Raw genomic sequence first — 83,403 nt, forward strand, 5'->3', positions numbered from 1 at the left:
CTTCGGACGCGGGATACCTGGACGTGTGGGTGAGCAAGAGCACGTCGGCGGTGGTGGGGGATACGGGGGACGCGTGGCAGGAGATCGGGATGCTGGCGGGCGGCGAGAGTCGGCAGCTGGTATTCAGCGGCCTGCCGGCGCCGACCAACGGGACGCGGCACGTGTTCCGCGGGTTCGTGGACAGCCGCGGCAGCGTGGCCGAGTCCAGCGAAGGCAACAACCAATCCACCAAGTCGTACACGTACTGACGGGAGTGTCAACCATGGCTAGATTTCCAGTCGGGCTCCTGGCGCTGGTGTTGGCGGGGACCGCTTCCTTCGCGCAGGAATACCGGCACTTGAGCACCGTGCAGGACGGCAACGGGTCGATGTCCACCAACACCGTCACCCTCGGCGGCGTGGCCTACACCAACGTCAGCGCCGGCGCGCAGCCGGGCGGCATCCAGATTTCCACCAACGGAGACTGGAAGAATTACGCCGGCTTCCTGCAGGCCGTGGACATCAAAAGGCCGGGTCAGGATACGGACGGGGACGGCGTGATCGACGAGCTGTCGCTGGACAACGACGGCGATACGTTGACGGACCTGGAGGAGATCGAGGGGTCGTCCTTCAATCCCGCGACCGCGACCGAGGTCAACGACGCCGACACGGACGGCGACGACGTTCCGGACGGGCACGAGGCGCTCGCGGAGACCGATCCCACCGACGACGAGGCCAACCTGCGGATCCTGAAGATCACGCAGGCCGGCGGGCAAAAGGAAGTGACGTACACCGCGCGCAGCGGGAAAAACTACAACATCCGCGGCTGGGACGGCAGCTACGCCTATCCCACGAACGTGGTGGACACGGACCAGGAGTTCGGCGGGGCGGGCGCCTGGGAGGTCCGGACCAACGTGTACACCGATGCGGTCGCCACGAACGCCCGCCACTACGCGATCGAGCCGTTGCCGTAACGGCCGTGCGCCTCAACCCGCGAGCGCCGGTTCTCTTCGCCGCATGACCCACGCGGCCAGCCCGGCCAGTACCAGCGGATAGGCCAGGCCGTGGGTCCAGAGCACGCGCAGGGTTTCCGTCCACGGCACCAGCACCCCGGTGGTCAGCCGTGCCATGGCGTCCGGGACCTCGAGCGGCCCGACCATGATGTGGAGCGCCCGGAACAACTGCTGGAACAGGGCCGCGGCGCGTGGCCCGAACATCGCCTCGCCATGATGCGTGGTCAGGAACATGGGCCGGGCCGCCATGGACTGGAGGTCGCCGGCCAACTGCGTGAGCAGCAGCACGAAGCCGGATACGAAGGCAGCGACCGGCATGGAGAACAGGCTCCCGGCCGTGAGTCCCAGTGCGGCCAGCAGCGCCAGTTGTCCCCAGAGCACCACCAGCCCGCGCGCGTAGTTGGGCGCAAAGGCGCCCGCGTATGCCAGGGTTTCCAGTCCATCCTCGGGCGAAAAGAGGACGGTCACGCCGCCCGCGTCCGTATTCCGGTATTCCACGACCAGCGGGTCTTCTCCCTGTAATTCCCGGATCGAGGCATGGAGACTGTGGGGCGTCGTAGCCACCGCATGGGTTTCCACCCTAACGGCCGGTCCCGTGTCCCCGCGGTGGAGGGTCCAGGCGCCGGCGACCCGCCCGGGGCCGGGCGTCGAACTGGAAAAGCGGAATCGCAATGAAAGGGGATGGGCGGGGTCGAGCTTTCCGGGCCGCGGATAGCGCCATGCGCGCGCCCCGCCCGGCGGCACGGAAAAGGCCTCCACGAGCAGGCTGTCTCGAACGGCGCGATACATGGCTTCGGGCGGTACGTGGGGCGGAAGAAGCCCGCGTTCCCTGGCCTCCTGCAGGCGGGCGCGGGCCTCCCGCTCGACGTTCACGGCGTCGGGTTGCAGCGGTCGCCGGGCGACCAGGATGTCCGTCAGCAGGAGTTCGCGCTGCGCGGGATCGCGCAAGGGCTCGCGCAGCCGCCACCGCAGGAGGCCGGCCGTGACGGCCCCGGAAACGGCCAGCAGGGCCGTGTTGAGCAGCATGAGGCCCAGCCACTTGCCCAGCCAGATCTGGAAGGGGTGGATCGGCTTGGTGCATACCAGTTGCAGTTTTTTCGACTGCCATTCGAGGGAGACGGACGCGCAGCCGGCCCACAGCGACGCCAGCGAGAGGATCAGCATCGCGAGCCCCAGGGTGTAACGAAGGAGGATCTGCACTTCGCCGCCGAGCGTGCCGTCGCCCTGGACGGTGAGCGGCAGGCCGGCGATGGTCAGCAGGAGGAAAGCCAAAAGCAGCAGCACGACGCGCGAGCGCACGGCGCCGCGCAAGGCCAGCAGGGCGATGGCCCAGACCTTACGCATGCGGGGGGGTGTCCAGGTAGGGAGCCACGCCCTCGGACGGCGCGGCCCCGGAGGGCTCGCCACCCGCGCTCATGGCGCGGGCGACGGTATCGAGGAAGAACTGCTCCAGGTTCCGCCGGGGATAGTCCAGTTCCGGCTCGCGGCCAAGCTGGGCCTTCAGCGCCGACAGGATAGATCGGAGCTGTTCCGCGGAGACCTCCGGCAGCGTCACGCGCGGCCGGTCCCGTACCTCGAGCAGGTCGCGGATCGGCCCGATGGCCTGCAGGCGGCCGTTGAAGAGGATGGCGATCCGGTCGCAGACATCCTCGATATCCGCCAGGAGATGCGAAGAGAGCAGCACCGCCTTGCCGCGGCGGGCCAGGGTCAGGATCAGATCCTTGACCTGCCGGCAGCCCAACGGGTCGAGGCCGGACGTCGGCTCGTCGAGGATGACCAGGTCGGGATCGTTGATCAGCGCCTGGGCCAGGCCGATGCGGCGCGCCATGCCCTTGGAAAACTCGCCGACGAGGCGGCGGCGGGCGTGCCGGAGCCCGATCATGTCCAGGAGTTGCTCCGTGCGCTCGGTCCGCTCCTTCCGGGTGAGGTTGAACAGCCGCCCGAAGAAGTCGAGCGTCTCCTCGCAGGACAGGTAGGGATAGAGATAGGAATCCTCCGGCAGGTATCCGATCCGGGCCTTGCGCCGCACGTCGGTCGGCGGCGCGCCGAGCACGTGGAGCCGGCCCTCCGTGGGCCGCAGGAGTCCGACGATCATCTTGAGCGTCGTGCTCTTGCCGGAGCCGTTGGGCCCGAGCAGACCGAAGACCTCGCCGGGCCTCACGTCGAAGGAGAGATCCTCGACCGCGCGGACGCGGGGCCGGCGCCAGAAATCGCGGAAGACTTTTCCCGCCCGTTCGACTTGCAGCACCGGCATAGGTTCCGTATTCATCCGTTCCTCAACTCCGCCTTTCGAAACGACAGGAGGCCCAGGAGCAGCAGGCCTCCGAGGTACAGCCCGCCGTACACGGCGGCCCGGCCGACGTAACTCCAGGGGATGCGCCCGTCTCCCGACAGGGCATCCGCCAGCCAGAAATGCTGCCAGTTGGGGGTCAGGCTGTACAGGACGGACGCGAAGGCGGAGTGTTCCGCGTACCGGCCGAACAGGTGATCCGATGTCAGGCCCAGGAGCAGCGCCAGGCTGCACAGGATCAGGGTGGGGACCGTGTCGAGCCGGGTGGCCAGCAGTCCCGCCAGGCCGGTCAGCATCAGCAGGGCGATGCCGATCAGCAGGCTGGCCGGGACCAGGCGCCAGTCCAGGTGCGCGCCGAAGGCGCCGCGGTGTCCCTCCGGGTCGATGAAGCAGGCCCAGGCGAGCGCGGCCGCGGCCAGGATCAGCATCCACGCGAAAGCGCGGGAGACGAAAGGCCCGCGGTCCCGGTAGTTCAGCAGGCCGCCGACGGCGAAGGCCAGTACGGGCGCGGCCAATGCCGGGCCGCCGGCCCACCAGTCGAGGACGAAGTAGCCGGAGGCCGCGCGCGCGCTCAACAGCGTGGCCATCGCGGCGCCCAGGGAAAACAGCAGCGTCGCCGCGGCGGCGCCCGCGAGCTTGGCGAGGAAAAAGAGCCCGCGCCCCACAGGCTTGCTCAAGACCAGCGCCGCCGTCCCGAGCGCCGTTTCCCGGCTCATGGTGGAGGAGGCGGCGTAGCTGCCCAGCACCAGCCCGAAGGCCAAATGCACCGCCAGGGCGTTGTCCCGCACCAGCCGCGCCGATTCCCCGAGGGTCTGGGTGAGCAGCACGGGCAGCCCCGCGATGAAGAGGATCCCGAACGCGGCGATCAGCAGGAACCCCGGCTGCCGGATGATATCCAGCAGGCTGATCCGCGCGATCGCGGTAAACTGTCGGAGCCTCCAGGTCATGGCGGTCGGCAGAAGAAAATGGTGGTTCTGCCCGGGGCCAGAGAGTAGAGTATCGCCCCGCATTTCTCAAGACCGGCGGCGGATTTTACCGATGGCCCGAAAACCATATTCCGTGGAGCTGGTGGCGGACTTGAACCGGGCCGCCGCCGATCCTTCCCTGGAGATTCCTCGCCGTCCGAGCCGCTACGAGGCCGGCCAGGCGCTGGACCTGGAGGTGGAAGGGGTGTTCCCGGCCGTGCGCGCGGCCGCCTCGTTCCGGATCGAGAAGTTCCTCGGCGGCGGCTTCGCCGGCCAGGTGTACCGGTGCCGGCTGGATAGCCTGCGGCTCCCGGCGGGCGCGGAGATTCCCGGCCTGGCGCCCGGCCGCGTGTACACGCTGAAGATCATCATCCCCCCGTCGCGTTTTTCGCGTTTCTTCCGGAACTTCGTCTACCGCCTGGCCTTCCAGGGGCCGTTCAGCGCGCAGGTGAATTACTCCGCCTGCCGCGCGGGCCTGCTCTGGCAGAAGCTCATGCGGCGGGCCGCCCGCGCGGTCTTCGGGCGCGAGACGGCCGTCAAGGACGCCTATGCCTCGTTTCACGACGCCACGCTGGGCGCGTTCGGCGAGGTGACCGAGTGGATTGAAGGCCGGATGTGGCGGCTGGAGTCCGACCCGGACATGAAGGCCCGCCGCGACTGGCGGAACGTTCCGATCGAGGCCACGGCGAGCGCCGAGTACGTCGCCAAGCGCCGGTTCATGGCGGACCTGGTGCGCATGCTGCACGAGATGGGCGCGCCGGAATTCGCGCGGCAGTACGAGTGGTACACGATGAAGAGCCAGCCGAACGTCCTCAAGCGGACGGACACGGGGGAGGAGGGGCCCGCGGGCGGCCTGTGCGCCATCGACTTCCGCGCGGGCCTGGCCCTGCTGCCGTTCCTGCCGATGAGCCCGGCGGACTTCAAACTGATTTTGCAGGGCCTGTTCCGCCGCGGCGCGCTGGTCCAGTTCGACCGCGGCGACCTGGGGAAACTGGAGCACTTCGCCGCGCGGCACGCCGCCGAGTTCGAGGAGTACCGGCCCGTGCTGGAGGAGCTGAAGGTGCGCGATCCGGCTTATCGCCGCTCGCTGCCGGACCTCACGCATCACGGGTTGCGCCTGCTCTGGGACGCCGGGCTGCGCCGCGACGTCCGGGCCGGGCTGGTCGAGGGCTACCGGGCCGATGATCTCGCCGACGAGCGGTTCGCGGAGGCCTTGCGAACGGGGTCGGGCTTCCGTTTCGCCGCGTGGTACCTGCTGGGAGCCGTGCCGATCCTGGGCCGGCTGATCCGCAAGCGCTGGGGGAACGCGGCCTACCGCCGGCATGTCGGCCGCCTGCTGACGTCCTGGTCTTATTTCAAGATCGCGGCCCGGACCAAGGCGGCGCATGAGCTGGTGGAGTGGCACCGGAAAGGCCGTGCGGGCGAACCCCATGCGCGGTTCCTGGCCGCGCGGCCGGGCCGGTTCTACCTGGAGCGCTTCACGCTGGGCATTCTGCCGTTCGCGGGACTGCACCGCGTGATCGTCGAGCCGCGCGTGCTTTGGGAGGGCTTGAGGGGCTTCCTGCGGACGATCAAGCAGTTCATCGTCAGCGCCGAGTTCCGGGAGAAATGGTTCCTCGACACGATCGCCGATGGCGAGCGCGAGGGCATGCTGACGCGGGCGGAGGCGGAATCCATCTCGGCCCAGGTTCGCGACCCGTTCATCGTGAAATACCTCAAGTGCCTCGGCGTTCACTTCGCCACGCTGCCGGTGACGCAGATCGTCAGCGTGTCCCTGGGGTTGATCGTCGCCGGCTGGATGATCGCGCACGGGAAGGGGTGGGGGGAAGCGACCGTGGCGTTTGCGGGCATCGTGGCGCTCTTCCAGGTGATCCCGATCTCGCCGGGCTCCCTCTGCCGCGGCGGGTTCGTGGTGTACCTGATGATCAAGGAGCGGAACGTAAAGGACTACCTGATCGCCGCGCCGCTCTCCTTCGCCAAGTACATCGGCTACCTGGCCTTCCCGCTCCAGATGACCGCGACCTATCCGCAGTTGGCGCGGTTCATGGCCTCCCGCTGGGCGACCTCGATGGTCCACATCGTGCCGGTCTTCGGCGAGCAGGGGGCGCTCCTGGAGCACTGGGTGTTCGACCTATTCTTCAACTGGCCGCAGCGCTTCGCCCGCTGGGCCAAGCCCCGCCTCCGGGGCCTGCTGACCGCATGGGCCGCGCTCGGCATCGCCCTCGCCGCGGCGCTGATCCATTTCCTGGAGATCGAGCCGTTGAAGAAGACGGGCATCAACCTCCTGATCCTGACGGTCTGCCTCTTCGTGCTGCCCCGGGTCCTGTTCTACCCGCTGCTGGCCCGCCGCCGCGCGTCCCCGGATCAAGGACCGTCCGGCGGTTCGACGACGATGCGATAGAACCGCCTTTCTTCGGGCATCAGGCCGATCCAGAACGACCTTTCCCTGGAGGGCATCATCGCGCCCCGCTGAATCCACTGGGAGCCCGGCATCAGGTTGGTGGTGCTCTGGATGTAGTTGGTCACGCCGACGGTCAGGTTGGTCATGGTCATCACCCAGATGTTACCGAGCCGGGTGGTAAAGCGCAGTTCCGGCACCGACAGGGGCCCCGCCATGTAGCCGTAGGCCGCCGAGGACCAGGTGCTCGTGCCGTTCTCGTTGACGCTGCGCACCCAGTAGTAGTAGCCGATCAGCCAGGACGGCGCGGGATCGGTCCAGGATACATTATTGGTGGTATGGCTGTCCCTGCGCGTGGCCGTGGCCGTGTTATCGCTGGTGTTGCGCCAGACCTCGTACCAGCCCGCGTCCAGGACCTTGTCCCAGGTCACGCCGATGAAGTTATTGTACACGCCCCGCGTGGCCTGCACGTTCTCCGGGGGCGGGGGCGGGTTGTCCGCGCCGGCATAGCCGGTGTCCGTGTTGCTGAATTCGCTTGTGACCGACCCCGAAAAGGCCTTGACCCAGTAGTAGTAAACCTGGCCGGGCACGGCGGTGTAATCGATATGGTGGAGCTGGCTCAAGTTCGGCGCGATGCAGGAAGCCGCCGTGGGGGTGTTGTTCGTGTGGCGCCACACGGAGAAATGCGCCAGATACACGTTGCTCCAGTTCACCAGCACCGACCCCACGCTGGTGCCGTCCGAAGCCGCGAGGTGGGTGGGCGCCGGCGGGACGGCCATGGTGTACCCTTTGGCGCTGTCGCTGAAGGGGCTGCGGCCGTATTGATTCGTGGCCGTCACATAGTAGTAATTGGTGGTGCCGGGCTCCAGGTTGGAATCGGTGGCCTCCGACTCCGTGGGATCCAGAACAGCGATGCACGTCGCGCCGGCCGGGTTGTCCACGGCGTTGCGCCATATTTCATAGTGGTACGCCGTCCGATACTCAACCGGACAGAACTCGATCGTCACGCGATCCAGGTACGTGCCCTGGCTGGCGGAGATGCAGGGCGGCTGCGCGGGCGCGTGGACCGCGTTGCTGGCATAGCCGCTGTCGCCGGGGCTGAACCCGCTCACGCCATCGGCATTCCGGGCCTGAACCCAGTAAAAGTAGTACAGGCCCGGGGTCACATCGAAGTCGCTGTACTCCCCGCTCGGGTGGTTGCCGACAATCTTCGTGGCGGCATCCACGTTGTCTTGATAGGCGCGCCAGATGTCAAATCCCGTGGTGCCGGGTGGGATCTGCATCATGAGATACACCTTGTTGGTGTACTTCCCGTCGCTGGCCCACAGCGTGTCCGGCGCCTCCGGCGGCGCCGCCGCGACGGCCACGTGACCCGAATCGCTGCCGCTGTAGGGCCCCCAGCCGCCCTGGTTTTCCGCGCGCACCCAGAAGTAATAGCCCTGGCCGGGCGTGGCCGTGTAATCGCTTCCGCTGGACAGATGCCCGCCGACGCTCTTGACGGTGTGGGCGCCGTTCAAGCTGTTGGAGTTGTTGCGCCAGATCTGGTACAGCGTGGCGCCGCCTACCGCGTTCCATTGAATATCCACCCGGTCCTCGTGGGTGCCGTCGCTGGCCTTGACCCCGGTGGGCGCCGCCGGGACCGCCATCGCGGCCCAGCCGGAGTTGCCCGCGCTGTAGTCGCTGTACCCGTCGTCGTTGCCGGCGCGCACGAAGTAATAGTACTGCTGTTCCGGGACCGCGGTGGTGTCGCTGAAGCTCAAATCCAGGTCGCGTTCCTTGATGCAGGTCGCGCCGTCGGTGTCGTTGAGGGTGTTGCGCCAGATCTGGTAGAAGGTGGCGTCGGCGGCCGAGTCCCATTGTACCAGTACGTAGTTGACATACGTCCCGTCGCTCGCGCGCACGTTGCCGGGCGTGGCCGGCGGCGTCGCGCCGCCGACGGCCGGGTCGAAGACCGTGACGGTGTAGTTGAAGGTCCGCGGCACGCCCCCGATGAGGACGTTGCTGACTTGCACCGTGTAATTGGAATCGCTCGCGGGCTTGGTCCATACGAAGGTGTCCGAAACGCCCTGGGGCCGCCAGACCAGCGTGTTTTCGCCGTACGAGTCATCATCAATCGTTTCCAGCGGGGCCGTGATGCCGGTGCCATTGGCGGTCATCGTCACCGTCGCGCTGCTGAAATCGGCATCGGCATAGGAAAACGACCAGCGCCCGAAGACCACCGGGTAGGGGACATAGCCCGCGGGCGGCCAGCTGACGTATTCCTTTTTGGTGGCCGGGCGCGCCGTATTCCAGTATTCGTCCCACTCGCGCAAGGCCATCGCGGCATCATACAGTCCGGTCGCGGGGATGTTGCCCGTGGCCGTCTTTCGGGTCTGCGGGTAGAGAATCCATCGGCGATGCCCGCAGGGATAATTATTGCCGCCGGTGTCGCGCATTTGACTGGTGACCGCATCCCACCCGGTGCTGCCCAGGCTCAAGTTGCATTGTCTGGTCGCGTTGGAACCCTCGAGGCTGAAACAAGGCCATGACGGCGGCGGGTGGTGCTCGGTGCTGCCGCCTTTGCTGACCATGAGGGCGGCCTTTTGGCAATCGTCGTTGAAACTGGCGTCCAAGGTCACCTCCGCCACGCCCGCCATGACCCGGAACCAGTTCACGCGCAGGAGCACATCGTCCTTGAAGGCCTGCGCCGTGTCGCCCGCCTTGCAGTCGGCGTGGTTGCCCGTCCAGTTGATGGCCGCGTCCGAGGCCAAGTAGTAGGTGTTATAGAACTCGCGCACGGACTCGCGGGAGGTGTTGTCCACGCTTAGCGCCGCCGCTTGGAAGGTTGAGAGAAGAAACAGCGCGCAGGCGGAAAAGAACAGAGGGCGCCCTCCGACAGACCTTGGTTTCATCACACACTCCTTGTGGATAGTTACAGCATGAACTCGCCATCGGGCCCTCTGCAAGAAGAATAGAGCGAACGACTTCTGATCCCGGGGCGCGACACGCGCCGTAAAGCGAAGGCGGTTCTTTCCGTTGTCGGCGCTGCACGCGTCGCCCTCTGATTATGGCGACATCAAGCGCTTTACCTGGAAACGAGGCGCAATGGGCGCTGATTTCTCGGCCGTTCCTATTTACGGCAAGACACGGCGGGGGCATCTATTATACTAACTGTCTATAATACTTGGAGATGGTCGATTCCCCGCGCAGCCGGAGGCTTCGATGAAGAGAATTTTTGTCGTTACAGCGGCGATCTGGAGCATGGCGAGCACACTGTCGGCGGCGGAACCGGTCCTGCTGGACTGGGGCTCCGTGGACACGGCGTCCGCCGGGCAGCAGGAGCAGTCCCGTGGGATTCGCGCCGCCGCGCGCCCGGCCGTCCAGCATAAGAGCGCCGCGGGTACCGTGCCGTGGATCGTGCAGTTCAACGGCGTGGTCCGCGAGGAGTGGAAGACCGCGCTGACGGAGGCCGGGGCCGTCCTCCACGGCTACATCCCCGAGAATGCCTTCCTGGTCGAAGCCACGCCGGAGGTCATCGCGGCGATCGGCGCGCGCAAGGAGGTCTTCTGGGTCGGCGAGTACCTCCCGGACTACAAGCGGGCAAGGGCGGTACGATCCGCACTGGCCCAGCGGATGGACGGCACACGGGAATTCAACGTGCTGCTGTTCAACCCGGCAGACGCGGGGCGGATGGCGCAGGCGATCGCCGCGCTGCCGGGCTGCCGCGTCCTGCTGTCGGAGTCGATGACCGACCGCGGCCTGGTGCGGGCGTCGCTGACGGCCTCCGCCGTGGAGGAGATCACCGGCTGGGGCGAGGTGGAGTGGGTCGAGCCGCACCTGCCCCGCCGCCTCTGGAACGACGTGGCCGTGCGCGCGAACAAGATGAACGTGACCAATGCCTGGAACCTGCTGGGCCTGACCGGCGCCGGGCAGACCCTGGGCGTGTGCGACACCGGCCTCGACACGGGGAATACGAATACCGTGCACCGGGATTTCACCAATCGCGTGCGCGGCATCGCGCTCACGGGCGGCACGTGGGCCGACTCGGACGGGCACGGGACGCATGTGGCCGGATCGGTCTGCGCCAGCGGGGTATCGTCCACGGGCAAATACCGGGGCGTGGCGTACGAGGCGAACCTGGTCTTCCAGGGCGCGGGCGCGGACTTGAGCGGCATCCCCTCCGACCTGAACACGCTGTTCCGGCAGGCCTACACCAGCGGCGTGCGCGTGCACTCCGACAGTTGGGGCTACGACGACGCCGGCGACTACCACAGCGATTCGCGCAGCCTGGACATGTGGGTCTGGAGCAACAAGACCATGCTCATTCTCGTGGCGGCGGGCAACTCGGGCATCGACGCCAACAGCGACGGCGTGGTGGATACCGGGTCGGTGGGCTCGCCGTCGACGGCGAAGAACTGCCTCACGGTCGGCGCATCCGAGAACTACCGCACCAGCGGCGGCTACTCGACATACGGCTGGGGTGACGCCTGGCCGTCCGACTACCCGGCCGAGCCGATCAAGTCCGACTATATTTCCCGCCCCGACTCGCCGCACGGCCTGGCGGCCTTCTCCGGGCGCGGCCCCTGCACGGATGGCCGCATCAAGCCGGATGTTGTCGCGCCGGGCACGGACATCATCTCCACCCGTTCGAAAAACACCACCGACACGGGCTGGGGGCTGGTGTCGGGCAACACCAACTACATGTACATGGGCGGCACGAGCATGGCCACGCCGCTGACCGCGGGCGCCGCGGGCCTGGTCCGGCAGTGGCTGGTGACCAGCGGGGGACTCACCAATCCCAGCGCCGCGCTGATCAAGGCCATGATGATCAACGGCGCCCGGAACATGGCCCCGGGCCAGTACGGCACGGGCGCCACCCAGGAGATCGCCACCGTGCGGCCGAGCAACTCGCAGGGCTGGGGGCACGTGGACGTGTATAACACCGTGCAGCCGCCGGCCGGGCTCGTCCTGCAGTTGCACGACACCAACAGCCTGGCCACGGGGGCCAGCAACACGTTTGTCCTGACCGTCAGCGCGACGACCACGAACAAGGTCATCGTGACCATGGCCTACTCGGACTACTGGGCCGCCGCCGGCGCCGGCAAGAAACTGGTCAACGACCTGGACCTCACCGTCCGAAAGCCGGGCGGGACCCTCCTGTACGCCAACGGGCGCAGCAGCGTGGACGCGACGAACAACGTGGAGATGATCGAATTCGCGCCGGACGAGACGGGCGACTACTCCATCCGGGTGGCGGGGCGCACCGTGCCGTCGGGCGGCAGCCAGGCCTACGCCCTGGTCATCCGCGGCGTGAGCGCAGGCGCGGCGGACACGCTGGCCGTGTCCCCGGCGGCGTCCTTCGCCGCGTCCGGCCCGCAGGGCGGCCCCTTCGCGCCGACGAGCACCGTCTACGCCCTCACCAACAGCGGAGGCTCCTCGCTGACCTGGACCGCGGTCAAGGGCGCCGGGCTGACCTGGCTGGACGTGTCGAAGACCAACGGCACCCTGGCGGCGGGCACGGCGACCTCGGTGACCTTCATGATCAACAGCGCGGCGGCCTCCGCCCTGTCCACCGGGCTGTACAGCGGCACGGTGACCTTCAGCAACCAGACCTCGGGCGGCACCCTGGCCCGGACGGCCTCCCTGACGGCCCGGGGCATCAGCCAGTTTGCCTGGAACTCGATCTCTTCCCCGCAGCAGGAAGGCGCCGCGTTCACGGCCACGATCACGGCGAAGGACGAGTCCAATGCCACCGTGACGGCCTTCGCGGGCCCCGTGGCCTTGAGCGGCGTGGTCTCGGCCACCAGCACGGTGGGCACGGCCACCAACGGCTGGATCTACCCGATGAGCACGTACTACCATGACGCCCGCGCGCAGGTGATCTACCTGCAGAGCGAACTCGGGTCCGTCACCGTCCTGCAGGGCCTGGGCCTCAACGTGGCCACGGTGCCCGGCCAGAGTCTCGGTAACTGGACAATCCGCATGAAGCACATCGCGGCGAGTACCCAGTCCTCCTGGGAGGGCCCGGCGAGCGGCTGGACCACGGTGTACCAGGGGAACGACACCGTCTCCTCCACCGGCTGGACCTGGTTCGCCTTCTCCACGCCCTTCAGCTACAACGGCGTCAGCAACCTGCTGGTGGATTTCAGCCACAACAACAGCAGTTACTCGACCGACGGTCAGGTGCGCGCCTCCACCGGCGCGGTCGGCCGGGCGCTGGTCTATCGCTCGGATAGCGCCGATGGCGATCCGCTGGACTGGAGCGGGAGCACCCCGGCGCCGGTCTCCACCAACCGGATGCCCAACATCAAGCTCGTGGCGGGCGCCTCGGTGTCCCTCTCCCCGACGGCGACCGGCGCCTTCACCAACGGCGTCTGGTCGGGCCTGATCACGGTCAATGCGTCCGCCGCGTCCATGGTCCTTCGCGCCAGCACCAACGGGATCACGGGCGATTCCAACGCGTTCACGGTCGACGCGGATGCCGACCTGCCCGCGCTGACGACGCTGGCCGTCAGCAACGCGAGGCCGACCTCGGCCATGAGCGGCGGGAACATCACCTCGGAGGGCTCGTCGCCCGTCACCCAGCGGGGCGTCTGCTGGAGCACCAACGCGACGCCGACGACCAACGACACGAAGACGAGCAACGGTTCCGGGACGGGCTCCTTCTCCTCGACCCTGACCGGGCTGACCCCCGGGCGCGCCTACTACGCGCGCGCGTACGCCGTCAACGCGAGCGGCGTGGAATACGGCTCCGCGGTCGGCTTCTCGGCCGACTGCTTCACCAACGCGCCCTCCGGGCTCGCCACCGGTTCGGTGAGCGACGCCTCCTTCACGGCCTCCTGGAGCACCCTGGACGGGGCGTCGGGCTACCGGCTGGACGTGAGCACGAACGCCTCCTTCCAGGCGTCCGGCGGCAGCGCCTCGGACCTGTTCTTCTCGGAGTACATCGAGGGCGCCAGCAACGAGAAGTACATCGAGATCTACAACGGGACCGGCGGCAACGTGGATCTCTCGGGCTATGCCCTGGTCCTCTTCGCCAACGGCGCCACGACGCCCACGACAAGCAACATCCTCTCCGGCACGATCACCAACGGCACCGTCGTGATCTACCGGAACAGTTCCGCCACCAACGCGCTCGGCACGGCCAACTCGGCGGTCAATTTCAACGGCGACGACGCCCTCGCGCTGTGGAAGCGTTCCTCGTCCTCCTGGGTGGATATCTTCGGGCGCATCGGGGAGGACCCGGGCACCGCGTGGACCGCGGGCTCGCATTCCACGCTGGACCGGACCCTGGTACGCAAATCCAGCGTGGCCGGCGGCGTGACGAGCAATCCCGGCAGCGGCTTCCCGACGCTGGAAACCGAGTGGGACGTGTACAGTATCGGCGACGAGTCGCACCTGAACAGCCACACGTTTGCGGGCGGCAGCGGGCCGGCATTCGTGGCGGGGTACTCGAACCGCACGGTCGCGGGGACGAGCCAGTCCGTCACCGGGCTGACGGCGACCACGCTGTACTACTTCCGCGTGCGCGCGGTGTCGGACGGCGGCTGCGTGAGCGGCAACTCGGCCACGCAGTCCGTGACGACCGGCGGCGCCGGCCTGCCCGCCTGGTATACCGACTGGGCCGCGGCGCAGGGCTTCGACCCCTATGGGCCCAACGGCGGCATGGATGACGATTACGACGGCGACGGCACGCCGAATGTCGACGAATACACCGGCGGGACGGGCGCCACCAACGGTTTGTCGGAGTTTGTCGTGGAGAATCCCGAAAAGATGTCGCCCACGCAGTACAGCCTGACGGTCGACGCGATCACGGGCCGCATCTACAGCGTGTACTATAAGACGAACGCCGTGGACGGCGTCCCCTGGTCGCTGTTCAAGGCGTGGACCAACCTGGGCGCGGGCGAGCAGGATCTGATCCTGACCAACAGCGCGATCCTGCAACTGTACCGGCTCGGCGTGCGGCTGCCGTAGACGGGCCTGTAGCTCCGGCGCTCCGCCGCCGGAGCGGGGTCTTCCGCCGGCCGAGCGGCGGCACTACAGGTTTTTTTAATGCGCCCCGCCTCAAATCGGGTATGCTCGCCGGGGCTGGGTTTTCAACAGGAGCCGGATCATGGCCGTCTATCCATTCGCGCGGATCGAGAAGAAGTGGCAGCAATACTGGGACGAGCGGAAGACGTTCCGGACGCCGGACGAGCCGGAGGCCTCGCGCCCGAAATTCTACGTACTCGATATGTTCCCGTATCCCAGCGGGGCCGGCCTGCACGTGGGGCATCCCGAGGGCTACACGGCCACGGACATCGTCGCCCGCTACAAGCGGATGAAGGGCTTCAACGTGCTGCACCCGATGGGCTGGGATGCCTTCGGCCTGCCCGCCGAAAATTACGCCCTGGAGACCGGTACGCACCCCGGCGTGACCACGGCCCGCAACATCGAGCGGTTCCGCGCCCAGCTCAAGGCGCTCGGTTTTTCCTACGACTGGGAGCGCGAGGTGGCCACGACCGATCCCGACTACTACCGTTGGACCCAGTGGATCTTCCTGAAACTGTACGAGCGCGGCCTGGCCTACCAGGCCGAGGTGGCGGTGAACTGGTGCCCGGCCCTGGGGACCGTCCTGGCCAACGAGGAGGTCATCGACGGCAGGAGCGAGCGCGGCGGCCACCCGGTCATCCGCAAGCCGATGCGCCAGTGGATGCTGAAGATCACCGAGTACGCGGAGCGCCTGCTGAAGGACCTCGAGGAGCTGGACTGGTCCGAGAGCATCAAGGAGATGCAACGCAACTGGATCGGCCGCTCCGAGGGCGCCGAGGTGGATTTCGAGATCGAGGGTCGGCCCGGCGAAAAAATACGGGTGTACACGACCCGGCCCGACACGCTGTGGGGCGCGACGTACATGGTCCTGGCCCCGGAGCACCCGCTGGTGGACGCCGTGACCGCGCCCGCGCAGAAGGCCGCCGTCCGGGAATACCGGGAGAAGGCCTCGCGCAAGAGCGACTTGGAGCGCACCGAATTGCAGAAGGTCAAGACGGGGGTCTTCACGGGCGGGCATGCCGTGAACCCCGTCAACCGCAAGGCCATCCCGGTCTGGGTGGCGGACTACGTCCTGATCTCGTATGGCACGGGCGCGATCATGGCCGTCCCGGCGCACGACCAGCGCGACTACGAGTTCGCGCGCCAGTTCGACATCCCCGTGGTCGAGGTCGTGTCCGGCGGGGACATCTCGAAGACGGCCTACACGGGCGACGGCGTGCTGGTCAATTCCGGCAGCGACTGGGTGTCCATCAACGGGCTTGCCGTGCCGGCCGCGAAGGAGAAGATCACGGCGTGGCTGGAGGGGCAGGGGCTGGGCTGCCGCAAGGTGAACTACAAGCTGCGCGACTGGCTCTTCAGCCGGCAGCGCTACTGGGGCGAGCCGTTCCCGATCGTGTTCGTGGACGGCCGGCCGCAGCCGCTGCCCGCGGACACCCTTCCGCTGGTCCTGCCCGAGGTGGAGTCGTACAAGCCCAGCGGCACGGGCGAGAGCCCGCTGGCGACGATCGAGTCGTGGGTGCAGACCACCGACCCGGCGACCGGCCGGCCCGCGCGCCGCGAGACGAACACCATGCCCCAGTGGGCGGGCTCATGCTGGTACTACCTGCGCTTCATCGATCCGAAAAACGATCGCGCGGCCGTGGACCCGGCGAAGGAGCGCTACTGGATGCCGGTGGACCTGTACGTCGGCGGCGCGGAGCACGCCGTGCTGCACCTGCTCTACGCGCGCTTCTGGCACAAGGTGCTCTTCGACGCCGGCGTGGTGTCCACCCCGGAGCCGTTCCGCAAGCTCGTCAACCAGGGCATGATCCTGGGCGAGATGGAGTACACCCTCTACCGCGACGCCCGCGGCCAGCCGGTATCCGCGGAACGGGTGGATGACAACGACTGCGACAAGGCCACGGGCGAAAAGCTGCAGGCCGAGCGCGCGGCCGAGGAGGACATCGAAAAGCAGGGCGACGCCTTCGTATACCGCGCGCTTCCGGGGATCCGGGTCTCCGCCCGGTCCTTCAAGATGAGCAAGAGCCGCGGGAACGTGATCAACCCGGATGAGGTGGTGCGCCTGTACGGGGCGGATTCGCTGCGCCTGTACGAGATGTTCATGGGCCCGCTGGAGCAGGTCAAGCCGTGGAGCATGAAGGGCGTCGAGGGCGTCCACCGCTTCCTCAACCGTGTCTGGCGGCTGTTCGCCGACGAGGAAAAGGGGACGTTGAACGCCGAGGTTGTGTCCGCGGAACCGTCGCGGGAGCAGCTCCGCGCCCTGCACGCGACGATCCGGAAAGTGACCGAGGACATCGAGGGCATGCGTTTCAACACGGCCATCGCGGCGATGATGGAGTTCCTGAACGAGGCGCAGAAATGGTCGCCGCGCCCGCGCGCCGCGCTGGAGCCGTTCGTGCTGCTGCTGGCCCCCTTCGCGCCGCACCTGGCCGAGGAGATCTGGAGCCTGCTCGGACAGGCCGGCAGCCTGGCGGCGGAGCCCTGGCCGGTCGTGAACGAGGCCCTGCTGGTCGAAGACGTCATTGAGATCCCGGTGCAGGTCAACGGCAAGCTGCGCGGGCGGGTGCGGGTTCCCGTCGGCGCGGGGCAGGAAGCGATCCTGGCCGCCGCCCGCACCGAGGCCTCCGTCGCGCCGCACCTGGCCGGGAAGACGGTCCGCAAGGAGATCTACGTCGCCGGCCGGCTGGTGAACCTCGTGGTGGGGTAACCGGGCGTGACCATGGGCGCGGAGAAGAACAGGATCGTGTCGGCCATCCTGCGGATCCTGGCCGACGCCGGGCGGCCGCTGGGCAGCACGCAGATTTCCCGTGAATTGAACCTCATGGGCATCTCCCTTCAGCAGCGCATGGTGCGCTATTACCTGCGCCGCATGGACGGCGAGGGCTGGACGCAGAACCTGGGCCGGCCGGGCCGACGACTCACGGCGCGCGGACACGAGGAACTGCGGGACGCGATCGTCGTGGATAAGGTCGGGTTCGTTTCCACGCGCATGGACGAACTGTCCTGCAAGATGAATTACGACCTGGAGCGGGGGGGCGGTACGGTCATCCTCAACGTTTCGCGCGTGCGAGCGGAGGATTTTCCCGAGGCGGCCCGGCAGTGCCAAAAGGTGCTCGAGGCAGGGCTGGGGATGGGGCGGCGACTCGCCGTCGGGCAGGAGGGTCACGAACTGGGCGGGCAGCCGGTCCCGTTCGGCCGGGTGGCCCTCGGGACGGTTTGCAGCGTGACGCTGAACGGCCTCTTCCGCATGGCGGGCATTCCCGTGAACTCGCGGTTCGGAGGCTTGCTGGAGATCCGGGACGGCAAGCCGGCCCGCTTTACGCAGATGATCCACTATGATGCGACCACGATCGATCCCGTGGAAATTTTCGTCCGGGGCCGCATGACCCGGGTCCGCGAGGCCGCGGCGACGGGGCGGGGGTCCATCGGCGCGAGCTTCCGGGAGATCCCCGCGACGGCCCTGCCCGAGGCCCGGCAGTTGATCAAGAAGGTCGCCCGGGCGGGGCTGGGCGGCGTGCTGGCGGTGGGCCGGCCGGGCCAGGCGCTGCTGGATATCCCCGTGGCCGCGGGCCGGGTCGGCCTGGTCGTGGCCGCCGGGCTCAACGCCATGGCCGCGGTGGAGGAGGCCGGGATCGAAACGGAAAACCACGCGATGGCGGCGGTACACGAGTTCGCCGAACTGGTGCCCGTGGCCGGCGTCTCCGAGTCCCTGCTGACCTCGCGCAAGCTTCACAAGCGGCTGGCGTCGCTGCTGGAAGGCGGCCGGGGCGACGGGCTTTTCGAGTGATGCCCTTTCGTGGAGGGTCGAGCTTCCGCGAGGCCGCGTTCAGCGGTGATCGCCGCTGCCGTGGAGTTTCCCGCTTTCCTGGCGCGCGCGCAGCTTGGCCAGGTTCTGCTCCGCCACCTCCTGCATCGCTAGCCCAAGCTCCGTGCAGAGCGCGGCGATGTACCACAGCACGTCGCCCAGTTCGCGCGCCAGATCGCGGAGCCGCTCCGGGCCGATCCGACCTCCGTCGTCGCGGATGGCCTTCTTCAATTTTTCGCAGATCTCGCCGGTCTCGCCCGCGAGGCCGAGCGCCGGGTACGTCCAGTTTCCTTCGCCGCGCTGCGGGTACACGGCGGTGCGCATCGCGCCTTCCTGGTAGGCTTTGAAGTCGAGCATGGCTTCTCCCGGGTTGACGGCTGTCTGTTTGTAAAGGACGACCGGGATGGCGCCAAGCGGGAAAAAGAAAAGCAGGATTGGACATTCTCACGAGAAAAGGCTATATTTAAAAAATCCCATGAAACAACGGGATGATTCCCCCCAAGGCAAGGAGTGTACAGGGGGATTGAAGGAAAGGAAAAATGAAGGAAGAGAAGGAACCAACGCTGGCCGTTTTCATCGATTTTGAAAACCTGGCCCTCGGGTTCACCAATAGGAACGAACGCGTAAATATCGGGCGCATTCTGGCTCGTCTGCTGGAAAAGGGCCACATCGTGGTCAAGCGCGCCTACGCGGATTGGAAGCGCTACGCGACGGACGCCGCCTCGCTGCACGAGGCGGCCATCGAGCTCATCGAGGTGCCCGCCCGGCGCATGACCGGCAAAAATTCCGCCGACATGCGGCTGTGCGTGGATGCCATGGACATGAGCTATTCCAAGCCGCACATCGACACGTTCGTCATCGCCTCGGGCGACAGCGATTTCTCGCCGCTGGTGTCCAAGCTGCGCGAGAACAACAAGCACGTGATCGGACTGGGCCTGCGGAATTCCACCTCGGCCCTCCTGCGCGACAACTGCGACGAGTACATCTTCTACGAGGATCTCACGCTGGGCCAGGAGGAGCCGGAGGACATCCCCGGCGCCGACGACAAGCAGAAGGAGGTCTTCGGCATGCTGCTGGAGGCGCTCCAGGCCCTGCGCCGCGAGAACCGCGAGACGCTGTGGTCGTCCCTGATCAAGACCACGATCAAGCGCAAGAACCCCTCGTTCAACGAGGCGGCCTACGGCTACAAGAGCTTCAGCCGGATGCTCGAGGACGCGGCGCAGCAGGGGGTGATCGAACTCCAGCGCGACGCGGCCGACCGCACGCACATCGTCACCGCGTTCGGCGGCGATGTGCGCGGCAAAGCGTCGGCCGCCGGGGGAAGCCGCCGCCGGCGATAGGCCGGCGCGCCTCACGGGAGAACGCGTCGAGCCATGTCCCTGCGCGCGAAGCTATATTCCCTAAAGGGCCTGCTGGGCGGGCTGCACGAGCGGGACCTGGACCCGGATCCCGTAGCCCAGTTCAACGCCTGGTACCGCGCGGCCCGGCGGCTCTGGCTGCCGCAGCCCGACGCCTTTACCCTCGCGACGGCGGGCGCGGACGGCCGGCCCTCGGGCCGCCTTCTGCTGCTCAAGGGCGCGGACGAAAAGGGATTCGTGTTCTACACGAACTACGACAGCCGCAAGGCCTCCGAACTCGCCGCCAATCCGCGCGCGACGATGGTCTTCTTCTGGACCGAGTTCTACCGCCAGGTCCGCGTCGAGGGACGGCTGGAGAAGGTCTCCAACGCCGAGTCGGACGCCTACTTCGCTTCCCGTCCCCGGGGCAGCCAGATCGGGGCGTGGGCCTCGCGCCAGAGCGCGGAGATCGCCGGCCGTGAAGTCCTGGAGGCGCGCTGCCGGGAGATCGAGCAGCGCTTCGCCGGGCAGCCGGTGCCGCGCCCGCCGAACTGGGGCGGATACCGGTTGATCCCGGACCGTATCGAGTTCTGGCAAGGCCGGCCCAGCCGCCTGCACGACCGGCTGTGCTACCTGCGCGAGGGCTCGGGCTGGCGGGTGATCCGGCTCTCGCCGTGAAGCGTTCGGGCCACCCTTCTGCAATAAACCGTGGAAGTCCTGGCCCGGTTACGTGAACACGTACGCCCCGTAGCCCACCACCTCGTCCCGCGGCCCGGCGGTGTCGCCGGAGCTGCGCAGGTCGATGGTCTGGACCGTGAGCCCGTGCCGCTGCGCCGCGAGGAGCAGCCCGGCGATCGGCAGGCGGCCGCAGGCCTGCTCGGGGTCCAGCTCTTCCGGATGAAGCTGCTCGATCGCCTTGGAGGCGGCCTCGTCCAGCCGGCGGGCCTCCTTGTACGGATGGTAGTGGCTCAAATCCGAGCTGACGACGATCAGCGTTTCCGGCCCGCCCCAGAGCGCCTCCAGCACCTCGGCGACCTCTTCGGGTTCCGCGTCGCCGACGGCGAGCGGGACCAGCTGGAAATCTTCGAGGACCATCTGCAGGAATGGGAGCTGGACCTCCAGGCTGTGCTCCATCGCGTGGGCCTGGTCGATGACCCGTACAAAGCGAAGGGCGGCGAGCGGCGTCGCGGCCTCGGCGTCCACCGGCACATCCCCCAGCGGCGTGGCGAAGGCCCGCGCCCCGCTCAAGGCCAGGCCCCGGAACGCCACCCGGTGCGACGGGCCGAGCAGGACGACGCGGCGGATCCGGCCGCGGGCCGGCTGAATCCGCGCGTAGGCCGACGCGGCGATGGGCCCGGAATAGATGTAGCCGGCGTGCGGGGCGATGAGGGCCTTGGGAACCGGCCCCGCCGTCTCGACCGCTTGAAGCCAGCCGGAGATCATGGCGCGCAGTTCGCCGGCGGCCGAGGGATAGAACATCCCGGCCACGGCGGGACGGCGTATGCCGGTGGTATTCATGGTCAATTCCAGCATACGCCGGTGCGCCGGAGGCGGCAAGACCCGGCTGGATTGCCGAGGGGGAAGGCGTAAAATAGGAACAGGATGGCGGGCGACTATCCAGAGGGGCCGGTCGTGCCGGCCCGTTACGGGCGGAAACTCCCAGACGGGCGGGTGCAATGCACAGTCTGTCCCCACGAGTGCCGCCTTAAAGAGGGCCAGCGCGGCATCTGCTTCGTGCGGGCGTGCCAGGGCGGCGAGCTTGTGCTGACAACGTACGGCCGCTCAAGCGGCTTCTGCGTGGACCCGATCGAGAAGAAGCCCCTGAACCATTTCCTGCCGGGCACCCCGGTGCTGTCGTTCGGCACGGCGGGCTGCAACCTGGCCTGCCGGTTCTGCCAGAACTGGCACATCAGCAAGGCGCGGGAGATGGACCTTCTCGCCGAGCGGGCCGGGCCCGAAGCGATCGCCCGCGCCGCCCGGCGCGCCGGCTGCCGGAGCGTGGCGTTTACATACAACGATCCGGTGATCTTCCTGGAGTACGCCGTGGCTGCCGCGGAGGCCTGCCGCCGCGAGGGGATTAAAACCGTGGCCGTGACGGCGGGCTACATCCACGGCGAGGCGCGCAAGGAGTTCTTTGCGGCGATGGACGCCGCCAACGTGGACCTGAAGTCGTTTACGGACCGGTTCTACCGCGAGCTCTGCGGCGGCGACCTGCAGACCGTCCTCGACACGCTGCTATACCTCAAGAGGGAAACCCGGGTCTGGTTCGAGATTACCACCCTGCTGATCCCCGGCGAAAACGACTCCGAGGAGGAGGTCGACGCGCTGTCCCGCTGGGTGGCCGCGGAACTGGGGCCCGACGTGCCCCTCCACTTCACGGCGTTCTACCCGACGTGGAAGATGACCGACCGGCCCCCGACGCCGGCGGCCACGCTGCGCCGGGCCCGGCAACAGGCCCTGCGCGCCGGCCTGCGCTACGTCTACACGGGCAACGTGCGGGACCCGGAGGGCGCCGCGACGCGGTGTCACGCCTGCGGGAGCGTGCTGATCGGCCGGGACGGCTACGACCTGACGGAGTGGGGGTTGGCGGAGGAGGGGCGCTGCCGCCGCTGCGGGACCGCGTGCGCGGGGGTGTTCGAAGAAAAGCCCGGTGCCTGGGGCGGCCGCTGTGTCCCTGTGCGGCCGGGCTCCTGACGCTACGTCGCCAGGATCCGCTTGGACTCGTCGAGGAAGATCCCTTTCAGGTTCATCCGCAACTGCTCGACATTGCCCGCCCGGGCCATGCCCTCTTCCTCGGTGATCTGGCCCGACTTGATCATCTTGTAGATGGCCTGGTTGAACGTCTGCATGCCGTCCGCCTCGCCGGTCTCGATGGCGGCGGCCAGGACCTCAAGGGAGTTTTTCTCGATCAGCTTCCGGACGGTCGGCGTGTTGATCATGATCTCCGTCGCCGGCACCACGCCGCCCCGGATCGCAGGGATCAGCCGCTGGCAGATGACCGCCTTGAGGTTATTCGCCAGGCTCATGCGCACCTGGTCGCGCTCGGTGTGCGGGAAGAAGTTCAGGATGCGGGACAGGGTCTGGCTGGCCGTGTCGGTGTGGAGCGTGGTCAGCACCAGGTGCCCCGTCTCGGAGGCGGCCAGGGCGGCGGTGAAGCTCTCGGCGTCGCGCATCTCGCCGACCATGATGACGTCCGGGTCCTGGCGGAGCATGAACTTCAGCGCGGTGTGGAAGGACACCGTATCCAGCCCGATTTCGCGCTGGGAAATCGAGGACTGCGCGTCCTCGAACTCGTACTCGATGGGGTCCTCGACCGTAATGATGCGCCGCTTGAAGTGGACGTTGATGTGCTGGATCATCGACGCGAGCGTCGTGGACTTGCCGCTGCCGGTGGTCCCGGTGGCGAGCACGATGCCGCGGGGCACCTCGGCCAGTTTCTGCAGGATGGGCGGCAGGTGCAAATCCTCGAACCCCGGGATCTTCGACTTGACGTGCCGCATGGCCACGGCGGGCAGGCCCTGGCTCTGGAACACGTTCACGCGGAACCGGCCGACCTCCTCCAGCCGGTACGAAAAATCCAGTTCGTGCTTGTGGTCGATGGACGCCTGAAGGTGCGCGGGGACCAGTTCCCTCACGAAGTCCTTCAACTGCTCGGGCGTCAGGGGCTCGGGACGGGCGTCCTCGAGGTTGGCGTGCACGCGGAAGAGGGGCGGTTGGTGCGCCTTCAAATGGACGTCCGAGGCGCCGCGGCGCACGGCCTCGGTCAGAAGTTCTCGCAGTAGGGACATAGGTGCTTGCCCGCCTTCGCCATGCAGCGGATCCGATCGCGCTTGGAGTCCGGCAGGTCCAGGAACTTGATCCAGATCCGGAACATGTCGCGGTTCTCCAGCGGCTTGCAATGCACCACGACCCCGGAACACTGGATCTCCTCCGAACCTTTCTTGCCGGTGGGGAGCGCCACGCGGAATTCCATGATCTGGAACTCGGGAATCCGCCGTGGCGAGTAAAACTGGACCCCGAGCGGACACACCCGGAACCCCTCGGGCTGCTCCACGGGATTGTCGTCGCAAACGAAGACGCTGACCGCTTCCTGTTTTTTCACCGGGCTGGCCGATCCGATGCGCATGATGTTGGCACTATACGAGAGCTTGGACCCGGGCTCAATCTAAAGCAGCCCGGGCTCCCTGTCAAATGGGCAGCCATTCTACTTGTGGCGCTTTTCGGCGCCGGAATCACAGCGGGTTCGGAGCCCCGCTGTACTTTCAACAGACGTCCGCGGCACAGCAGGCGCTATGAGCCTGCTGCTCTGCCCAAAATGAGAATGGCTGGTCAAATGGGCTTGCGGCCGGGAACGGGCCGCGCCTATGATGCCTGTCCATGAAGATTTTCCTGACCGGCGGCGCGGGCTATATCGGCAGCATCACCAGCGAACTCCTGCTGGACGCGGGGCACGAGGTCGTCGTCTTCGACAACCTCGAGCGCGGGCACGCGGAGGCGCTGGATCCCCGCGCCCGGTTCGTCCGCGGCGACCTCCGGGAGCGCGGGCAGATCCTGGACGCCCTGGCCGCCGCCCGGCCGGAGGCCGTCATGCATTTCGCCGCCTATGCCCTCGTGGGGGAGTCCATGCAGGATCCCCAGCTGTACTTTCGCAACAACGTGGCCGGCGGCGTGAACCTGCTGGACGCCGCCCTGGCCCAGAAGGTCCGCAAATTCATCTTCTCGTCCACCTGCGCCACGTACGGCGTACCCGACCGGCTGCCCATGACGGAAGAAACGGCGCAGCGGCCGGCGAACCCGTACGGGGAGTCGAAGCTGATGTTCGAAAAAATCCTGGCCTGGGCACAGCAGCTCCACGGCATCGAACCGGTGTTCCTCCGCTATTTCAACGCCTGCGGCGCGACGAAAAAGCTGGGCGAGGACCACGAGCCGGAAACCCACCTGATCCCCAACGTCATGCGGACCGCCCTCGGCAGGCAGCCCGCCGTGCAGATGTTCGGCGACGACTACGACACGCCCGACGGGACCTGTATCCGGGACTACATTCACATCGTCGACCTGGCCCAGGCGCATATCCTCGCGCTGCGCGAGGGCATCTCGGGGGCTTTCAATCTCGGGAACGGAGAGGGCTTTTCGGTCAAACAAGTGATCGAGGCCGCCCGGGAGGTTACGGGCCTCCCGATCCCCGTGAACCAGGCGCCGCGCCGCCCCGGCGATCCGCCCCGTCTCGTGGCGGCCGCGCGCAAGGCGGCGGCCGTCCTCGGCTGGAAGCCGAAGTATCCCGACCTGCGCACCATCCTCCAGCATGCCTGGGCCTGGCACCAGGCCCACCCGCGGGGATATGCCCCGTGAAGCCCGTCGTGGAATTGATTACGACCGGCAGCGAGCTCTTGAGCGGCCGCACCGTCAACCGCCATGCCCAGGTGCTGGGCGCGCACCTGGATCGGCTGGGCTTCCAGTTGATCCGCGACACCACGGTGCCCGACGACCTGCCGGCCATACGGGACGTGCTGAAGTGGGCGCTGACCCGCGTGGACGTGGTGATCGTCAGCGGGGGCCTGGGGCCGACCAGCGACGACATGACCCCGGAAGCCGTCGCCGGCCTGTTCGGGCGATCGGTGGTCGTGGATGCCGGATCCCTGGAAGCGCTGCGCCGCCGGTACGAGCGGCTCGGGCGGGCGGTGACGCCGGCGGCCGAGCGCCAGGCGCGGATCGTGGAGAAGTCGGTCGCGCTTCCGAATCCCGTGGGCGTGGCGCCGGGCGAGCGGCTGGAGGTCGGCGGGAAGACCGTCTTCATCCTGCCGGGCCCGCCCGCCGAATTCCTGGCCATCCTCGAGCAGCACGTCCTGCCCTGGCTCGACGCGGCCTTGTCGGACCGGCCTGCCCCGACGCAATCCCTGCTCATGGTCTGCGGGCTGGGCGAGTCCGATATCGCCTCGGTGTTCGAGCAGGCTCATTTTCCGCCCGCCGGCCTCCAGACGGCGTACTGCGCCGCGCCCGGCCGGATCGAGGTGCGTTTCTCCGCGGAATCGACCGCCGGGGATCCCGAGGCCGCGGCCCGGGAGGCGGCACGGCTTCTCGGCGGCCACGTGTACTCGGTTCGACGCGAGGACCTCGAAGAAGTCGTCGGGCGGCTGCTGACCCTCCAATCCCGGACCCTGGCCGTGGCGGAATCCTGTACCGGCGGTCTGGTGGGGGCCCGGATCACGGCGGTCAGCGGCAGTTCAGCCTATTTCCGCGGCGGCGTGATCGTATATGCCAACGACATGAAGACCGCCGAACTGGGCGTGCCCGCCGACCTGATCGACGGGAAGGGCGCGGTCAGCCCGAAGGTGGCGGCCCATATGGCCCGGGCGGTGGCCGCGAAATTCAAAAGCGACTATGGCCTGTCGATCACCGGGATCGCCGGTCCGACCGGCGGAACTCCCGACAAGCCTGTCGGCCTCGTCTACATCGCCCTGGCCGAAAAAGACCGCGTGCAGGTGCGGCGATACCGGTTCGGCGGCGACCGCGAGCGGATCCGGGAGTGGAGCGTGCGCATGGCCCTCGACATGCTGCGCCGACGGCTCCAGGACGTGCCGGAAACGGATGATTTCGGAACCGACTGTACGCAGGATTGATCTCCCCGACAATTCGCTTGCCATGGGGATGCAACCTGCTACTGTAGAACCGATTTCGACGGAAGCCTTTACATGACCAACGGCGCAAAAGAAGAACTGATCCAGGTGGACGGCGTGGTGACCAAGGTCCTGCCCGCCACGATGTACCGGGTCAAGCTCGCCAACGGCCACGAAATCCTGGCGCATATCTCCGGCAAGATGCGCAAGCACTTCATCAAGATCACCACCGGCGACAAGGTGACGGTGGAGATGTCGCCGTACGATCTGACCAAGGGCCGGATTACCTTCCGGCACAAGTTCTAGTCCGGTCTTCCTGCCCACGGGCACGCGTGTCGTGTCCCGGAAATAAGAAGCCCGGGAAAGGAAGCTTGTCATCCCGAGCGCAGCGAGGGATCTCTGTGTCGCTCAGAAAGTTGGAGATCCCTCACTTTGTTCGGGATGACAGCATAGTGTGGTTGGACACTGTACTATAGCCCGAGCCGCAACCGGTTCAGCGTCCGCTTGAAATCCGCGGGAAGCGGCGCTTTCACGCGGATCGTTTCCCCGGTGGCGGGGTGGGGGAAGGCCAGGCCGGAGGCATGCAGCATCTGGCGGGGCACCTCCCGCAGCCGTGGATCGTCGAGGTCCCTCGTGAGATAGGACTTGTCCCCCAGGACGGGATGCCGGATGGACGCCATGTGCTTGCGGATCTGGTGCGTTCGCCCGGTCTCGATCAGGATCTTCACGTGGCTGGCGAAGGGGTTCCCGCTCAACAGCTTCACGTGCGTGACCGCCGGCAGGCCGTCGAGGGGATCGGTGATGGTGACGCCGGCCGCCGGGATGCGGCCCGCCACGATGGCGTGGTAGGTCTTCGTGACCGCCCGTTCCTTGAAGAGGGCGACGGCGATCTCGCGCGAGGCGGGATTCAGCGCGAACCAGAGGCAGCCGGTCGTGTCCCGGTCCAGGCGGTGCACGGCCTCGGCGGCCGGCAGGCGCAGGAGCCGCCGCAGGCGCTCCTCGACGCTGCCGGCGCCGTTCGTGGGCAGTCCCGCCGGCTTGTGGACAACCAGGTAGTTCCCGTCGCGGTACAGGATGGGGAGGGGGGCGTCCACGGTGTCGGGCGCGGCCGCGGCCGCGCCCGGGATCTCGATCCGGTCCTCCGGCTGGAGCGGGTGCCGGGCCATCCAGGTTCGGCGGCCGTTCACGAACACCAGCCGTTCGTCGAGCAGGCGCTTGGCCTGCTTCCGGGAAATGTTCAGGCGCCGCGCCAGGAAGATATCCAGCGGCGCGCCGGCCTCGGCGGCGCTCACCGTGATGGGCCGGTTTTTCATGGCCGCATCATAGCGGCTTGCCCTCTGCGGGGAAATCCTGATCTGCGGCGATTCATCCGTGGCTGTGGGGCTCGCCCGCATCTTGAGCATGCCTGACGTTTCTGCATGATCCGTCGAAATGTGACACGGGCGTCCCGACCGTGCTTTTCACGGCCGGGACGGCCGTGCCACGAAGGATTCCGGCTCCCGCCCGTGCAACGGGTTTTTCTGTGCGGTGGCGGGGGGTATGTGGCATCATGGCGCCCGATGAACGGCCCGAGAAAACTCAAGGCCCCGCTCCTGGTGTTCGTGACCGGCGCCTGCGTCATGGGGATGGAACTGGCCGCCGGGCGGATGCTGGCCCGGGCGATGGGGCAGTCGCTGTACACCTGGACGTCCATCATCGGGCTCGTGATGGCCGGCCTCTCGATCGGGAACAGCCTCGGCGGCCGGCTCGCGGACCGGTGGCCGGAACGTCCGCTGCTGGCCGGCGCCCTCGTCCTGGCCTCCCTGTCCTGCTTTCTCGCGCTGCCCCTGCACCGGGCGATTGCGCAATGGACCTGGCTGTGGGATTTTCCCGGGCCGGTCCGCATCCTGGCGCACACGGCCGTTGTTTTCCTGCCGCCTTCGCTGCTCATGGGCGCCGTGCCGCCCGTGGCCGCGCGGGTGGCGCTGAAGGACGGCGCCGCGCCCGGCCGCGTCCTGGGCCGGCTCTATGCCTGGAACGCCCTCGGCAGCATCGCGGGCACCTTCGCGGCCGGATTCTTTCTCGTGGCCGCGATCGGGGCCCCGGGCACGGTCCTCGCCGCCGGCGCCGGACTCGGGTTCCTGGTCCTGGCCCTGGGCGGATACGGGAGCGTCTGGGCGCTGGTGGCGGCCGTTCTGCTGTGGGCCGGCCTGGCGCCGGGCTCCTTCGCGACCCGCGTCGGCCTCGCGTTGCGGCTCCGCGAGGCCCCGGCGGCCGGCGTGGTCTACCGCGACGAGAGCCAGTACTCGTACATCGCGGTCAAGGCCACGGACGATCCCGCCGTGCGCGGGCTGTACCTCGACAAGATGATGCACAGCGAGATGGATATCCGCGACCCCCTGAAGCTGCTCTACAAGTACGCCTGGATCTACGAGGCCGCCCTCGACCATTTCTCCCCCGCGCCCGCGCCGGTCTCCGCCTTCGTCATCGGCGGGGGGGGCTACACGTTCCCACGCTACCTGGTCGCCACGCGGCCGGGCAGCCGGGTGGACGTCGCGGAAATCGACCCGGCCGTCACCCGGGCCGCGCAGGCCGCCTGCGGCCTGGCGCCCGACGCGAACATCCATGTCCATCACCTCGACGCCCGGAACTTCGTGGAGGACCTCGTCCGCCGCGGGACGCGCGGCGAGGAGGCGCCCCCGTACGACTACATCTTCGGCGACACGTTCAACGACTACTCGGTCCCGTACCACCTGACCACGGTCGAGTTCACCCGCGCGCTGGCCGGGCTGATGACCGACCGCGGGCTGTACATGCTGAACATGATCGACCGCTTCGACTCCGGCCGGTTCCTGGCGGCGATCGTCGCGACCTTCCGCGAAGTCTTCCCCGGCGTGTACGTCTACTTCTGCCACCGCAACCTGACCTCGCGCGGCACCTACGTCGTCGTCGGGTCCCGGCGCGCGCTGGAGGCGTCCGACCTGGCCGCCATGACGGAACGCCTGCGGCAGCGCCCGGACTTTTTCGGCTTCCTGCTGTCGGCGGAGCAGGTGGACGGCCTGCTCGCGCGAACGCGGGCCCGGCCGCTGACGGACGATTACGCCCCCGTGGAGAACCTGCTGGCCGACGTCGTCCGCCAGGACCGGCCGGAAGGGCTGGACTTCGAGCACATCCGGAACGGCCTGCGCGAGGCCGAGCAGGGGCGCCTGGACGAGGCCGTACGGGAGTTCGAGCGCGCGCTGGAACTCAATCCGTCCAACGTCAAGGCCCTCTACAATCTCGGCGTGGCGCGGATGAACCAGGGCGAGTTGCGCAAGGCGCTGCAGGCGTTCGGCGCCGCGCTCGAGGCGGAGCCGGAGAACGCGGACGTCCGGAACAACGCGGGCGTCAGCCTGGCCCGGCTGGGGATGTTCGACGAGGCCGCCGATCAGTTCGAGGCCATTGTCCGGTTGCGTCCCGAAGCCGTGGATGCGCGGGTCAACCTCGCGGCCATCCGCGCGCAGCAGGGCAGGGGCGACGAGGCGCGCGTTCTGCTCGAGGAAGCCCTTCGGTTGAATCCCGGCCACGTCCAGGCGCGGCAGAACCTGCAGGCGCTGGGCGGGCAAGCGCCCTGAATCACGGGCGGGACGCCCGTGCCACGTTTGGTACGGCGTAGCATCCCCAAAACGAACGACCCCGGCGTTTCCGCCGGGGTCGTCTCACAAACTCTGTACGGTCCGCTTACCGCTGCTTGCGGGTCAGCCGCAGGCCGATCAGGCCCAACGCCACCAGCGCCAGCACGCCCGGCTCCGGAATGGCCAGAGGAGTCAAGGTCGTGTCCACATCACCACCATAGGTGACGTCAAAGTCGTCGGCCACGGGATCGGAATGCGGATAGGTCCAAGTTGGGCCATTCGCATAGCGGTTAGTCACAGACGTCGGAACACTGCCAGCGGCATAATTCGGAGACGCATCACTCCAGAAGCGGGCAAAATACACCCGATTCGATTGCACATCTCCACCCGCCGCAGTCAATCCGCCGGAGAACCAGCCATCGTCGCCGCCTGCTGCGCCGGCGCCAATCCAGCGCCACTCGATGACGACATCATCCGTCGAACCTGTGCCATCGCCAGAAGCATAAGCTTGGTCAGCCACTCCATTGGCGCCGACCCAAAGCAACTGAACGAAGCACCCGATACTGCTGCTGACATCCCCACCCAGCAACGTCGTTCCATCCCCGTAATTCGCATAGCCAACGTTCATGAACCACGAGATGCCCTCGCCCGACGCCCCAAGCGCTAAACCGCACAACACCGCGACGACTAACATGAGCTTACGCATTATTGTCCTCCACCTTTTATGTCTGTCTGTATTCCCTGCTTACGTCCACATTGCTAGAAAGTGTACGGTCGAGCTTCTGCCCAGTTGAAGTTTAGCGAGTTCCTATTGCGATAGAAGAACCCCGCGCCTGAACCCACATACACATTGGTTGCCAAAACATTGGCTAACGTATACCACTTCTTGTCCGATTGTTTCAACCAGTAAATCTCATATTTTTTTGTGGCTGTGTTCCACACCGAAACCTGGTCTGCGACGCCTTCGGACTTGCCTGACAATCCGTTCGTGAGCTTACTGTCATTAATGTTAACAGATGTGCTGAACGGATAAGAAACCATTGACAATCCCGGGACCAATACATTAGTGATAACGCTATCCTCCGGAACGTCTCCGCTCACCACGACAATTCTATTGGTGGACGCGCGGTTTCGAATATAGAAGCCATCTTCGGTGTCTATGTACACATTCGTTGCCCGTTGATTGCTTAGGTCATACCAGTAGTTGTCTGTAGATTTCAGCCAGTAGGTCTGATACTTCTGCAAGCTTGCATCCCAAATAATGATCTGATCGGCTACGCCTTCCGATTTGCCGCTTGTCAACTGCGCACCGATTACTTGATCAAGATTATTCGTCGTTTTGTCGAATGGGACGGAAAGCATGGTTAGAGTGCTTGACGACGCCGTTAACTTCTGAAACCCCACCACATTGACGGAGTACACTTCGCTCTGGCCGGAGGAGGAGAGGACCAGGAGGCCGCAGAGGAGGGCTGCACCGGACCATACCGCTTTCTTGCACGCGTTGCGCATGGGTGAATCCGCCTTTCTTGTGAAGCTTCCGAAATCGATAACGTAAACATACCGGTAACGCGTTTTACCGTAAAGGCCTTTTTTGCTCTTTTTTCACTTTTTTTGCGATATCGTAAATTGCTATTATACAGGTCATTATGACTTCTCTGTCCGAGCGGTTCGGGCTTCAAGTTCCGTGATTGGCCGTGGTGGAGTTCCCTCTTCCGCCTGCGGTCTCGCGGGAGCTCGACCCTCCAAAGGATAAAACGAGGGGGATGTTTCATGTCGACTCGAGCCATACGGATTCATACGTAGATTGAGAGAACGTTGACATGGTCCGTATTCCCACGTAGTAGTTTTCGAGCCGATTCTGACAGAAGGATGATCATGGACAAAGACACTCATTCGCCGACCTCACCACCCTCCGGGGTTGACCGCGAGGAATGGTTCCTGGCCCGCCTCGCCGACGACCCCCTGCCGAACGCCACGCTGCTGGATTTTCTCAAGACGCTTCCGCCCGCCGGCGAGACCGAGCGGGCCGACGCCTGGGCCGAACTGCTGGAGGACACCCTGGTGGAACGCGGACAGCATCTCGCGGCGCTGTCGCTGCTGCGCGTCCGCTCGACGTGGGGCGCGCCCGGCCGCGACGCGGCGTACTGGCGCGCCCGCGCCATGGCCCTGCTGGACTCCGATCACGACCGGCGCGCGCTGGTGCCCCACGCCGGGTTCGATGCCGGGCTGCCGGTGGCGGAGGGATTCCGCCGGCTCGATTTCCTGCTCTCGCTGCGGCCGGGCATGCTGTGCCTGGACCACACGTGGGGGTTCGGTGTGATCCAGCGCGTGGACTCGTTCTACGGCCGGGTGGAAATCAATTTCGAACGGAAGCCCGATCATTTCCTGGCGCTGGCCTACGCGGCGGAATCGCTGAAGCTGTTGCCCGAGGATCACCTGCTGTCGCGCCTCTACCGTAAACCCGAGGAGACGGCTGGGCTCGTGAGCGATAAGCCGGCCGAGGTCGTCCGCCTCGCCCTGCGGAGTTACGGGCCGCTGACGCCGGCCCAACTCCAGGAGATCCTCTCGCCTCGCCTGGTGCCGGGGGAGGGCTGGAAAAAATTCTGGGACAGCGCGCGGGCCGCGCTGAAAAAAGATCCGCTGGCCGACGTGCCGGCGAAGCGCTCCGAGCCGCTGCGGCTGCGGGACAAGCCGGCGGCCTTCGACGCCGTGTGGCTGGCCGGGCTAGCCGCCGAGCGCGACCTGGCTCGGATCGCGGCCGAGGTCGAGCGGTACGAGCGCGAACGCGGCTCGATGGAGATCCCGGTGGGCGAGGACGCGGCGCGCGAGGCGATCGCGGAGCGGCTGGCCTTCCTTATTAAGGGAGTCGGGACGTCGCGGCCGGACCTCGAGGTGGTCGCGGTGCTGGCGGCGGAGCGGCTTGGGATCGCGCCGGAGGGCATCGGCGCCGCGGGCCGCGTGAAGGAATGGTTGGGCGAATCGCGTTTCCTGGAGATGGTCAAGGAACTGCCCGCCCGGACGGTGCCGCCGTTTTTGGATGCGCTGGAAAAGACCGATCCGGAAGCGGCGCGCGCGCTCTGGCTGGCCAACCTGAACCGCATGGGCTTCACGGCGCTGGCGGAGGCCATCGCCCGGCTGGAGGCGGCGAGGTGTGACGGCCGCTGCGCGGACGCGCTGCGGGAACTGCTGGCGGCGCGCAAGGCGGAGGTCGAGGTGCTGTACTGGATCACCCGGCACATGGACCGGCTGGACGGCTGGGACCTGGCCACGCCTACCGAATTGATGACCCAGGTGCTGGACCATCTGGCCGCGGACTACAACGGCGAGCGGCTGAAGGTGAAAAACCAGTTGCGCTCGCGGTTCGAACAGAAGGAATGGCTGCCGCCGATGCTGGCGGCGCTCGACGAGCGGAAGCGGCGCGAGACGCTCCTGCGGGTGCGCGAATCGCCCGCGTGGTCGGCCCTGGACCGGCAGTCGGTGATGGCGCAGATCGTCAAGCTGTACCCGGAGCTCGAGGCGGTCCTGTCCGGGGCGCCGGCGGAGAAGCCCGCGGACGCGGCGCCCGCGGCGGTGACGTCGTGGCGGACGTACCGCGAGCGGCAGGCGCAACTGGAGAAGCTGGTGCGCGAGGAGATCCCGCGCAACAGCCGGGACATCGCGACGGCCCGGGCCCACGGCGACCTGCGCGAGAACGCCGAGTTCAAGGCGGCCAAGGAAATGCAGGGCATCCTGTTCCGCCGGCGCGCGGAGTGGGAGGCGATGCTGCAGCGCGTGCAGCCGTCCGATTTCCGGAGCCCGGCCGGCGAGGGCGCGGGCCAGGGGACGGCCGTGCGGCTGCGGTACGCGGACGGGCGCGAGGAGCGCTATCACATCCTGGGCGAGTGGGACCAGGACGAGGCGCTGCACATCATCTCCAGCCAGACGCGGATGGCCCAGGCGCTGCAGGGGCATCGGCCCGGCGAGACGGTCAAGGTGCCGACGGCCTCCGGCGAGGCGGACTGCGCGCTGGTCGAGGTCGGTCCGCTGCCGGACGAGATCCGCGCGTGGATCGGCCGGCCGTGAGATCGAAAGCCTGTAGCCGGGATCGCCGATCCCGGCTACAGCGGAGCGCTCTGGAACGAACTCCCTGTTCCCGTTTTCCTCTTTTTTTCCCGAGCGGGCGGGGTATAGTCCGGGCGATTTCAACCACGGGGAACACATCATGATCAAGGCGAAGGTCGTCGGCGCGGGCGGGTACGGGGGCGTGGGGATCACGGAGCTGCTGCTGCGGCACCCGGAGGCGCGGATCGCGTGCCTGGTGGACGTCACGGACGTGGGCTCGCCGATGAGCGCGCTGTATCCGCACCTGGCGGGATTCTGCGACACGAAGATCGTCGCGCCGGACAGCCCGGAGGCGCAGGCGCCGGCGGACGTGGTGTTCTTCTCCACGCCGGACGGCGTCGGCATGCAGTTCGCCGAGGCGGAACTGAAGAAGGGCGCGCGGGTCATTGATTACAGCGGCGACTTCCGGTTCAACGACGCGGAGACCTACGCGGAGTACGCCCGGCGCATCGGGCGCGACCCCGTTCACAAGTCGCCGCACCTGCTGCCGCAGTCGGTGTACGGGCTGGCCGAACTGCACCGGGCGCAGATCGGGAAGGACCAGAGACTGGTCGGCAACCCCGGCTGCTTCGCGGTGAGCTGCCTGCTCGGGCTGGCGCCGGCGATCCGGAACGGCCTGGTGGATCTCGCCAGCCTGATCTGCGACTGCAAGACGGGCGTGTCGGGCGCGGGCAAGAAGCCGGCGGCGACGTTCCACTACCCGGCGCGGTACGACCACATGAACGCCTACCGCCTCTCCGGCCACCAGCACGTGATGGAGGTCGAGCGGGAACTCGGCCTGCTGGCGGGCGGGCCGGTCCGCGTGACGTTCACCGCGCAGGTCGTGCCGACGTGCCGGGGGATCATGTCCTGCCTGTACGGGACGCTCAAGCCGGGCGTCACGCCGGCGGCCGTCGCGGAGGCGTACAAGACCTTCTACGCGGGGAGCCCGTTCGTCCGGCTGTACGACCGGACGGCGGCGGTCGGGACCGTCCACGTGCGCGGCACCAACTACGGCAACCTGATCGTGGACGTGGACGAGCGGACGAACCGCCTGCGCGTCGTGTCGCACATCGACAACCTGATGAAGGGCCAGGCCGGGAACGCGCTGCAGAACATGAACCTGCTCTTCGGCCTGCCTGAAACCAGCGGGCTCGACCGGGCGGGGCAGTACCCCTGATCCGCGGCGGAGGCCGGATTGTTCAGGGGTGAGACGCGCCGTATCCGCCCGCCCGTAGCGCCGCCTCGCCTCGAGGCGCGCGCAACGAGGCGCATGAATTCGGCTGGACGGCCCCGGCTCGAGGGCGAGCCGGGGCTACGGGCCTCACGAAATCGTCAAGCCGGCATGGATGTTTCTGGTCAGGGCCGGCCGCGGAGATCCAGCACCCGCCACGAGATCCAGTCGAGCGGCACGTCGCCCAGGTAGGTCCGCGCGCTGGTCATCACCAGCCCGGGATCCCCGAGCAGGGCCAGCGGGACGCGCACGGTGATCGTCTTGCCCGTCCGTTCGACGGTCACGCTGTCCGGGGGCAGTTGCGCGGACTGGTCGAGAATTTCGTGCCGCAGCGCGCCGAAGCGGACGTGGAGCTTGGGGAGGCCGGCGAACGGCTGATCCTTGCGATACCCGAAAACATACAGCGAAAGGCCCACGGTCCTGGCCAGCGGGCGGGACAACCGGACGGTCAGCGCCAGGGCGCCGGCCTCCCGGCGGACGGCGCGCCACTCGATCCCCACGAAGCTCGCCTGCTCCTCGTCCGTGAGTTGATCCGGCAAGGCCTCTTCCTCTTTCCCGTCGATCTCTTCGTCCGTCTTGAGTTCCGCGCCGGGTCCCAGCCGCGCGGCGGGGAGGTCGCCGAACAATTCCCCGGCGCGCACGAAGGACAGCAGGTACTTGGCGGCGTAGCCGAATTGAGTGCGGTGGCGGTGGATGGCGTCCAGCTTGGTCCCGGCCTCCCCGTCGGTCAGCGCGAAACGTCGCCAGGGCACGGCCTCGGCCAGCGCGCGCGGGGGCCGCGCGGCCGCCTCCGGCCGGTAGCCCCGCGGCATCGGCCAGCGGCGGAAATGCACCAGGTAGGGATGCAGTGCGGGCCGGAGTTCATCCTCCAGGTTCCACAGCGCCACCCGCGTGAAGAGATACAATGACCGATGATCGCAGTTCTGGTCGGCCGGGTGCGACAGGAATATCCTCGTCGGATTGAAATCCCGGATCACCGCGGTCAGGTCGGCCAGGATCTCCTCCCCCTTGTAGGGGGCGCCGGGGCGGTAGGCGTTCGGATAGGGCACCGCGCGGACGCGGGTCAGCATGCTTTCGAAGGCCGGCTCGCGGTTCCAGTGCTCGGCCCAGATGTGGAGCGTCCCGAAATCCGGGTAGCCGAGAAAAACCAGCTGGTCGGGTTCCAGGCCCATGGCCCGGGCGGCGTTCACAGCCTCCCCGTGCCGGATCATCCCCATCTGCCGCACCGCCTCCGGCTCGAGCACGGGATGCTTGCGGTAGACCGCGAAGGACCACTGGTTGTTGTCGCCGTAGGTCAGGAAGACCACGCGCACCGGGAGGCCCATCGCGCGCGACCGCTGGATGATCCCGGCGCAGCCGATCACCTCGTCGTCCGGGTGCGGCGCCAGCACGAGGACGCGGTCGTCGGGCTGGAGCACGAACGGCTCGAACGCCGGGCCCGGCGCGGCGGACGAGGCCCGCCCGGAGCCGGGAGCCCCCGCCGCGGTCAGCAGGAACGCGAGGCCCAGGAACCACTCACGCGCGCGCCGGAATGAGATGTCCATAGATGATCGTCTCCCCGTGTTGCAGTCCGCCCGAACCGCCTCGAAAATTCGGCACCGCCGCCACCGGGGCAAAGCCCATGCGCTCGAAGAACGCGCGGCCCGGCGCATTATCGGCGCGCACGCGGGCGTGCACACCGGGGATGCCGCGCCCGGCCAGGTACTCGAGGAAGGTCCGCATCAGCGAGCCCCCGGCGCCCCGCCCGCGCGCCTCGTCCAGGAGATCGATGTGCAGGTGGGCCGGGTAGGCGCCGAGGATCGGCGGCGCGGCGGCCTGTTGGGCCCGCGCGCAGCGGAGCAAGCCGGCGATCCACTGCCAGCTCGACCTCCGGAACAGGAAGCCGCGCGCCACGGCGCGGGCCAGGGCCGGCGGCGCAATCCGCAGGGCCCACACCCGACGGAACCGGCGGGTATCCCGCGCGCCCGTGAGGTAGCCCGCCACGCGCCCGCCGGCCTCGGTCACCCAGGCGGACTCCGGTTCGAAATCCGTGTAGTACCGGGTCACCAGGTCGGCGACGAGTTCCCGGTCGAAGAAACCCGGCTCCAGCGGCCTCCCCGCGTCGGCGGTCTCGCAGCAGATAGTCCGCACCGCCTCTCGATCCGCCGCCCGGAACGGGCGTATGACAGTTTTCCCCAGCGTGAAGGCAGCATAATCCCCCAGGGCCGCCGGCGACAAGCGGAGACCCGCGGGGGGAGACAGCGGTTTCGCGCGTCGCTTTCCTCTTGAGTTTTGCCGCCCGCCGGTCTATTTCCCGGTCTGCGTGAACAGCAACCGGCCAGCAGGCCCTGTATAGAAAAGAGGAAGAGGCACCATGGATAACAACACGAGCGCCGCCCAGTCGATCATCGCCGCGGAAGCGGAAATCACGGGGACCATCAAGACCTCCGGGTCCATCCGCATCGACGGCAAGCTGGACGGCGAGCTGAACTGCGGCGGCGACGCCGTGATCGGCAAGAGCGCGACGATCAAGGGCAACCTGACCGTCAACGCCGTGTCGATCGCCGGCGCGATCACGGGCAACGTCACCGCGCGCGACCGGATCGAGATGAAGTCCTCCGCCCGCGTGATGGGGGACATCAAGGCCAAGCGGCTCGCCGTCGAGGACGGCGTGACGTTCGTCGGCAAGTCGGAGGTGAATCCGTCCGGCTCGGCGGCCGTGGCCGCCCCGGCCGCCCGCGAGGAAGAGCCCGCCGCCGAGGCGAAGCCGGGCTTTTTCGGCAAGCGCTGACGGTCGGTTGTCCGCGCCTCTCTTGATGACGGGCAGGCCCCGCGCCGGCCCGTCCGGAGAAATTCGTGGCGGGTTCCCGCAAAACGTCGGTGGTGGACGGCTACACGGTCGTCCGGATGGTCCGGCACGCCAAGGGCGGCGAGCCGGAAGCCGTCCCGGCCGCGCCGCCGCCCCCGAAGCACGAGCCGACTCCGCCGGGCGAAGCGAAGAAGGCGCATATCGGCCACACGGTGCTGCCCACGAAGCACACCATCCGTTGTTATGAATGCGCCTACGAGTTCACGCTGACCGCCCGTTCGCCGAAGACCTACTGCCCCAAGTGCCGGACCATCCTCGAATGGAAGGATGTGCTGATCCAGGCCGAGTGGACGGAGCCGGTCAAGACGGCGGGCACCATCCGGATCGGCCCGCAGGGCGTGGTCAAGGCCGGCGCGCTGATCGCGACGGACATCCTCCTGGAAGGCCGGGTGGAGGAGGGGACGCTCGAAGCCTTCCGCTGGCTGGAACTCGGGCCCGGCGCGGCCTACGACCCCGCGCGCATGAAGGCCGCCTGCCTGCGCGTCGCGGCCGGGACCGAACTCCAGCTCAAGGGAAAGCCCGCCTTCCGCGACGTGGAGGTTCTGGGCCACCTCGAGGCCCGGCTGGAAACGACGGGGCTGGTGACGGTGCGCGCGGGCGGGTTGCTGGCCGGCGAGGTGGCGGGCCCGCGCCTGGCCGTGGAGGAAGGGGGCGGCCTCCGTGCGCGGGTGAGAATCGTGGCTTCCTGAAGCCCGTTGTCTGCCGTCGAGATTCCGGTGTTGTACGCTGCCGGTAACTTAGCTAAAAAGGGGTGGGGACCAGGTCGTGACCCGTTGGACCAGACGGATCGGTCGCTTGCCGGGGCGGTTCGCCCTCCCGTTCCTGATGCTCCTTTTCGTGGCGGCCCCGCCGCGGGCTGGCGCCGGCCCGAAGAACGAGCCCCCGGCCCCGCCGCCCCTGACGGTGGCGATCGACGACAATTATCCCCCGTACGTGTTCCGCGACGCCCAGGGCGCGCTCCAGGGCGTCCTGCCCGACTTGTGGCGGCTCTGGGAGCAGAAGACCGGACAGCGCGTCCGGCTGGAGGGCCTGGACTGGAGCGAGGCCCTCCGTTCCATGGAGGAGGGCCGGGCGGACGTGCTGGACACGGCCTTCTACACCGAGGAACGCGCGCGCCTCTACCGCTTCTCCGAACCCTACGCGGAGATCCGGGTTCCCGTCTTCAACCAGAAGGATCTCGGCGGGATCCGCGACGCGGATTCACTGCAGGGATTCACGGTCGGCGTCAAGGCCGGGGATGCCGTGATCTCGGTGCTGCGGCAGCGCGGCGTCACGACGTTCCTCGAGTTCGACAGTTATGAGGACATCATTTGCGCGGCCGCCGAGAACCGGATCCGCGTCTTCTCCATGGACGAGCCTCCGGCCTTCTACTACCTGACCAAGTACAAGCTGGAAGACGAATTCCGGCAGTCCTTCATCCTCTACACGGGCGCTTTTCACCGGGCGGTCCGGCGCGATCGCGCCGACCTTCTCCACCGGATCGAGGAGGGCTTCGATGCGATCCTGAAGAGCGAACGCAGCGCGATCGAGCGGAAGTGGATGGGCATGCCGCTCGGTGGAGGGCGGCTGCTCCACACCCTGTTCCTCGCCCTGCTCGTGGTGGGCGCCGGGGCCCTGGTCCTGGGCTTTTTCCTGCTCGTGCTGCGGCACCAGGTCAAGGAAAGGACCGCCGAGTTGCGCGGCACCCTGCACTCGCTGCAGCAAAGCGAGGATAAGATCCGGAGTCTTTTCCGCGCCGCGCCCGTCGGCATCGGCATGGTGACCCACCGGGTCATCCAGGAGGCCAACGACCGGCTGTGCGAGATGACGGGATATGGGCGGGAGGAACTCCTCGGGCAGAGCGCGCGGATGCTGTACCCGACGCAGGAGGACTTCGATACCGTCGGCCGGGAGAAATACAGGCAGATCGAGGAGCAGGGCACCGGCACCGTGGAGACGCCGTGGCGGCGCAAGGACGGGCGGATCATCGACGTCCTGTTGAGCTCCACGCCGCTCGTCCCGGGCGACCTGGCCCGCGGGGTGACGTTCACCGCGCTGGACATCACCGAACGGCGGCGGGCCCTGGAACTGCTGCGCGGCATCAACGACTGCCTGGTCTCGTTCGGCACCGATCCCGCCGAGAACCTCCGGCGCATCGCCGAGGCCTTCGGCCGCCTTTCGGAGGCGGACTGCGTGCTCTATAAGCGGCGGCACGGCGACCAGCTGGTCACCGAGACGGGATGGAACCTGCAGCCCGGCATGGAGGACGCCGTCAAGGGGGCGGGCATTCTCTGTTACGAGGCCATGGCCGGCGGAGCGGAAAAGGACCTGGCGATCCGGCCCCTGCGCAAGGGGCAAGCGTCGTGCGGGCATCCCAACGTCAAGGTGCACGGGTTCGCGTGCTGCCTGGGCTGCCCGGTACGGCTCGGATCGGAGACGGTGGCCTTCCTCTGTGCGCTGTTCTCGTCCGACTACCAGCCCGCGGGCCAGGACCTCGGCCTGCTGCAGATCCTGATCAACGCCGCCTCGATCGAGGAGGCGCGGCGCCAGGCGCTGGAGGAGCGCATCCAGCTCGAGCGGCAGGTCCAGCAGACGCAGAAGCTCGAGAGCCTCGGCGTGCTGGCCGGCGGGATCGCCCACGATTTCAACAACCTGCTCACCGCCATCCTGGGGCATATCACGCTGGCCCGCGACGTCCTGCCGGCCGCCGCGCCGGCCGCCGAGGACCTGCAGTCGGCGGAGCGGGCCACCCGCCGCGCCGCCGAGTTGGCCCGCCAGATGCTGGCCTACACCGGCAAGGCCCGCGCGGAAGTCCGCCCCGTGAGCGTGAGCAAGATCGTGGACGACATGATCCCCATGCTGAAGGTGGCGGTGTCCAAGAAGGCGGTGCTCCGGTTCGACCTGGCCCCCGACCTGCCGCCGATCCGCGCCGATATCAGCCAACTGCACCAGGTGATCATGAACCTCGTGATCAACGCGTCCGAGGCCATCGGGGAGCGCAGCGGCTTCATCAGCCTGTCCACGGGCCTCCGGCATTGTGACCGCGATTACCTGGCGTCCGGCTGGCTCGACGAGGACCGGCCGGAGGGGCCCTACGTGTATCTTGAGGTCGCCGACACCGGGTGCGGCATCGAGCCCGAGTCCCTGCCGCGGATCTTCGATCCGTTCTACACCACGAAGTTCGCCGGCCGCGGCCTCGGCCTGGCGGCCGTCCTGGGCATCGTGCGGGCCCACCGCGGCGCACTGCGGCTCGATAGCCAACCGGGCCGCGGCACGACTTTCCAGATCCTGTTCCCGGCCGCGGACGCGCCGGTCGGGCCGGAGCCCGGCGAGGAAGAGCCGGCCAGGGACTGGAAGGGGGCGGGGCTGGTCCTGCTGGCGGACGACGAGGAAAGCCTCCGCGTGGTCGCCGGCCGCATGCTCGAACGCATGGGCTTCCGCGTGATCACCGCGCGGGACGGCCTGGAAGCCGTGGACCTTTTCCGCGCGCAGGCCCGGGACATCGTCTGCGTCATTATGGACCTGACCATGCCGCACCTGGACGGCGGGGAGGCCTTCCGCCAGATCCGCGGCCTGCGGGCCGACGTCCCGGTGATCCTCTCCAGCGGGTACGACGAGGAAAACCTGGCCGCCCGCTTCGCCGGCGAAGGGCTCTCGGGTTTCGCCCAGAAGCCGTACGCCTTCCATCGGCTGCGAAACATCGTCCGCCAGGTCATGACCGCGCCCGATTCCGCCGGCATCTGACCTCCGCGTCGCCCGGAAAAAAGGAAAAGCCGGTATTGACATATCATGAAGTCATGATACGTTACTATCATGAACCCCTTGAAAACGCGGTGCAACGAGGCGATGCCGCTGGAGTTGATGGCGAAGATGGCCGGCGTGCTCAAGCTCCTGGCCCACCCGCAGCGCCTGAAGGTGGTCGAGATTCTCGACGGCCGCGACGAGGTGCCCGTCCGGCGAATCGCCGAGTGGCTCGGGTTGCCGCACGCGGCGACGTCCCAGCATCTCAACCAGATGAAGCGGGTCGGCCTGCTGGAGTCGGAGCGGCGCGGCAAGGAAGTCTGGTACCGCATCGCGGACCGGCGCTGCATCACTATTCTGAAATGCATTCGGGGCGGGCACTGATCCCGCGGGAAAGGAAGGACGGCATGGCACCGGTATGGCGAATCGTGGTCGGCGCGGCGGTGGGGGCGGGCGTGGGATTCCTGCTCTACCGGTTCGTGGGCTGCCGGACGGGCGCGTGCCCGCTGACCGGCAACCCGTACGTGGCGATGCTCATCTGGGGCGTCGTCGGCGCGGTCATGGCCGCGGGCAAATAAAGGGCGTTTTTTTGGCAGCACAAAAACAGGAGAGGAACATGAGCGGATTGATGGAGTTGACGGACAAGACCTTCGACGGGCAGGTCGCCGGCGGCGTGACGATCGTGGACTTCTGGGCCCCCTGGTGCGGGCCGTGCCGGATGCAGACCCCGATCCTCGAGGCCCTGGCGCCCAAGGTGCAGGGCCGGGCGGTCATCGCGAAGGTTAACGTGGACGATTTCCCGGACCTGGCCGCGCGCTTCAGCGTGCGCGGGATCCCGACGCTGATCCTGTTCAAGGCCGGGCAGCCCGTGCAGCAGATGGTGGGCGTCCAGCGGGAAGACGCACTGCTGCGGGCCGTCGAGTCCGCGGCCGGCTGATCGGGGGAGGAATGGCCATGCCGCTGTTTGAATACCGTTGCGCGGAATGCGGGGCCGTTTTCGAACACCTGGCCCGGTCGGCCGGAGAGAAGCCGGGCGCCTGCCCGAAATGCGGGGCGAAAAAAGCGGAGAAGCAGTTCTCCACGTTCGCCGCCCGCCAGGCGCCCGAAGCGGGGCTGCCGTCCTGCGCGGGCAGTTCCTGCTCGACCGGAACCTGCGCCACCGGCGCCTGCCCGTTCAGCGCCTCGTGAATCAGGTGGGGGCGGGTCGCCTTGGCCGTTACGGCTCGCCGGAGGCTCGCCCTCCAAATCGAGAATGCAGTATGGCGAGCGTCCCCGCGAGTCGTACGAACCGGCCGTCCGCATTTGACAAGAACCGGCCCAGTCTCTAGATTATCGCTCCGACAAGCGACGCCGACGAGACACCGGACGGAAGTCCGGGCCCCGGCTTCCAGGTGTTTTGACGGAGTGACGCGGATGCCGACGTACGAATACGAGTGCCGCCGTTGCGGACACCGATTCGAAAAGTTCCAGTCGATGAAGGACCGGCCCCTGCAGCGCTGCCCCCGGTGCCGGGGCAAGGTGGAACGGCTGCCCGGGGGCGGGGCCGGCATCCTGTTCAAAGGGGCGGGGTTTTACGCGACGGATTACCGCAGCCCGGGCTACAAGAAGGCCGCCCGGGCCGAGAAGAGCGGCGACACAAAGAAGAGCGCGCCCGCGGACAAGCCCGCCCAGAGTAAGGCATGATGAAAATCGCCTGTTCCCGATGCGGCAAGGAAAACGAGCCCACGCGGCTTTTTTGCGCCACGTGCGGCGCCAAGCTGGACCTGGACGGAAAGGCCTGGCGGGTGCCGATCCGCTGGGGCCGCGGCCTGCTGCGAATCGTACAAGTCCTGCTGCTGGTCGCCGTGGCCCTGCTCCTGTGGCCGGTGCGGCCGCAGGGCGCCGTCGGTGCCCGCGCGGAGGCCCTGGCCTACTCCGGCAAGCTGCGGATCCTCTCGGACGCGGCCGAGCAGGGAATCCTGGTCGTACAGGTTTTTTCCGAGGCCGAGGTCAACGGCTACCTGGCCGAGGTGCTGAAGAGCCACCCGGAGTTGTCCAAGCCGGAGGGCCTGGGCAAGATCGGGATCGGCGAAATCAACGTGCGGTTCGCGCCCGAGGGCGTCACGGTGACGGTGATCGTGAACATCGGGGGCCCGCTGCGGATGTCGTACGAGCTGGCCGGCCGCCCGCGCGCGGGGGGCGGTCCGTTCACCTTCGACATGCGGGCCGCGCGCTGGGGGCACCTTCCGCTGCCCGGGCCGGCCTCGCGCTGGATGGTGCGGCGGATCGGGCTGATGTTCTCGGGCATGGAGCGCGAGCGCGCCGTGTTGAACGGCCTGCAGCGCATCGATTTGGGTCGGGGCCAGGTTCGCGTGGCCACCGGGTCATGAGGAGCGGGAAGCCGGAGCAGAAAGGGAAACGACGATGAGAGACAAGGAAGAGTTCTTCGGGCTGCTGATGGAGATCGAGGGCAAGGAAGTCCGCGAGTACGCCAAGCTGATCGGCGATTTCGATTTTACCCGGTACGTCCTGAAAATCAACCAGGTCCAGGACCCGGCCGGCGGCCAGGCCACGCTGGTGCTCATCCGCGTGCCCCAGGTCATCGCGGGCTTCCCCGCGCACCTCGTGAACACGCCGGTCCGCCGCACGGCGCTCGAGGATTACCTCGTCCGCAAGCTGTCCGCCCGCCTCGAAATGCTGGCCCGCTACGACAGGGAAGGCGTCTCGCGCCGGCGGATCCCGCTCTATGCCCCCGGCCAGGCCATCTTGCCCCGCACGTCGCTGGTCGTGACGGACGACTACATCGAGGCGCGCCTCTACGTCGACCTGCCGTCCCGGCACGGGTGCGTCGCCGCCGAGAGCGCCAGGGAGGTCTTCTTCGAGGACCTGCCCGGCGTCGTGAATTCCAGCCTGATCTTCTGCAACCTAAACCAGCGCGAGGTCGAGGATTTCGTCAACCTCATGGAAGACGCCGACCAGATCCGCCAGGTGCTGCCTACCCGCGGCTGGGTGGGGTTCGTGGGCGAAGGCGCCCTGCTGGCCCGCGCGGGCGACGCCGACACGCCGGACTACGAGAGCATGACCCCGCTCGCGGTCGAGGACGCTCTCGCCGTTGAACTGGACGTGCCCAACGCCGGCCGGGTGCGCGGCTTCGGCGTCCCGTCGGGCATCACGGTGATCCTGGGCGACCGGTACTCCGGCCGCGCGGACCTCGTGCGCGCCCTGGCGGCCGGCATCTACAACCACGTTCCCGGCGACGGGCGCGAGTGGGTGGTGTCGCTCCCGGATGCCGTCCAGGTGGTGGCCGAGAGCGGGCGGAGCGTCCAGCAGGTCGACGTCAGCGCGTTCCTCCGCGAGCACCCGGCCTGCGCGAACGTGAAGCAGTTTACCTGCGCCTCGGCGGACGCCTGCGCGGCCCAGGCGGCCGGCACGGTGGAGGCGGTCGAGGCCGGCGCGCGCGTGCTGATCTTCGAGGAATCCACGTCCGCCTCGGAGTTCCTCTCCGGCGGCGCGCCGGCGACGGCGCTGCTCCCGGCCGCCAAACGGCAAATCATCCCGCTGGCCTCGCGGGCGCGGCAGATGGTGGACGAACTGGGCATCTCGATCGTCGTGGCGGGTTCGGCCGCCGTGCTGGAGTTCCTCCCGGTGGCGGATACCGTGCTGCACGTGGAAGGCTTCAAGGTGACCCACGTCACGAAGCAGGCCCATGAACTGGCCGTCCCGGCGCCCGCGGCGCCGTCCTCGTCGGCGGAAGTCGCCGCCATGGCCGAGCCCACGCGCTGCATCATCCCGATCAGCATCGATCCGAGCCAGGACCGGTACGACGCCGTCATCGCCGCGCCGGATACCCGGTCTCTGGTTTTCGGCCGCTCGGTGATCAGCCTCGCCGGCCTGCCGCAGCTGGCGGACGTGTACCAGGCGCGCACGATCGGGCGCATCCTGTACTACGCCAAGCTGCGCTACCTGGACGAGCCCCGGCCCGTGCGGGAGATCCTGGATTTGGTGGATCGCGATTTGAGCACGGAAGGGCTGGAGTCCCTGACCCGTGACCTGCGCGGCGACCTGGCCCGTCCGCGCCGCTTCGAGATCGCCGCGGCGCTCAACCGGCTGGACACGCTTCGGGTCACCCGGCCCGCCGGCTGACCCGGGCGGGCGGCCGCATGAAACTGGTCATCCAGCGCGTCAGGCAGGCGCGCGTCACGGTGGCCGGCGAAACCGTCGGGCAGATCGGCCCGGGCGCGGTCATCTTCGTCGGCGCGTCCCGCGCGGACACGCCGGAGGATGTCCGCTACCTTGCCCGTAAGACCGCCGCGCTACGCGTGTTCGACGACGCGGAAGGCCGCCTGAACCGGGCCCTCGCGCCGGGCGAAGGGGAGTTCCTGGTCGTCAGCCAGTTCACGCTCTACGGGGATTGCCGCCACGGCAACCGTCCCAGCTACATCGAGGCCGCCCCGCCGGAACAGGCCGCGCCGCTGTGCGAGGCCTTGACCGCCGAGCTGGAAAGCCTCGGTTGCCGGGTTGCCCGCGGCCGCTTCCGGGAAACCATGCTCGTCGAACTCGCCAACGACGGGCCGGTCACGATCCTCATGGAAAGCACCGGGCGCACGGCGTCCTGATCCCATGCGTGCGATCGTCATGTCCTTCCGCCGGGTCGCCCTGGTCGGCGCGGCCTGCGCGGCCCTCGCCGCCGCGGAGGAAGCGCCGTCGAGGCCCGCCTCCTCCGCCGTGTTCAGCGCCAGCCGCCGCTTCGTGGTGAAGGGCCTGCCCTCCGCCGAAGCCCTGTCGCTGACCGTCGCTTGCGAGGAGGCCGCCGGGCGGCTGGAGGAACTGCTTCGTCAGCCGCTTCCCTTGTTTCATAACCAGCCGCTCGTGATCTCTGCCCGCGCGGACGCGGCGGAGCCGCGCGGGCGCGTCACCCGGGCGCAGGGCTGGACGGACCGGGGGCTGGCCCAGCAGCTGGATCTCGTCAACGTGGAGCGCGTGGACCAGGAGGACTTGCTCGAGGCGTTGACGGGGCTGCTGGTGAACCGCTATTTGGTGGAACGCCAGACCGCGCGGCGAGCCACCCCGGCCGACGCGCCCGCGTGGCTCTCCGTCGGCCTGGCCCAGAACCTCTACGCGTCGCTGCGCGCCCGCAACGCCCGACTGGTGCTGCAGCGGTGGACGGAGGAACAGTCGTTGTCCGCGGCCGGGATCCTGGCGCTGCGCCACCTGCCGGACGGCCGGTGGAGCGAGAAGGCCTTCTGCGGCGTTTTCACGGACTGGCTGCTCTCGTTCCCGGCCGCCGAGTCGCCCTGGGACCGCCTCGCGCCGGCGCTGGCCGGGCCGGATCCCGTCACCGCCCCGCGGCTGGCCGGGGTCCTGCTGGGCCGGGAGGATGTGCGCGAGCTGGAAAAACACTGGGAGCTCTGGATCGCCCGGCAGAAGCAGGTCCGGCGCATCGGGGAGGCCGACGCGGTGGACTCCCTCGGGGAGCTCGAAGCGCGGCTGGTCGTCCGGCCGGCCGAATGGCCGGAGCTCGAGGCCCTTGGCCTGCCCGAGATCCTGACCTGTTCGCAATGGATCGACTACCGGGGCGAGTCCTGGATGCCCTCGCTGGTCCGGCGCCTCGAGGTTTCGCTCGGCGCGCTGGGGTTCGGGCTGGACGACGAGTTGCGTCGCGTCCGGGACTTGTACGTCGCGTACGTTTCCGCGCTGGCGCCGCGCCCGGTGCCGGGCCTGTTCGGCTGGCTGCGCGCGTCCCGCCCGAACGAGGCCTTGTTGCGCGAGCGCCTGCGGGCCGCCGAGGAGGCCCTGGCCGCGTACAAATCGGTGCGGGGCGATCGGCTCCGCTTCGTGGACGAGGCGGAGGCCGAGTTCGGGCCGCCGCCCGCCGCTCCGGAGGAGATGCCGCGGTACCTCCCGCGCGCCGAACTGCAGCGCTACGTGGACGAGGCCGAGGGCGCGTCCGCCCCGTGAGCGGCGGGACGCCCGCCCGAATCCGCGCGCAGGAACTTCTGGCGATGGGATACCGGGTGGATATGCTCCTGTGCTATTGCGGCGCGCCGGAGGCTCGCCCTCCAAATGTTGATTTGCACTATGGAGGGCGAGCGTCCCCGCGAGCCGAAGAGCGGGGAACGAGCGAGGGGGTGCACATGAACGCCATTCCTGCGCGTGGATTTGAGTCCCGCCGGCGCGCTTGACTCCGGCCGGGCAGTCTATAGGCTGGAAGACGGTACCCCAAACACGGTGATGGCATGGCCCGCAATCGCTCAACGACCGTCGGCGCGATAGACCCGGAAGTGCTGGCCTACACGGCCGGCGATGACGCGGCGCTGGACCTGGCCCTCGTCGAGTCCGATGCCCTCGGGACGGCCGCCCATGTCACCATGCTCTCCCGGATGCCGCTGGATCCGCCCGTCATCACGGCCGCGGAAGGCCGCAAGGTCATCCGGGCGCTGGCCGGCATCGTGGGCAAGGCCCGGGCGGGCGGGCTCCGCATCCGCCTCGCGGACCAGGACGTGCACCTGGCGGTGGAGCGGCTGCTCACCGAGAAGCTCGGCGAACTGGGCCGGAAAGTGCATACCGGGCGGAGCCGGAACGACCAGGTCGCGGTGGACCTCCGGCTGTACGGCAAGGTCCGCTTGCTCGAGGTGCTCGAGGCCGCCGGCCGGCTGGCGCAGGCCCTCGTCGAATTCGCGCGGCGGCACGAGGCGGTGCCGATGGTGGGGCGGACCCACATGCAGCCCGCCATGCCGTCCTCCGTCGGGTTGTGGGCGGATGCCCACGCCGAGAGCCTGCTCGACGACGCCGCGCTGCTGCTGGCCGTCTACGCGCTGAACGACCAGTGCCCGCTCGGCTCCGCGGCCAGCTACGGGGTCCCGTTGCCGATCGACCGCCGGCTGGTGTCCGACCTCCTGGGCTTCGCCCGGCCGGTCCACAATGTCCTTTACGCCAACAACGCGCGGGGCAAGAACGAGCAGGTCATCCTGTCCGCGCTCGCCGGGGTCATGGGCAGTCTCTCGCGCCTGGCGCAGGACCTGATCCTGTGGAGCATGCCGGAGTTCGGCTATTTCACGCTGCCGTCGGGCTTCTGCACCGGCAGCAGCATCATGCCGCAGAAACGCAACCCGGACGTCCTCGAGCTGGTGCGCGCGCGGGCGGCGTCGGTGTCGGCCTCCGCCGCGCTGGTCGGCGAACTGGTGCGCGCCGCGCCCTCCGGCTACAACCGGGATATCCAGGAAGCCAAGGGCCCCTTCATCCAGGGCTTGGCCGTGACGCGGGACAGCCTGCGGCTTCTGGGCCGGCTGGTCGGCGGGATCGAGGTCCACCCGGAGGCCCTGCGGGCGGCGTTCACGCCGGATGTCTTTGCGACGGACCGGGCGCTGGAACTGGTGGCCGACGGCATGCCCTTCCGGGACGCCTACCACCACGTCAAGGCGCACCTGGAGGACCTGGAACGGATGGATCCGGATGCCGCCGTCTCTCGGAAGACGCACCTGGGCGCGCCCGGCGGGCTGGATCTGCCGGCCGACCTGGTGCGGGGCCGCGAGATTGTACGGTTCGCGCAGGAAGAGCGGAAAAAGATCGAGAAGGCGTTCACCCGCCTCATGGGTGTGTCCTGGCGGTTGTAGTCGGCGGAGCGGAGGCCACATGACCGAAGAGCAATCAGGCGGCGACGCCCAGAAGGAAGAAGTCTTTTCGACCACGATGCGGATCGACATCACCCCGCATCTCAAGGAGCAACTGGCCTCCACCTTCGGGCCCGGCCCGGCGCAGACGCGGCGCACCGGCCGCGTAACGATCAAGATCCCGAAGAAGTCCGGCGACAGCTCGGATCTCGGCAGCCCCGACTTCCAGGAGATCCTGCAGAACGTCTACGACGCCACGCTGATCACCGACCAGGGCGGGAGGATCGCCAGCGTCAATCCGCGGGCCATCCAGTTCTTCCGCGGGGAGCGCGCCGAGATGCTCGGCCGCAACATCGTGGACCTCATTTCCGGCGCCAGCGAGGACCTCGTGCCCACGATTCGAAAGAACCTGGAGGCCGACCGCTATACCCTGATCCAGGCCTACTGCCTCCGGAGCGACGGCACGATCTTCCCGGCGGAGATCTCCGCCAACCACCTGCACGTCTCCGGCCGCGACTACTTGAGCTTCTTCATTCGCGACATTACCTGGCGCAAGGAGGCCGAGGAGCGGTTGCGCACCGGTTATACGGCCATTCAGAACTCCGGGGACGGCATCGCCATCGCCGATCTGGACGGCTCGATCAGCTTCTGCAATCCCGCCATGACCGCGCTCTGCGGCGAGTCGGCCACCGAGCAGATGGTCGGCCGGAACCTTCGCGAGTTCATGGCCGAGCCGGCGCTGGCCGACGAAATCGTGCGCGAAGTCAGCGGGCACAACGCCTGGGGCGGCGAACTCGAAATGAAGCGGGTCGACGGCGCCACCTTCTTCGCGCAGGGCTCGGTGGCCCCGAACGTGAACGCGGACGACGAGCTCACCGGCATGGTCCTCTCCGTCCTGGATATCACCAACCTCAAGCAGGCGCAGTACCAGCTCGAATGCTTTGCCCGCGAGCTCCAGGAAAAGAACAACCTGCTGGAGAGCGACCAGATCATGGCGCGGGAGATCCAGCAGGCCTTCCTGCCGCGCCAGCACCCGGTCTTCCCGCGCGGCGCCAAGGCCGAGGACAGCATCCTGAAGGTGGGCCACCTGTACCTGCCCAGCGGCGCGGTCGGGGGCGACTTCTTCGACATCCTGGTCCTCTCCGACAGCCAGGCCGGGTTGTTCATCTCCGACGTCGCGGGGCACGGCATGCGGGCCGCCCTCGTCGTGGCGACCATCCGCGGGCTGATGGAGGAACTCGCGCCCATCGCGGGCGATCCCGCGGCCTTCCTCACGCAGTTGAACCGCGCCTACACCGGGATCTTCAGCCAGACGGAGCAGCTGACCTTCACCACGGCCTTCTACCTCGTGCTCGATCTGAAGACGGGCCGGATGCAGTACACGACCGCGGGGCATCCCTTCCCGTTCCACCTGCGGCGGAGCGCAGCGTCCGTCGGCATGCTGCCGGCCGGAGAGGGGGGCAAGGGTCCGGCGCTGGGGCTTTTCGACAACGCCTCGTATGGCTCCGCCTCCGGGACGCTCGAGCCGGGCGACGTCCTGCTGCTCTACACGGACGGCTTGAGCGAGGCGGAGGGCGTCAACCGCGAACTCTTCGAGGACCACGAGATGGTAGCCTCCCTCCAGAAACTCCTGCCGCTCGATCCCGGCGCGCTGCTCACCGACCTCGTGGCTGCCGCGCGCGAGTTCAAGGGCACGGCGGATTTCGAAGACGACGTCTGCCTGCTCGCGGTGGAACTGAAACGTCTACTCTCGTAAAGCCGCCCGCATCCGGCCTTATCCGGTCTCGCTCGGGATGAAGTCTGGGCGAGGGGGGATTCGAACCCCCACTCCTTACGGAACAGGATCCTAAGTCCTGCGCGTCTGCCAGTTCCGCCACTCGCCCATATATTATAACAACAAGTAGTTACGATAATTTATAAGAATGCTTTTGTAAGCCGGTAACGTTCGGGTAACGTTTATCTGTCCAAACGGAGGGACAGCATGAGCAGACACAAGCAAACCGTTCATACGATCTGTATTCGCAAACGCCGCGACAAGTGGCAAGTTGATTGTCGCAAGATCGGCGGAAAACAAATCTCCTACGAGACCAAGGATCAGGCCGAAGGCGCGGCTATAGCCGCTTGGCAAGACTACCAGACCAGCAAGCTGCTTGGCTTTGACCTGACACCCGAGCGCCGCCGGCTGGCTGTGGACGCGTTCAAGAGGCTGGAGGGCTACCCCGACGACAGCCTTCTCGATGCCGTGGACTTCTACAAGGAACGGACCAGCCCGAAGAACAGCAAGCGAACCGTCGACGAACTCTTCACCGAGTTCATGGCAAGCCACGAGGGCGCCGGTAACAAGCCGGTCACCTTGCGCGATTACAGGCAACGGCTTGGCCGGTTCAGGGATGCGTTCAGAGGGCGCCTTGTCCATGAGATCAGCACGCTTGAGCTTGAGCGCTGGCTGGACAAGATCGGCGCAACGAGCACCCACCGAAGAAACTACCGGCGCGAGTTGTCCATATTCTTCAAGTTCGCCGTGACCCGTGAATATGCCCGCCGAAATGTGGCAACAGGGATTCTTAAGGTCAGGGTCAAGCGGAAACCGCCCGAAGTCTTCACGCCGCAGGAAGTTCGCTCTCTAATGTTTGTGGCCAAGGAATACCAGCTTGGGTTGATGCTCCCTTACTTTGCCATTGGCTGCTTCGCCGGCCTCAAGTCCGAGGAACTGCGCCGCCTTACCTGGGAGGACATTAACTTTGAGACGCGCGAGATCTATGTCAGTCCCGAGGCGGCCAAAACCAGTGAGGACCGCTTTGTTCCAATGCAGGACAACTTGGTCGAGTGGCTGCAGCTCATTCCGGATGCGGCACGAAAGGGCATGCTCGACTGGGATCGAACAGCTTTTCAGGCAATACGCAAGAACGCGGGTGTGCTGGAGAAGTGGAAGGCCAATATGGACATCATGCGGCACAGCGCCGCAAGTCATCTGTACAAACTGACCGGTAACGCGGCGCAGACTGCAGCGGCCATGGGGCATGGCCTGGTCGTCTTTATGAAGCATTACAAGCGCGCTGTGAGCGAGGCTGACGGCAAGGCGTACTTCGATGTGCGCCCGACCGATTCGAAATCCAATATCATGGGGATGAACGCCGGCTGAGCCGTAGGAATCTGGCCGCGGCTCCTTGAGTTCGGGCCGATTTCTCTTGGCGAACCGCCTCCACGACTTCGCCGGCCAGCTTGGGCGCATGGAAGCCGCCCCGTAGCGGGTGGCCAATACAGCGGGAGCCGCTTTCCTTACCGCGACAGCATGGTTTTGATTCCAGTGGACCGAGCATGGGCGCCACGCGGATGATCGACAAGCCGCGTTATCGGGGCGCTTGACTCACTATGCTGATCTGGCCGGGTTCCAGGATTTCCATGTTGGGTACATCTTGATGGTAGTAAAGCAGGCCACTGATGCGAACGGTCCGCCCGTTCAGGAGAACCGACGGATGTCCCCCTAACGCTTGGACCAGGGCCTCCATGTTCTTTTTGCGGATGATAGCCGTGAAATGGCCCGGCGTCGTTTTCCCGAAGTTCAGAAACGTCAGGGCGGATGTCGGCGACGCGCCGATCCCGTCAATCCGTCCTTCAACCGTGATTCGTTTCCCCTTGTACGCGCGGAGTTCGTCCAGCGCCGTGGCGGAAATGACCGGCAGGCTGCTGTCGTTTACCGATATCAGGCGAATCTGGTCCGGCCGGGTAAGGATGATTTCCGGAATGCCCTTGTAAACGTTAATAATGCCGTCGATTTCCACTTCCTGCCCGGCGATGGCGCGCAGGTTTTCCCCGTGCACAGCTGTGAACGAGGGGAGGACGTTTCGATGAACGATGCATTGAATGTGGGCTTCATCATTGCCGCTGAAGTTGATGTACGTGTACTGGTTTTGTCCTGCCCGGATGATGGACAGGACGTTCCCTCGCACAATGACGTGTTGACCGGCGTGCCGTAATTGACTGGCTATATCCTGGGCGTCCAGTCGAACAGGGGCCTCCGTCGCGGGGGGGGCCTCCGCGGATGCAACGGGCCCGGCCGTCTCGGAAGGGGGCGAACTCGCGGCGGGACGGGATGCGGACGGTGGGGCCGGCGGCGGGGAATCGGAGGGATATGACTTTTTCAACTCCAACTCGTTCCACGCAAGGGAACGACGTATAGCGGGGTCGGCGGGGTAATCCTGGGCCAGCGCTCTCCAGATGGCGTTTGCTTCCTCGAGTCGGGATTGTTTCCCTGGCCCTTCCCAGTTGCCCAGCATTCGGCCCAGACGCATGCGGAGGTCCCGGCTCGATGGATGACCGCGCAGCAAGTCCTTGTACAGCGAATAGGATTCGGCCAGTACGGCCTCGGCGGCAACAACATCGCGGGAATCGTTATGCGTGCGAGCCAGTTCATCCAGGGCGAGCGTAAGATCCTCTTTGCATTCCGCATTGTCGGGATACTGATTGGTCAGTTTGCGCCCGATCGCCAGGGATTCTTCGAGGGCGAGCCGGGAGGCGGCGAGATTCTTACGCTGCCTGAACAGCCTGCCCAGACCGTTCAGCGCGCGGGCCAGATCCTGTTGGTATTCCTGGCTTTCAGGGTGTTGTTCCGCCAGGGCGCGGCCGATAGTCAGGGCCTTTTCAAACGCCTGTTGTGCGGCGTCCACGGCCCCTTGTCTTTTGGCGCCTTCAGCCCATTCCACATAGGTCCTGACCAGGTCGCGTTGATGCTCGGAATTATGCGGTTCGGCGGCCAGGCGTTTCTCCAATAGCGAAAGCTTTCGTTTCCATATCTCCATCGCCTCGGGCCATTTTTCGACCTGGCGATAAAAACCGCCGAGGCGAGTCAACGCCCAGTTCAGTTCCCGCTGCAAGCGCTCATCCTGTTGATTCTCGGCGACAAACTGCTCGTAGAAAGCCACGGCATCGCGGAGCAACTGCTCCCGCGCCGGCGCCGCGCCGGGGACATCCGCCAGCGTTCCCTGGGCGACGACAGTCATAAATTGATCCACGGTGTCCATGGCCTTGAGGAGGTTGGCCTGCGCCCTTTCCTGATTCTGCACGGCCTCGCGCTCCGCCCGCCGGGCTTTCTCTTCGGCTCGCCGGGCCCGGAACAGACCGACGTGGGCCAGTATCAGGCCGCTCACCAGTGCCAGGGCCATCGCCGCGGCGCTGCCCACCAGGGCCTTGTGCCGGCGCACGAATTTAGTTGCCCGATACCAGGTGGACGGAGAGCGGGCGGTGATCGGCTCGTTGTTCAGGTATCGCTGCAGGTCGTCCGCCAGCGCGGACGCGGAGGCGAATCGGCGTTCCTTCTCCTTTTCCATCGCCTTGCGCACGATGATTTCAAGGTCGCCACGAAATGCGCGGTTGACCATGCCGAGGCGCGTCGGTTCCTGTTCGTGAAGCATCCGGACCGCCTCGTGAATCATTTGCGTATCGAGGCGGTAAGGACGCTCGCCGGTCAATACCTCAAAACCGATCACGCCCAGGGCGTAGATGTCGGTTCGCACGTCGATTTCGTCGGCCTGGCCGTCCGCTTGCTCCGGCGACATGTAGGAGAGCGTGCCGATCACGATCCCCGCTTCCTTCTGCGCCGTGGTAATCTGGATGTTGGCCTCGGTTAACCGCGACACGCCAAAATCGAGGATCTTGGGCTGCCCGTTCGCGTCCACCAGGATATTGGAAGGTTTCAAGTCGCGGTGAATAATGCCTCTTTGATGGGCGTGATGCACGCCGTCCACGACGCGCTTGAGCAGCGCGACCCGTTCGGGGATGGAGAGCGTGTGCTGCCTGACATACTCGGTGATCGGCACGCCCTCGATAAACTCCATGGCGAAGAAGGGCTGGGAAAAGCTTCCGGACGTCGTGGCCCCGGCCTCGTAAATGCGCGCGATCGCGGGATGTTCGAGCCGGCCCAGGATTTCGACCTCCAGGCTGAATCGCCGCAGCAAGACGGGCGAGATCAGGGAGGGCAGAAGAAGCTTCAGCGCGACGCGGCGGCGGGGCTTTTCCTGCCAGGCCTCGTAGACGACGCACATGCCTCCCTGGCCCACGGCGCGAAGGACGCTGTAACCGGGAACGATCGGCAGGGGAAGCGCGACGGGGTGGACGGGCGGGAGATTCCCCGCCGTGCTGATCAACGGCATTTCGCCGGGAGAAGGACCGCGGTCATCCGTCATGGCGCTCGTGCCCTTGCGTCGCCAAGGCCTCTTCAAACAAGCGGCTAAGGTCCGGGGGGATCCACGGTCGGTTATGCGCCCACGTATAGCCCCTCCGGATTTCCGAACGCGGGAGATTGGTGATGGCAATATGGATGCGTGTTTCCGCGGCGGCCAGGGTGGCGTAATACAACACGGTGGCCACCTGCTCGGGATAGGCGTATTGAGGACTTCGGCATAATTGCTTGGCGAAATCCTTGACCAGCCGGAGAACGGAAGCGGGCGGATGCGGGTGCAACAGCAGTTCCCGGAAGGTACGGACAGGGGTCTCGGCCAACGTGTCCCGGATGTCCGGAATAAGTTGGCCGAGGTCGCCGGCCAGGGGGGCATTCATCTGGTGTTCGATCATGGGCCCGTAGTCCCGATCGGCCCAGGTCACCCGCTCATGGGTCGTTTCCTCCATAAGACCCTTCAGCACCCTGGCCTCCGCCCTCAATCGATGCGGGCCGGATATGCGAGATGAACGCCTCATGACTCTTTTCTCACTGATACGCAGAAAGGTCCGATAATATTGCGTGGAGTTCCTTCATTTCGCGTTCCACGGCCCCTTCATCGCAGGAGTAATCGAGGATAATCGACCGAAAGGTGCGCTCGAACATGTGTTTGACGGTGACCAGCGCGCACGCGGCCTGCAGGGGCGACGAAAAGCCGAGCCGATTCACCAACTGGGCGTACGGAGTGGGGGTATCCCCATGCAGGATGGGATTCACGACCCGGTCCTCCAGCAAGGCCCAGTAATGGGCCCGGCCGGTCGACTCGCAGTTGCACTTCACCTGTCGCAGGGTTTCATTGATGAGTTCCCGAATCCAGGCCAGGTCGAAAACGACGGAGGGGGAGTGTTCGCCGGTCGATTTCTCGATTCGTTCCGTCAATTGATCGAGCGACATGACGGCGCTTCGGCCCGGCGAGCGGCGGACGCTGTTTCTTTTACGGAACGAGCTGACCGCGTAGCGATCCAGGGAGGTCAGGAGAAGGGTGCGAAATTTGCCGCGCTCCCGATTCGCCGAGGCCAGGAGGTCTCCCAGCAAGATTTTCTTGAGAATGAAGTCATGCACAAGATCTTCAGCCTGATCCTGGGGCATGCGCCATGAGTAGCCCAGATGCGTGAGCAGGGCCGGTCTGTAGAGTTGCAGCAAATCATCGCAAGCCCGCTCTGCCTCCTTGCTGGACTGATGAGGCACCGCTCTTCGTACCAGTGTCCAGCGGGTCGTAGGAAACTTCCGGGCTGGTTTGCCTGCATTCATTTTTCATGAACGGCTGTTATCGACGGGATCGATTGTAGGGCAACTCCCACATGCAGTCAATACGCAGTCCTGGGCGCCAATACGGTACCCCTTGATCCTCAAATTATTATACAGCCGAAATGCAAACTTGTTCCGCCCCGGGACAAATCTGTTCAGCGCTGCAGGTACGCATCGGCATTTGAGTTCAAAGTTTTCGACCGCGCGTAAAAGTCCTGAAAGCAGCGCTGCCGCGCTCATTACAGGCTTGTAATGAATGAGATATGCCGCACTCCGGCCGGGCACTATATCCGCACTCCGACTGCGTATAGCTAGTTAAGTCAGTGTTGTCTCGATGGATATCGGATCGGATGAAGGATGCGCTCAAACAAAGAGCGTCCGTGGTTGTGTATAACTAATTAGTAAGCAACTGGATGTGTAGGATACGCCCGGGGAGGCTGTGTCTGTTTGACTCAATGGCCGCAGCGCGCAGCGCGGGGCGCTTGTCGGTGTAACTTATTCTGGAAACGGGAAATACGCCGTGAAACGAGTGTGGAGTGATGCGGGAAGGCATTCGCGCACTGTATACCACAGCGAGGGGCCGACACGAGAATACGAGGCTCGATGGTTTTTAAAGCCCTAGGAAAGACGCCAACCATGAACAAGAAATATCTGCTCGTCGTGGCTGCGCTGATTCCGCTGCTATGCGCGAAGTCCGCTCGGGCCAGCGACTATACCAAGCTTCTGCTGCACATGGATGGTTCCGGCTCCAATATTGTGGACTCGTCATACCATCCGAAAACCATAACCGTGGTGGGTAATACAACGCAGACGACGGGGTCCAAATTCGGGCCCACCAGCGCCTATTTCGACGGCAGCGGAGATTACTTCCACGTCTACAACAGCTCCAACACGGCTGACTTCAATTTCGGAACAAACGATTTCACGATAGACTTCTGGTTGTATCCTTTATACACGGCCAATCAGTTGGTGTTTCTCATGTTCAGCGGTGCCACCAATAATATCTGTATACAGCACTATTATACAGGCGGAAAAATATGTTTCTACCCGGGCAACACGACAATCAACAATACCGGGGTGACCGTCCCGTGGAGTCAGTGGGCCCATTATGCCATCGTAAGAAATAACGGTGCCTTGAAACTGTATCTCAATGGCGCGGCAATATATACGGGCACGTTTACAGGGACCTTCAACAGCAATGCCCTATATTTCAGTCATCCAAACGCTTACTACAAGGGCTACGTTGACGAATTGCGGATTTCAAAGGGCATCGCCCGGTGGACGAACAACTTTACGCCGCCAACAGCCGCCTATGAGCTTGCACCCCAGCCCCTGTTGTCAGCGCTCACGGCGACAGGGATCACGGCTTCGGGCGCGACGCTGGGGGCGACGGTGGCGACGAACGTGCCGGACTTGACGGAGCGTGGCACTGTGTGGGGGACGGCGGCGGAACCGACGGCGAACGCGCTGGCGGAAGGGGGAACGGGGGCGGGGGTCTTCAGTCATGAGAGATCGGGGCTGCCGGCGGCGACGTTGATTTACTACCGCGCGTACGCCGTGAACAGCGCGATGACGTTTTACTCGGTGGACGCCAGCTTCTGGACCGCGCCGGCCGCGCCGAACGCGCAGTCGGCTGTGCCCGTCTCCAGTACTTCTTTTGACGCGAACTGGGATCCGACGGCCGGAGCCACGAACTACTTATTGGATGTTTCGACGAATGCGTCGTTCACAAGTTACGTCGGCGGGTATCAGAATCTTGCCGTGGGGGACGTGATGACGAGGGAGGTGACAGGACTGACGCCCGCGAAAATGTACTACTACCGGGTGCGCGCGCAAAACAGCGGTGGCATCAGCAGCAACTCGCAAACCATCAGTTGGATTAATTTGCCGCCGGTTATCGATGCGCTGAATCCGGACTACGATTCATGGGCCGGAGGCAAGGAAGTGGTAATAACCGGCAGTAATTATATGAACTCATCCTTTGGGAGCGGTAGGGACGGTTCTGTGGTCATAACCGATACCATCAATCTTAGCATTAGTACTGCGACTACGAATCGAACGTGTCCCGACGCGGTAAGTTATTCGGTCGTGGCGCTAACCACGAATGCCGTCACGTTAAGCGAGGCGCCTTCAACGAATTGTCTGGTTCCGGGGGACGAGGTCCTGCTGATCAATCTGCAGGGAATCACTAATGCGCATGCAAATGTGGGGAAGTATGAGTTCTTCAGGATACAGGCGGTAGATGGAAGCACCGTTATATTTACCGAAAATAAGACGAGATTCTATGGACAGGGAGATTCCGATGACCTCGGTATTGGGACCAATACAACAGAGCAGAAGGTTGTGTTGCAGCGTGTGCCCAATTACCTGGACGTGACTATTGACGACGGCGCGACACTCACGGCCAATGCGTGGGATGGGGCAAAGGGCGGGGTGCTTTGCTTCAAGGCCCTGGGAACGGTTACGAATGATGGGATCATCGATATGCTCGGCAAGGGGTTCAGGGGCGGTGTGGGCGGTCTTAACGGGTGCGCGAACTATCCGTGGCCCACGACGGCAGGAGACCACGGCGAATCCTATCGCGGCCAGAATTCGATTTCAGCCTGTGATCGAAGAGCCACCGTGGTAGGGAATCTACTTGCCACGCCGGTCAATGCCGGCGGTGGTGGTGGAGGCGGGGCTTCTTCCTCTGGAACCACGAGACGCAATGGCGGTGGTGGTGGCGGTGGAAGTTATGGGACAATCGGAACCAACGGCAATAATAGTTCCACGGGCGAGAATGGGGGGAGTGCGGGACTTTGTTATGGAACGAACACTCTTGCCAGTCTTTATTTCGGCTCCGGTGGCGGTGGTGGCGGGCGAGGCGTCAATTCGCGCGGCGGGGATGGGGGGGCGGGGGGCGGCGCGATTATGCTTTATGCCAATACACTGACCAGCAGCGGCAATATCAATGCCAATGGTGAGGGAGGACACTATTCCACATATTATACGGATGACGGTGGTGGTGGTGGCGCGGGCGGAGCCGGCGGGAGCATCTTGATCTGTGGGAATGAGCTAACGTTGGGATCGGGTCTCGTGACATCCATCGGCGGGGCCGGAACGAATGGAACCACGGGCGTCTATGGGACAGGTGGCAGGGGTGGAGCTGGAGGAAATGGATACGTGGCTGTATTTGCCGGCAACACGCTGTCTGGCCTTACCTCGCCCGCGGCCTATACCAACAAGGCACGATTTCATAATGGAAGCAGAGTATTCTTTGGTGACGCCTACGCGATCACCACGTTTCTCGACGCCTACAGGCTTCTGGTCATAAGTCCTCCTCATGCGGCTGGCCTTGTCAATGTCGTAGTGACCAATGTGGATTTTAGCGCATCCACTAAAACGAACGGGTTCCGATACGATCCGTCGGAGCCCGTGTTGTCGAATCCCACGGCAACGGGAATCACGGCATCGGGAGCAGTTTTGGGGGCCAAGCTGGTATCCGCCGGAGACGCGGCAGTTACAAATCGCGGGACTGTCTGGGGAACGTCGGCGAATCCGACGGGGAATGTGCTGGTGGAGGGAGGAACGGCGACGGGGGTGTTCAGTCATGCGCGATCGGGGATGACGGCGGGGACGTTGATATATTACAGGAGCTATGCGGTAAACAGCATGGGGACGGGATATTCGCCGGACGGGACGTTCTGGACGGTGCCAAACGCGCCGACGGCGCAGGCGGCGACGGCCGTGGGAGGCTTCTCGTTCAGCGCGAACTGGTCGACGACGACGGGGGCAACGAACTACCTGCTGGACGTTTCGACAGCGTCGGGATTCACGAGTTATATCGGCGGCTACAGCAATCGCCTGGCGGGGACCGCCACAACACTGTCGGTAACGGGCTTGGCGCAGGGAACGGCGTACTACTACCGGTTGCGCGCGCAGAACAGCGGCGGGACGAGTACGAACTCGGGTGCGATAACCGTGTCCACGATACCGGCGGCGCCGACGGCACAAGCCGCGACCACGATCGCGGGTTCATCGTTCAGCGCGAACTGGAGCGCGTCCACGGGGGCGACGAATTACCTGCTGGATGTATCGACGGCCTCGGGGTTCGCGAGTTACGTCGGCGGCTATAGCAATCGCCTGGCGGGAGCCGCGACGACGCTGTCGGTGACCGGTTTGGCGCAAGGGACGGTCTATTACTACCGGTTGCGCGCGCAAAACAGCGGCGGAACAAGCACGAACTCGGGAACGATCTCGCTCACCACGCTGGCGCTGCCGACGTTGACCGCGCCTGCGGTCGCGTCCATTACCTCGACCGGGGCCACGCTGGGCGCGACGGTGACGACGAACGGCGGGGCGTCGCTGACGGCGCGAGGCACCGTGTGGGGGACGAGCGCGAGCCCGACGGGCAACGCGCTGGCGGAGGGCGGAACCGTGACAGGGGCGTACAGCCACGCGCGGACGGGAATGACGCCGGGTACGTTGATCTACTATCGTGGCTATGCGATCAACAGTGTGGGGACCAACTATTCCGCGGACGGGACGTTCTGGACGGTGCCGCTGCCCCCGGATGGCAAGCCGGGCTCCTCGATCACGGTGTCGAGTTTCCTGGCCAACTGGACGAATTCCATCGGGGCAACGAACTACCTGCTGGACGTGTCCACGTCGAGCACGTTCGCGGCCTACGTTTCGGGGTACCAGAACCTGACCGTGGGCGGCGCGACAAACCGGTCGGTGACGGGGTTAAGCGCCGGCGCGGCGTACTACTATCGTGTGCGTGCGCAGAACAGCGGGGGAGTGAGCGAGAACTCGAAGACGACGACGGTATGGACGCTGCCGGTCGCGCCGGCGATCCTCCCGGCCACGAACGTGACTACGATCAGCTTTCACGCCAACTGGTTGTCCGTGACGGGGGCCACCAACTACCGGCTGGACGTGACCCCTGGCGACTCGTTCACCAACTATGTCTCGGGATACCAGAATCGAAGCGCGGGCAATGTGCTGACGTATCCCGTGACGGGATTGGTGGCGGGGACTCGTTATCTCTACCGGGTACGGGCATATAACACCGGGGGCTACAGCGGCTACTCTGGCACGAGCACGGTCTGGACGGTGCCGGAGGCGCCGACGGCCCAGCCGGCGACTGCGATTGCAGGGACCTCCTTTGCCGCGAACTGGTTGGCCGCGACGGGAGCGACGAACTATCTGCTGGACGTCTCGACGGCACCGGCCTTCACAAACCACACGGCTGGCTACAGCAACCGACTGGCCGGAACCGCGACGACGCTGTCTGTGACGGGCCTGGCCCAGGGGACGGTGTACTATTACCGTCTGCGCGCGCAAAACAGCGGCGGCACGAGCACGAACTCGGATGCGATTATGCTCACCACGTTCGCGCTGCCGACTTTGACGACGCCGAGCGTATCCTCCATCGGCCCCACGGGGGCGACACTGGGCGCGACGGTGAGCGGCGACGGCGGCGCTGCGCTGACGGCGCGCGGGACGGTGTGGGGGACAGATGCCAGCCCGGCGGGGAACGCGTTGGCGGAAGGCGGAACCGCAACGGGCGTGTACAGCCACGCACGAACGGGGATGACCCCGGGCACGCTGATCTATTACCGCGGGTACGCGATCAACAGCGTGGGCACGAATTACTCGGAGGACGGGAACTTCTGGACCGTTCCCAGTGCGCCGACGATACAGGCCGCCACCAATGCCTCCGAAACGAGTTTCCATGCCAATTGGCTCACCGCGACCGGCGCAACAGGCTATCGGTTGGACGTGTCCACGAGCGACTCGTTCGCGGATTTTGTGTCCGGATTCCAGGATGTGGACGCGGGCAGTGCGACGACCTGGCCGGTGACGGGACTGGTGGCGGGAACGCCGTACTACTATCGAGTGAGGGCGGTCAACAGCGGAGGAACGAGCGCGAACTCGGGGACGAACGCGGTGTGGACGCTTCCCCTGCCGCCCGCGGTGAAGCCGGGCTCCTCGATCACGGCGTCGAGTTTCCTCGCCAACTGGACGAACTCGGTGTCGGCGACGAACTACCTGCTGGACGTGTCCACGTCGAGCACGTTCGCGGCCTACGTTTCGGGGTATCAGAACCTGGTCGTGGGCAACGCGACGAACCGGTCGGTGACGGGATTGAGCACCGGGTCGGTGTACTACTACCGGGTGCGGGCGCAGAATGGCGGCGGTGTCAGCGGGGATTCAAAGACGACGACGGTATGGACGATCCCGCCGGCGCCCGTCGTGCAAGCCGCCACCAACATAACGGCCATCGGTTTTTACGCGAACTGGTCGGCCTCCACCGGCGCCACGGGCTACCGGTTGGACGTATCCACAAGCGCCGCCTTCACCGTGTACGTTTCGGGGTTCCAGAATTTAAGCGTGGGTAATGTGACGACTCGGTCCGTGACGGGCCTCGTGGCGGGTACCCCGTATTATTATCGAGTGCGGGCGTCGAACAGCGGCGGCACCAGCGGGAACTCGCAGACGGCAGCGGTGACCACGCTGACGCTACCCGTGTTGACGGCGCCGACAGCGGGCTCGATTACCTCGACAGGCGCGACGCTGGGGGCCACGGTGACCGGTGACGGCGGAGCCTCGCTGACGGCGCGCGGGACGGTGTGGGGGACGAGCGCGAGTCCGACGGAGAACGCGTTGGCGGAGGGCGGCACGGCGACGGGGGTGTTCAGCCACGCGCGGATCGGGATGACGCCGGGAACGCTGATCTACTACCGCGGCTACGCGATCAACAGCGTGGGAACGAACTACTCGGCGGACGGGAGTTTCTGGACGGTGCCGACCGCGCCGACGGCGCAGGCCGCGACCTCGATCGCCGGAAACTCGTTTGAGGCGAACTGGTCAACCGCGATGGGGGCGACGAACTACCTGCTGGACGTCTCGACGGCGTCGGCCTTCACGAACTACGTGGCGGGCTACAGCGGCCGGCTGGCGGGGGACATGACCACGCTGTCGGTGACGGGCCTGGCCCAGGGGACGGTGTATTACTATCGGTTGCGCGCGCAGAACAGCGGCGGCATCAGTACCAACTCGGGAACGATTTCGCTCACGACACTGGCCCTGCCGACGTTGAGCGCGCCGACGGCGGCCTCCATGACCTCGACAGGGGCGACGCTGGGAGCAACGGTGACCGTTGACGGCGGGGAGACGTTGACGGCACGCGGGACGGTATGGGGCGCGGGCGCGAGCCCGACGGGGAACGCGCTGGCGGAAGGAGGGACGGCGACGGGGGTGTTTTCGCACGCGCGCTCGGGGATGACGCCGGGGACGCTGATCTACTTCCGGGGCTATGCCGTGAATGGAGCGGGGACGGGCTATTCCGCGGATGGAACTTTCTGGACGGCGCCGAACGCGCCGACGGCGCAGGAGGCGACCTCCGTTGCCGGCGCGTCGTTCAGCGCGAACTGGGCGGCGGCGACGGGGGCGACGAATTACCTGGTGGACGTTTCGACGGCATCGGGGTTCACGAATTATGTGGCCGGATACGACGGGCGGGTGGCGGGGAACGTGACGACGCTGCCGGTAACGGGCTTGATTCAGGAGACCGTGTACTACTACCGGCTGCGGGCGCAGAACAGCGGAGGGACGAGCACGAATTCGGGAACGATTTCGGCGACGACCTACGCGTTCCCCATCCTGACCTCACCGACGGCGTCGTCCATCAGCACCACCGGGGCGACGCTGGGCGCCACCGTGACGTCGGCCGGAGGCACGGCGTTGACGTCCAGGGGAACGGTGTGGGGCACGTCCGCGAACCCTACGGGGAACGTGCTGGCCGCGGGCGGAACCGCGACGGGGGCGTTCAGCCATGCGCGGACGGGGATGACGCCGGGGACGCTGATCTACTACCGCGGGTACGCGGTCAATAGCGTAGGTACGGGGTACTCGCCGGACGGGACGTTCTGGACGGTGCCGAGCGCGCCGACGGCCCAGGCGGCGACCAACGCGACAGGAGCGAGCTTCTGGGCCACCTGGTCGGCGGCGACGGGCGCGACGAATTACCTGCTGGATGTATCGACGGCCTCGGGCTTCACGAGTTACGCGGGCGGCTACAGCAATCGCCTGGCGGGCAATGTAACTACGCTGTCGGTAACGGGCCTGGCGCAGGGAACGGTCTATTACTACCGGTTGCGGGCGCAGAACAGCGGCGGTACGAGCACAAACTCGGGAACGATCTCGCTCACGACGCTGGCCCTGCCCGCGTTGAGTTCTCCGACGGCGGCCTCGATTACTTCGACCGGAGCCACGCTGGGGGCAACGGTGGCGACGAACGGCGGAGCGGCACTGACGGTGCGAGGCACCGTGTGGGGGACGAGCGCCAGCCCAACGGGGAACGCGCTGGCGGAAGGGGGCACGGCGACCGGGGCGTACAGCCATGTGCGGACGGGGATGACGCCGGGCACGCTGATCTACTACCGCGGTTACGCGGCGAACAGCGTGGGAACGAACTACTCGGCGGACGGGACATTCTGGACGGTACCGAACGCGCCGACGGCCCAGGCGGCGACGTCCATCGCGGGCGTGTCGTTCAGCGCGAATTGGAGCGCGGCGACGGGCGCGACGAATTACCTGCTGGATGTTTCGACGGCCTCGGGCTTTACGAGTTACGCGGGTGGCTACAGCAATCGCCTGGCGGGGAACGTCACGACGCTGTCCGTGACGGGCCTGGCGCAGGGAACGGTCTATTATTACCGGTTGCGGGCGCAGAACAGCGGCGGTACGAGCACAAACTCGGGAACGATCTCGCTCACGACGCTGGCCCTGCCCGCGTTGAGTTCTCCGACGGCGGTCTCGATTACTTCGACCGGAGCCACGCTGGGGGCAACGGTGACGACCAACGGCGGGGCGGCGCTGACGGCGCGCGGGACGATGTGGGGGACGGGCGCGAGCCCGATCGGGAACGCGCTGGCGGAAGGGGGCACGGCGACGGGGGCGTACAGCCACGCGCGGACGGGGATGACGCCGGGCACGCTGATCTACTACCGCGGTTACGCGGCGAACAGCGTGGGGACGAACTACTCGGCGGACGGGACGTTCTGGACGGTGCCGAATGCGCCGACGGCCCAGGCGGCGACGAATGTTTCTTCGACCCGGTTCTGGGCAAATTGGACGGCGGCGACGGGAGCGACGAACTACCTGGCGGACGTGTCAATGGCGTCGGGGTTTACGAGTTTCGTGGCGGGATATAGCAATCGCCTGGCGGGGAATGTAACCACGCTGTCGGTGACGGGCCTGTCGCAGGGGACAGTGTATTACTACCGGCTGCGTGCGCAGAACAGCGGCGGCACGAGCACGAACTCGGGCGTGATCACGGTATCCCCGGCCGACCTGATCGTGGCGGGCCGGGTGACCAACTCGATCAGCGGCGCCGGGGTGGACGGGGTCACTCTTTCCTTCTCGGGCGGAGAGGGCGACGTGGAGAGCGCCGGCGGCGGCTGGTACAGCAACGCGGTGGCTTGGGCGTGGAGCGGGACCGTGAGCCTGGCGTATTCGCAAGGCGGAAGCTTCAGCCCGCCGGGGCGCGGGTATACCAGCCTGACGAGCGACCGGCTGGCGGAGTCGTATGCCTGGATTCCGCCCGACCCGGTCATCAGCGGCCGCGTGACGAATAACCTGACCGGGGCGGGCATCAGCGGGGTCACCGTTTCGTTCTCCAGCGGCGGCGGCGAGGCGGTCACGTCCAGCGAGGGGTGGTACAGCAATGCGGTGCCGCGGGGCTGGAGCGGGACGGCGATGGCGGCCCATCCGCACGCCGGATCGTTCCTGCCCGCGGACCGGTCCTACACGGCGGTTACGAACGATCAACCGGCGCAACATTATGGATGGACGCCGCCGGACGTCTCGATCGAGGGGCAAGTCATCAACGAGGACACGGAAGCCGGCGAGGACGGCGTCACGGTCACGTTCTCGGGCGGACTGGGGAGCGTGACCACGAGCAACGGCGGGTACTACGGGCGCGTGGTGGGCTACGGGTGGACGGGAACAGTGACGCCCTCGCATTCCACTCCCCATGGGCCGGGGAGCATGACGCCCACGAACCGGAGTTACTCGGCGATCACGGGGACGCAAACCGGGCAGGATTTCTCGTGGAAGCCGCCCTATGTGCCGGGCACGCGCTACGTTTCGCTGACGGGCCTCAACGAGCATCCGTACACGAACTGGATCATGGCGGCGCGCGACATCCAGACGGCGGTGAACGCTTCGGGGCCGGGGGATGAGATCGTCGTCGCGGATGGAACCTACGACATCGTGGCCGGGATTCGTGTCTACAAGCCCATCACGATCCGGAGCGTCAACGGGCCGCTATGGTCCACGGTGCGATGGATCGGCAATGTGCTCAAGGGCCAGAACTCCTGCATGTTCCTGGTCATGACCAATGCGGTTCTGGATGGTTTCACGATTCAAAACGGAAGGCTTCGCACGGATGTGCCGTTCCAGGGGGGATCGAAGGCCGGTGGTGTGACGGCAGGCAATGGGGCGGAGATTCGCAACTGCATCATCAGCGGCCACAATGCGCAGACCCTGAACATCGGCGGGGGTGCGGGGGGCATCAGTCTCTACAACAGCTCGAAGGCCGTGAATTGCATTATTTACGGCAACGTGGCGAGGGACACGATCACGAGATCGGGCGGCGGAGTCCGGCTGGAAAGCGGCTCGCGGCTGGTCAACTGCGTGGTATATGGCAATCGGATAACCCCGGTCATGGGCTTTGCCATTGGAGCCGGGGGCGTGTTCCAGTCGGGGTCGGGTCCGGTGTATGTCGAGAACTGCATCGTGTGGGGTAATAGCTATGGCTACGGCGGTCCGCTGCAGCAGAGCGTTTCGCCGAACCTGTTCTCGGAAAATGGGCAGATGTACGTGCGTTACTGCTGTTACCAGAATGCCACGGACATCCAGACTCCGCTCGCGTCGTTCTCTGCCAACCCCCTGTTCCTCGATGCCCCCGGCGGCGATTACCGCGTGGCGGAGGAGTCCTGGTGCATCAACGGGGGCCTCGACGAGTACAACGACCTGGCCGGCGACATCGCGGCGAACGCCCGGAAGATCGGGACCATCGACGTCGGGGCGTATGAGTTCACGGGTCCGCGCCCGCGTATCCTGGGCCGCGTCACGCACGAGGACACCGGGGCGGGCGTGGACGGGGTGACTGTGGAGTTCACGGGGGGCGTGAGCAACGCGGTCACGTCCGGAGGCGGGTACTACAGCCGCATCGTGGAAAGCGGCTGGGGCGGGACCGTGACGCCCGACTATGCCACGGGTTCGTTCACGCAGCCGGCGAGCCGCGTGTATGGCAGCGTGACGGCGGATCAGCGGGAGCAGGATTATGTATGGACGCCGCCGGATCCCGACGTCGCCGGGCAGATCACGCACTACTTCACCGGTGCGGGGCTGGATGGGTGGGCGGTCAGCTTCCCGGGCCTGCCGTCGGTCGAGACCAGCGGAGGCGGTTATTACACGCTGACGGTTCCTCGGCATTACACGGGTACGGCCACCGTGAGCCATGCCCTTGGCGGAACCTACAGCCCGTCTGAGCGAGTTTACTCGGATCAGCGGGTTCCCCTCGCGGCCGAGAACTTCCAGTGGATTCCGCCGACCCGCGCCATCATCGGCCGCGTGGTCAATCATTACACGGGGGCCGGTGTGGAAAGCGTGACGGTGAGCTTCTCCGCCGGGGGCGGCGCCAGCGTGGCGACCGGCACCGAGGGCTATTACACGGGCCAGGTTTACTACGCGTGGAGCGGCCGGGCCACGCCCACGAAGGCCGGCGGCGTCTTCAGCCCGATCGCGAGCCGGGATTACCAGAACGTGACCTCGGATCAGCTCGCGCAGAATTATACCTGGGTGCCGGACAATCCAGCGATCTCCGGCCGGGTGACCAACACCGTTACGGGGGCGGGGGCCGACGGGCTCACGGTGAGTTTCAGCGGGCTCGGTGACGCCATCACCAGCAACGGCGGGTACTACGGCTTCGTCGTGGGTTATGGCTGGAGCGGAACCGGCGTCGCTTCCGGCGCCGTGGGGACGGTCGCGCCGTCGTCCCGCGGCTACACGAACCTGATCGCCGGCGTCAGCGCGCAGGATTACGGGTGGACACCGCCGGAGCGCACGGTGGCGGGCCGGGTGACGGACGTGGATACCGGCGCGGGGCTGGGCGGGGTGACGGTGGCGTTCGCTCCGACTGGCGGCGGGGTGGAGACGCTGGGCAGCGGTTACTTCACGCAGACGCTGTATTACGGCTGGAGCGGCTCGCTGACCCCGTCCCGGGCGGGCGGCACGTTCGATCCGACGAATCGCAGTTTCACCGTGCTGGACCATCGGACGGGCGAGGACTTTGGTTACAGGGCGGATCGGACCCTCTCCGGCCGCGTGACGGACCTGGACTCCGGGGCGGGGATGGATGGCATCACGCTGACGCTATCCGGGGCGGCCGGCAGCACGGTCACCACGAATGGCGGGTACTTTGATCTGGCGGTGACGTACGGGTGGAGCGGCTCCCTGACCGCGTCGTTCACCAACGGCAGTTTCAATCCCGCGAGCCGGGTCTACAGCGCGCTGGCCACCAACGCCGCGAGCCAGGATTTCGTCTGGCGCCGGCCGAGGACGATCACGGGCCGGGTGGTCAACCAGTACACCGAGGGGGGCTTGGACGGCGTCCTGGTGAGCGCGGCGGGCGCGGGAAGCGGCGTGACAGCGAGCGGCGGGTACTACCGCCTGGACGTGCTCTACGGGTGGAGCGGACGGGTGACGCCCAGCCAGGGCAATTCGACCTTCACCCCGGGCTACCGGGACTACAGCAACGTCACCGCGGACTTCACCAACCAGGACTACGACTGCGCGCCGGCCGATCCGCGCCTCATCGGCCGGGTCACGAACCGGTACACCGGGGCGGGCGTATCGGGCGTGACCGTGACGCTTTCCGGCGGCGGGGGCCAGACGGCGACGGGCCCCGGCGGGTACTTCACCCAGACCGTGTTCTACGGGTGGAGCGGCCAGGCCACTCCGTCGTACGCGCTGGGGACGTTTGATCCTTCCGTGTCCGGCTTTACGAATGTCGTCGTGGATCAATCGGGGCTGGCCTATGCCTGGACGCCGCCGGCCCGCTGGATCGCGGGTGTGGTGACCAACGAGGACAGCGGCGTGGGCGTGGAAGGCATCTCGCTCGATTTCGCGAACGCCCCGGCGGGCCCGTCCGTCACGGACGCGAGCGGCGCGTACACGCAGGAAGTGTACTACGGCTGGAGCGGCGCCGCGGTGGCGACCTGTTCGGAGGGCACGCTCGTGCCCGCGGGCCGGACGTACGGCGCCGTCACGAGCAATCTGGCGGGAGAAAATTATTCCTGGAAACCGCCCCGCGATATTTCGGGCCGCGTTACGAACACGCTGACAGGGGAAGGGGTGGATGGGGTGTGGCTGACCGGGACGGGGAGTGAAACCAACCTCACGGCCGGCGGCGGCTATTACTACCTATCGGTGACCCAGGGCTGGACCGGCCGCGTGACGCCGGGCTTCGCCTCGGGCGGGTTCCAGCCCGCCTATCGCGACTACAGCGCTGTCAGCGAGGATCAGCCGGACCATGATTATGGGTGGAGTCCGGCTCCCGTCATCTCGGGCCAGGTCCGGCACCAGTACACGGACGAGGGCGTGGCCGGCGTCACCATCTCCTTCTCCGGCGGACAGGGCGTCGCCGTGACGACGAACGGCGGCTGGTACAGCCGCGCGGTGGCCTACGACTGGAGCGGGACAGCCACGCCGGGCTACACGAGCGGTTCCTTCACCTCGCTTCCCAGTCGCGCTTACAGCCACGTGATCGAGGACCAGGCCGGCCAGGATTACATCTGGACGCCGCCCGATCCGGTGATTTCGGGCCGGGTCACCCTGCTGGACACGGGAGCGGGCGTGGACGGCGCGGTCGTGGTCTTTTCGGGCGGCGCCGGAAGCGTCACGAGTGCGGTGGGCGGATATTACAGCCGGAGTGTGCCCCGGGGCTGGAGCGGCGCGGCGGTTCCGGAAACCGCCGCCGGGGGCACGTTCAGCCCCGCGACGTCCAGTTACGTGAATGTCACCGAGGATTACGCGGATGAAGACTACGTGTGGACCTCGCCCGACGTGCAGATTTCGGGCCGCGTGACCAACTCGGCGCTGGGGACCGGCGTGTCCGGCGCGACCGTGACGGCGATGGGCCAGGACAGCGACCTGACCGTCGCGGACGGGAGTTACACGCTGGTCGTGCCACGCGGCTGGAGCGGCGAGGTGAACGTCAGTTACGTCGGGGGAGTCCTGGTGCCCTCCTCGCGAACGTACACGAATGTCAGCACCTACCTGTCCGGCCAGAATTACTCCTGGACGCCGAGCGACACGACCATTTCGGGCCGGATCACCGACTCGATCACCGGCATGGGCGTGGACGGCCTTACCGTCGGGTTCAGCGGGGACCAGGGCGAGAGCGTCACGGCGGGCGGCGGGTATTACAGCAAGGCGGTGGAATTCAACTGGAGCGGCCGCGTCACGCCGCAGAGCGGTTCGGGTACGTTCGCGCCCGCCTATCGCGACTACAGCCAGGTGCGGACGGAACAGGCCGGGCAGAATTACGTGTGGACCCCGGCGGCTTCGGCGGGCGACCGCTACGTCTCGCCGAACGGCTCGTGCGCGTATCCCTACACCAACTGGGCGACGGCCTCGACCAATATCCACTGGGCGTTGACCGTCGCCAACGCGGGCGAGTCGGTATGGGTGAGCAACGGGACGTACGGCGTGGTGTCGCCCCTGGTGGTCAATAAGGCCATCTGGCTGCGGAGCGCGAACGGGGCGGAGGCAACGGTGCTGCGGCGGTCGGGCTCCAACGCGTGCGCCGTGGTGCAGGTCAGCAACGGCAACGCCAAGGTCAGCGGATTCACGATTCGCGACGGGCAGTCGGCGGTGGGGGCGGGGGCCACGCTCTACGCCGGCTACCTGTTCAACAGTATCGTCCGGGACAACGCGGGGGCCGGCGTCGCGATGGGGGCGTCCCTGTCGGCCCGCATGGCGAACTGCCTGGTCATCGGTAATACCGCGGGAGGCATCGCAGGGAATGGCGTGGTCGTCAATTGCACGGTGGCGACCAACGGGGGCAGCCCGGCCATCCAGGCGGCCCGGGTTTATAATTCGATCAGCGACGGCGCGGTCAGTAGTCCGGAAATTCAATATACCCTGGCGCCCGTTGTCTATGCGGGATCGGGTAATCTGACGGGCGACCCGCTCTTGGTCGATCCCTCCGCCGGCGACTACCGGCTCCAACACGATTCCCCCTGCCGGGACGCCGGGCGCAATTTCTACAACACGCTGCCGGACGACCTCGACGGGAATCCCCGCATCTTCAGCGAGATCGACATGGGCGCCTACGAGACCGAACCGGACACGGGCCTGGCGGTCGCGCTCTTGAGCGATCCGAATCCCCTGCCGCTCGGCGAGTGGCTCCGTTTCGACATCCACGTCCTGAACAACGGCCCGAACCCGGCGGAGGGCGTGGCCGTATCCGGCGTGCTGACCGGCATCGTCTACCAGAGCAACAGCGTCGGGGCCGCCTATAACCCGGCGGCCGGCGTCTGGACGGTGGGGGAGATGGCGGTGGACGAGCAGCGGCAACTGCGGGTCTGGGGCCTGGCCCAGCGCGAGGGCTATGTCACCAACGTGGTCCGCGTGACCGCCTCGCAGGCGGATCCGGGCGAGCCCGGCTACGACGTGGCGACGAACGTCACGCGCATGCTCGGCGAGGTGAGTATCACCAATGTGGCCGCCGCCTCCTCCTCGGGTAACGCCACGGTCGAGTGGGAGAGCGTGGTGGGGCTGGGCTACAATGTATATTCCTGCGACGGCGCCTACGTGCAGTCGCTGACCTGGACGGCGCGGGCCACGCTCGTGGCCTCCGAGGATATTCCGCACTACATGGACCCGGCGGCGGCGCCGCAAAGCGTATCGCGACGCTACTACCAGGTGACCTTTTCGGGCCACACGCCCACCGAGACCAATGCGTGGGCCTTGATCCGCCGCGACGTGCGACCCGCCAGCTTCACGCTGCTTTCTCCGCCCGTGCGGACGGACCGGCGGTTCGACGGCCGGATGGGGGCGAAACTGGCCGAGCCGCTGACCGGCCACGACGGGGGCGTGGGGTCCGGCGCGGACGAGGTGTATATCCTGCAAACGAACGGGCAATGGCGAGTCCTGTACCTGGACGGCCAGAAGCTCTGGCGCGAAAGCAACGGAAACGCCAGCGACTGCGAACTGGCGGCGGGCCAGGGCTTCTGGGTCTGCCGGCGCAACGGAACCGCCGTCCGCGCGACCTTTACCGGCCCGGTGGGGAACGACGGCACCCAGACCGGCCGGCTCGCGGTGGGCTGGACGATTCTGGGGCTGTCCGAGGGCAAGGACCTGCCGCCGAAGGAAACCTTTGCCGCGGCCTCCCCCGTGGGCGCTCCTCAAGAGGAGGATGCCGACCTGCTGGTTCTTCAAAACCCGGACGGCACGTGGCGGCGCCTGATGTACGTGCAGGGCTGGGGCGCGCCCTACGACGGCAACTGGTTCGATCTCTCGACGTTCCGAATCTACACCAACCGCCTCGAGCCCGGCGCCGCCTATTACTACTTCCGCCAGGCGGCCGGCGGAAATGCGGAGTTGCGGTTCTAGTGGGATGGAGGACGCGGGTCGCGGGCATGGAGGATGCACGGATTGTGCGTTGAAATAAGCGGCGAGGAGGACACTGATGAAGACCACAATAGGCATGCTGGTGCTGGGCTTGACCGTGCCGGTGTGGGCGCAATCTTGGGATGTGATCATCACCAACTCGATGACCATCGCTTCGACGAATTTGTCCTATGACGGCCAAAGCGTGCTGATCAACGCGGCGACCGTGACAATCGTGGGCGCGCATGCCTTCCTGAATCTGGGCTTCATGAACGGGGCGTGTCTCAAGCATGCCACGGGCGATGTGGATGGCGTTCAGTTGACCATATCCAATCGGCTGACGCTCGCGACCAACTCCTGGATCGACGTAACCGGGTGCGGGAATAAGGGGACCTACACGGTGGACACGATAGGGGGCAGCCACGGGGGCCGAGGCGCCAGTTATGGGGGCGCCTCTTCGCCGTGCTTTGGGGATCACGAGGAGCCCGTCCTGTTTGGGGGAGGATCAAAAAATTACCGCGGCGGCGGTGTCATCCGGATCGCGGCGGGCATCCTGCAGGTGGACGGCGCGATCGTGGCTGACGGGGCCAACACGTTGGGCAGCGGGCTTCAAGGCGGTGGAGCGGGCGGCTCGATCTGGTTGACCGTGGGAACGCTGTGCGGGGTCGGCCAGATACGGGCCAATGGTGGATATGCCGTATGGCAAGCAGGCAGTGGGGGCGGAGGCCGTGTGGCGATTTACTACGCGGACGCCAGCGGATTCGACCTGACGAGCAATGTGCAGGCATCCGGCTGGCACGCTTCTTCGGCGGCGCACGGAGGGGCCGGCACGATTTATCTGAAGAAGGAAGACACGGGAGAGGCGCGGTTACTGGTGAACAATCAACCTGCCGGCCTTGCGGGGGCGCAGACGGAACTGGGGATCAGCCAACCCACCCTGCCGCTGGAGGCGTGCAACGCGCAAGTGGTGATCACGGGCGCCATGGCCGTCGCGAGTATTTCGGGGACCAACGCAACGATCTATCAGAACGCCGCGCTGACGGCGCCGGATGATCATCTGGTGGTGGACGGGTGGACGTGGGTGCCGGCCTATAGTCAGACGTGGGCCAACGTGACCGTGACCAACCGGGGCAAGATCACGCACACGGTGACTGACACCAATGGATTGCGCCTGTGGGTGGCGGGGACGCTGAATGTGGCGACGAATAGCGCGATTGACGTCAGCGGGGGTGGAACTAAGAACACGAGTCTCAATGCCTATGTCGGCGGCAGCTACGGTGGGCGCGGAGGCAATTACGGGGCTAATCTGTCGCCCTTGTGCTACGGGGACATTAGGTACCCCGACGTGTTTGGAGGCGGATCGTATTACTACGCCGGGGGGGGGATTATTCGGATCGTAGCCGGCACGTTGCAGGTGGACGGAACGGTTTCGGCGGATGGATTGACGACAACCGGCGGCAACCAGGGCGGATCGGCCGGAGGCTCGATCTGGTTGAGCGTGGGCACCCTGCGCGGCGGAGGGCAGATCCGGGCGAACGGTGGAAATGCCACGTGGCAGGCGTGCGGGGGGGGCGGGGGGCGCATTGCCGTGTATTACACGGACGCGACCGGGTTCAATCTGGCGGATAACGTGCGGGCGTGGGGCACGATGGACAGCAGCTATCCGGGGGGAGCGGGAACCGTCTACTTGAAAAACATGGGTACGGAAACCGAGCAGTTGCTGGTCAAGAACAACCGATGGGTCACATCGGCGATGAGCACAGAGTTGGGGATCGACGCCCCCGCCTTGCTGCTTGAGGTGTATAACGCCGCGGCCGCGATCACGGGAGCGACCGCCGTAGCCGGTATTTCAGGGACAAATGCGATCGTCCATCAAAACGCGGCATTGACGGTGCCCGACAATTCCTTGCTGGTGAACGGATGGACATGGAACCCGAATTACTACCAGGTGTGGGCGAATGTAACGGTCACGAATATAGGAAAGATCACTCATCCCGTCGGCAACACGAACGGCGTGCGGCTGAATGTCACGGGTGCCTTGACCATAGCCACCAATTGTTCGCTCGACGTGAGTTCGTGTGGGAACACCAACATCAGCCTTAATCAATATCCGGGAGGTAGTTACGGCGGACGTGGCGGGAACTATGGGACGAATGAATCGGCGGCGGTCTATGGCAGCGAGACGGAGCCGTCCGATTTCGGAGAAGGGGTCCGCGGATATCGAGGGGGCGGCAAGGCGCGCGTGGAGGCGGAAGTGCTCCAGCTGGATGGCTCATTTTTGTCGAATGGCCAGACCCCCGTCAATTATTATGGCGGAGCGGCGGGCGGTTCGCTGTGGATCAACGTGGGCTCGCTAAGGGGTGGCGGCTCCATGAGCGCCAACGGCGCGACAGCCGGCTACGCGTCGGGGGGCGGCGGCGGGCGCATCGCCATTTACTGCGCCGATGCCAGCAGCTTCAACCTGACCACCGCGCGAGTAACCGTGACCGGAGGGGGGAGCAGTGGCTATGGCCTGGGAAGCAACGGCACGATCTACATCGAAAACCGAGCCCGGCCGCCGGCCGTTCTGTCCATCGATCCGTCGGGTGCGACATCGAGTGCCATCACGCGTATCCTGGTCAATCTGCTGACCCCTATTGATCCGGCCACTTTCACGGCGGGCGATGTCACGCTGACCGGACCGTCCGGCCCGATTGTTCCCAGCAGCGTTACGTCGTCGAACCAACATGTCTATGCGGTGAACCTGCCCGGGGCCCTGACGCAGGAGGGGCTGTACCAACTGACCATCGGGCCGGCCATCCTTTCGACCAACGGGACCGCGCTGGACCAGGACCGGGACGGCGCGCCGGGCGAAGCCGTTGACGATGTATTTGCCGCGAGTTTTACGGTAGACTTGACGCCGCCGGCGGCGCCGACGGTAACGAACTACGTCATGGCTCCGGCCAGCAACAACCTGCGCTGGAGCAGCGCGGTATTGCGGGGCACCCGGGAAGCCGACACGGCGGTCTGGATTCAGGGCGTGCAGCGGACGGGTACAGGGACGGGCGCCTGGACGCATGCGCAAGCCTTTACCCAGGGCGTCAATCGCCTTCGAATGTACGCGAAAGACCGGGCGGGCCACTCGTCGCCGACCAGCGAAGTAATCTTCTTCGTGGATAGCATCGCGCCGGCGGTGACGGCGGCGGTTCCGGCGAATAACGCCCATACGGGCGCGCCGCCGGCATGGGTTCGGTTGACCTACACGGAGGCCATCAGCGGGTTGGACACGAATCGGTCCTCGGTCAGCGTACAGCGCGGGAGCGTGCCGGTGGCGGGGACATGGGCGGCGACGACGAACACGTTGACGTTCACGCCCGGCGCAGCGTTGACGGGCGGAGTGTACACCGTGGCGGCGACGTTGATAGACTGGTTGTCGAATACGGGAACCTTCAGTTCGGCGTTTACGGTGGACGCGGCTCCACCGGCGGCGCCGGGGGTCTATCCGGTGTCCACGCCGACGTTCAGCACCAATCAGTTGGTTTCCGGAACGCGGGAAAGCTACGCCGCGGTGCGGCTGAACGGGATGCTGGTGGCGACGTCATCCGCTTCGATCGGGTGGAGTCATACGGTGACGCTGACCCCGGGAGTGAATACGTTGGGCTATAGCGTGGTGGACCGGGCCGGGAACGTGAGCCCGACGACGACGGTGGAGATCGTGTACATCAATGTGGCGCCGGTGAGGGTGATGGCGATCTCTCCGTCCGGGTATTCGCGCGAGCCGGTTGAATATATTGATCTGACATATGAGTATCCGCTGAATACCAACACGATCGGCTTGGACGACTTCACCTTGACGGGACCGCAAGGTGAACTGCCGCTCTCGCAGATCAGCTCGCTCAATAGCCAGGTGTATCGCCTTACGCCCGCCGCCTCATTATCCGCCGACGGCCTGTACCGGTTGGTCATGGGCACCAATATTTCGAGTATTACCGGCCACGCGGCGACAAACAATTACACCGGAATGATTCTCGTGTACGCGGCTTATCCCGCGCCGCCGGTGGTGACGAACTATGCCATGGCGCCGGTGACGAACGAGCTGTCCAGAACCTTGGTGGTGTTGCGGGGAATCCGGGAAACGAACACCGCCGTGTGGATCGACGGCGTACAGCGGGTTCCGGCGGGATCGGGCGCCTGGTCGTATACCAACCTGTTTTCGCAGGGCTTGACCCGCCTGGCATTGTCCGGTACGGGCGGCGGCGTGTATTCGCCCACGAACCATTGCATCTTCGCCGTGGATTCACTGCACCCGGCCTGGGATGTGATCATTACCAACTCGATGACCATTGCCGCAACCAACGTGATCTATGACGGCCAAAGCGTGCTGATCAACGCGGCGACCGTGACGATTGCCGGCGCGCACGTCTTCCAGAACATGGGCCTTACCAACGGAGCTCGCCTTACGCATGGGCCGGCTGACGGGACCGGGGTTTACATAACCGTTTCCAGTACACTACTCGTCGCCACCAACTCCTCGATCGATGCCAGTGCCTGTGGCGCCAGGAACTTGAGCTTTGGGAATGTTTGCGGCGGCAGTTACGGCGGGCGAGGCGGGCAGTATAACGGAGTGTCGCCGGGTTGTTTCGGGAACTTTCGGGAGCCGGCGTTGTTGGGGGGTGGATCCTATTACTGGGAAGGCGGCGGGATCGTAAGGATCACGGTGGATACATTGTGGGTGGAGGGGATGATCCTGGCCGATGGGAAGGGCATATCGAATGGGGGCGGAGCGGCGGGGGGCTCGGTCTGGCTGGACGTGGCAACAATGCTGGGCGGGGGGCAGATACGGGCGAATGGCGGGCCAGGAAGCAATGGCTCTTGTGGTGGCGGGGGGGGGCGCGTTGCCATCTATTATTCGGACACCTCGAGTTTTAACCTGGCGAACAATGTTCAGGCTAAGGGCGGGGGTGGTACCAGTGGTCGCCAGTCGGGTGGCGCGGGGACGGTGTATCTGAAGGATAAGGGGCTGGAGACGGAGCAGTTGAGTGTCGACAACACGGGCATGGCCAATGCGACGGTGACGGAGCTTGGATTGGCGGAACCGGACATGCCGTTGTTGATCAACAACGCGGCGCTGGCGGTCACGGGAAGCATGTCGGTGGCCAGCATCGCCGGGACGAATGCCGTCGTGGTGCAGAACGCGGCGTTGACGATACCCGAGATCGCGTTGGGCGCAGGGTCGGTGTGGACGCAGAGCGCCTCCTTGGCCTTGTCGGGAAATAGCATGGTGATGTCGAATTGGACGTGGACCGTGAACTATAGCCAGACATGGGCGTCGGTGACGGTCACCAATGGAGGCAAGATCACGCATCCGGTGGGGAGCACGAACGGATTGCTGTTGGTGGTGAGCGGTCCGCTTATCGTGGCGACCAACTCCTCGATTGACGTCAGCGGATGTGGCGTCATCAACGCGACGGTGCCGATGTACTGCGGCGGCAGTCACGGAGGCCGGGGCGGGGAATACAACGGGGTGTCGCCGTCCTGCTATGGAGATTTCAAGGAGCCGGACTCGTTTGGGGGTGGGTGCTATAGTTATGAGGGTGGCGGCAAGGCAAAAATAGTAGCGAATTCGCTGCAAATTGACGGCGAGATCTTGGCCAATGGGAAATGCCTCGGGGATCGGGGCGCCTCGGCGGGTGGATCGATCTGGTTGGATGTAGGGACGCTCCTCGGCGGAGGGAGGCTGGGGGCAACCGGCGGGAAGGCGCTCAACGCTAGTTGTGGCGGGGGTGGGGGGCGCATAGCCGTCTATTACTCGGACGCCTCGGGGTTCAACCTGACGAACAATGTTCAGGCCCTGGGGGGGGAGGGAAATGCTGGTCGTCAGGCGGGTGGGGCGGGGACGGTGTATCTGAAGGACAAGGGGGCGGGGACGGAGCTGTTGCGCGTGAACAACGCGGGGAAGGCTGGCGCGGCGGTAATCGAGTTGGGGATCACGGCGCCCACCGTGCCGCTCGTGATCGAGAATGCCGCGGTGACGATCACGGGGTCCCTGTCGGTGGCGAGCATTTCCGGGACGAATGCGTCTGTGGCGCAGAACGCGGCCGTGACGAGTTCCTCCATCGCGCTGGGTAATGGCGTGGTATGGACGCAGAACGCGTATTGGGCCGTGTCGGAGAGCAACCTCGTGGTGTCGAAGTGGACGTGGTCGGTGAACTACAGCCAGACGTGGGCGTCGGTGACGGTGACCAACGGGGGCAAGGTCACCTATCCGGCGGGTAACACGAATGGCTTGTGGCTGAATGTAACCGGGACACTCGCTGTGGCGACGAATTCGTCCATAGACGTCACCGGCTGCGGCAACGTGGAGAGCGGCTTGTTCTCGCGGGTGGGCGGAAGCTATGGCGGGCGCGGGGGAAGTTCGGGGACGAATCTTTCGCTGGTGACCTATGGCAGCCTTATGGAACCGGTGGATTTCGGTGGAGGATCCCTTAGTTATCGCGGCGGTGGGAAAGTAAGGTTGACTGCGGGCGTTCTTCAATTGGACGGCATGCTGACGGCGAACGGGGCCACGCCAGGTTCAGCGTACGGGGCGCCGGCTGGAGGATCGGTCTGGATTACCACGTCCTTGCTGCAAGGAGGGGGAACCATCCAGGCCAAGGGCGGGCAGGGCGCCATCAACGCCTGTGGCGGCGGCGGGGGCCGCATTGCGATCTACTATTTCGACTCGATGGGATTCGACCTCACCGGCCGGGTGTCGGCGGCGGGCAGCGCCGGGAGCGGCGGCTATGAAAGCGGCAGCAATGGCACGGTGTACCTGGAACATACGAAGCCGGCGACGCCCGTGGTGTCGGCGTACAGGATCACCGTGTCGGGATTCTCGGCGAACTGGTCGGCGTCGAGCGGAACCACCAACTACATCCTGGACGTGGCCACGGATGCGGCGTTCACGAGCTACGTCAGCGGGTATGAACACCTGTCGCTGGGCAATGTGACCAATGTGGCGGTTACGGGCCTGGACGACGGGCAGCCGTACTACTGCCGGGTGCAAGCGATTAATTCCTATGGCGCGGGCGACTATTCGGAACCCATCACGGTGAACGTACCCGATGCGTTCACCCTGCTGCATTCGTTTGCCGGCGGGGCGGGGGACGGGAGCACTCCTTTCTACGGAGAGCCGCTGGTGGCGGGTTCGACGCTCTATGGGATGACCTCCCAGGGCGGCGCCGACGATGTGGGCCTGGTGTTCAAAATGAACGTGGACGGGACCGGGTTCGCCGTGCTGCATGAGTTCGGCACCTCGGATGGGGCGGCGCCGTATGGTTCCCTTCTTTTGTCGGGTTCGACGCTCTACGGCATGACCGGCAGCGGCGGAACCAACGGGTATGGCGTGGTGTTCAAGATAAGCGTGGACGGGACGGGCTTCGCCGTGTTGCATGAGTTCAGCAACACGGACGGGGCGGCACCGTATGGTTCCCTGGCCATGTCGGGCGCGAAACTTTACGGAACGACGTCGGAGGGCGGCTCCGGTGGCTACGGCACGCTGTTCTCCATGAACGTGGACGGGACGGGGTTCACGGTGTTGCATGACTTCGCGTATGACAGCGGGGCCTATCCTTACAGTACGCCGGTCGTGTCCGGCGCGACGCTCTATGGCATGGCGTCGGAGGGCGGCTCCGACGGGTATGGCGTGGTGTTCAAGATGAACGTGGACGGGACGGGTTATGCGCTGTTGCATCAGTTTGCCGGCGGGACGGGGGATGGCGCTTATGCGTTCGGTTCCCTGACGTTGGCTGCTTCCACGCTCTATGGCATGACTTACGCCGGCGGCGCCAGCAACAAGGGTGTTGTGTTTTCGATAGGCACGGACGGGACGGACTATGCGCTGCGGCACGAGTTTGCCGGCGGGCCGGCGGACGGGGCCGCGCCCCAAGGTTCCTTGACCTTGTTGAACTCGATGGTCCTCGGCATGACCTATGATGGCGGCGCCAACAGCTATGGCGTCGTGTACCAGATGAATCTGGATGGGACAGGATTTACGGTGCTCCATCAGTTCGCCGGCACAACAAATAACGGATACCAACCTCGCGGGTCCATGACGCTATCCGGCTCGTTGCTCTATGGCATGGTGTTGATGGGCGGGGCCCATGACAAGGGAATCATCTACTCCTACGATCTGGGCCGGGTGACGGTCGTCCTCTCGGGCCGGGTGACGGATTCCGGCACGGGCGCAGGGGCGGATGGGATACCCATCAGCTTTGGCGACCGGGCCGGCATGGCGGTGACGGCGGGCGGGGGCTATTACACCAACGCGGTATCGGTGGGATGGAGCGGACAGGCGACGCCCCTGCAGGAAGACTTCGAATTCACGCCGCCCTCGCGTGCGTATATCAACGTGACAACCAATCAGGCCGGGCAAAACTACACGAGGGCGGTGGCGGTGCCTCCGCCTCCGGCGCCGGAGTCGCAAGCGGCGACGGGCGTGACGGCGAGCGGATTCGCGGCGAACTGGAGCGCGTCGGCGGGGGCGACGAACTACTTGCTGGATGTATCGATGAACTCGTCGTTCACGAATTGCGTGAGCGGGTACCAGGACCTGCCGGTGGGGAACGCGCTGACGAAGCCGGTGACGGGGCTGTCGGCGGGGACGATGTACTACTACCGGGTACGGGCGGCGAACGCGGGCGGAACGAGCGGGAACTCGGAGACCATCAGCGTGCTGCTGGTTCCGCCGGCGCCGGAAGCGCAAACCTCGACCAACGCGAGCATGACCAGCTTTGACGCGGAGTGGCTGGCCGCGGCGGGGGCGACGAATTACCTGCTGGACGTGTCGTGGCACGAGGATTTCGTGGAGTTCGCGGCGGGATACGCGAACCGGAGCCTGGGGGATGTGACCTGGTGCGTGGTGACGGGACTGACGGAAGAGGCGACCTACTATTTCCGGGTGAGGGCGCAGAACGGTTCGGGGACCAGCAGCAACTCGGCGACGATCCTGGTGAATATGGCGCCGTCGCCGGCGCCGGACGCGCCGGAGGCGCTGGCGGCGACGGAGGTGGATACGACGAGCTTCCAGGCGAACTGGAACGGGGTGGAGGGCGGCACGAATTACCTGCTGGACGTGAGCACGGACGAGAGCTTCAGCCAGCTGGTGAACGGGTACGCGAACCGCGCGGTGGGGGACGCCGCGAGTTGCCTCGTGACGGGACTCACGCCGGATGTGGTCTACTATTACCGGGTGAGGGCGCAGGACGGCAACGGGGTGAGCGCGTCCTCCGGCACGATCACGGTGCCGACGCAGCCGTTGTTCTGGCTGCCGATGGCGTCGGGTATGAACGCGGACGTCCAGGCGCTGGCGGCGGACGGCTCGAACGTGTACGCAGGCGGCGTGTTCACGCAGGCGGGCGGCGCGGGCGCGAACTACGCGGCGAAGTGGAACGGCACGAACTGGGCGGCGCTGGGCAGCGGGCTCAACGGGAGCGTGCTGGCCGTGGCGGCGGGCGGGTCGAAGGTGTACGCGGGCGGGACGTTCACGCAGGCGGGAGGCGCGGGCGCGAACTACGCGGCGAAGTGGGACGGGACGAACTGGACGGCGCTGGGGAGCGGGCTCAACGGGAGCGTGTCGGCCCTGGCGGTGGACGGTTCGAAGGTGTACGCGGGCGGCGCGTTCACCACGGCGGGCGGCGCGGGCGCGAACCGGATCGCGAAGTGGGATGGGACGAACTGGACGGCGCTGGGGAGCGGGCTCAACGGGAGCGTGCGGTCCGTGGCGGTGTACGGGTCGAAGGTGTACGCGGGCGGGGAGTTCACGACGGCGGGCGGATCGAAC

Annotated in this window: 48 protein-coding genes and 1 tRNA gene; 32 read left to right on the top strand and 17 right to left on the bottom strand. The window is 66.3% G+C overall.

Translation table 11 applies throughout. The annotated features are described in order from the left end of the window. A partial coding sequence (locus KA248_06465; GenBank protein MBP7829544.1) for a hypothetical protein occupies nucleotides 1–248 on the top strand: 248 nt, incomplete at its 5' end. A 14-nt stretch (nucleotides 249–262) separates the two neighbouring features. Further along, entirely contained in the window at nucleotides 263–952 is a 690-nt protein-coding gene (locus KA248_06470; protein MBP7829545.1) for a hypothetical protein, read from the top strand. A 12-nt stretch (nucleotides 953–964) separates the two neighbouring features. Here the strand turns inward: KA248_06470 and KA248_06475 are convergent, their stop codons facing one another. From KA248_06475 to KA248_06485, 3 genes are read right to left on the bottom strand one after another with little or no spacing between them, the layout of a single operon-like run. Next, nucleotides 965–2,335 carry an ABC transporter permease gene (locus KA248_06475; protein MBP7829546.1) on the bottom strand — a complete coding sequence of 457 codons (1,371 nt, stop codon included), beginning with the start codon at nucleotides 2,333–2,335 and terminating at the stop codon, nucleotides 965–967. Further along, nucleotides 2,328–3,260, bottom strand: coding sequence for an ABC transporter ATP-binding protein (locus KA248_06480; protein MBP7829547.1), 933 nt, complete (start codon nucleotides 3,258–3,260; stop codon nucleotides 2,328–2,330). Before KA248_06480 ends, KA248_06475 begins: the two co-directional genes overlap by 8 nt. Further along, nucleotides 3,257–4,228 (bottom strand): hypothetical protein, encoded by a 972-nt coding sequence (locus tag KA248_06485; protein ID MBP7829548.1) that lies wholly within the window; start codon nucleotides 4,226–4,228, stop codon nucleotides 3,257–3,259. Before KA248_06485 ends, KA248_06480 begins: the two co-directional genes overlap by 4 nt. 91 nt (nucleotides 4,229–4,319) lie before the next feature. Between KA248_06485 and KA248_06490 the strand changes: the two genes are divergently transcribed. Further along, nucleotides 4,320–6,647, top strand: coding sequence for a hypothetical protein (locus KA248_06490; GenBank protein MBP7829549.1), 2,328 nt, complete (start codon nucleotides 4,320–4,322; stop codon nucleotides 6,645–6,647). On the opposite strand, the gene KA248_06495 is transcribed toward KA248_06490, so the two are convergent. After that, on the bottom strand, nucleotides 6,611–9,445 hold the full coding sequence (locus KA248_06495) for a hypothetical protein (protein ID MBP7829550.1): 2,835 nt from the start codon (nucleotides 9,443–9,445) through the stop codon (nucleotides 6,611–6,613). The two genes, KA248_06490 and KA248_06495, sit on opposite strands and share 37 nt — an antisense overlap. Before the next feature lie 400 nt (nucleotides 9,446–9,845). Between KA248_06495 and KA248_06500 the strand changes: the two genes are divergently transcribed. From KA248_06500 to KA248_06510, 3 genes are all read left to right on the top strand, one after another. Beyond that, nucleotides 9,846–14,597, top strand: a complete 4,752-nt coding sequence (locus KA248_06500; protein MBP7829551.1) for a S8 family serine peptidase — start codon at nucleotides 9,846–9,848, stop codon at nucleotides 14,595–14,597. A gap of 139 nt (nucleotides 14,598–14,736) precedes the next feature. Beyond that, the gene (locus tag KA248_06505; GenBank protein ID MBP7829552.1) at nucleotides 14,737–17,361 is read left to right on the top strand and encodes a leucine--tRNA ligase; all 2,625 of its coding nucleotides are present in this window, start codon (nucleotides 14,737–14,739) and stop codon (nucleotides 17,359–17,361) included. A gap of 6 nt (nucleotides 17,362–17,367) precedes the next feature. After that, nucleotides 17,368–18,441: a DUF128 domain-containing protein gene (locus tag KA248_06510; GenBank protein MBP7829553.1), complete on the top strand. Its 1,074-nt coding sequence runs from the start codon at nucleotides 17,368–17,370 to the stop codon at nucleotides 18,439–18,441. A 39-nt stretch (nucleotides 18,442–18,480) separates the two neighbouring features. Here the strand turns inward: KA248_06510 and KA248_06515 are convergent, their stop codons facing one another. Then, on the bottom strand, nucleotides 18,481–18,816 hold the full coding sequence (locus KA248_06515; GenBank protein MBP7829554.1) for a nucleoside triphosphate pyrophosphohydrolase family protein: 336 nt from the start codon (nucleotides 18,814–18,816) through the stop codon (nucleotides 18,481–18,483). A 182-nt stretch (nucleotides 18,817–18,998) separates the two neighbouring features. Between KA248_06515 and KA248_06520 the strand changes: the two genes are divergently transcribed. Beyond that, complete coding sequence (locus tag KA248_06520) at nucleotides 18,999–19,799, top strand: NYN domain-containing protein (GenBank protein ID MBP7829555.1); 801 nt, start codon at nucleotides 18,999–19,001, stop codon at nucleotides 19,797–19,799. 33 nt (nucleotides 19,800–19,832) lie between these two features. Next, nucleotides 19,833–20,474, top strand: coding sequence for a pyridoxamine 5'-phosphate oxidase (gene pdxH, locus KA248_06525; GenBank protein MBP7829556.1), 642 nt, complete (start codon nucleotides 19,833–19,835; stop codon nucleotides 20,472–20,474). Between the two features lie 48 nt (nucleotides 20,475–20,522). On the opposite strand, the gene amrB is transcribed toward pdxH, so the two are convergent. Next, nucleotides 20,523–21,314, bottom strand: coding sequence for an AmmeMemoRadiSam system protein B (gene amrB, locus KA248_06530; GenBank protein ID MBP7829557.1), 792 nt, complete (start codon nucleotides 21,312–21,314; stop codon nucleotides 20,523–20,525). Nucleotides 21,315–21,398: 84 nt separating this feature from the next. Between amrB and amrS the strand changes: the two genes are divergently transcribed. Further along, nucleotides 21,399–22,490, top strand: coding sequence for an AmmeMemoRadiSam system radical SAM enzyme (gene amrS / locus KA248_06535; protein ID MBP7829558.1), 1,092 nt, complete (start codon nucleotides 21,399–21,401; stop codon nucleotides 22,488–22,490). A gap of 2 nt (nucleotides 22,491–22,492) precedes the next feature. Here amrS and KA248_06540 read toward each other — a convergent pair whose 3' ends face one another. Continuing rightward, nucleotides 22,493–23,584 (bottom strand): PilT/PilU family type 4a pilus ATPase, encoded by a 1,092-nt coding sequence (locus KA248_06540; GenBank protein ID MBP7829559.1) that lies wholly within the window; start codon nucleotides 23,582–23,584, stop codon nucleotides 22,493–22,495. Next, entirely contained in the window at nucleotides 23,560–23,922 is a 363-nt protein-coding gene (locus KA248_06545; GenBank protein MBP7829560.1) for a PilZ domain-containing protein, read from the bottom strand. Before KA248_06545 ends, KA248_06540 begins: the two co-directional genes overlap by 25 nt. A gap of 251 nt (nucleotides 23,923–24,173) precedes the next feature. Between KA248_06545 and galE the strand changes: the two genes are divergently transcribed. The 3 genes from galE (at nucleotide 24,174) to infA (ending at nucleotide 26,716) form a co-directional block, all read left to right on the top strand. After that, nucleotides 24,174–25,145, top strand: a complete 972-nt coding sequence (gene galE / locus KA248_06550) for a UDP-glucose 4-epimerase GalE (protein ID MBP7829561.1) — start codon at nucleotides 24,174–24,176, stop codon at nucleotides 25,143–25,145. Beyond that, nucleotides 25,142–26,413 carry a competence/damage-inducible protein A gene (locus KA248_06555; protein ID MBP7829562.1) on the top strand — a complete coding sequence of 424 codons (1,272 nt, stop codon included), beginning with the start codon at nucleotides 25,142–25,144 and terminating at the stop codon, nucleotides 26,411–26,413. The genes galE and KA248_06555 overlap by 4 nt, the downstream gene beginning before the upstream one ends. A 72-nt stretch (nucleotides 26,414–26,485) precedes the next feature. Next, nucleotides 26,486–26,716, top strand: a complete 231-nt coding sequence (infA, locus tag KA248_06560) for a translation initiation factor IF-1 (protein MBP7829563.1) — start codon at nucleotides 26,486–26,488, stop codon at nucleotides 26,714–26,716. A 164-nt stretch (nucleotides 26,717–26,880) separates the two neighbouring features. Here the strand turns inward: infA and KA248_06565 are convergent, their stop codons facing one another. Continuing rightward, on the bottom strand, nucleotides 26,881–27,723 hold the full coding sequence (locus KA248_06565) for an RluA family pseudouridine synthase (protein ID MBP7829564.1): 843 nt from the start codon (nucleotides 27,721–27,723) through the stop codon (nucleotides 26,881–26,883). Nucleotides 27,724–27,969: 246 nt separating this feature from the next. Here KA248_06565 and KA248_06570 point away from each other — a divergent pair, with 246 nt between their 5' ends. Beyond that, nucleotides 27,970–30,003 (top strand): fused MFS/spermidine synthase, encoded by a 2,034-nt coding sequence (locus KA248_06570; GenBank protein MBP7829565.1) that lies wholly within the window; start codon nucleotides 27,970–27,972, stop codon nucleotides 30,001–30,003. 106 nt (nucleotides 30,004–30,109) lie between these two features. Here KA248_06570 and KA248_06575 read toward each other — a convergent pair whose 3' ends face one another. Both KA248_06575 and KA248_06580 read right to left on the bottom strand, forming a co-directional pair. After that, nucleotides 30,110–30,709 carry a PEP-CTERM sorting domain-containing protein gene (locus tag KA248_06575; GenBank protein ID MBP7829566.1) on the bottom strand — a complete coding sequence of 200 codons (600 nt, stop codon included), beginning with the start codon at nucleotides 30,707–30,709 and terminating at the stop codon, nucleotides 30,110–30,112. Between the two features lie 53 nt (nucleotides 30,710–30,762). Further along, on the bottom strand, nucleotides 30,763–31,512 hold the full coding sequence (locus tag KA248_06580; GenBank protein MBP7829567.1) for a hypothetical protein: 750 nt from the start codon (nucleotides 31,510–31,512) through the stop codon (nucleotides 30,763–30,765). Between the two features lie 366 nt (nucleotides 31,513–31,878). Between KA248_06580 and KA248_06585 the strand changes: the two genes are divergently transcribed. Next, nucleotides 31,879–34,065, top strand: coding sequence for a GreA/GreB family elongation factor (locus tag KA248_06585; protein ID MBP7829568.1), 2,187 nt, complete (start codon nucleotides 31,879–31,881; stop codon nucleotides 34,063–34,065). 139 nt (nucleotides 34,066–34,204) lie between these two features. Then, nucleotides 34,205–35,263, top strand: a complete 1,059-nt coding sequence (locus tag KA248_06590; protein ID MBP7829569.1) for an N-acetyl-gamma-glutamyl-phosphate reductase — start codon at nucleotides 34,205–34,207, stop codon at nucleotides 35,261–35,263. A gap of 179 nt (nucleotides 35,264–35,442) precedes the next feature. Here the strand turns inward: KA248_06590 and KA248_06595 are convergent, their stop codons facing one another. Then, entirely contained in the window at nucleotides 35,443–36,861 is a 1,419-nt protein-coding gene (locus KA248_06595; GenBank protein MBP7829570.1) for a PIG-L family deacetylase, read from the bottom strand. Beyond that, nucleotides 36,833–37,447, bottom strand: a complete 615-nt coding sequence (locus KA248_06600; protein ID MBP7829571.1) for a GNAT family N-acetyltransferase — start codon at nucleotides 37,445–37,447, stop codon at nucleotides 36,833–36,835. The genes KA248_06595 and KA248_06600 overlap by 29 nt, the downstream gene beginning before the upstream one ends. 223 nt (nucleotides 37,448–37,670) lie before the next feature. On the opposite strand from KA248_06600, the gene KA248_06605 reads away from it, so the two are divergent. From KA248_06605 to KA248_06670, 14 genes are all read left to right on the top strand, one after another. Beyond that, the gene (locus tag KA248_06605) at nucleotides 37,671–38,087 is read left to right on the top strand and encodes a polymer-forming cytoskeletal protein (GenBank protein MBP7829572.1); all 417 of its coding nucleotides are present in this window, start codon (nucleotides 37,671–37,673) and stop codon (nucleotides 38,085–38,087) included. Between the two features lie 65 nt (nucleotides 38,088–38,152). After that, a complete protein-coding gene (locus KA248_06610; GenBank protein ID MBP7829573.1) occupies nucleotides 38,153–38,854 on the top strand; it encodes a hypothetical protein in 702 nt (233 codons plus the stop codon). 106 nt (nucleotides 38,855–38,960) lie between these two features. Continuing rightward, complete coding sequence (locus KA248_06615) at nucleotides 38,961–41,888, top strand: transporter substrate-binding domain-containing protein (protein MBP7829574.1); 2,928 nt, start codon at nucleotides 38,961–38,963, stop codon at nucleotides 41,886–41,888. A gap of 69 nt (nucleotides 41,889–41,957) precedes the next feature. Continuing rightward, nucleotides 41,958–42,269, top strand: a complete 312-nt coding sequence (locus KA248_06620) for a helix-turn-helix transcriptional regulator (GenBank protein MBP7829575.1) — start codon at nucleotides 41,958–41,960, stop codon at nucleotides 42,267–42,269. Nucleotides 42,270–42,292: 23 nt separating this feature from the next. Continuing rightward, a complete protein-coding gene (locus tag KA248_06625; GenBank protein MBP7829576.1) occupies nucleotides 42,293–42,463 on the top strand; it encodes a hypothetical protein in 171 nt (56 codons plus the stop codon). A 50-nt stretch (nucleotides 42,464–42,513) separates the two neighbouring features. Next, a complete protein-coding gene (gene trxA, locus KA248_06630) occupies nucleotides 42,514–42,822 on the top strand; it encodes a thioredoxin (GenBank protein MBP7829577.1) in 309 nt (102 codons plus the stop codon). A gap of 17 nt (nucleotides 42,823–42,839) precedes the next feature. Next, nucleotides 42,840–43,073, top strand: a complete 234-nt coding sequence (locus KA248_06635) for a zinc ribbon domain-containing protein (GenBank protein MBP7829578.1) — start codon at nucleotides 42,840–42,842, stop codon at nucleotides 43,071–43,073. A gap of 225 nt (nucleotides 43,074–43,298) precedes the next feature. Next, nucleotides 43,299–43,568, top strand: coding sequence for a zinc ribbon domain-containing protein (locus tag KA248_06640; protein ID MBP7829579.1), 270 nt, complete (start codon nucleotides 43,299–43,301; stop codon nucleotides 43,566–43,568). Further along, nucleotides 43,565–44,254 carry a zinc ribbon domain-containing protein gene (locus tag KA248_06645; GenBank protein ID MBP7829580.1) on the top strand — a complete coding sequence of 230 codons (690 nt, stop codon included), beginning with the start codon at nucleotides 43,565–43,567 and terminating at the stop codon, nucleotides 44,252–44,254. The genes KA248_06640 and KA248_06645 overlap by 4 nt, the downstream gene beginning before the upstream one ends. A 34-nt stretch (nucleotides 44,255–44,288) precedes the next feature. After that, nucleotides 44,289–46,007 carry a hypothetical protein gene (locus KA248_06650; GenBank protein ID MBP7829581.1) on the top strand — a complete coding sequence of 573 codons (1,719 nt, stop codon included), beginning with the start codon at nucleotides 44,289–44,291 and terminating at the stop codon, nucleotides 46,005–46,007. 17 nt (nucleotides 46,008–46,024) lie between these two features. Beyond that, nucleotides 46,025–46,480: a D-tyrosyl-tRNA(Tyr) deacylase gene (dtd, locus tag KA248_06655; GenBank protein ID MBP7829582.1), complete on the top strand. Its 456-nt coding sequence runs from the start codon at nucleotides 46,025–46,027 to the stop codon at nucleotides 46,478–46,480. A 4-nt stretch (nucleotides 46,481–46,484) separates the two neighbouring features. Continuing rightward, nucleotides 46,485–47,822, top strand: a complete 1,338-nt coding sequence (locus tag KA248_06660) for a hypothetical protein (GenBank protein ID MBP7829583.1) — start codon at nucleotides 46,485–46,487, stop codon at nucleotides 47,820–47,822. Nucleotides 47,823–48,100: 278 nt separating this feature from the next. Further along, nucleotides 48,101–49,477: an argininosuccinate lyase gene (argH, locus tag KA248_06665; GenBank protein ID MBP7829584.1), complete on the top strand. Its 1,377-nt coding sequence runs from the start codon at nucleotides 48,101–48,103 to the stop codon at nucleotides 49,475–49,477. A gap of 19 nt (nucleotides 49,478–49,496) precedes the next feature. Continuing rightward, on the top strand, nucleotides 49,497–51,230 hold the full coding sequence (locus KA248_06670; GenBank protein MBP7829585.1) for a SpoIIE family protein phosphatase: 1,734 nt from the start codon (nucleotides 49,497–49,499) through the stop codon (nucleotides 51,228–51,230). 45 nt (nucleotides 51,231–51,275) lie between these two features. On the opposite strand, the gene KA248_06675 is transcribed toward KA248_06670, so the two are convergent. After that, nucleotides 51,276–51,357: transfer RNA gene (locus KA248_06675), tRNA-Leu, on the bottom strand. Between the two features lie 98 nt (nucleotides 51,358–51,455). Here KA248_06675 and KA248_06680 point away from each other — a divergent pair. Further along, nucleotides 51,456–52,616: a tyrosine-type recombinase/integrase gene (locus tag KA248_06680; protein MBP7829586.1), complete on the top strand. Its 1,161-nt coding sequence runs from the start codon at nucleotides 51,456–51,458 to the stop codon at nucleotides 52,614–52,616. 208 nt (nucleotides 52,617–52,824) lie between these two features. Here the strand turns inward: KA248_06680 and KA248_06685 are convergent, their stop codons facing one another. From KA248_06685 to KA248_06695, 3 genes are all read right to left on the bottom strand, one after another. Then, entirely contained in the window at nucleotides 52,825–55,656 is a 2,832-nt protein-coding gene (locus KA248_06685) for a protein kinase (GenBank protein ID MBP7829587.1), read from the bottom strand. Next, nucleotides 55,646–56,113: a hypothetical protein gene (locus KA248_06690; GenBank protein MBP7829588.1), complete on the bottom strand. Its 468-nt coding sequence runs from the start codon at nucleotides 56,111–56,113 to the stop codon at nucleotides 55,646–55,648. Before KA248_06690 ends, KA248_06685 begins: the two co-directional genes overlap by 11 nt. 64 nt (nucleotides 56,114–56,177) lie before the next feature. Beyond that, entirely contained in the window at nucleotides 56,178–56,939 is a 762-nt protein-coding gene (locus tag KA248_06695; GenBank protein ID MBP7829589.1) for a sigma-70 family RNA polymerase sigma factor, read from the bottom strand. Nucleotides 56,940–60,587: 3,648 nt separating this feature from the next. On the opposite strand from KA248_06695, the gene KA248_06700 reads away from it, so the two are divergent. Next, a complete protein-coding gene (locus tag KA248_06700) occupies nucleotides 60,588–73,607 on the top strand; it encodes a fibronectin type III domain-containing protein (GenBank protein MBP7829590.1) in 13,020 nt (4,339 codons plus the stop codon). 76 nt (nucleotides 73,608–73,683) lie between these two features. Then, a partial coding sequence (locus KA248_06705) for a hypothetical protein (GenBank protein MBP7829591.1) occupies nucleotides 73,684–83,403 on the top strand: 9,720 nt, incomplete at its 3' end.

This window comes from Kiritimatiellia bacterium (assembly GCA_018001225.1).
Taxonomy (GTDB): Bacteria; Verrucomicrobiota; Kiritimatiellia; order CAIQIC01; family JAGNIJ01; genus JAGNIJ01.

Excerpts from the sequence above, each read along its gene's own strand:
- KA248_06505 (MBP7829552.1), top strand. The coding sequence starts at position 14,737 with ATGGCCGTCTATCCATTCGCGCGGATCGAGAAGAAGTGGCAGCAATAC.
- KA248_06470 (MBP7829545.1), top strand. The coding sequence starts at position 263 with ATGGCTAGATTTCCAGTCGGGCTCCTGGCGCTGGTGTTGGCGGGGACC.
- infA (MBP7829563.1), top strand. The coding sequence starts at position 26,486 with ATGACCAACGGCGCAAAAGAAGAACTGATCCAGGTGGACGGCGTGGTG.
- KA248_06540 (MBP7829559.1), bottom strand. The coding sequence starts at position 23,584 with ATGTCCCTACTGCGAGAACTTCTGACCGAGGCCGTGCGCCGCGGCGCC.
- amrS (MBP7829558.1), top strand. The coding sequence starts at position 21,399 with ATGGCGGGCGACTATCCAGAGGGGCCGGTCGTGCCGGCCCGTTACGGG.
- trxA (MBP7829577.1), top strand. The coding sequence starts at position 42,514 with ATGGAGTTGACGGACAAGACCTTCGACGGGCAGGTCGCCGGCGGCGTG.
- KA248_06520 (MBP7829555.1), top strand. The coding sequence starts at position 18,999 with ATGAAGGAAGAGAAGGAACCAACGCTGGCCGTTTTCATCGATTTTGAA.
- KA248_06590 (MBP7829569.1), top strand. The coding sequence starts at position 34,205 with ATGATCAAGGCGAAGGTCGTCGGCGCGGGCGGGTACGGGGGCGTGGGG.
- KA248_06640 (MBP7829579.1), top strand. The coding sequence starts at position 43,299 with ATGCCGACGTACGAATACGAGTGCCGCCGTTGCGGACACCGATTCGAA.
- KA248_06635 (MBP7829578.1), top strand. The coding sequence starts at position 42,840 with ATGCCGCTGTTTGAATACCGTTGCGCGGAATGCGGGGCCGTTTTCGAA.
- KA248_06580 (MBP7829567.1), bottom strand. The coding sequence starts at position 31,512 with ATGCGCAACGCGTGCAAGAAAGCGGTATGGTCCGGTGCAGCCCTCCTC.
- KA248_06595 (MBP7829570.1), bottom strand. The coding sequence starts at position 36,861 with ATGGACATCTCATTCCGGCGCGCGCGTGAGTGGTTCCTGGGCCTCGCG.
- KA248_06570 (MBP7829565.1), top strand. The coding sequence starts at position 27,970 with ATGAACGGCCCGAGAAAACTCAAGGCCCCGCTCCTGGTGTTCGTGACC.
- dtd (MBP7829582.1), top strand. The coding sequence starts at position 46,025 with ATGAAACTGGTCATCCAGCGCGTCAGGCAGGCGCGCGTCACGGTGGCC.
- KA248_06500 (MBP7829551.1), top strand. The coding sequence starts at position 9,846 with ATGAAGAGAATTTTTGTCGTTACAGCGGCGATCTGGAGCATGGCGAGC.
- KA248_06700 (MBP7829590.1), top strand. The coding sequence starts at position 60,588 with ATGGGGACGGGATATTCGCCGGACGGGACGTTCTGGACGGTGCCAAAC.
- KA248_06620 (MBP7829575.1), top strand. The coding sequence starts at position 41,958 with ATGAACCCCTTGAAAACGCGGTGCAACGAGGCGATGCCGCTGGAGTTG.
- KA248_06625 (MBP7829576.1), top strand. The coding sequence starts at position 42,293 with ATGGCACCGGTATGGCGAATCGTGGTCGGCGCGGCGGTGGGGGCGGGC.
- KA248_06685 (MBP7829587.1), bottom strand. The coding sequence starts at position 55,656 with ATGACGGATGACCGCGGTCCTTCTCCCGGCGAAATGCCGTTGATCAGC.
- KA248_06585 (MBP7829568.1), top strand. The coding sequence starts at position 31,879 with ATGGACAAAGACACTCATTCGCCGACCTCACCACCCTCCGGGGTTGAC.
- KA248_06485 (MBP7829548.1), bottom strand. The coding sequence starts at position 4,228 with ATGACCTGGAGGCTCCGACAGTTTACCGCGATCGCGCGGATCAGCCTG.
- KA248_06645 (MBP7829580.1), top strand. The coding sequence starts at position 43,565 with ATGATGAAAATCGCCTGTTCCCGATGCGGCAAGGAAAACGAGCCCACG.
- KA248_06545 (MBP7829560.1), bottom strand. The coding sequence starts at position 23,922 with ATGCGCATCGGATCGGCCAGCCCGGTGAAAAAACAGGAAGCGGTCAGC.
- KA248_06575 (MBP7829566.1), bottom strand. The coding sequence starts at position 30,709 with ATGCGTAAGCTCATGTTAGTCGTCGCGGTGTTGTGCGGTTTAGCGCTT.
- KA248_06695 (MBP7829589.1), bottom strand. The coding sequence starts at position 56,939 with ATGAATGCAGGCAAACCAGCCCGGAAGTTTCCTACGACCCGCTGGACA.
- KA248_06670 (MBP7829585.1), top strand. The coding sequence starts at position 49,497 with ATGACCGAAGAGCAATCAGGCGGCGACGCCCAGAAGGAAGAAGTCTTT.
- KA248_06660 (MBP7829583.1), top strand. The coding sequence starts at position 46,485 with ATGCGTGCGATCGTCATGTCCTTCCGCCGGGTCGCCCTGGTCGGCGCG.
- pdxH (MBP7829556.1), top strand. The coding sequence starts at position 19,833 with ATGTCCCTGCGCGCGAAGCTATATTCCCTAAAGGGCCTGCTGGGCGGG.
- KA248_06490 (MBP7829549.1), top strand. The coding sequence starts at position 4,320 with ATGGCCCGAAAACCATATTCCGTGGAGCTGGTGGCGGACTTGAACCGG.
- argH (MBP7829584.1), top strand. The coding sequence starts at position 48,101 with ATGGCCCGCAATCGCTCAACGACCGTCGGCGCGATAGACCCGGAAGTG.
- KA248_06605 (MBP7829572.1), top strand. The coding sequence starts at position 37,671 with ATGGATAACAACACGAGCGCCGCCCAGTCGATCATCGCCGCGGAAGCG.
- KA248_06680 (MBP7829586.1), top strand. The coding sequence starts at position 51,456 with ATGAGCAGACACAAGCAAACCGTTCATACGATCTGTATTCGCAAACGC.
- KA248_06565 (MBP7829564.1), bottom strand. The coding sequence starts at position 27,723 with ATGAAAAACCGGCCCATCACGGTGAGCGCCGCCGAGGCCGGCGCGCCG.
- KA248_06515 (MBP7829554.1), bottom strand. The coding sequence starts at position 18,816 with ATGCTCGACTTCAAAGCCTACCAGGAAGGCGCGATGCGCACCGCCGTG.
- galE (MBP7829561.1), top strand. The coding sequence starts at position 24,174 with ATGAAGATTTTCCTGACCGGCGGCGCGGGCTATATCGGCAGCATCACC.
- KA248_06475 (MBP7829546.1), bottom strand. The coding sequence starts at position 2,335 with ATGCGTAAGGTCTGGGCCATCGCCCTGCTGGCCTTGCGCGGCGCCGTG.
- KA248_06480 (MBP7829547.1), bottom strand. The coding sequence starts at position 3,260 with ATGAATACGGAACCTATGCCGGTGCTGCAAGTCGAACGGGCGGGAAAA.
- amrB (MBP7829557.1), bottom strand. The coding sequence starts at position 21,314 with ATGAATACCACCGGCATACGCCGTCCCGCCGTGGCCGGGATGTTCTAT.
- KA248_06650 (MBP7829581.1), top strand. The coding sequence starts at position 44,289 with ATGAGAGACAAGGAAGAGTTCTTCGGGCTGCTGATGGAGATCGAGGGC.